This window comes from Streptomyces sp. NPDC004629, from assembly GCF_042873595.1.
Classification (GTDB): Bacteria; Actinomycetota; Actinomycetes; order Streptomycetales; family Streptomycetaceae; genus Streptomyces.
This window is the reverse complement of record NZ_JBIALO010000013.1, coordinates 1-114410: the sequence shown is the minus strand read 5'-3', so window position 1 is coordinate 114410 and position 114410 is coordinate 1. Positions and strand designations below refer to the sequence as shown.

Genomic DNA, 114410 nt, shown 5'->3' with positions numbered 1-114410 from the left:
CCAGCTCACCGTCAACGGCGAACAGCGCCAGCTGGGCCGCACGAGCGAGATGATCCACCCCATCGAGGACCTGATCGTCAACATCACCGAGGCCATGACGCTGCTCCCCGGCGATGTGATCCTCACCGGCACCCCCGCTGGGGTCGGCCCCCTCCACGTCGGCGACGAGGTCGCCGTCACCATCGAAGGCATCGGCACTCTCACCAACAAGGTTGTCAAGCGTGGCTAGCGCACCCGTACGCGTCCGTTTCTGCCCCTCGCCCACCGGTAACCCCCATGTGGGCCTGGTCCGCACCGCCCTGTTCAACTGGGCGTTCGCCCGGCACCACCAGGGCACGCTCGTCTTCCGCATCGAGGACACCGACGCGGCCCGGGACTCCGAGGAGTCCTACGCCCAGCTGCTCGACGCGATGCGCTGGCTGGGCTTCGACTGGGACGAGGGCCCGGAGGTCGGCGGCCCGCACGCGCCGTACCGCCAGTCGCAGCGCATGGGCCTCTACCAGGACGTCGCGGCCAAGCTCCTCGACGCCGGCCACGCCTACCGCTGCTACTGCTCCCAGGAGGAGCTGGACACCCGCCGTGAGGCGGCCCGCGCGGCCGGCCGGCCCTCCGGTTACGACGGCCACTGCCGCGACCTGACCGCCGCGCAGATCGAGGCGTACCAGGCCCAGGGCCGCACCCCGATCGTCCGCTTCCGCATGCCGGACGAGACGATCACCTTCACCGACCTGGTCCGCGGCGAGCTGACCTTCACCCCGGAGAACGTGCCCGACTACGGCATCGTCCGCGCCAACGGCGCCCCGCTGTACACGCTGGTCAACCCGGTCGACGACGCCCTCATGGAGATCACCCACGTCCTGCGCGGCGAGGATCTGCTCTCCTCCACCCCCCGCCAGATCGCCCTCTACAAGGCCCTGATCGAGCTGGGCATCGCCAAGGGCATCCCGGAGTTCGGCCATCTGCCGTATGTGATGGGGGAGGGCAACAAGAAGCTCTCCAAGCGGGACCCGCAGTCGTCCCTGAACCTCTACCGGGAGCGCGGCTTCCTCCCCGAGGGGCTGCTCAACTACCTCTCCCTGCTCGGCTGGTCGCTCTCCGCCGACCAGGACATCTTCACCGTCGACGAGATGGTCGCGGCCTTCGACATCGCCGACGTGAACCCCAACCCGGCCCGCTTCGACCTGAAGAAGTGCGAGGCCATCAACGCCGACCACATCCGGCTGCTGGACGTGAAGGACTTCACGGAGCGCTGCCGCCCCTGGCTCCAGGCCCCGTTCGCGCCCTGGGCGCCCGAGGACTTCGACGAGACGAAGTGGCAGGCCGTCGCCCCGCACGCGCAGACCCGTCTGAAGGTCCTGTCGGAGATCACGGACAACGTCGACTTCCTGTTCCTGCCGGAGCCGGTCCTCGACGAGGCGAGCTGGGCGAAGGCGATGAAGGAGGGCTCCGACGCCTTGCTCCGCACGGCTCGCGAGAAGCTGGAGTCCGCCGACTGGACCTCCCCGGACTCGCTGAAGGAGGCCGTCCTCGCGGCCGGCGAGGCCCACGGTCTCAAGCTGGGCAAGGCCCAGGCCCCGGTGCGGGTCGCGGTCACCGGCCGCACGGTCGGCCTGCCCTTGTTCGAGTCCCTGCAAGTGCTGGGCAAGGAGCGGACGCTGGCCCGCATCGACGCGGCCCTGGCACGGCTCACGGCATAACGGCACGGCGCATGACGGCGGCGCGCGGCCCGGCCGCGCGCTACCGTCGGCCCATGAGCATCCGAGCCGTGGTCTGGGACGTCGACGACACCCTTTTCGACTACACCTCCGCCGACCGGGCCGGCATGCGGGCCCACCTGGCGGCGGAGGGCCTGCTGTACGCGTACGACGGCGTGGAACAGGCCCTCGCGCGCTGGCGGGAGATCACCGACCGGCAGTGGGCGCGGTTCGGGGCCGGCGAGGTCGGCTTCGAGGAGCAGCGCCGGGACCGGGTGCGGGACTTCCTGGGGGCGGAGCTGACCGACGACGAGGCCGAGGCATGGTTTCGGCGTTACATCGCGCACTACGAAGACGCCTGGAGTCTGTTCCCCGACGTACTGCCCGTCCTCGACGCCCTCGCCGGGAGCCACCGGCACGCCGTGCTGTCCAATTCGAGCGTCCACGTCCAGGAGCACAAGCTGCGCGCCCTCGGGGTGCGCGACCGGTTCGAGACGGTGCTGTGCGCGGCGGAACTCGGCGTCTCCAAGCCCGCCCCGGAGGCGTTCCTGGCGGCCTGCGCGGCCCTGGAACTGCCACCGCACCAGGTGGCGTACGTCGGCGACCATCCGGAGATCGACGGACTGGGTGCGGCCGAGGCCGGGTTGCTGTCCGTGTGGATCGACCGGGGCGGGGTGCCGGCCGTCGCCGCGGCCGTCGCTTCGGCCCACCGGATCTCCTCGCTGGCCGAACTTCCCGCGATCGTCCGCGCGGATACCCGTTTTGGAGCCCCGTCCACCTTCGGGTAATGTTCTTCCTGCGCCGCGGTGAGCGGGCCGGAAGGCCAGGGAACTGGGCGCACAGCTAGAACAAAATCCCCTCAGGGGCTTGCGTTCCGGTGGCCTATGGTGTAATTGGCAGCACGACTGATTCTGGTTCAGTTAGTCTTGGTTCGAGTCCAGGTAGGCCAGCTCGCAGAGCTCATCTGCATCCGCGGATCTCATCCGCAAGCCCCCGTTGTGTAGCGGCCTAGCACGCTGCCCTCTCAAGGCAGTAGCGCCGGTTCGAATCCGGTCGGGGGTACGGTCCCGATCCTCTCGGGATGCTAGGGCCCCCGTTGTGTAGCGGCCTAGCACGCCGCCCTCTCAAGGCGGTAGCGCCGGTTCGAATCCGGTCGGGGGTACTGAACTGGTCTAAACCATCATTGGTCTATGGTGTAATTGGCAGCACGACTGATTCTGGTTCAGTTAGTCTTGGTTCGAGTCCAGGTAGACCAGCTCGGATCTGCGGAAACGCATGATCCTCGCCCCCGTTGTGTAGCGGCCTAGCACGCCGCCCTCTCAAGGCGGTAGCGCCGGTTCGAATCCGGTCGGGGGTACGGGACGATGGCTCTTCGCCTTAGCCGATGCGCTGAGGTGGGGGGCCATTTTTGTTGCTCGGCTTGCGGGTCGTGGGTGGTTGATTGCGCAGTTCCCCGCGCCCCTGGGGTGGGGTGTTGTGCGGTCTGGGGTGGCTTGCGGGTCGTGGGTGGTTGGTTGCGCAGTTCCCCGCGCCCCTGGGGTGGGGCGGGGGCCCGTCGGGGCGGGCTGCCGCGGCGTTGAGGCTGATCTTTCCCGACGGGGTACGTTCCGGCTCGTGCTCAGCCCGAGCGGCGCAGGGCCTCGGAGAGCCGGGCGGCGGCGTCGATGATGGCCTGGGCGTGCATCCGGCCCGGGTGCCGGGTGAGTCGTTCGATGGGGCCGGAGACGGACACGGCCGCCACGACGCGGTTCGAGGGGCCGCGCACCGGCGCGGAGACGGACGCCACACCCGGCTCGCGCTCGCCGATCGACTGGGCCCAGCCGCGGCGCCGCACGCCGGACAGAGCCGTCGCGGTGAAGCGCGCGCCCTGCAGACCGCGGTGCAGCCGCTCGGGCTCCTCCCAGGCGAGCAGGATCTGCGCGGACGAGCCCGCCTTCATGGTGAGCGTGGAGCCGACCGGGACCGTGTCCCGCAGCCCGGACAGCCGTTCCGCGGCGGCCACACAGATGCGCATGTCGCCCTGGCGCCGGTAGAGCTGCGCGCTCTCGCCGGTGATGTCCCGCAGGTGCGTGAGCACCGGGCCCGCCGTCGCCAGCAGGCGGTCCTCGCCCGCCGCCGCGGCCAGCTCGGCCAGGCGCGGCCCGAGAATGAAACGGCCCTGCATGTCGCGTGCCACCATGCGGTGGTGTTCCAGCGCCACGGCCAGCCGGTGGGCCGTGGGTCGTGCCAGTCCGGTGGCCCCGACCAGACCCGCGAGGGTGGCCGGACCGGACTCCAGAGCGCTCAGGACGAGGGCCGCCTTGTCCAGAACGCCGACGCCGCTACTGTTGTCCATGAAACGATACTCGCGTCTCACTCTGTGAAACGCAAGTTCAATTTTCGGTGGAACGCGCCACCCTGGAAGACACAGTGGCCCGCGGACCGACGGGCTTGGCGGCGGACGCCCGGGGAACAGGGGCGCGGGCGCCGTTTCCTGAGAAATCTCTAGTTGGGCCGGTGCAGCACTGCCGGCCGGAGGGAAAGCGATGGGTAGGACACTCGCGGAGAAGGTCTGGGACGACCACGTCGTCCGGCGCGCCGAGGGCGAGCCCGACCTCCTCTTCATCGATCTGCACCTGCTGCACGAGGTGACCAGCCCGCAGGCCTTCGACGGTCTGAGGCAGAACGGCCGCCGGGTGCGCCGCCTCGACCTCACCATCGCGACCGAGGACCACAACACCCCGACCCTCGACATCGACAAGCCCATCGCCGACCCGGTCTCCCGTGTCCAGCTGGAGACCCTGCGCAAGAACTGCGCCGAGTTCGGGGTGCGGCTGCACCCGCTGGGTGATGTCGAGCAGGGCGTGGTGCACGTGGTCGGCCCCCAGCTGGGTCTGACCCAGCCCGGTACGACGGTCGTCTGCGGCGACTCCCACACCTCCACGCACGGCGCCTTCGGCGCGCTGGCGTTCGGCATCGGCACCTCCCAGGTGGAGCACGTGCTGGCCACCCAGACGCTGCCCCTGGCCCGCCCGAAGACCATGGCGATCACGGTCGAGGGCGAACTGCCCGGGGGCGTCACCGCCAAGGACCTGATCCTGGCGATCATCGCGAAGATCGGCACCGGCGGCGGCCAGGGTTACATCCTGGAGTACCGCGGCTCCGCCATCGAGAAGCTCTCGATGGAAGCCCGGATGACCATCTGCAACATGTCGATCGAGGCCGGCGCCCGCGCCGGCATGATCGCCCCCGACGAGACCACCTTCGCCTACCTCAAGGGCCGCCCGCACGCCCCCGAGGGCGCCGACTGGGACGCCGCGGTGGAGTACTGGAAGACGCTGCGCACGGACGAGGACGCGGTCTTCGACGCCGAGGTGGTCATCAAGGCCGACGAGCTCTCGCCGTTCGTCACCTGGGGCACCAACCCCGGCCAGGGCGCGCCGCTTTCGTCGGCGGTCCCCGACCCGGCTTCGTACGAAGACGCCTCGGAGCGGTTGGCCGCCGAAAAGGCCCTGGAATACATGGGGTTGGAGGCCGGACAGGCGCTGCGTTCCATCCGGGTGGACACCGTCTTCGTAGGATCGTGCACCAACGGCCGCATCGAGGACCTGCGCGCCGCCGCCGGCATCATCAAGGACCGCAAAGTCGCCGACGGCGTACGGATGCTGGTCGTCCCGGGCTCCGCGCGGGTCGGTCTGCAGGCCGTTTCCGAGGGCCTGGACGTGGTCTTCAAGGAGGCCGGCGCCGAATGGCGGCACGCAGGCTGCTCGATGTGTCTGGGCATGAACCCCGACCAGCTCGCCCCGGGTGAGCGCTCCGCGTCCACCTCCAACCGCAACTTCGAGGGCCGGCAGGGCAAGGGCGGCCGTACCCATCTGGTGTCGCCGCAGGTCGCGGCCGCTACGGCGGTCCTGGGCCACCTCGCGTCCCCCACCGACCTGTCCGACGCCGACACCCGTACGCCCGCTGGAGTCTGAGAGCCATGGAAGCATTCACCACGCACACCGGCCGGGCCGTCCCGCTGCGCCGCAGCAACGTCGACACCGACCAGATCATCCCCGCCCACTGGCTGAAGAAGGTGACGCGGGACGGATTCGAGGACGGGCTGTTCGAGGCCTGGCGCAAGGACCCGCAGTTCGTCCTCAACCGGCCCGAGCGGCAGGGTGCGACCGTGCTGGTCGCCGGCCCCGACTTCGGCACCGGCTCGTCCCGTGAGCATGCCGTCTGGGCGCTGCAGAACTACGGCTTCAAGGCGGTGGTCTCCGCCCGGTTCGCCGACATCTTCCGCGGCAACTCGCTGAAGAACGGCCTGCTCACAGTGGTCCTGGAGCAGAAGATCGTGGACGCGCTGTGGGAGCTGACCGAGAAGGACGCCACTGCTGAGGTCACTGTGGACCTTGAGGCACGTGAGGTGCGCGCCGAGGGCATCACCGCCTCCTTCGAGCTGGACGAGAACTCCCGCTGGCGGCTGCTGAACGGACTGGACGACATCTCCATCACCCTCCAGAACGAGGCCGACATCGCCGCGTACGAGGCGAAGCGGCCCGCCCACAAGCCTCGGACGCTGAAGGTCTGAGCCAACCGGCCCGACAGGTCGAGATTCGGCCACACCAACACCCCCTCTGTACCCCTGATCGCCACGATTGGGGGTACAGCCATGTCTGCGCCCGAACGGCTCGGGCCCGCCCCCGTCCGTCTCCCAACTCCCCACGTTACGTGGGTGATCAGCGGGGTAGACGTCCGACGAGGCGACGGAGGGCGCCGGCGTCCGGAGAGGCTTCAGCGGCGGCAGTTGCCCCCTGGGCAGGCGACAACTCGCCCCAGATGGCACAATCTGTGCATGGAACACGACGGCCAACTCCAGCTCTATGCGGCGGTCGCGGACCAACTGAAGGAAGCGCACACAAGGGTGCGCGCACTGCAAGTCCCGGAGGGCGTACGGATGGCGCTGACCCGGAAGCTGCTGGTCATTACGGCCGCGGCCAAGCACGATCTCGCCGATGCGGCAAGGCGGCTCGACCGGTTCACCGCGGACCTCGACGCGGGGCGATTCCCCGAAGAGGAGCGCTGAACAAGTCCGAGAGGACCGAGTCCGTTGCGGCACAAGGGTGATTAGCCCGTTTCGTGTTTGATTTGCGGTATATATCTGCCTAACGTGCGAAAAAGCTAGATCACTTTCGTTCTGGCGATGTCTCCGAAGGGGAAGACGTGAACAAGGCGCAGCTCGTAGAAGCGATTGCCGACAAGATGGGTGGCCGCCAGCAGGCCGCCGATGCTGTCGATCATGTCCTGGACGCCATCGTCCGCGCGGTCGTCGCGGGCGAGCGGGTCTCGGTCACCGGCTTCGGGTCCTTCGAGAAGGTGGACCGCCCCGCCCGCTACGCCCGTAACCCCCAGACGGGCGAGCGGGTTCGGGTCAAGAAGACCTCGGTGCCGCGCTTCCGTGCCGGTCAGGGCTTCAAGGACCTGGTGAGCGGCTCGAAGAAGCTCCCGCGCGGTGGCGAGGTCTCGGTCAAGAAGGCGCCCAAGGGCAGCCTGACCGGCGGTCCTTCCGCGACGGTCAAGAAGGCCGCCGCCAAGAAGACCGCCGCCAAGAAGGGCGCGGCAGCGGCGAAGAAGGCCGCGGTGAAGAAGACGACGGCGAAGAAGGTCACGCCGGCCGCCAAGAAGGCCACGGCGAAGAAGACGACCGCCAAGAAGACCACGGCGGCCGCCAAGAAGACCACGGCGAAGAAGGCCACCGCCAAGAAGGCGACGGCCAAGAAGGCCCCCGCGAAGAAGGCTCCGGCCAAGAAGTCGGCGGGTCGCAAGACGACCGCCAAGAAGGCCACCGCCCGCAAGGCGTAAGGGCACCCGGGGCACTCACACGCCGGGCCGGACTCCCTCGGGAGTCCGGCCCGCGGCGCGTTTCGGGCGCTTCTCGGCGTTCGCGGCGCCCCATTCGGCGTTCACGGCGGTCGCGGCGTTCACAGCGTTTGCAGGGTCACCAGGGTGATCCGCAGGCCGGGGCCGGTGCCGGCCGTCGGTTCCGTCTCGATCCGCACCCGCTGTCCCGGCCGCAGCAGCCGCAGCCCGCCCGCGTCGAACGCCGGCGCGTCGAAGGGCACCGGGGTGCCGTCGTCCAGCAGCACCTGCCCGCTGCGGGTCTCGGGGTCGTACGTGTACGCGGTCGCCTGCATGGCGGCAGCCTACTGTCCGGGGATCAGCAGACGCGCGGTCGCCGCCGCGGTGCGCGGGCCCACGCCGAGCGCCAGCGCCGCGCGCAGATCGTCGCCGGTGTCCACGTCCTGCCGTACCGAGTCCACCGCGTCCAGCCGGAGTTCCACCGCGCCCGACGCACCGTGCCGGGCGCGGGAATCGCCGCCGAAAGCCGGGCGCAATTCCCGGCCCGGGGCCGCCGCCAGCAGCGTCGTGCCGATTCCGGCGGCATCGGGGAGAAAGGCACGCGGGAATTCCGCAGCGGCCGCAAGCACCCGGGCCAATTCCGGCGGGCGCAGGGCCGGCAGATCGGCGTTCAGCGCCGCCACCGGGGCTTTCGGGCGGGCCGACCGGACGACTCCCGCGGCATGCGCCAGGGCGGCGTTCAGACCGTCGCCCGGCTCGTCCGGGACGATGCGGGCGCCCAGCGCCGCGAGCTCCGGGCCGGCCAGCGCGTCGTCCGTGACGACTGCCACATCCCGCACCGCCGCACAGGCCAGCGCCGCCGCCACCGTGTCCTGCGCGAACGCCAGGGCCAGCCCCGGACGCAGCCCGTCGGCGGCGGTGTCCGAGAGCCTGCTCTTGGCCAGCGCCAAGGGCTTCAGGGGGATGACCAAGGTCCACTGCACCGACGTACCGTCCCTCTCTCGTCGCGCTCATTGTCACCCGGGTCATCCGGTGGCCCGGGTGGCGGGGCGTACGGTGTTCTCGACAGACCGGCGGCCTGGAGCGACACTTGTCCGGCTCCCCAGGCTCTAGAGGAAGGTGGACGAGTGTCCCGCCGCAGAATCGGCTTCTGGTACCGCTTCGCCGCGGTGATCTGCAAACCGCCGCTGGTGGTTCTGATCAAGCGGGACTGGCGTGGAATGGAGCACATTCCGGCCGAGGGCGGATTTATCACCGCGGTGAACCATAATTCCCACATCGACCCCCTCGGGTACGCGCACTATCAGTACAACACCGGACGGGTGCCGCGATTCCTGGCGAAGAGCGGTCTTTTCAAGAAGGGATTCGTCGGCGCCGCGATGCGTGGCACCGGGCAGATCCCCGTGTACCGGGAGAGCACCGACGCGCTCAGCGCCTTCCGGGCCGCGATCGACGCGGTGGAGCGCGGCGAGTGCGTCGCCTTCTACCCGGAGGGCACCCTCACCCGCGACCCGGACGGCTGGCCCATGACGGGCAAGACCGGTGCCGCGCGCGTGGCCCTGCAGACCAAGTGCCCGGTCGTGCCCGTCGCCCAGTGGGGCTGCAACGAACTGCTTCCGCCGTATGCCAAGAAGCCGAACCTCCTGCCGCGCAAGACGCACCACGTGCTCGCGGGCCCGCCGGTGGACCTGTCGCGCTTCTACGGCCTGGAGATGACCGCGGACGTCCTCAAGGAGGCCACCGAGGTCATCATGGCCGCCATCACCCGCCAGCTGGAGGAGATCCGCGGCGAGCAGGCGCCCGATACGCCGTACGATCCGCGCCGGGAGCGGATCGAGCAGCGGCGCAGGACGCGGACGCAGACCGGTCAGGAAGGGGACGGCGGCAAGTGAGCGAGCCTGTCAAGGCGGCGGTCTTCAGCGCCGGTTCATGGGGCACGGCGTTCGGGATGGTGCTGGCCGACTCGGGGTGCGAGGTCACCCTGTGGGCCCGGCGCCCGGAGGTCGCGGAGGCGATCAACTCCACACGGACCAACCCCGACTACTTCCCCGGTGTCGAGCTGCCCGCGAACCTGCGGGCCACCGTCGATCCCGCCGAGGCCGCCGCGGGCGCCGACTTCACGGTCCTGTCGGTGCCCTCGCAGACGCTGCGCGAGAACCTCGCCGCCTGGGTCCCGCTGCTCGCGCCCGACACGGTCCTCGTGTCCCTCATGAAGGGCGTGGAACTCGGCTCCACGATGCGGATGAGCGAGGTGATCGAGGACGTCGCCAAGGTCGGCCACGACCGGATCGCCGTGGTCACCGGCCCCAACCTGGCCCGTGAGATCGCCGCCCGGATGCCCGCGGCGGCCGTCGTCGCCTGCACCGACGAGGCGGTGGCCCGGCGGCTCCAGGCCCACTGCCACACGCCGTACTTCCGTCCGTACACCAACACGGACGTGGTGGGCTGCGAGCTGGGCGGCGCCGTGAAGAACGTCATCGGCTTGGCCGTGGGCATCGCCGACGGCATGGGACTCGGCGACAACGCCAAGGGTTCGCTGATCACGCGCGGGCTCGCGGAGACCACCCGGCTCGGCACGGCGCTGGGCGCCGACCCGCTGACCTTCTCCGGACTCGCGGGCCTCGGCGACCTGGTGGCCACCTGCTCCTCGCCGCTGTCCCGCAACCACACCTTCGGCACCAACCTCGGCAGGGGCATGACCCTGGAGGAGACCATCGCGGTCACGAGCCAGACCGCCGAAGGCGTCAAGTCCTGCGAGTCCGTGCTCGATCTGGCCCGCCGGCACGGCGTCGACATGCCCATCACGGAGACGGTCGTCGGCATCGTGCACGAGGGCAAGCCGCCGGTGGTGGCCCTCAAGGAACTGATGTCGCGCAGCGCCAAACCCGAACGAAGCTGAGCGAACCGGGCCGTATTTGGTCCGTTTGCCTTCGGGGTCGACGCTGTATGCGACCTCTACCAACGGGTACTCTCAACGCGATATGAGCACCGAGAACTTCCCCCAGAGCCCCGGGCAGCAGCCTCGCAAGCCGCGTGTGGCCGTCGTGTTCGGCGGACGCAGCTCCGAACACGGGATCTCCATGGTCACCGCGGGCGCCGTACTGCGCGCCATCGACCGCACCAAGTACGACGTGCTGCCGATCGGCATCACGCGGGACGGGCGTTGGGTGCTCACCGCGGACGCCCCGGAACGCATGGCCATCGCCGAACGGCGCACGCCCGACGTCGAAGAACTCGCCGAGTCGAGCGAGGGCGCCGTGGTCCTCCCCGTCGACCCCGGCAACCGCGAGGTCGTCTACAGCGAGCCGGGCTCCGTGCCGAAGGCACTGGGCGAGGTCGACGTGGTCTTCCCGGTGCTGCACGGCCCGTACGGCGAGGACGGCACCCTCCAGGGGCTCCTGGAACTGTCCGGTGTGCCGTATGTGGGTTCGGGTGTGCTCGCCTCGGCCGTCGGTCAGGACAAGGAGTACATGAAGCGGGTCTTCACCTCCTTCGGGCTCAAGGTCGGCCCGTACCTGGTGATCCGGCCGCGGGAGTGGGCGCGGGACGAGTCCGCCGCCCGCGGCCGGATCGTCGACTTCGCCGGGGAGCACGGCTGGCCGCTGTTCGTGAAGCCCGCGCGCGCGGGGTCGTCGATCGGCATCACCAAGGTCGACGACCTGTCCGGGCTGGACGAGGCGATCGCCGAGGCCCAGGAGCACGACCCGAAGATCCTGGTCGAGGCCGCGCTGCGGGGCCGCGAGATCGAGTGCGGGGTGCTGGAGTTCGAGGACGGGCCGCGGGCCTCCGTACCGGCCGAGATCCCGCCGCCGGACGCGCACGCGTACTACGACTTCGAGGCCAAGTACATCGACTCCACACCCGGCATCGTGCCCGCGCCGCTGACCGAGGAGGAGACCGCCGAGGTGCGGCGGCTCGCCGTGGCGGCCTTCGAGGCGGCCTCCTGCGAGGGGCTGGTCCGCGCGGACTTCTTCCTCACCGAGGACGGCGAGTTCGTGATCAACGAGATCAACACGATGCCCGGCTTCACGCCGATCTCGATGTACCCGCAGATGTGGCAGGCATCCGGGATCAGCTATCCCGAACTGGTGGACCTGCTGGTGCGGGCCGCTCTGCGGCGCTCTACGGGTCTGCGCTGAGCGCTCCGCGGGCTCGGCCGGTTCGCGTTGTCTATCGTGTGCGGCTCCGTGGTGGCTGGGCGCGCCCGCGCGGCGGAGCCGCATGTCGACAGGGCCCCGCGCCCCTTTGGGGCGCGGTTGGTCAGGTCATCGAGGCGATTCCCTTGGGGATCGTCTTCTTGACGGGTGGGGCCAGGGCTACCAGTACCGCTGAACTCGACCGGTCGGCGTCCTGTTTCGGCAGGGTCAGCTGCACATAGGCCTCACGGTTGGCCGTGGTGAACCGCATCGTGCCGTCGGACTGCTTCTCCATCAGCCAGTCGACGCCGTTCACGCCGCCGCTGATCGCGTCGGGATCGTCGCCCTTCGCGACCGCGGGGTCGGTCATCTTCGGCGGCCGGGTGACACCGCAGCGCAGTATGATCGCCGGGCTTCCCCAGCCCGCCGTGAAGGAGGACCGGGGCTCGGGGTCGTTGCGGCTCCGTCCGTCCAGCGTCCGTGGCAGCGCCTTGTCCAGGTTCTGACACAACCCGGCCGTCTTCGGGTCCGGGCTGGGAACCGCGACGGTGGCGTCGTCGTCTGCTGAGGAGCAGCCCGCGAGGGAGATCAGCAGGGCCAGCGCGGGCAGACCGAGGAGCCGGTGACGGAAGATGTTCACCGGCCAAGGGTAGACGGGGGCTACAGATGGACGACCGGGCAGGTCAGGGTGCGGGTGATGCCGTCCACTTGCTGGACTTTGGCGACCACCATGCGGCCCAGATCGTCCACGGTGTCCGCTTGTGCGCGCACGATGACGTCATAAGGTCCCGTCACGTCCTCGGCCTGGATCACTCCAGGGAGCTTGCTGATCGTTTCGGCGACGGTCGACGCCTTGCCGACCTCCGTCTGGATCAGGATGTACGCCTGTACCACGGAACCTCCAGGGCGGCCACGAGGATCATGTGGGGAAAAGGAACGCCACGGTATCGCGTCGCCGCTCGCCGCGGGGAGACCTGTGGAGAGCGGGGACCGCGCGCCGGGGTGCAGGCACGACGGAAGTTGACGGCCGTCTCGACCGTATCGAGGACGACGATGGAGCGCGAGCGGGCGCGGACAGGCACAGAAGGGGCGAAAGGGAAATGAAGGGCACTGTTGGTGAGCTGGGGGAATTCGGGCTCATCAGGGAGCTCACCTCCCGTCTGACGACGACCCCGGCGGTCCGGGTGGGGCCCGGCGACGACGCCGCGGTGGTCGCCGCGCCCGACCGCAGGGTGGTGGCGAGCACCGACATCCTGCTGGAGGGACGGCACTTCCGCCGCGACTGGTCGACGGCGTACGACGTGGGGCGCAAGGCGGCCGCGCAGAACCTCGCCGACATCGCGGCCATGGGCGCCGTACCCACCGCCCTGCTGCTCGGCCTGGTCGTGCCCGCCGAACTCCCGGTCACCTGGCCCAGCGAGCTGATGGACGGACTGCGCGACGAGTGCCAGGTCGCCGGCGCCTCGGTGGTCGGCGGCGATGTGGTGCGCGGTGACACGATCATGGTGTCGATCACCGCGCTCGGCGATCTGCGCAACCAGGAGCCCGTGACCCGGGCGGGTGCGCAGCCCGGCGACCTCGTCGCGGTCACCGGCTGGCTGGGCTGGTCCGCCGCCGGGTACGCGGTGCTCTCCCGGGGTTTCCGCTCGCCGCGCGCCTTCGTCGAGGCCCATCGGCGCCCCGAGCCGCCCTACCATGCGGGCCCGGCCGCCGCGGGGCTGGGCGCGACCGCGATGTGCGACGTCAGCGACGGGCTGATCGCCGACCTCGGGCACATCGCGGAGGCCAGCAAGGTCCGCATCGACATCCGGTCCGGCGCCATCGACATCCCCTCCCAGATGAACGACATCGGGCAGGCCGTCGGCGTCGACCCGCTCCAGTGGGTGCTGACGGGCGGCGAGGACCATGCGATCGTGGCGACCTTCCCGCCGGACGTGAAGCTGCCGGCCCGCTGGAAGGTGATCGGCGAGGTCCTCAACCCCTCGGCGCTGCCGCAGGTCACGGTCGACGGGGCGCCCTGGACCAGCAAGGGCGGCTGGGACCACTTCGGGGGCATCGAGTCATGAGCCCGCTACCGAGGGTGCTGACGGTCGCCGGCTCCGACTCCGGCGGGGGCGCGGGCATCCAGGCCGACCTGAAGACCATGCTGGCGCTGGGGGCACACGGCATGAGCGTGATCACCGCGGTCACCGCGCAGAACTCGCTCGGGGTGCAGGGCGCCTGGGAACTGCCGGCGGCGGCGGTGCGGGCCCAGTACCGCAGCGTCGTGGACGACATCGGCGTCCAGGCCGTGAAGACCGGGATGCTGGCCTCCGCCGAACTCGTCGAGACAGTCGCCAAGTTGATCGGCGGGACGGACGCGCCGGCGGTCGTGGACCCGGTGGGTGTCTCCAAGCACGGCGACCCGCTGCTGGCCGCCACGGCCCTGGACTCGGTGCGCACGGCGCTGCTGCCGGTGGCGACGGTGGTCACCCCGAACCTCGACGAGGTCGCCCAACTCACCGGCGTGCGCGTCGCGTCGGAGTCCGGGATGCGTGAGGCCGCCGCCGCCCTGCTGGCGTACGGGCCGGCCTGGGTGCTGATCAAGGGCGGGCATCTGCCCGGGGACGCCGTGGACCTGCTCACGGACGGTTCACGGGAGCACTGGCTGCGGGCGCCCCGGCTCGACAACCGGCACACGCACGGCACCGGCTGCACGCTGGCGTCCGCGATCGCCGTGGGGCTGGCGCAGGGCCGGTCCGTGCCGGAGGCGGTCGCCGCGGCCAAGGAGTACGTCACCGGGGCCATCGCGGGCGGGTTCGCACTGGGCGACGGGATCGGTCCCGTGGACCACGGGTGGCGCCTGCGGCAGGGCTGAGGGCCCGCGCGGGCGCCCGCGGGCAGGCGTCACCGGTGTTCCGGGTCACCGGTGCGACAACCTCGACGTACGGACAACGCACGGACAACGCACGGACCACGTACGGACACGGCAAAAAGCCGGCCCACCCGGAAGTGGACCGGCTCGATGCGGCGAACCGACGATGGCCGCGCGCTCAGCAGTGCGTCAGCGCGAGACCTTGCCGGCCTTGATGCACGAGGTGCAGGCGTTCACGCGCTTCGGCGTCCCGCCGACCACGGTACGCACACGCTGGATGTTCGGGTTCCAGCGACGGGACGTACGGCGGTGCGAGTGCGAGATGTTGTTGCCGAAGCCCGGCCCCTTGCCGCAGACGTCGCAGTTGGCAGCCACGGGTCACTCCAAAGACTTCAGATGCACTTACGGTTGATCCCGGCATGCCGGGATCGAGATCTAGGATCCGAGATCTTGAGTGGCGTTGCCAGGGGAATGGCCCGATCAGGATCGGGCAACCGGAGCAGCATACAACGGCTGCACCCGTGCCACGAAACTACCATGGCAGCTCAGGGCCCGTGCGCGGCCCTGCCCGGGTCCGCGGGGGCCCGGGGTCTACGCTGCGGCCACGTCCGGCCGGCTCAGGGAGGCGCAGGTGGCGCAGGTGCCGCAGACATTCTTCGATGCTCTCGCGGTGCGCAGCTGGTGCGGTCACGCGCTCCGGGCGCTGGGACGGGCCCGGGAGGAGATCGACGCGATCAACGTCTACCCGGTGGCGGACGGGGACACGGGGACGAACCTGTACCTGACGCTGGAGTCGGCCGCCGCCGCGGTCGAGGCGGTCTTCGACGGGTACGAGGCGGGCGCCGGGGAGGGCGCCGCGCCGTCGCCGGCCGAGGCCCTGCACGCCATGGCGCACGGCGCCCTGATCGGGGCCCGCGGGAACTCCGGGACGATCCTCGCGCAGCTGCTGCGCGGCATGGCGCAGGTGCTCACCGCAGGCACCGGCCCGGACGGGACGGGTGGTCCGGGCGGCTCGGGTGGGACGGGTGGTGCAGGCGGTCCAGGTGGGACGGCTCACATCGACGGGCCCGAGCTGCGGCTCGCCCTGCGGCATGCCGCCGACTCCGCCCGCCGGGCCGTGGCCCATCCGGTCGAGGGGACCGTGCTCTCGGTCGCCTCGGCCGCGGCGGAAGCGGCCGGGGACGTCGAGGGCGGCTGCGGGGCGGTGGCGCGGGCCGCCTACGCGGGCGCGTGCACGGCCCTGGCGGCGACCCCGGGGCAGCTGGCCGTCCTGGAGCGGGCCGGGGTGGTCGACGCGGGCGGCCGGGGCCTGGTGGCGGTGCTCGCCGCCCTGGTGGAGACGTTCACGGGGGAGGCACCGGGCGCCGTGGTCCCGGTACGCGGGGCGTACGCGCGCGTGGCGCCCGGCACGGACCCGGAGAGGCCCGCCGCACCGGCGCACGGGCCGGGGGCCGCCGGTGCCGAGGACGCCGGGTGCCACGGCGGGGCGGAGCCGGGCGGCCCCGGCTACGAGGTGATCTTCCTGCTGGAGGCCGACGACGCCGCCGTGGACCGGCTGCGGGACCGGCTCGACGGTCTCGGTGACTCCCTCGTCGTGGTCGGGGGCGACGGGCTGTGGAACGTCCATGTGCACGTCGACGACGCGGGTGCCGCGGTGGAGGCGGGCGTCGAGGCCGGGCGGCCGTACCGGATCCGGATCACCCACTTCGGCCGTGGCGACGTCCACACCCGCGGCGGCGCGCTGCCGCCCCGGGAGCGGGCGCAGCGGGCCGTCGTCGCGGTCGTGCCCGGCGAGGGCCTGGCCGGGCTGTACACCGAGGCCGGCGCCACCACCGTGCTCGCCCGCCCCGGTGAGCCGCCCGCGAGCGGCGAGCTGGTCGAGGCGGTACGGCGGGCCCACGCGCGCGAGGTCGTGCTCCTGCCCAACGACGCCGAACTGCGGCACACCGCGGCCGCGGCGGCCGAACAGGCACGCGCCGAGGGCGTCCGGGTCGCCCTCATCCCGACGCGCTCGGCGGTCCAGGGGATCGCCGCGCTCGCCGTGCACGAGCCGGAGCGCCGCTTCGACGAGGACGTCGTCCAGATGACCTCCGCCGCGGGCGCCACCCGCTACGCCGAGGTCACGGTCGCCGAACGGCAGTCCTGGACCATGGCCGGCATCTGCCAGGCCGGTGACGTCCTCGGCCTCATCGAGGGCGACGTCGCGGTGATCGGCTCGGACGTCACCGCCACCGCCGAGGCCGTCCTGGACCGCATGCTCCAGGCCGGCGGGGAACTCGTCACCATCGTCCTCGGCGACGACGCGCCCCCCGAGGTCGCCGACCGGCTGGAGGCACGCGTGCGCGAGTCGTACCTGGCCGTCGACACGGTCGTCTACCGGGGAGGGCGGCAGGGAGCACTGCTCCTGGTCGGCGTGGAGTGACGCGGGGCCACGCCAGGTGATGCGCGGCCGCCGGACGTCAGTCCTCCTCCCGCCGGGTCGCGAGGTCCGGCATCTGGACCGCCTCCGCCCGCCGCTCCCGTACCGTCCGGTCCGCCTCGTCGGCCCCCGCGTACGCCTCCAGCACCGTACGCGTGGCAGTCGGCCATGTCGTCCCGGTCGGCGGCCGGCCACGCCGCGTACGCCCCTTCGGCGCGGTCCAGGTCGCCGATGTGCGCGGCGACACTGAACTCGGCCGCACGCACGGCCTGTTCGCGACGGAGGCGAGCGGGATGTGCGGCTGGTTCAGCATGCCGGCCGACGTCCACTTGAAGACCCAGTGCAGGGAGTGGGTCTCGTACGCGTCGAAGTGCTCCGGGCGCTCGTCCCACATGCGCAGCAGCCGCGCGAACGGGACGAACATCTTGTCCTTCTCGGAGCTGTAGTTGTAGATCTTCAGCTGGTGTCCGAGCGCTTCGACGACGGCGAGCGGGATGCCCCCCGGCCTCGGCGCGGGCCTGTTCGTGCCGGGCCGCCCGGTCGTCCAGGTGCAGCGCGGGCACGGACAGCGGGTGGAAGGCGCGCAGGACCACGTCGCAGCCCGGCGGGTCCAGCCGTGCGCGGGCGGCGGCCAGGAACCCGGACAGGGCCAGTTCCTCGGCCGGGTCGACCGGGTCCAGGTGGGCGGTCACGGTGTCCGCGTCCAGTTCGGCGACCACCGTGTCCGGGCGCACCGACGGGAGGGCCTGCACCAGTTCGCTGTCGTACGTGTAGCCGCCGTTGACCACGCCGATGCCCTGCGCGGCGCCAGGGACTTCACACCGAGGTGGTGCACGGACAGGAAGACGGCGAGCCGCTCCGGGTCGTTCGCAGCCAGTCCGGTCAGCCAGGAGCGGATCCGCTCGCCGAGCGCCTCCCGCACGGCGGCGAGGGTCTCGTCCTCTTAGCGCGATTCCCGCGAGGCGGTGGGCCGCAGGCTGTCCGTGTCCAGCACGCAGCGCACGAGGAACTCCCAGTCGGGCAGCAGCTGTTCGGCGCGCTCGGTGAGCAGCATCCCCTTCAGATGCACCCGGTGCGTCGCCCGCTGGGCGGGGCTGAGCGCCGCCGGCAGCACGTACGCCACCCCGCGGACGCCGGCCAGCGGCACGTCCAGGTCGATGGAGTCGATCGGGGCGAAATCCCGTGCCGGCGCGCGGACCCGCTCGGGCGCGAGCCAGGCACCGGCCCGGCCGCGCCACCGGTGGACGGTGGTGCCCGGTTCGGGCCGCTCGGCGTCCGGCAGGGTTCCGCACCGTGTACGAACCGTCGTCGCGCGCGGTCCACTCCACGGGCGGGGCGCCGGGGGTGCGGGCGCTGCGGCTGACCACACGGATGCGTTCGGCGACCAGGAAGCAGGCGAGCAGCCCGATGCCGAACTGGCCGAGGAAGTCCGAGCGGGCCTCCTGAAGGCCGTCCGCCCGCTTGGAGCTGCGGCCGATCGTCGCCAGCAGGGCGTGCAAGTCCGACTCGGTGAGCCCGACGCCGGTGTCCTCCACCCGCAGGGTGTGGCCGTCGGCGTGCAGCCGCACCCGGGCCGGGGCGCCGGGCTGTTCGGCCCGCCGGACCGTGATGGCGTCCACGGCAGGTCGACCTGGAACGTATGAGGTGATGGGGATGCCTGGGACTGCTGTGAGGTCTGGGAGCCCATCGTCGCAGCGCCGGCGGGGGGACTTGGCGACGGCGCGGGGTCGGGCGGTCCCGGTGAGGCGGTGACCGCGGGCATGGGCCGGAGCGCGTCACCCTAGAGCCCGGACAGCCCGTCTGACCAGGGCTTTCCTCGGACGTATACGGCATTGTCGGTGGTGTGGTGTGCAATGGATCTCGTGCCCGCACTGGAAGAACCACTGAACCAACCGCTGAGGTCAGTGCTCGGCCCCGCCACCGCGAAGGTGATGGCCGAGCACCTCGGCCTGCACACCGTCGGCGACCTGCTGCACCACTACCCCCGCAGATACGAGGAGCGCGGGCAGCTCACCCACCTCGCCGACCTCCCGATGGACGAGCACGTCACGGTGGTCGCTCAGGTCGCCGACGCCCGGCTGCACACATTCGCCTCCGCCAGGGCCCCGCGCGGCAAGGGCCAGCGGCTGGAGGTGACGATCACGGACGGCAGCGGGCGGCTCCAACTGGTCTTCTTCGGCAACGGCGTGCACAAGCCCCACAAGGAACTCCTGCCGGGCACCCGCGCGATGTTCTCGGGCAAGGTCTCCGTCTTCAACCGGCGGCTCCAACTCGCCCATCCGGCGTACGAACTGCTGCGCGGCGCCGACGACGAGGCCGCGGATACCGCGGAGAGCTGGGCCGGCGCCCTGATCCCGATCTACCCGGCCACCGCCAAGCTGGAGTCCTGGAAGATCGGCAAGGCGCTGCAGACGGTGCTGCCCGGCGCGCGCGACGCCGTGGACCCGCTGCCCGAGTCCCTGCGCGAGGGCCGCGGCCTGGTCCCCCTGCCCGAGGCCCTGCTCAAGATCCACCGCCCGCACACCAAGGCGGACATCGCCGACGCCCGTGCCCGCCTCAAGTGGGACGAGGCATTCGTCCTCCAGGTGGCCCTCGCCCGCCGCCGGCATGCCGACGCCCAGCTTCCCGCCGTCCCGCGCAGACCCGCCCCCGACGGCCTCCTGGCCGCCTTCGACGACCGGCTGCCGTTCACACTCACCGACGGCCAGCGCAAGGTCTCCAAGGAGATCTTCGACGACCTGGCCACCGAACACCCGATGCACCGGCTGCTCCAGGGCGAGGTGGGTTCGGGCAAGGCACAGCCCCTCGACTCCCTCGTGCTCACGCCTGACGGTTTCCGCCGCATGGGGGTCGTGCGGACCGGGGACGAAGTCGTCGTGCCGGACGGGGAGATCGCACTGATCGACGGGGTCTTCCCGCAGGGAGAGCGCGATGTCTGGCGGCTGCTCCTCTCCGACGGAAGCTCCGTCGAGTGCGACGACGAGCACCTGTGGATCGTTGCCACGAGCCGTGCGTGGCAGCGCGGTCAGGCTCCCCAGGTCATGACGACCCGGGAGATCCGACAGGACACCTTCGAGGCCGACGGATCTTCGAAGTGGTACCTCCCGGCAGCCACCCCGGTCGATCTCGGGGACGACTGCGGGCTGCCTCTCGACCCGTACCTGTTCGGCCTCCTTCTGGGAGACGGCTCATTCCGGCACGACCTGCGACTGTCCACGACCGACGCCGAGGTCCGCGATGCGGTGGCGAGCGCCGTGGCGCCCGAATGCCACCTGGTTTCGGTGCAGGGATCCGATGGCGACTACACGATCCAGTCGACCCGCCGTGCGGGTGGCGTACGCAATCCGGTGATCCAGGTCTTGCGGGACCTGAAGCTCTGGGGTGTGACCTCGCAGGGCACATTCGTTCCTGAGGTGTTCAAGAACACCTCGATCAAGAACCGTCTCGCCGTGCTCCAGGGGCTCATGGACACCGACGGCACCGTGCACAGGGACGGTTTCAGCGCCTCGTTCCGCTCGGCCTCGCCGCGTCTTACGGAGGACGTCGCCTGGCTGGTGCGCTCCCTGGGAGGGCGGGCCCGGATCCTGCCGAAGCGGGCGGCGTTCGGCGTCTCTGTGTCCCTGCCCGGCCGTTACGCGCCGTTCAGGCTGACACGCAAGGCCGAACGGGTAGGTCCCGAACCGAAGGACCACACCTTCCGACGCGGCATTCGCGCGGTGGAGTACGTGGGGCGAAAGCCCGTCCAGTGCATCAGCGTCGCCCACCCGAGCCATGCCTACGTCACTGACAACTTCACGGTGACCCACAACACCATGGTCGCCCTGCGCGCCATGCTCGCCGTCGTCGACGCGGGCGGTCAGGCCGCCATGCTCGCGCCGACCGAGGTACTGGCCCAGCAGCACCACCGCTCGATCGTGGAGATGATGGGCGAGCTGGCCGAGGGAGGGATGCTGGGCGGCGCCGAACAGGCCACCAAGGTGGTGCTGCTCACCGGTTCCATGGGCGCCGCGGCCCGCCGGCAGGCACTGCTCGACCTGGTCACCGGGGAGGCCGGGATCGTGATCGGCACGCATGCGCTGATCGAGGACAAGGTGCACTTCCACGACCTCGGCCTGGTCGTCGTGGACGAGCAGCACCGCTTCGGCGTGGAGCAGCGCGACGCACTGCGCGGCAAGGGCAGGCAGCCCCCGCATCTGCTGGTCATGACGGCGACACCGATCCCGCGGACCGTCGCCATGACCGTCTTCGGCGACCTGGAGACCTCCGTCCTCGACCAACTGCCCGCCGGGCGTTCGCCGATCGCGAGCCATGTCGTGCCGGCCGCCGACAAGCCCCACTTCCTGGCGCGCGCCTGGGAGCGGGTGCGCGAGGAGGTCGCGGGCGGGCACCAGGCGTACGTCGTCTGCCCGCGCATCGGCGACGACGGCGACGAGGGCGACGATCCGAAGAAGAGCGGCGCCGCCAAGTCGCCGGAGGACGAGGCCGAGAAGCGGCCCCCGCTGGCCGTCGTCGACGTGGCCGCCCAGCTCTCCGCGGGCCCCCTGCGCGGCCTGAAGGTCGAGGTCCTGCACGGCCGGATGCAGCCCGACGACAAGGACGCGGTCATGCGGCGCTTCGCGGCCGGCGAGACCGACGTCCTGGTGGCCACCACGGTCATCGAGGTCGGTGTCAACGTGCCGAACGCCACCGCGATGGTGATCATGGACGCCGACCGTTTCGGCGTCTCCCAACTGCACCAGCTGCGCGGCCGTGTCGGCCGTGGCTCGGCCCCCGGGCTGTGTCTGCTGGTCACCGAGATGCCCGAGGCGAGCGCGGCCCGCCAGCGGCTGAACGCGGTCGCCGCCACCCTCGACGGCTTCGAACTGTCCCGCATCGACCTGGAACAGCGCCGGGAGGGCGACGTCCTCGGCCAGGCACAGTCCGGTGCCCGCTCCAGCCTGCGGGTCCTCGCCGTCATCGAGGACGAGGAGATCATCGCCGAGGCCCGCGAGGAGGCGGCCGCGGTGGTCGCCGCCGACCCCGAACTGGAGCGGCTGCCCGGGCTGCGCACGGCACTGGACGCCCTGCTCGACGAGGAGCGGGAGCAGTATCTGGAGAAGGGCTGAGACACTGGGATCGCCACCACCCGAGCGCACCCCGTGCCCCAGCACCCCGACAAGGACCCGAGATGACCCGCGTGATCGCCGGCCGGGCCGGCGGACGCCGTCTGGCCGTTCCGCCGGGCAACGGAACCCGCCCCACCTCCGACCGGGCGCGTGAAGGGCTCTTCTCCACCTGGCAGTCCCTGCTGGGCGGCCCCCTGGACGGCGAGCGCGTCCTCGACCTCTACGCGGGCTCGGGCGCCGTCGGCCTGGAGGCGCTGTCCCGCGGGGCCGGTCACACACTGCTCGTCGAGGCCGACGCCCGGGCCGCCCGCACGGTCCGCGAGAATGTGCGCGCCCTGGGCCTGCCGGGCGCCGAGGTCAGGGCGGGCCGCGCGGAGCAGGTCGTGCGCGCGCCGGCGCCGGCCGAGCCGTACGACATCGTCTTCCTCGATCCCCCGTACGCCGTCTCCGACGACGATCTTCGGGAGATTCTGCTCACACTCCGCACGGAGGGCTGGCTCGCCACGCAAGCCCTCGTCACCGTGGAGCGCAGCACCAGAGGCGGGGACTTCCACTGGCCGGACGGTTTCGAAGCGCTCCGGGCCCGTCGCTACGGCGAGGGAACGTTTTGGTACGGTCGCGCCGCCTCTACGTGCGAAGACGCACGATGACCGGATCGGAGAGCGAGGGATCACAAGTGCGCCGCGCCGTCTGTCCCGGGTCGTTCGACCCCATCACCAACGGACATCTCGACATCATCTCCCGCGCCTCTCGTCTGTATGACGAGGTCTATGTCGCGGTCATGATCAACAAGTCCAAGAAGGGCCTGTTCGAGATCGACGAGCGGATCGACCTGATCCGCCAGGTCACCGCCGAGTACGGCAACGTCCGGGTCGAGGCCTTCCACGGCCTGCTGGTCGACTTCTGCAAGGAGCGGGACATCCCCGCCATCGTCAAGGGCCTGCGCGCCGTCAGCGACTTCGACTACGAGCTGCAGATGGCGCAGATGAACAACGGTCTCTCCGGCGTCGAAACCCTCTTCGTCCCCACCAACCCCACCTACAGCTTCCTCTCCTCCTCCCTCGTCAAGGAGGTCGCGACGTGGGGCGGCGACGTCTCGCACCTGGTGCCCCCGGTGGTCCTCGACGCCCTCAACAAGCGCCTCCGCAAGGACTGATGGGGCTACAGTCGTCCCGTCCGTCTCCAACACAGCTGTAGAGAGTGGCGAGCACAGGTGGACGTGCAGAAGAAGCTCGACGAGATCGTGGCCGCGGTCTCCAGCGCCCGGGCCATGCCCATGTCGGCGTCGTGCGTGGTCAACCGCGCCGACCTGCTCGCGATGCTCGAAGAGGTGCGCCAGGCGCTGCCCGGCTCCCTCGCCCAGGCCCAGGAGCTGATCGGCGGCCGTGACCAGATGGTCGAGCAGGCCCGCCAGGAGGCCGAGCAGATCATCCAGAGCGCGCACGCCGAGCGCGGCTCGCTGGTCTCCGGCACCGAGGTCGCCCGCCGCTCCCAGTCCGAGGCGGACCGGATCCTGACCGAAGCCCGCAAGGAGGCGGAGGAGATCCGGGCCGAGGCCGACGACTACGTGGACTCCAAGCTGGCCAACTTCGAGGTCGTCCTCACCAAGACCCTCGGCTCCGTCGGCCGCGGCCGCGAGAAGCTGCTGGGCACCGGCCCCGGCCTGGACGAAGGCGGCTACGAGGACGAGGACGCCCCCGAGCGCAGCCACGACCCGGAGACCCTGCGGCGCACCGCCGACGAGTACGTGGACGTCAAGCTCGGCGCCTTCGAGGCGGTCCTGGCCAAGACCCTGGAGGCCGTCGGCCGCGGCCGTCAGAAACTGCACGGCCGTATCGCCACCGACGACCTCGGCGCCCTCGCCGACGACACGACGACCTACCAGCACTCCAGCGACGCCGACTACCTCGCCGACCTCGCGGCCCTGGCCGAAGCCCCGGCCGAGCGGCCGGCACAGCAGCAGCCCGCGCCGCCCCAGCCCGCGCAGCAGCCCGCAGCGGGATACGAGCCACAGCCCGCCTACGGCTACCAGCAGCAGCCCGACCCGTACGCCGGCTTCCCGCACCAGCAGGGCCGGCAGGGCTACGCCCAGCAGGACCCGTACGGCTACCAGCAGCCCGACCCGTACGCCGCCCCCGGCTACGCCCCGGCCGCGGACGCCGCGTTCCAGGGCTACGACGCCCAGCAGGACGGATACGACCAGGCGCAGGGCGCCCAGGGCCGGCCGCCGGCCCAGCAGGACTACGCCCTCGACGAGACCAGCCTCTTCGACACCAGCATGATCAGCGCCGAGCAACTGCGCGCCTACGAGCAGGGCCGGGGCCTGTAGCCGGCAGCGGATTGGGCCGTGAGCGAAAGGTCCAGTATCCTGGCTCTTCGGTCGCACCCACATCTGCGATCAACGCTGCCCCGGAACACCGCCGGGCGGCGTCCCTCTGAGTTCGGAAGACCGAAAGCAGGAATGGCCGCCAAGACCCGCCTCGACCACCGCAACCCGTTCGTGTTCGACACACACGAGCTGGGGCGGCGTCCGGGCGCGCTCCAGCGGCTGACCCGCACGGTCGACGCTCCCCGGGACTTCGGTCTGCAGGGGGTCGTCGGGGTACCGGAAGGCGCCCCGGTGGAGCTCGAACTCCGACTGGAGTCGGTCATGGAAGGGGTGCTCGTCACGGGTACCGCCCGTGCCGCCGCCCAGGGGGAGTGCGTAAGGTGTCTGGAGCCGGTCGGGCTGCGGCTCGAAGCGGACTTCCAGGAGATGTTCTCGTACCCTGACGCCGACGACCGGGGCCGCGTGATCGCGGAACCGGGCGACGACGCCGAGGAAGACGAGAGCAGGCTCTTCATCGAGGACGGACTCATCGACCTCGAACCCGTGCTGCGCGACGCGGTGGTGCTCGCACTGCCGATGCAGCCGGTGTGCCGGGACGACTGTCCGGGTCTGTGCTCCGAGTGCGGAGCGCGGCTCGCGGACGACCCGGACCACCACCATGCCGCCGTCGACATCCGGTGGGCGGCTTTGCAGGGACTCGCCGACACCATGACGGACGGCGAGAAGGACGAGATGGGCGGCGACGTGCCTCGATCAGCACGCGCCGACGAGAAGCAGGAGAAGTAGCCGTGGCTGTTCCGAAGCGGAAGATGTCGCGCAGCAACACGCGCCACCGCCGGTCGCAGTGGAAGGCTGCGGTCCCCACCCTGGTTGCGTGCGAGCGCTGCCACGAGCCCAAGCAGCAGCACATCGCGTGCCCGTCGTGCGGCACCTACAACAAGCGCCAGGTTCTAGAGGTCTGAGCGGCTGGTGAGAGGCACTGTGTCCACGCCGAAGAAGAACTCTTCCCGCGCGAGCGGAAGCGGACCAGCGGACAACACGGCCTCGTCCCACACGCTTCTGGAAGGGCGGCTCGGCTACAAGATCGAGTCCGCCCTTCTGGTGCGAGCACTGACCCACCGTTCCTACGCGTACGAGAACGGCGGTCTGCCGACGAACGAGCGGCTGGAGTTCCTCGGGGACTCCGTCCTCGGTCTCGTCGTCACGGACACGCTGTACCGCATCCACCCCGACCTGCCCGAGGGCCAGCTGGCCAAGCTGCGGGCCGCGGTGGTGAACTCGCGTGCGCTCGCGGAGGTGGGCCGCGGTCTCGAACTGGGCTCCTTCATCCGGCTCGGCCGCGGTGAAGAGGGCACGGGCGGCCGGGACAAGGCGTCCATCCTCGCCGACACCCTCGAAGCGGTGATCGGCGCGGTCTATCTCGACCAGGGCCTCGACGCGGCGTCCGAGCTGGTGCACCGGCTCTTCGACCCGCTGATCGAGAAGTCCTCGAACCTCGGAGCCGGCCTGGACTGGAAGACCAGCCTCCAGGAACTGACCGCGACGGAAGGGCTCGGCGTGCCCGAGTACCTGGTCACGGAGACCGGACCCGATCACGAGAAGACCTTCACTGCTGCCGCCCGCGTCGGAGGCGTCTCGTACGGCACCGGCACCGGCCGCAGCAAGAAGGAGGCGGAGCAGCAGGCAGCCGAGTCCGCCTGGCGGTCCATCCGGGCCGCGGCGGACGAGCGCGCCAAGACGGGGCAGGGCACCGCGGAGGCCGTCGACGCGGCCGTCGAGACCATCGGCGACGACCCCGACGCGACGGCCGCGCCTGCCTGACCATCAGCACATCCGAACCGCCCGCCCCCCGACGGGGGGCGGGCGCTCGGCTTCCCACACGGTCCGTCACGGGGGTCCCATGCCCGAGTTGCCCGAGGTCGAGGTCGTACGCAGCGGTCTGGAGCGGTGGGTCGCGCACCGCACCGTCGCCGAGACCGAGGTGCTGCACCCTCGTGCCGTACGCCGTCACGTGGCCGGTGCCGACGACTTCGCGCACCGCCTCAAGGGCCACCGTATGGGCGTCCCCCGCCGCCGGGGCAAGTACCTGTGGCTGCCGCTGGAGGACACGGACCAGTCGGTCCTGGCCCATCTGGGGATGAGCGGTCAGCTGCTGATCCGGCCGCACGAGGCGCCGGACGAGAAGCACCTGAGGATCCGCGTGCGGTTCGCCGACGACCTCGGCACGGAGCTGCGCTTCGTCGACCAACGCACCTTCGGCGGGCTGTCGTTGCACCCCACCACCCCCGAGGGGCTGCCCGACGTCATCGCGCACATCGCCCGCGACCCGCTCGATCCGCTCTTCGACGACGAGGCCTTCCATCAGGCGCTGCGCCGGAAGCGGACCACCATCAAACGGGCCCTGCTGGACCAGTCGTTGATCAGCGGCGTCGGCAACATCTACGCGGACGAAGCCCTTTGGCGGGCCCGGATCCACTACGAGCGTCCGACGGCGCACTTCACCCGGCCGCGCACGGCCGAGTTGCTGGGCCATGTGCGGGACGTGCTGAACGCGGCCCTCGCCGTCGGCGGCACCAGCTTCGACAGCCTCTACGTCAACGTGAACGGCGAATCGGGTTACTTCGACCGGTCCCTGGACGCCTATGGGCGCGAGGGGCTGCCGTGCCGGCGCTGCGGCACGCCGATGCGCCGCCGACCCTGGATGAACAGGTCCAGCTACTTCTGCCCGACGTGCCAGCGCCCGCCGCGCGTCAGGGGGTAGCGGCGCTGGCGTCGTACGCCGCGCGGGCCGTCAGGATGTCGTCCATGGAGCCCTCCACACAGTGGATGAGGGCCAGCAGGCGCTCGGCGACCTCGCGGCCCAGGGGCGTCAGCTCGTAGTCCACCCGGGGCGGGTTCGTCGGCTGGGCCTCGCGGTGCACCAGGCCGTCGCGCTCCAGCGCGTGCAGCGTCTGGGACAGCATCTTCTCGCTCACGCCGTCGACACGGCGGCGCAACTCGTTGAAGCGGTACGAGCCCTTGTACAGGGCGCCCAGGGTGAGCGCGCCCCAGCGGCCCGTGACGTGCTCCAGCGTGCCGCGCGACGGGCAGGTCCGGGCGAACACGTCGTACGGGAGGCGCCGCTCCATGGGGCGCTCCTGGGTCGCGGTCATGACGCAAGCGTACGTGAGCACAGCGCTAACCGGTAGATTGCACTAACCATGAGACAGCGCTGCGGGCCTGGTCAGTAACCGAAGTCCTGGGTCCACCAGGGGCCGCCGGAGGCGAAGTGCACGCCGACGCCCAGGGTCTTGAAGTCGCAGTTCAGTATGTTGGCCCGGTGCCCAGGGCTGTCCATCCAGGCCGCCATCACGGCGGCCGCGTCGGCCTGGCCCCGGGCTATGTTCTCGCCGCCGAGGCCGGTGACGCCGGCCGCGGTCGCCCGGTCCCAGGGGGTCGCCCCGTCGGGGTCGGTGTGGTCGAAGAAGTCACGCGCGGCCATGTCCTCGCTGAACGCCTCGGCCAGCCGGGCCAGCGCGCCGTTCGCCGTCAGGGCGTCGCACCCCGCCTTCGCCCGCTCCCCGTTGACCAGCATCAGCACCTCCGCCTCGGCGGCGGCCCGCGCGGAGACCGGCGCCGGCGCGGACGCCTGCTTCGGCGGTTTCTTCGGCTCCGCGGCGGCCGGCGCCGACGGCCGCTCGGTCCGCGGCTTCGTGGGAGTGGCCGTGGCCGCCGGCTTCGTCGTCGCCGTCCGGGACGGGGCGGGCGCCGACGAGGCCGGGGCGGACGGCGCGGGAGAGGTCGGGCGGGGGGTGCCGGGGCTGGTGCCCCGGCCGGCGTCGCGGCCGGGTTCGGCGCTGCCGGAGGTGCCGCCCTGCTCGGTGGCCGTGTTGCCGGGCACCCCGTCGGCCTGCACGTTGTCGCTGCCGCCGGCGCCGCCGATCTTGTAGTCGCCCAGTCCGGGCACCACGCCCGTGGCCACCGCGACCGTGCCGAGGGCGACGGCGGCGGAGACGCCGAGCAGACCCGTGCGCACCGGCGTCCCGGCCTTCTTCTTGCGCCGGTGCCCGCGCTCACGGTCCATGTCGTCGTCCGCGGGGGCGGACTCCGCCGCGAAGAAGCCGCCGCCGTCCGCCCCGGGTCCGTCACCGCCGTCCGGACCGGGGACGTAACCGTCGTCCGTCGCGTACAGGTACGCCGTGCTCCTGGCGTCGGCCTCGGTGTACGCACCCGGGTTCAGATAGGGGGCGGAGCCCAGCGTGGCGCGGCCGTCCGCGTGCGCGTACCGCGAGTCGGGGTTCCGCGGAGCGGGGCCGCGCGGCGGGGTGATACCCGTGGCGTGACCCGTGGCGCGGCCGGCGGCGGAGCGTCGGTGGCGTCCCATGTCCTGGCCTTCCTCGGTCTCGCGGTCGACCCCCCATGCGATCCCGTGGGTCAACCCAACTCACTCGATCGAGTGAGTTTCATATGAGATTCATTGGGTCGGGACGGTACCGCATGGCGCCTGGGGCGGACGTGCCCCTGGAGACATTGGCCGGTTAGGTTGCAGCCATGAGCGAGGAAGTACGGCTGGTCGCCTGGGTGCGCGGACACGTCCAGGGCGTGGGCTTCCGCTGGTTCACGCGCGCCAAGGCCCTGGAGATCGGCGGCCTGAGTGGTTTTGCTCTCAATCTGGGGGACGGGCGGGTCCAGGTGGTCGCCGAGGGTCGCCGAGAGGGCTGCGAAGGGCTCCTCGACTGGTTGCAGCGCGGCGACACGCCCGGGCGGGTGGACGGCGTCACCGAGATATGGGACACACCCCGCGGGGGCTACGAGGGATTCGCCGTACGCTGACCCTCCACGGCGAGCCGCCGCGGGCCGAAGCGGAGGGACCGCCACCGGCACCTGCCCGAAGCAGAAATGACCTGGTGGTTGCCAAGAACCGCCTGTCGTGGCAGGCTCCCCAGCAAAACTGATCGCCACGCCCTGAGGACCCCGCAGGAGCCGCAGCGCAGCCCCTCGGCAGGCCGCGCGCCCCCGGGACAACCGCCAATACGGGGCGTGATCGTGTTGACCGTCAAACTTTTTGGTGAGACGCTGAAAGCCCCGCGCACCTTAGCTGTTTGGCATGGAGCATCGGCAGAGCAACACTCGACAGTGTCAAGCACCGCGGGTGCGAATCCCTCACGACCCACACCGCTTCGGTCGGTCACTCAGTGTGGAGGACCATCCATCATGGCAAAGGCGCTTCTCGGTTACGTCGGCGGCTCCGACCCTCGACTCCTCGCCGAGATGCGACGGCTCCAGCAGCGCGTCCAGGACCTGGAATCCGAGCTTGTACGGATCCAGGCCGAGAACGAGGCGCTGACGGCTGCCGCTTCTCACGACAGGATCATGGAGAGCATCGACGCACACCAGGCGGAGCCTGCGCTCACCTGATCACTGCATCGCTCCACGACGGCACACGCAGTGGTTGGGCTGCCCGTATCAACCGCTAAGTTGTCAGAGTTGCAAGGGACGCCTCGGCGTCCCTTCTTTCTTGCCCGGCTCCGCCGCTGGGCCCTTTCTCTCCCCCGCGCATCCTTTCACCGTCTTTAACGTCTGGTGTGCCCTGCATGTTCATGCGTGAAACCGCGAGGTTGCGAGGGTTCATGGAGTGAGATAGCGGCGGCGGGTAAAGTCCACCGGCGTGCACCTCAAGGCCCTGACCCTGCGCGGGTTCAAGTCGTTCGCCTCGGCGACCACGCTCCGGTTCGAGCCGGGCATCACGTGCGTCGTGGGACCGAACGGCTCGGGCAAGTCCAACGTCGTCGACGCGCTCAGCTGGGTCATGGGCGAGCAGGGCGCAAAGTCGCTGCGCGGCGGCAAGATGGAGGACGTCATCTTCGCCGGCACCACCGGCCGCCCGCCGCTCGGCCGGGCCGAGGTGTCCCTCACCATCGACAACTCCGACGGCGCGCTGCCCATCGAGTACTCCGAGGTCACCATCACGCGGATCATGTTCCGCAACGGCGGCAGCGAGTACCAGATCAACGGCGACACCTGCCGCCTCCTCGACATCCAGGAGCTGCTGTCGGACTCCGGCATCGGCCGCGAGATGCACGTCATCGTCGGCCAGGGCCAGCTCGACTCCGTCCTGCACGCCGATCCCACGGGCCGCCGCGCCTTCATCGAAGAGGCCGCCGGCGTCCTCAAACACCGCAAGCGCAAGGAGAAGGCGCTCAGGAAACTGGACGCGATGCAGGCCAACCTCGCGCGCGTGCAGGACCTCACCGACGAGCTGCGCCGCCAGCTGAAGCCGCTCGGCCGGCAGGCGGCGGTCGCGCGCCGGGCGGCCGTGATCCAGGCCGACCTGCGGGACGCGCGGCTGCGGCTGCTCGCCGACGACCTGGTACGGCTGCGCGAGGCGCTGAAAGCCGAGATCGCCGACGAGGCCGCGCTGAAGGAGCGCAAGGAGGCCGCCGAACAGGAACTGAGAAAGGCGTTCCAGCGCGAGGCGCTGCTTGAGGACGAGGTGCGCCGGCTCACGCCCCGGCTGCGGCGCGCCCAGCAGACCTGGTACGAGCTGTCCCAGCTGGCCGAGCGGGTACGCGGCACGATCTCGCTGGCCGACGCGCGGGTCAAGAGCGCCACGGCCGCGCCGCCCGAGGAACGGCGCGGCCGTGACCCGGAGGACATGGAACGGGAGGCCGCCCGCATCCGTGAGCAGGAGGCCGAGCTGGAGGCGGCCCTGGAGGCGGCCCAGCGTGCCCTTGACGACACCGTCACCCACCGCGCCGAACTGGAACGCGAACTCGCCGTCGAGGAACGCCGCCTGAAGGACGTGGCACGGGCCATCGCCGATCGCCGCGAGGGCCTGGCCCGGCTGAACGGGCAGGTCAACGCGGCCCGCTCGCGCGCCGCCGCGGCCCAGTCCGAGATCGACCGGCTGGCCGCGGCACGGGACGAGGCCCAGGAGCGGGCCGCCGGCGCACAGGAGGAGTACGAGGCGCTGAAGGCCGAGGTCGACGGCCTCGACGCCGGCGACGCCGAACTCGCCGAGCGGCACGACGCGGCGAAGGCGGCGCTGGCCGACGCGGAGTCCGCACTGACGGCCGCGCGGGAGGCGGCCACCGCGGCGGAGCGCCGGCGCGCCGCGACCCAGGCCCGGCACGAGGCGCTGGCGCTGGGACTGCGCCGCAAGGACGGCAGCGGCGCGCTGCTCGGGGCGAGGGACCGGCTCACCGGCGTGCTCGGCCCGGCCGCGGAACTGCTCACCGTGGCGCCGGGCCACGAGACCGCGCTGGCGGCGGCCTTCGGCGCGGCGGCGGACGCCATCGCGGTGACCACGCCCGCCTCGGCCGCGGACGCCATCCGGCTGCTGCGCAAGCAGGACGCGGGCCGCGCGGCGCTGCTGCTCGGCGGGGCCCCCGACGACGTACCGCCGCAACCGCACCCGGCCGGACCGCCCTACGCCGCCGATCTCGTCCAGGGCCCCGCCGAGCTGATGCCCGCCGTGCGGCGGCTGCTGCGCGGCGTCGTCGTGGTCGGCACCCTCGAAGACGCCGAGGACCTGGTCCAGGCGCACCCCGAGCTGACCGCCGTCACCGCCGAGGGCGATCTGCTCGGCGCCCATGTGGCGCACGGCGGGTCGGCCGGGGCGCCGAGCCTGCTGGAAGTGCAGGCGTCCGTCGACGAGGCGGCCGCCGAACTCGACGAGCTGGCCGTGCGGTGCGCGCGGCTGGCCGAGGCGCAGGGCGCGGCGCAGGAGCGGCGCCGGGAGTGCGCCGCGCTCGTGGAGGAGCTGGGGGAGCGGCGCCGGGCCGCCGACCGGGAGAAGTCGGCCGTCGCCCAGCAGCTCGGGCGGCTCGCTGGGCAGGCGCGGGGCGCGGCCGGCGAGTCCGAGCGGTCCACCGCGGCGGCGGCCCGGGCGCAGGAGGCACTGGACCGGGCCGTGCAGGAGGTCGAGGAACTGGCCGAACGGCTCGCCGTCGCCGAGGAGATGCCGATCGAGGAGGAACCCGACACCTCCGTACGGGACCGGCTGGCCGCCGACGGCGCCAACGCCCGGCAGACCGAGATGGAGGCACGGCTCCAGGTCCGCACCCACGAGGAACGGGTCAAGGGGCTCGCCGGGCGGGCCGACGCGCTCGACCGGGGCGCCCGCGCCGAACGCGAGGCACGCGCGCGTGCCGAACAGCGGCGCGCCCGCCTGCGACACGAGGCGTCGGTGGCGCAGGCCGTCGCGTCAGGCGCGCGGCAGCTGCTCGCACACGTCGAGGTGTCGCTGGGCCGGGCCGACGCGGAGCGCACCGCCGCCGAGGCGGCCAAGGCGCGCCGGGAGCAGGAGCTGACCGCCGCCCGGAACGCCGGGCGCGACCTCAAGGCCGAACTCGACAAGCTGACCGACTCGGTGCACCGGGGAGAAGTGCTCGGCGCGGAGAAGCGGCTGCGGGTGGAGCAGCTGGAGACCAAGGCGCTGGAGGAGCTGGGCGTGGAGCCGGCCGGGCTCGTCGGCGAGTACGGCCCGCACCAGCCCGTGCCGCCCTCGCCGCCCGCCGAGGGGGAGGAACTGCCCGACGACCCGGAGCACCCGCGCAATCGCCCGCGGCCGTTCGTGCGCGCCGAGCAGGAGAAGCGGCTGAAGGCCGCCGAGCGCGCCTACCAGCAGCTCGGCAAGGTCAACCCGCTCGCCCTGGAGGAGTTCGCCGCGCTGGAGGAACGGCACAAGTTCCTCAGCGAGCAGCTGGAGGACCTGAAGAAGACGCGCGCCGACCTGCTTCAAGTGGTGAAGGAGGTCGACGAGCGCGTCGAGCAGGTCTTCACGGAGGCGTACCGGGACACGGCCCGGGAGTTCGAGGGCGTCTTCAGCCGGCTCTTCCCGGGCGGCGACGGGCGGCTGGTGCTGACCGACCCCGACAACATGCTCACCACGGGCGTGGACGTGGAGGCCCGGCCGCCGGGCAAGAAGGTCAAGCGGCTGTCCCTGCTGTCCGGCGGGGAGCGCTCGCTCACCGCCGTCGCGCTGCTCGTGTCCATCTTCAAGGCCCGGCCCAGCCCCTTCTACGTCATGGACGAGGTCGAGGCCGCCCTCGACGACACCAACCTCCAGCGGCTGATCCGCATCATGCAGGAGTTGCAGGAGGCCTCCCAGCTGATCGTGATCACTCATCAGAAGCGCACGATGGAGGTCGCCGACGCGCTCTACGGCGTCTCCATGCAGGGCGACGGTGTGTCGAAGGTCATCTCGCAGCGGCTCCGCTGAGTGCCTCATTTCAAGAAGTGAACTCGGATCAATGGTCCGGCGTGCTCAAGGTCACCAATGATCAGATTTGACTTCGAAACTTGAAGACATAGTCTCTGCAACGTTGTTCTTGTCTTCAGGTGTGAGTGGTTTGATCTTGTGCGCCACTGGTACCTGAAGGGCTCGCCCCCACCCCGGCGGCGTTGCCGGCGGCCCGAGGAGTATCAACGTGACCAGCACAGCGCAGGCACCCCAGTCAGGAGCCGGAACGGCCCATCCCGACCACCTCGGGCACGTCGTCTTCATCGCGGCGGCGGCCGCGATGGGCGGCTTCCTCTTCGGGTACGACAGCTCCGTGATCAACGGCGCCGTGGAGGCCATCCGCAGCCGCTACGACATCGGCTCCGCGGCACTCGCCCAGGTCATCGCCGTCGCCCTGATCGGCTGTGCCGTCGGTGCCGCGACCGCCGGCCGGATAGCGGACCGCATCGGCCGCATCCGCTGCATGCAGATCGCCGCGATCCTCTTCACGGTCAGCGCCGTCGGCTCCGCGCTGCCCTTCGCGCTCTGGGACCTCGCCTTCTGGCGGATCGTCGGCGGCTTCGCCATCGGCATGGCCTCGGTCATCGGCCCCGCCTACATCGCCGAGGTCGCCCCGCCGGCCTATCGAGGCCGCCTCGGCTCCTTCCAGCAGGCCGCGATCGTGGTCGGCATCGCCGTCTCGCAGCTGGTCAACTGGGGCCTGCTGAACGCCGCCGGCGGCGACCAGCGCGGCCGGCTGATGGGCCTTGAGGCCTGGCAGGTCATGCTCGGTGTCATGGTCATCCCGGCCGCCCTGTACGGGCTGCTGTCCTTCGCCATCCCCGAGTCGCCCCGCTTCCTGCTGTCCGTCGGCAGGCGCGAGCGGGCCCGTGAGATCCTCGCCGAGGTCGAGGGCAAGGGAACCGATCTCGACGCCCGGGTCGCCGAGATCGAGCACGCCATGAGCAGCGAGCACAGGTCCACCTTCAAGGACCTGCTCGGCGGCTCCTTCTTCTTCAAGCCGATCGTCTGGATCGGCATCGGCCTGTCGGTGTTCCAGCAGTTCGTGGGCATCAACGTCGCGTTCTACTACTCCTCGACGCTGTGGCAGTCGGTCGGCGTCGACCCGACGGACTCGTTCCTCTACTCCTTCACCACGTCGATCATCAACATCGTCGGCACCGTGATCGCGATGATCTTCGTGGACCGCATCGGCCGCAGGCCGCTCGCGCTCATCGGCTCGGTCGGCATGGTCGTCGGCCTCGCGCTGGAGGCGTGGGCGTTCTCCCACCACCTGGTCGACGGGAAGCTGCCGGCCACGCAGGGCTGGGTCGCCCTGATCGCCGCCCACGTCTTCGTCCTCTTCTTCGCGCTCTCCTGGGGCGTGGTCGTCTGGGTCTTCCTCGGCGAGATGTTCCCCAACCGGATCCGTGCCGCCGCGCTGGGCGTGGCCGCCTCCGCGCAGTGGATCGCCAACTGGGCCATCACCGCGAGCTTCCCGTCGCTCGCCGACTGGAACCTGTCGGCGACCTACGTGATCTACACGGTGTTCGCCGCGCTCTCCATCCCGTTCGTCCTCAGGTTCGTCAAGGAGACGAAGGGCAAGGCGCTGGAGGAGATGGGCTAAAGGCTCCGCCGGTTCAGCCGAGATGGGCCGGCGTCAGTGTGCGGCTTCGTTGTGGCTGGGCGCGCCGCGCCCCTTCGGGGCTCGTGTGGGGTCAGTTCTTCAGGGATGGGAGTACCTGGCGGGCGAACAGGCGGAGGCTGCGCCAGGCCTCGTCCAGGGGCATTCCGCCCGCCAGCGGGTGCAGGACCAGGTTGTCGAGGCCCTGCGCCACGCACTGCTCGGGAGTGAGGATCCGGTACACGCCCTCCGCGCGCAGCTCGTCCACCGTCGTGGCCGCCGAGCGCACCGCCGAGCGGATGTCCCCGGACTGCCAGGACGCGTACGTGCGGGCCTCGTGCAGGAAGTACCGGCCGTACTCGGCCCACGCCCGGTCCGGGTCCTCGGCGATGTGCAGCAGCGGGGTCTCGGCGGCGGGCATCATCGTCCAGCCCTGCGTGCCGTACTCCACGAGCCGTTCCTTGTAGTACGCCTCCAGCTCCGGCAGGTGCGCGCTGGGGAAGAACGGCAGGCCGAGCCGGGCCGCCCGGCGGGCCGCGGCCCGGGAGGAGCCGCCGACCAGGAGCAGCGGGTGCGGCTCGGTGCACGGACGCGGGGTGACCCGGACCGTCCGGCCCCGGTACTCGAACTCCTCGCCGGTCCACCCCTTCAGCAGGGTCTCCAGCAGCTCGTCCTGGAGCCGGCCGCGCCGCTTCCAGTCCACGCCGCTGCGGGCGTACTCCTCGGGCCGGTACCCGATCCCGGCGACGGTGACCAGCCGGCCGCCGCTCAGCAGGTCGAGCACGGCGATGTCCTCCGCCAGCCGCAGCGGGTCGTGCAGCGGGCCGATGACCGCGGACACCGTGACCGCGATCTGCCGTGTCGCCCCGAACACCGCGCCCGCGAACACGAACGGCGACGGCATCCAGTTGTCGGCGACGCCGTGGTGTTCCTCGGTCTGGATGGTGGTGATGCCCTGCTCGTCGGCGTAGCCGGCCATCTCCAGGGCGGCCCGGTAGCGGGCGGCGAGCGCGGCGGGGGTGGCGCCGGGTTCGACGAGGTTGAAACGGACGACCGTTGCGGGCATGGGTGGTCCCCCTGTCGCCGGGTGGTTGGTGCGGTCGCGGGGACGTTAGCTGACGAAGCGTCAGACAGCCAGAGTCATGGACTTCTCGGCCGGGCCCGTGGTGTCGAGCAGGGGCCGAGGCTCCGTGACCTCCGCTGCTTGGAGGAACACACAAACTGGGTCCGGTCGGGACCCATGGCTGATACTGGTCGGGTTATGGAAACCGTCATCCTTGCTGTAGTCATCGCCGTGGTCGTGCTCGGCGCGATCGGCGGGCTCGTCATCGGCAGCCGGCGCCGCAGGTCGCTGCCTCCGCCGCCACCCGCCACGCCCGACATCACCGCACCTCCGGCCGAGCCGCACGTCGGCGACGAGGCCGAGACGCCGCACGACGAGTCGCGCCGCACGATCGAGGAGGTGGACCTCCCGGGCGGCTCGGCCCCGACCGCCGTCGAGGAACCGCCCGTCGTCGAAGAACTGCCGGCGCCCGAGATCGAGGTCCCGGAGCCCACCGCCGGCCGGCTGGTGCGGCTGCGTGCCCGCCTGTCCCGCTCCCAGAACGCCCTCGGCAAGGGGCTGCTCACGCTGCTGTCGCGCGAGCACCTCGACGAGGAGACCTGGGAGGAGATCGAGGACACCCTGCTGACCGCCGACGTCGGTGTGCAGCCCACCCAGGAACTGGTCGAGGGCCTGCGCGAGCGCGTGAAGGTGCTCGGCACCCGCACTCCGGAGGAACTGCGCGGGCTGCTGCGCGAGCAGCTGCTCAAGCTGATCGGCACCGATATGGACCGCACGGTGAAGACCGAGCCGGAGGGCCGCAAGCCGGGGATCGTCATGGTCGTCGGCGTCAACGGCACCGGCAAGACCACCACCACCGGCAAGCTGGGCCGCGTCCTGGTCGCCGACGGGCGCACGGTCGTCCTCGGCGCCGCCGACACCTTCCGGGCCGCCGCCGCCGACCAGCTGCAGACCTGGGGCGAGCGGGTCGGCGCCTACACCGTGCGCGGGCCGGAGGGCGGGGACCCCGCCTCCGTCGCGTTCGACGCGGTCAAGGAGGGCAAGGAGATGGGCGTCGACGTGGTGCTCATCGACACCGCCGGGCGGCTGCACACCAAGACCGGGCTCATGGACGAGCTGGGGAAGGTCAAGCGCGTCGTCGAGAAGCACGCCCCGCTCGACGAGGTGCTGCTCGTCCTCGACGCCACCACCGGGCAGAACGGGCTGGTCCAGGCCCGGGTCTTCGCCGAGGTCGTCGACATCACCGGCATCGTGCTGACCAAGCTCGACGGTACGGCCAAGGGCGGCATCGTGGTCGCCGTCCAGCGTGAGCTGGGCGTCCCGGTCAAGCTCGTCGGCCTCGGCGAGGGCGCGGACGACTTGGCGCCGTTCGAGCCGGAGGCGTTCGTCGACGCCCTGATCGGAGAGTGACCCCCACCCGCGAGACCCCCCACAAGGCAACCGGCGCCCGCCCCGGCCACCACCCGGGAGCGGGCGCCGCCATGTGAGCGCCCGGCGCGCACGGTGCGGCCTGGGGCGTGTGTTTTCGGGGGCGGGGGCGGGGGCGGGGGTGGGGACTGCGGTTGCGTTGCCGGGTGCGGGTGGTTATTCGGCCGGTCGCGCAGTTCCTCGCGCCCCTGGAGGTGCTGGTTGGTTGCGTAGTTCGGGGGCGAACCGTACTGACGCGCCGGGGCGGCTCGTGCCCGGCCGCCCGTGGTGCTCCTTCCGTCGGCGTTTCGCCCGCCCCTCACGCCGGTTCGGGAACCCCCGGAAGTCTCCGCGCGCTGTATGCCTCGGCCGTGCCCCGGGGGGTCAGGGTCGGGAGCGGTGGGCTGCGTAGGCCAGGGTGCCCAGGAGCAGGCGGGCCGCCGGGGGGCTGGTCGCCGAGTCGAGGTCCGGCGGGCGGAGCCAGTGGGCCGGGCCCAGGCCGCCCCGGTCGGAGGGCGGTGCGGTGATGTACTCGCCGGGGCCGAGGCCGCGCAGGCCGAGCGAGGTCGGGTCGTCCCAGCCCAGACGGTAGAGGAGCGCGGGGAGTTCGGCGGCGGCACCGGGGGCGACCAGGAACTGGGCGCGGCGGTCGGGGGTCGCGACGACCGGGCCCAGGGGCAGACCCATCCGCTCCAGGCGGGCCAGGGCCCGACGCCCGGCGGGCTCGGCCACCTCCAGCACGTCGAACGCGCGGCCGACCGGCAGCATCACCGTGGCGCCGGGGAACTCGCCCCAGGACTTGGTGACTTCGTCGAGCGTGGCCCCGGCGGGGATCTGGGGTGCGAACTCCAGGGGGTGCGCTCCCGGCGCCCGGCAGTCCGGACGGCCGCAGGAACAGGTGCCCCCCACGGTCCGCGCGCCCGGCACCACGTCCCAGCCCCACAGCCCGGTGAACTCGGCGACCGTGGTGCACTCCGACGGGCGGCCGCGCCGACGCGTGCCGGAGCGGATCTCGCGAATGCCGCCGATCGTGAAGCCCATGCCCCCTCCAACGGGTCCAGCACGCCGATGGTTACGACGTGGAACGAGACGGAAGCGGAACGTGACCATATGGCTCCGTCTACCCCCGCTTCCCACGGGAGCCGAGCGGCGCCATGAAGCGTCCCCGGTGGTACAACGGGATCTACGCGCCCCCGAGTGCACCGCTGCATCTACTTTCGTTCGTCCTATGTCAAGTGAATCGCGCCTGGGTGACAGTGAGTTCATTCGAAGGGGTGGCGAATGGTGGCGTTTCCGGGATCGCCATGGCTGGACGGGTGATCGTAGGATTACTTTGAGTGCACGAGGCCCGGGGCACATGCAACTTCGGGTATGCCGGAGGCAACTCGGCATCCTGTTCGAAGGGTGAGAACCGCCGGACGGGCGGCCTTGCCCACCGGCATTCTGATAGGGCTTGGCGCACGCGGTGACAAGTGGTCTCAGGAATGGGGGCGTTCCAGTGGGCGGCAACGGCGGTGGCGGGACGAACGCTGACAAGCGCCCCAATGAGCTGCTGGGCTCGTGGTTCGTGCGCAGCGGCTGGTCCAAGGGCGAGCTGGCCCGCCAAGTGAACCGCCGGGCCCGCCAGTTGGGGGCCAACCACATCTCGACGGACACCTCCCGGGTACGCCGCTGGCTGGACGGCGAGAACCCCCGCGAGCCGATCCCCAGGATTCTGTCCGAACTGTTCTCCGAGCGGTTCGGCTGCGTCGTCTCCGTCGAGGACCTCGGCCTGCGCACCGCCCGCCCTTTACCCTCCGCGACCGGCGTCGACCTGCCCTGGACGGGCCCGCAGACGGTGGCCCTGCTCAGCGAGTTCTCGCGCAGCGACCTCATGCTGGCGCGGCGCGGCTTCCTCGGGAACTCGCTGACCCTGTCCGCGGGCCCCTCCCTCATCGAGCCGATGCAGCGCTGGCTCGTCCCCTCGCCGCCCTCCCCGCGGTCCGAACCCGAGACCCCCGCCGAGTCCCGGCGCCCCGGCCGGCTGTCCAAGCCCGAGCTGGACCTGCTGGACTCCACCGCGATGATGTTCCGCCAGTGGGACGCCCAGTGCGGCGGCGGCCTGCGCCGCAAGGCGGTCGTCGGCCAGCTGCACGAGGTGACCGACCTGCTCCAGGAACCCCAGCCGGAGGCCACCACCAGGAAGCTCTTCAAGGTCGCCGCCGAACTCGCCGAACTGGCCGGCTGGATGAGCTACGACGTCGGGCTCCAGCCCACCGCGCAGAAGTACTTCGTCCTCGCCCTGCACGCCGCCAAGGAGGCGGGCGACAAGCCCCTCGGCTCGTACATCCTCTCCAGCATGAGCCGGCAGATGATCCATCTCGGCCGGCCCGACGACGCCCTGGAACTGATCCATCTCGCCCAGTACGGCAGCCGGGACTGCGCGAGCCCGCGCACCCAGTCCATGCTGTATGCGATGGAGGCCCGCGCCTACGCCAACATGGGACAGCCCGGCAAGTGCAAGCGGGCGGTCCGGATGGCCGAGGACGCCTTCGCCGAGGCCGACGAGTGGGACGAGCCGGACCCCGACTGGATCCGCTTCTTCTCCGAGGCCGAGCTGTACGGCGAGAACTCCCACTCCTTCCGCGACCTCGCCTACGTGGCCGGCCGCAGCCCCGCCTACGCCTCCCTGGCCGAGCCCCTGATGCAGCGGGCCGTCGAGCTGTTCGCCACGGACCACGAGCACCAGCGGTCGTACGCACTGAACCTGATCGGCATGGCCACCGTGCACCTGCTGCGCCGCGAGCCCGAGCAGGGCACGGCGTACGCCGCACAGGCGATGAGCGTCGCCAAGAAGGTGCGCTCCGAGCGGGTGAACACGCGTATCCGAAAGACCGTCGACACGGCCGTGCGCGACTTCGGCGACCTCGCCGAGGTCATCGACCTCACCGACCAGCTCGCCAGCACCCTCCCGGAGACCGCGGAAGCGGTCTGAACCCCAGAACCCCGGCCGCGGCCGGCCCTCCCGCACAGCCCGACTCGGCTCCCCCACGCCAGGTCATCGGAGGGTCGCCCGCGGCCGGTCCGTTTCCCGCGGAGAAGGTTGCGCCACGATAACGATGGACGTCGTCCGAATCCGGCAGTTCATCGACGCGTAACACGCACGGCGCCTTCGTCACTCCGGTGAAACAACGAGGGGCCTCGACCGAAACCGCGCTGCGCCAGTCTCAGGGCGCATAACCGGCCCACCCCTCATGACCGGACCACACTCAGGCTTCGCCCGCACGGGCCGTACCAACCGACGAGGAGACGCCGATGGCACCAGCCATCACGCTTGCCGCGGAGGCACCCAAGCTGTCCGCCGCGGACACAGGCTTCATGCTCATCTGTTCCGCCCTGGTGATGCTCATGACCCCGGGCCTGGCCTTCTTCTACGGGGGCATGGTCCGGGTCAAGAGCACCCTGAACATGCTGATGATGAGTTTCATCAGCCTGGGCATCGTCACCATCCTGTGGGTGCTCTACGGCTTCTCCATGGCCTTCGGCGCCGACAAGGGCTCCATCGTGGGCTGGACCTCCGACTTCGTCGGCTTCAGCGGGATCGACAAGCTGGCCCTCTGGGACGGCTACACGATCCCGGTCTTCGTCTTCGCGGTCTTCCAGCTGATGTTCGCGATCATCACGCCCGCCCTGATAAGCGGCGCCCTCGCGGACCGCGTGAAGTTCTCGGCGTGGGCCGTCTTCCTGGTGCTGTGGGTCACGGTCGTCTACTTCCCGGTGGCGCACTGGGTGTGGGGCTCCGGCGGCTGGGCCTTCGATCTCGGAGTGATCGACTTCGCCGGCGGTACGGCGGTCCATATCAACGCGGGTGCCGCGGCGCTCGGCGTGATCCTCGTCATCGGCAAGCGCGTCGGCTTCAAGAAGGACCCGATGCGCCCGCACAGCCTCCCGCTGGTCATGCTCGGCGCCGGTCTGCTGTGGTTCGGCTGGTTCGGCTTCAACGCCGGCTCCTGGCTCGGCAACGGGGACGGCGTCGGCGCGCTGATGTTCGTCAACACGCAGGTCGCCACCGCCGCCGCCATGCTGGCCTGGCTCGCCTACGAGAAGATCAGGCACGGCGCGTTCACCACGCTGGGCGCCGCCTCCGGCGCGGTCGCCGGCCTGGTCGCGATCACCCCGTCCGGTGGCGCCGTCTCCCCGCTCGGCGCGATCGCCGTCGGTGCCATCGCCGGTGTTCTGTGCGCGATGGCCGTGGGCCTGAAGTACAAGTTCGGCTACGACGACTCCCTCGACGTGGTCGGCGTCCACATGGTCGGCGGCATCGTCGGCTCCCTGCTCATCGGCTTCTTCGCCAGCGGCAAGGGTCAGTCCGACGTCAAGGGCCTGTTCTACGGCGGCGGCCTGGACCAGTTCTGGAAGCAGTGCGCCGGTGTCTTCGGCGTCCTCGCCTACTCCCTGATCGCCTCCGCTATTCTCGCCTTCCTGCTCGACAAGACCATCGGCATGCGGGTCACCGAGGACGAAGAGGTCTCCGGTATCGACCAGGCCGAGCACGCCGAGACCGCATACGACTTCAGCGGCGCCGGCGGCGGAGTCGTCGGCACCTCCGCGCCCGCCCTGACCGCCACGCAGAGCAAGAAGGTGGACGCATGAAGCTCATCACCGCCGTCGTCAAGCCCCACCGGCTCGACGAGATCAAGGAAGCCCTGCAGGCCTTCGGGGTGCACGGTCTGACCGTCACCGAGGCGAGCGGCTACGGACGACAGCGGGGACACACCGAGGTCTACCGCGGCGCCGAGTACACGGTCGACCTGGTACCCAAGATCCGTATCGAGGTGCTGGCCGAGGACGACGACGCCGAGCAGTTGATCGATGTCATCGTCAAGGCGGCCCGCACCGGCAAGATCGGTGACGGCAAGGTCTGGTCCCTGCCGGTCGAGACGGCCGTCCGGGTCCGCACCGGCGAGCGCGGCCCGGACGCCCTCTGACCGGACGCGCCGTCCGACGCAAGGCCGTCCGACGAAGAAGGACAGGAGTCCCTGGGTGACGGGTACGGATGTTCGGAAAGACGCGGAGCACTCGGGACCCGGCGGCTACGCGGCGGCCCGGCTGCGCCTCCTCACCGAGGGGGCGCGGTCCGGGCCGCCGCGCCGTGCGGCCCTCGCCGAGCTGACCGACGACTGGCTGACCGGCCTGTTCACCGCGGCGGCCGACGGCCTCAGGGGCGTCTCCCTGATCGCCGTCGGCGGCTACGGCCGCGGCGAGCTGTCCCCGCGCAGCGACCTCGACCTGCTGCTGCTGCACGACGGCGGCGACACCAAGGCGGTCGCCGCCCTGGCCGACCGTATCTGGTACCCGGTCTGGGACCTCGGCATCGCCCTCGACCACTCCGTGCGCACGCCGTCGGAGGCCCGGAAGACGGCGGGCGACGACCTCAAGGTCCAGCTCGGGCTGCTCGACGCCCGGCACATCGCGGGCGATCTGGGACTCACCACCGGACTGCGCACGGCCGTGCTCGCCGACTGGCGCAACCAGGCGCCGAAACGCCTGCCCGAACTCCAGGAGCTGTGCGCCGAGCGCGCCGTCCGCCAGGGCGAGCTGCAGTACCTCCTCGAACCGGACCTCAAGGAGGCCCGCGGTGGCCTCAGGGACGCCACCGCGCTGCGCGCCGTCGCCGCCTCCTGGCTCGCGGACGCACCCCGCGAGGGACTGGCGGACGCCCGGCGGCGCCTGCTCGACGTCCGGGACGCCCTGCACCTGGCCACCGGCCGCGCCACCGACCGCCTCGCCCTCCAGGAGCAGGACCAGGTGGCGGCGGACCTGGGCCTGCTGGACGCCGACGCACTGCTGCGGCAGGTGTACGAGGCGGCGCGCGTCATCGCGTACGCCAGTGACGTCACCTGGCGCGAGGTGGGGCGCGTCCTGCGATCGCGCGCCGTGCGCCCGCGGCTGCGCGCCATGCTGGGCGGCAAGCCGGTCACCGAACGCTCGCCGCTCGCCGAGGGCGTGGTGGAGCAGGACGGCGAGGTGGTGCTCGCCCGCGCCGCGCGCCCCGAACGCGACCCGGTGCTTCCGCTGCGCGCCGCGGCCGCCGCCGCGCAGGCCGGCCTCCCGCTCTCCCTGCACGCCGTACGGCGCATGGCGGCCACCGCCCGCCCGCTGCCCACACCCTGGCCCGCCGAGGCCCGCGAACAGCTCGTCACCCTGCTCGGCTCGGGCCGTCCGACGGTGGACGTCTGGGAGGCGCTGGAGGCCGAGGGCCTGGTCACGCGGCTGCTGCCGGACTGGGAGCGGGTGCGCTGCCGCCCGCAGCGCAACGCCGTCCATGTGTGGACCGTGGACCGGCACCTGATCGAGACGGCGGTCCGCGCCTCCGAGCTGACCCGCCGGGTCGGCCGGCCCGACCTGCTGCTGGTCGCCGCCCTGCTGCACGACATCGGCAAGGGCTGGCCCGGCGACCACTCGGTGGCCGGCGAGATCATCGCCAAGGACGTGGCCACGCGCATCGGCTTCGACCGCGCCGAGGTCGCCGTGCTCTCCACCCTCGTACGGCATCACCTGCTGCTGATCGAGACCGCCACCCGGCGCGACCTGGACGACCCGGCCACCGTGCGCGCGGTCGCCGACACGGTCGGCACCCAGGGCACGCTGGAGCTGCTGCACGCGCTGACCGAGGCGGACGCGCTGGCCACCGGCCCGGCCGCCTGGTCGTCCTGGCGCGGCGCCCTGGTCGCCGACCTGGTGAAACGGGTCGCCGCGGTGCTCGCCGGGGACGCACCCGACGAGCCCGAGCCCGCCGCCCCCACCGCCGAACAGGAACGGCTCGCCATCGAGGCGTTCCGCACCGACGGACCGGTGCTCGCGCTGCGCGCGCAGACGGAACCGGTCACCGAGGAGCCCGCCGGCGACCCCGAGCCGCTGGGCGTCGAACTCCTCATCGCGGTGCCCGACCAACCGGGTGTACTGCCCGCGGTGGCCGGCGTCCTCGCCGTCCACCGCCTCACGGTCCGTACGGCGGAGCTGCGGGCCCTGCGCCTGCCGGACGACGTCGACGACGGATCGGTCCTGCTGCTGAACTGGCGGGTCGCGGCCGAGTACGGATCGCTGCCGCAGGCGGCGCGGCTGCGCGCCGACCTGGTGCGGGCGCTGGACGGCACCCTGGACATCGCGGGCCGCCTCGCCGAACGCGATGCGGCCTACCCGCGCCGCCGCGGCTGGGTGGCCCCGCCGCCGCGGGTGACGGTCGCCCCGGCGGCCTCCCATCACGCGACGGTGATCGAGGTGCGGGCCCAGGATGCGCCGGGGCTGCTGCACCGGATCGGGACGGCCCTGGAGAAGGCGGGGGTGCGGGTGCGCAGCATGCACGTGTCGACGCTGGGTTCCAACGCGGTCGACGCGTTCTACGTCACGACGGAGGCGGCCACGCCGTTGCCGGCCGGGGACGCGGCGTCGACGGCCCGGGCACTGGAGGAGACGCTCCGCGCGTGACCTTGCGGGTGTGTCGTGCGGTTGCCTGACGTGGTCCCCGCCGACGCGGGGCTCCGGCCCCGGCCGCTGAACGCGGCGGACGGGGACGATTTGCTTGCGCGGCCGGATACCCTGGAAGACGCTCTGCACTGCCCCCGACTCCGAGGACCGACGCCGCCGTGTTCGATACTCTCTCCGACCGCCTCAGCGCCACCTTCAAAAGCCTCCGTGGAAAAGGCCGGCTGAGCGAAGCGGACATCGACGCCACGGCGCGTGAGATCCGCATCGCGCTGCTCGAAGCGGACGTGGCACTGCCCGTCGTCCGGACCTTCATCAAGAACGTCAAGGAGCGGGCCCTCGGCGCCGACGTCTCCCGGGCGCTGAACCCCGCCCAACAGGTCCTGAAAATCGTCAACGACGAGCTGGTCACCGTCCTCGGCGGCGAGACCCGCCGGCTGCGCTTCGCCAAGCAGCCGCCCACAGTGATCATGCTGGCCGGTCTGCAGGGCGCCGGTAAGACCACCCTCGCGGGCAAGCTCGGCCGGTGGCTCCAGGAGCAGGGCCATTCGCCGCTGCTCGTCGCCGCCGACCTCCAGCGCCCGAACGCCGTCAACCAGCTCAGTGTCGTCGCCGAGCGGGCCGGCGTCGCGGTCTACGCGCCCGAGCCGGGCAACGGCGTCGGCGACCCCGTCAAGGTCGCCAAGGACTCCATCGACCACGCGAAGTCCAAGGTCCACGACATCGTGATCGTGGACACCGCCGGCCGCCTCGGCATCGATCAGGAGATGATGCAGCAGGCCGCGGACATCCGCGATGCCGTCAACCCGGACGAGATCCTCTTCGTCGTCGACGCGATGATCGGCCAGGACGCCGTCAACACGGCCGAGGCCTTCCGTGACGGCGTCGGCTTCGACGGCGTGGTGCTCTCCAAGCTCGACGGTGACGCCCGCGGCGGTGCGGCCCTGTCGATCCGGCAGATCACCGGCAAGCCGATCATGTTCGCGTCGAACGGGGAGAAGCTGGAGGACTTCGACGCCTTCCACCCGGACCGGATGGCCTCCCGCATCCTCGACATGGGTGACCTGCTCACCCTGATCGAGCAGGCGGAGAAGACGTTCAGCCAGGAAGAGGCCGAGAAGATGGCCTCCAAGCTGGCGTCCAAGAAGGGCCAGGACTTCACCCTGGACGACTTCCTGGCCCAGATGGAGCAGGTCAGGAAGATGGGCAGCATCAGCAAGCTGCTCGGGATGCTGCCCGGCATGGGGCAGATCAAGGACCAGATCAACAACCTGGACGAGCGGGACGTCGACCGCACCGCCGCGATCATCAAGTCGATGACCCCGGGGGAGCGCCAGGACCCCACGATCATCAACGGCTCGCGCCGCGCCCGTATCGCCAAGGGCTCGGGCGTCGAGGTCAGCGCGGTCAAGAACCTGGTCGAGCGGTTCTTCGAGGCGCGCAAGATGATGTCCCGGATGGCCCAGGGCGGCGGCATGCCCGGCATGCCGGGGATCCCGGGCATGGGTGGCGGCCCCGGCCGGACGAAGAAGCAGCCGAAGAAGGCCAAGGGCAAGCAGCGCTCGGGCAATCCGATGAAGCGCAAGCAGCAGGAGCTGGAGGCGGCCCAGCGGCGTGAGGCCGCGGCCCAGCAGGGAGGCGCCTTCGGCCTGCCGCAGCAGGGCGGGCAGGAGTTCGAACTGCCGGACGAGTTCAAGAAGTTCATGGGCTGAGGCCGCGCGCGACCGCGAGGGCGTCCCTCCCGCTCCGGCGGGAAGGACGCCCTCGGCGTTGACCGGCTGCGAGGGGACCGCCCCGGCACCATGGCACCGTGACGGCGGGGCCCGTCGTCCAGCACCGCGGGCTTCCGGCCGAACTGCCGCTCGCAGTATGCGTCTTCGCATGCGCCCCGGGCCGAGCGCCTATGGAACGCGGGCGATCAGATAGCGCAGGACGTTCGGCATCCATACCGTCCCGTCCTGCCGCCGATGGGGATGCAGCGCCTCCCGCAGTTCCTTGTCCACCTGTACCTGGTCGGTGGCCGCGATCGCCGCGTCGAACAGCCCCGTCGACAGGAGTCCGCGTACCGCGCTGTCCAGGTCCGCGTACCCGAACGGGCAGGCCACCCGCCCCGAACCGTCCGGCCGCAGCCCGGCCCGCTGGGCGACCTCCTCCAGGTTGTCGCGCCGGGCCGGGCGCCAACTGCCCGCGCCCCGCAGGGGATCGGCCAGCTTGGCGGCCACCCGCAGCACGGACGAGGTGGCGCAGCGTTCCGGCGGGCCCCAGCCGGTGAGCACCACGGCCGCCCCGCGCGTGGCGAGCGGCACCGCGGCGGCGAGCAGGTCGCCGAGTTCCGCCGCGTCGTCCGCCGCGCATCCGATCGGCTGGAAGGCGGTCACCAGGGTGAACGCGGGCGCCGTTGTGTCGGCCGTGTCCTTGGGCTCGCCGTCGATGATCCGGGCGCGCGCACGTGCGCGTGTACGCCGTGTATCCGGCGTATCCGGCGTATCCGGCGTATCCGGCGTATCCGGTGTCTGCGGCAGCAGGCGCTGGCGCGCGAGGGCGAGCAGTTCGGGTCGGTCGCGGTCCACGCCGGTCACCGTGGCCCCTCGGGACGCCGCCGTCAGCAGGGCGAGTCCGGAACCGCAGCGAAGGCCCAGCAGCCTGGTGGCGGGGCCCACTTCAAGACGTTCGTAGACCGATTCGTGGAGCGGGACCAGCATCCGCTCCTGGATCTCGGACCAGTCACGCGCGCGTGCACCCCGGTCCGTACGGGGCGCGGGCCCCGCGGGGGACGGGTGCTGTCGCACGAGCGTAGGTGTCATGGATAAGCGCCCCAATCCGCCGAAGGTTGCCGGTGTGCGCGTTGCGTGGCCCCCGTGCCGTGCGCTCGCACTCTCCACGTATGCCAGGTAACTCCCGGCTCGCGACGGCGTCCAGGGGTCGTGGGGCCCGGTTTGCGGCGTCCGGGCGGCTGTGGCGAGAATTCACATCCCGGCAACGTGGACCCGTACCATCGCGCCATGGCAAAGGCACCCGTTCTCACACCCCGGGCGGTCGACTTCCCCCGCTGGTACCAGGATCTGATCAACAAGGCCGAGCTGGCCGACAACGGCCCGGTGCGCGGCACCATGGTGATCCGACCGTACGGGTACGGGCTGTGGGAGCGGATGCAGGCCGAGATGGACACCCGGATCAAGGAGGCCGGTGCCTCCAACGCCTACTTCCCGCTGTTCATCCCGCAGTCGTACCTGACCCGGGAGGCCGAGCACGTCGAGGGCTTCGCGCCGGAGCTGGCCGTCGTCACCCACGGCGGTGGCAAGGAGCTGGAGGAGCCCGTCGTCGTCCGGCCCACCTCGGAGACGATCGTCAACGACTACTTCGCCAAGTGGGTGCAGAGCTACCGCGACCTGCCGCTGCTGATCAACCAGTGGGCGAACGTGGTGCGTTGGGAGCTGCGCCCGCGGGTGTTCCTGCGGACGACGGAGTTCCTCTGGCAGGAGGGCCACACCGCGCACGCCACCTACGAGGACGCCCGGGACTACGCGGCGCACATCCACCGGAACGTGTACGCCGACTTCATGGAGAACGTCCTCGCCATGGACGTCCTGGCGGGCCGCAAGACCGCAAGTGAGCGGTTCGCCGGCGCCATCAACACCCTCACCCTGGAGGGCATGATGGGCGACGGCAAGGCCCTGCAACTGGGCACCAGCCATGAACTCGGCCAGAACTTCGCCAAGGTCTTCCACACCCAGTACCTGTCGAAGGACGGCCGGCAGGAGTACGTGTGGCAGACCTCCTGGGGCTCCACCACCCGCATGATCGGCGCCCTGGTGATGATGCACGGCGACGACGACGGGCTGCGCGTCCCGCCCCGCCTGGCGCAGACCCAGGCCGTCGTCCTCGCGGTCAAGGACGACGAGGCGGTCCTGGCCAAGGTCCGCGAGATCGGCGACCGGCTGAAGGCGGCCGGGATCCGGGTCCGGGTGGACGACCGCACGGACACCCCGTTCGGCCGGCGCGCCGTCGACTGGGAGCTGAAGGGCGTGCCGGTACGCATCGAGGTCGGCCCGCGCGACCTGGAGAACGGCACGGCGATGCTGGCCCGCCGGATCCCGGGAGGCAAGGCGCCCGTCGCCCTGGACGCGCTGACCGGGCTGCTTCCGCGGATCCTCGAAGAGGACCAGGCGCTGCTCCTGAGCCAGGCCAGGCAGCGCCGCGCGTCGCGCACCAGCGACGTGAGCACCGTCGAGGAGGCCGTCGAGGCCGTCACCGCGGGTGGCTGGGCGCGCATCCCGTGGGCCGATCTCGGCGAGGAGGGCGAGGCCAGGCTGGCCGAGCACGCCGTCACCGTGCGGTGTCTGGTCGCCGCGGACGGGTCGGTGCCGGACGCCGACGACGCCCCCGGTAACGTCGCTGTCGTCGCGCGCGCATACTGAGCCGACACGTCCGCCGCGAGAGCGACCGAAACGCGTCTTGCGCATCAGCCGGCGACAGCCGCCCCGGCGCGCGGACACGATCCACGCGCCGGGTTCTACGTCGGACTACGTACCGGCTTGGTACGAGCTGTTCCGCTTCTGTGCAGATCAGCGCACCCGCCCTCGTCAGGACGCATCAGCGGCAACTGACGGGTACGTGCAAATTATTTGGGATGCCCCGGAATCGGAACACAGCGGCACTCTGGCTCGTTGTCATTACGTGAGCACGACACAGACACCACCTGTTCTCGCCGCAGAGCTGGCGCAGGCGTGGGCCGACATTCAGCGGTACCACCCCGAGCTGCCGGACCTTGCCGCGCCAGAGTCACTGATCGGGGAGTCGTCGTCCGCGTGCGGACACGAACTCTCCTTCGAGCGACTGCTCCATGAGGCAGTCCATGGCATCGCCGCCGCCCGCGGCGTACGCGACACCTCCCGAGCCGGCCGTTACCACAACCGGAGATTCCTCGCCATCGCCGAGGAGCTGGGTCTGGACCATCCCGACGAACCGCACCCCAGCAGCGGTTTCTCGCTGGTCACGCTCAACCCCGAGGCGAAGCGGCGCTACCGCCCGACCATGGAGCGGCTCCAGCGCGCCCTCAAGGCCCACATGGCGGCCACCTCCGCGGACACCTCCCGCACCTTCCGCGGGCCGGCCGCCCGCCACGGGTCCTCCGGGGGCGGCGTCCGCGTCAAGGCCGTCTGCGACTGCGGGCGCAACGTCCGGGTGGTCCCGTCGGTGCTGGCCCAGGCGCCGATCGTGTGCGGCGGCTGCGGCAAGCCGTTCCGGATCCCGGAGGTCGTGGGAGCGGCGTAATCCGCGGGCCGCGATGTACCGGCATCTCGTGGGTGCCGGAAGTGGCCTCGCCGGCCGCGGACGCTCGTGCCGGGGGCGGCACGGGCTGACGTGGCCGGCAACCGCACGGCACCGGGCAGCGCACCCGACGTGACTCACCTCCACGCCGGGTGCCTGTCCGGCGTGCCCTCGCGCCCTCCCACCTGGCCGAGAGCGGCCCGCGGGGTGTGGCACAATGGCTAGCTGTACTCGACAGCCGCACAGGACCCCTCTCTCCTACGGCTGACGCGTCCATCGGGCCACCCGGGCACCGCAACCCCACGCGGCATCTCGTTGTGCCCCACCACGTCAAATCCAGGAGAACCCACTCCCGTGGCAGTCAAGATCAAGCTGAAGCGTCTGGGCAAGATCCGTTCGCCTCACTACCGCATCGTCGTCGCCGACTCCCGTACCCGCCGTGACGGCCGGGCCATCGAGGAGATCGGCAAGTACCACCCGACCTACAACCCGTCGGTCATCGAGGTGGACGCCGAGCGTGTGGCGTACTGGCTCGGTGTCGGCGCGCAGCCGACCGAGCCCGTGCTCGCCATCCTGAAGAAGACCGGCGACTGGCAGAAGTTCAAGGGCGAGCCCGCTCCGGCGCCGCTGCTCGTCGCCGAGCCGAAGGCCACGCGCCCGTCGTTCGAGGCGCTGGGCGGCGAGGACGAGGGCAAGGGTGAGGCGATCACCCAGAAGAAGAAGGCCGAGAAGAAGGACGAGGCCGCCGCCGAGTCCTCCGAGTCGACCGGGGCCTGAGCAGCATGCTCGAAGAGGCGCTTGAGCACCTCGTGAAGGGCATCGTCGACAACCCTGACGATGTGCAGGTCGCCTCGCGCAACCTGCGTCGCGGGCGCGTCCTGGAGGTCCGGGTGCACCCCGACGACCTCGGCAAGGTGATCGGCCGCAACGGCCGCACCGCACGCGCCCTGCGCACCGTCGTGGGTGCCATCGGCGGCCGCGGAGTCCGCGTCGACCTCGTCGACGTCGACCACGTCCGCTGACGCTTTTCGCAACCGGCTCGGGCCGGGGAAGGCCACTGGGCCGTCCCCGGCCCGCAGTCGTTTGACAGGAGACCGACAGGAGAATTGGACACGTGCAGCTGGTAGTCGCACGGATCGGCCGTGCCCATGGCATCAAGGGTGAGGTCACCGTCGAGGTACGCACCGACGAGCCGGAACTCAGGCTGGCGCCCGGTGCCGTGCTCGCCACCGATCCCGCCTCCGCGGGACCGCTCACCATCGAGACGGGCCGCGTCCACAGCGGACGTCTGCTCCTGCGCTTCGCGGGCGTCCACGACCGCAGCGGCGCCGAAGCCCTCCGCAACACCCTCCTGATCGCCGAGATCGACCCGGACGAACTGCCCGAGGGCGAGGACGAGTACTACGATCACCAGCTGATCGACCTCGACGTGGTCACCGAGGACGGCACGCAGATCGGCCGGATCGCCGAGGTCTCGCACCTGCCCTCGCAGGACCTGCTCATCGTCGAGCGGCCCGACGGCGGCGAGGTGCTGATCCCCTTCGTCGAGGAGATCGTCACCGAGATCGACCTGGCGGAGCAGAAGGCCGTCATCGCACCCCCGCCCGGCCTCATCGACGACCGCGCGGACGAAGTCGCCGAGGGACGCGGTGCCGAGTCGGGGGACGACGGCGCATGAGGCTCGACGTCATCACGATCTTCCCCGAGTACCTGGAACCGCTGAACGTCTCCCTCGTCGGCAAGGCACGCGCGCGCGGGCAACTGGACGTGCACGTGCACGACCTGCGGACCTGGACGTACGACCGCCACAGCACGGTCGACGACACCCCGTACGGCGGCGGCCCCGGCATGGTCATGAAGACCGAGCCATGGGGGCACGCGCTGGACTCCGTGCTGGCCGACGGCTACGAGACCGGCTCCCACGCGCCCGCGCTGATCGTGCCCACGCCGAGCGGCCGCCCCTTCACCCAGGATCTGGCCGTCGAACTCTCCGAACGCCCCTGGCTGATCTTCGCGCCCGCCCGCTACGAGGGCATCGACCGGCGCGTCACGGACGAGTACGCGACGCGGATGCCGGTGTACGAGGTGTCCATCGGCGACTATGTGCTGGCCGGCGGCGAGGCGGCCGTCCTCGTCGTCACCGAGGCCGTGGCGCGGCTGCTGCCCGGCGTCCTCGGCAACGCCGAGTCCCACCGGGACGACTCGTTCGCGCCCGGCGCGATGGCCGGCCTCCTGGAGGGCCCCGTCTACACCAAGCCGCCCGTCTGGCGCGGCCGTGACATCCCGGACGTGCTGCTCAGCGGCCACCACGGGAAGATCGCCCGCTGGCGCCGGGACGAGGCCCTGAAACGCACGACGGCCAACCGGCCCGACCTCATCGAGCGCTGCGACCCCAAGGTCTTCGACAAGAAGGACCGCGAGATGCTCTCCGTCCTCGGCTGGGCACCGGACCCGGAGGGGGAGCCGTACGGCCGATTTTGGCGCAGGCCAGAAGGCATGGAACAATAGGCGGCTGTTGTGCGTCCGTCCGGTGTGCGCCCCTGCCACAGGGGGACACGACGTCCGCCCCGACCCGCACGGCACACCTTCCGAACATCTAGTTCCCGTTGATGACCTGTGGCATCAACGAAGAAAGCAGACGACATGTCTCACCTGCTCGACTCCGTCGATTCCGCTTCGCTGCGCAGCGACGTCCCGGCCTTCCGCCCGGGTGACACCGTCAACGTGCACGTCCGCGTCATCGAGGGCAACCGCTCCCGTGTGCAGCAGTTCAAGGGCGTGGTGATCCGCCGCCAGGGTTCCGGTGTCCGCGAGACCTTCACGGTCCGCAAGGTCTCCTTCTCCGTCGGCGTCGAGCGCACCTTCCCGGTGCACACCCCGATCGTGGAGAAGATCGAGCTGGTCACCAGGGGTGACGTGCGCCGCGCCAAGCTGTACTACCTGCGCGACCTGCGCGGCAAGGCCGCGAAGATCAAGGAGAAGCGCGAGAACTGAGCGCTCAGCGGAGTTCGCGGCGGGGCCGGATAGCATCAGCCCCCGATGGACACCGAAGCACAGCCGACGCAACGCGACCGCACCTCCGGCCCCGGCACCACGGGCATGGAGGGGCGGTCGCGTTTCGCGTTGGTATCGCGGTTCACCGACTGGCTGCCCGGCGGACGGATCACCCTCACCCTCTTCGTCTGCCTGCTGTTCCTGCTGCTCCTCAACACGTTCGTGGCGCAGCCGTTCCAGATCCCGAGCGGATCCATGGAAGGCGGATTGAGGATCGGGGACCGCGTTGTCGTAAATAAGTTGGCGTACCGTTTCGGTGCCGAACCGCGGCGCGGTGACGTCGTCGTGTTCGACGGAACCGGGTATTTCGGGGACGCGGACTACATCAAACGCGTTGTAGGTGTGGGCGGAGACCATGTGGTGTGCTGCGACAAGGAGGGGAGGATCGAAGTGAACGGCCGAGCGGTCGACGAGACGGCGTTCCTCTACCCCGGGGACAGCCCGTCCACGGTGCCCTTCGACGTCGCCGTGCCCCGGGGCAGACTGTTCGTCCTCGGCGACCACCGCAGCGACTCCAGCGACTCCCGTGACCACCTGGGCTCCCCGGGCGGGGGCATGGTCCCCGTCGGCGAGGTGATCGGGCGCGCCGACTGGATCGCCTGGCCCTTCGGCCACTGGACCCGTCTGCACCGCCCGGCCGCCTACGCGCGTGTGCCCGCCGCCGCGGAGGACACACATGGGTAACCGGGGCAAGCCGCGCGGTGTGCCCAGCGGCGCCGCCGACAACCTGCTGCCCACCGGTGCCCGGCGCGCGGCAGGCTCCGGCGGCGGCCGCAGCCGCGCGGAGCGGCGCAAGCTCCAGCGCAAGGTCAAGCGCAGGCGCAGACGCAGCGCGGTGCGCGAGATACCGCTGCTGGTCGGCGTGGCCGTGCTGATAGCGCTGGTCCTGAAGACCTTCCTCGTCCAGGCCTTCGTGATCCCGTCGGGCTCCATGGAGCAGACGATCCGGATCGGCGACCGCGTCCTGGTCGACAAGCTCACCCCGTGGTTCGGTTCCAGGCCGCAGCGCGGGGACGTCGTCGTCTTCCACGACCCGGGCGGCTGGCTGGCCGACGAGCAGACCACCAAGAAGAACGACCCCGTCGGCGTCAAACAGATCAAGGAAGGGCTCACCTTCATCGGTCTGCTGCCCTCGGACAACGAGAAGGACCTGATCAAGCGGGTCATCGGCGTCGGCGGTGACCACGTCAAGTGCTGCGACGCGCAGGGCCGGGTGACGGTCAACGGCGTTCCCCTGTCCGAGACGGACTACCTGTACCCCGGCAACGCACCCTCCGCGACGCCGTTCGACGTCACCGTCCCCAAGGGGCGGCTGTGGGTGATGGGCGACCACCGCGACAACTCCGCGGACTCGCGTGCCCACCAGGACACCGACTACGGCGGGACGGTCTCGGTGGACTCCGTGGTCGGCCGGGCCATGGTCATCGGCTGGCCCATCGGCCACTGGTCCAGCCTGACCGAACCTAAAACCTTCGCAAGCGTGTCGAACTCCGTGTCGGGGTCGACCGCTGCTCCGCCGCTGTCGCATAGGGTTGCCTCCGACGATCCGAACCGAATGATCCAGCTCCCGACTCCTGCGGAACTCCCGCTCGTTATGGGAGTGGTGGGCCTGCACCGCACCCGGAGCAGGCGGCGGCACAGAGTAAGGAGTTGGCGTGGGGGATGTGGCGGTCGGCGCACGGTCGGGACACGACGGCGAGGAACACCGCGGGCGCCCCGTGGACGCAAGCGGTCCCACGTCGGGCGGTGCCGTGACCTCAGGAAATGACGCAGGGGCGGCGCAGGACGCCGCTGCCGAAGGTGAGCCCCCGGTGGGCGGCGCCGCGGGGCGGGGCGACTCGGCCGGGCGGGGCGACTCGGCCCCCGGGCCGAAGAAGCCGCGCTCCTTCTGGAAGGAACTGCCGATCCTGATCGGCATCGCGCTGGTGCTGGCGCTGCTGATCAAGACGTTCCTGGTGCAGGCGTTCTCGATCCCGTCGGACTCGATGCAGAACACCCTGCAACAGGGGGACCGCGTCCTGGTCGACAAGCTCACCCCGTGGTTCGGATCCGAGCCGGAGCGCGGCGAGGTCGTCGTCTTCCACGACCCGGACAACTGGCTGGCGGGCGAGCCCACGCCCACTCCGAACGCCCTGCAGAAGGTCCTCAGCTGGATCGGCCTGATGCCGTCCGCGGAGGAGAAGGACCTGATCAAGCGGGTCGTGGGAGTCGGCGGCGACACGGTCGAGTGCAAGAACACCGGCCCGCTGCTGGTCAACGGCAAGGCGCTGAACGAGTCGTACGTCTACCCCGGCAACACGCCGTGCAGCATGGATGACCAGGGCGGCCAGTTCAAGGTGAAGATCCCCAAGGGCTACCTGTGGGTCATGGGCGACCACCGCCAGAACTCCCGCGACTCCCGCTACAACCAGTCCGACAAGAACCACGGCATGGTCCCGGTCGACAAGGTCGTCGGCCGCGCCATCGTCAAGGCCTGGCCGATCAACCGCTGGGGCACCCTGCCGGTCCCGGACACCTTCGACCAGCCCGGCCTCGACCAGCGGTCCTCCGGCGCCGCCCCGCTGTCGGTGGCACCCGAGGGTGTCGCGCTCGTGGGCGTGCTGCCGGTGGCGGTGTGGCGCCGCCGACGGGCCGCGGCGAGCCGGACCCGCTGAGCGACCGCTCGTCCCGTACGCCCCCGGGACGGCCGGGCCCGTACGCCTGAGGAGGCCTGGGCCCTCACGCCCGAGGACGGCCGGGCCGGTACGCCCCGGGGATGGCCGGGCCTGTACGCCTGAGGAGGGCCGGGCCCTCACGCCCGAGGACGGCCGGTGCTCGGGCCCGGGGCCGGCCGGGCCCTCACGCCTGAGGAAGCCGGGGTCCGGTCCCGCTCCCGACCGAGCCGGGAGGGAGGCTGGGCCCGCTTCGGTACCGCCGGGTAGGGTGCGGGTCCATGGGTGGCGAGAGCACGACACATACGGTCCCGCGCGGCACCGGCGCCGAGCGGATCGGCAGCCCGCTCGGCCAGCGGCTGTCCGGGGCGGCCGTGGCACTGGGCCTGGTGCTGTTCCTCGGGGGATTCGCGTGGGGAGCGGTGGTCTACCGGCCCTACACCGTGCCCACGACCTCGATGGCCCCGACCATCGACGCCGGTGACCGGGTCCTCGCGCAGCGCGTCGACAGCGGCGGGATACGCCGGGGCGACGTCGTCGTCTTCCGCGACACGAGCTGGGTGACCAACTCCGACGTGGTCAAGCGGGTGGTCGCGGTCGGCGGCGACACCGTCGGCTGCTGCACGGACGGCAAGCTGACCGTCAACGGCAAACAGATCGAGGAGCCCTACCTCCCCAAGGGCAGCCTCGCCGAGATCACGGACTTCCCGACCGTCAAGGTCCCCGAGGGCCGCCTCTTCCTCCTCGGTGACGAGCGGCAGGGCTCGCTGGACTCCACCGCCCACCTCACCGACGCCGCCCGCGGCACCGTCGCCCGCGGTGCCGTGTCCGCCCGCGTCGACGCCGTGGCCTGGCCCATGAAGGGCATGCTCAAGCCGCCGACCGGCTTCGAGGCCCTCGGGGCCCTCTCCGCGCCGGGTCCGCTGCGTACCATCGTCGTCCTGATCGTCGTCGGCGCGGCCCTCGTCCTCGGCGGCGCCGCCTACGGACCGGTCGCCAAGCGGCTGGGCCGCTCCCGTACCCGTCCGGAGCCCGCCGGTGTCCACTGAGGCCCGGGACGCGGGCGAGGACGCGTACCCGGGCGGTCTGCGCAAGGTCGCGCGGGTGGTGCTGCTGGACCCCGACGACCGCATCCTGCTGCTGCACGGCCACGAACCGGACGACCCGGCCGACGACTGGTGGTTCACGCCCGGCGGGGGCCTGGAGGGCGACGAGACCCGAGAGCAGGCCGCGCTGCGGGAGCTGGCCGAGGAGACCGGCATCACCGATGTCGCACTCGGTCCGGTGCTGTGGCGGCGGCGGTGCTCCTTCCCGTTCGCCGGCCGCCGCTGGGACCAGGACGAGTGGTACTACCTGGCCCGTACGACGCAGACGGCGACCGAGGCGGTGGCCCTGACGGAGCTGGAGCGGCGCAGCGTCGTCGGAGCGCGTTGGTGGACGTGTCGGGAACTGGCCCGGTCGCATGAGACGGTGTACCCGACCAGACTTGCCGAGCTGCTCCGGACGCTGCTCGACGAAGGTCCCCCGGCCGGTCCCATAACCCTTGACGCGGAAATCGTCTAGAGGCGCGCGGGACTGGCGCACAATGGTGGGATCGCACGGCTGAAGGGGAACATGCCATGAGCGCCGAGGACCTCGAAAAGTACGAGACCGAGATGGAGCTGAAGCTCTACCGGGAGTACCGCGATGTCGTCGGTCTGTTCAAATACGTGATCGAGACCGAGCGGCGCTTCTACCTCACCAACGACTACGAGATGCAGGTGCACTCGGTGCAGGGCGAGGTGTTCTTCGAGGTGTCCATGGCGGACGCCTGGGTCTGGGACATGTACCGCCCGGCCCGTTTCGTGAAGCAGGTGCGCGTCCTCACGTTCAAGGACGTGAACATCGAGGAGCTGAACAAGAGCGATCTGGAGCTGCCGGGCGGGTGAAGGTCTCCCCGCGGCTGAGGTTCGGGTCCCCGCACGGGTGACGGGGTTGTCCACAACCGGCGGGTAACCCACCAAGATCCACTGCTTGCGGCCGGGTGCGCGACGGTGGGTGCCGGAGGTGGTGCCCACATGAACACGCAGCAGACGCACCGGTCACAGCAGCCGCATCGGCCGCATCAGGCACGCAACGCACTCGGCAGGTACGGCGAGGATCTGGCCGCCCGGCGGCTGACCGAGGTCGGCATGACGGTCCTGGAGCGCAACTGGCGCTGCGGCAGGTCCGGCGAGATCGACATCGTGGCCCGGGACGGGGACGCGCTCGTCGTCTGCGAGGTCAAGACGCGCCGTGGCGGGTGCTACGAGCATCCGATGGCCGCGGTGACACCGGAGAAGGCGGAACGCCTGCGGGGCCTCGCGGAACGCTGGATCCAGAGCCACGGCGGCGCCCCGCCCGGCGGCGTCCGCATCGACCTGGTCGGAGTCCTCCTCCCGGACCGCGGCGCCCCCGTGGTCGAGCACGCGCGGGGGGTGGCCTGAGATGGGATTCGCCCGTACGTGCTCCGTGGCCCTGGTGGGTGTCGAGGGCGTGGTGGTCGAGGTCCAGGCCGACCTGGAGCCGGGAGTTGCGGCGTTCACGCTGGTGGGGCTGCCGGACAAGAGCCTGACGGAGAGCCGGGACCGAGTTCGGGCGGCCGTCGTCAACTCGGGCGCCGAGTGGCCGCAGAAGAAGCTCACGGTGGGCCTCAGCCCGGCCTCGGTACCGAAGGCCGGCAGCGGCTTCGACCTCGCCGTGGCCTGCGCGGTGCTCGGCGCCGCCGAACGGATCGATCCCAGGGTGCTCGCCGACATCGTGATGATCGGCGAGCTGGGGCTCGACGGGAGGGTGCGTCCGGTCCGGGGCATCCTGCCGGCGGTGCTGGCCGCGGCCGACGCCGGATACGAGCAGGTGGTGGTGCCCGAGTGCGCCGCGGCCGAGGCAGCGCTGGTGCCCGGGGTCTCGGTGCTCGGCATCCGCAGCCTGCGCCAGTTGATCGCCCTGCTGACGGACGAACCCGTACCCGACGAGAAACCCGATGATCTGGGCCGCCCGGATCCGCTCCTCGCGGGCCTGCGGGTGCCCGGCACCGGCGCGGCCACCGGCATGCACAGCATCGGCGCCGCCCAGCACGACCACGACCTCGCCGACGTGGTCGGGCAGCATTCGGCGCGCACGGCGGTGGAGGTGGCCGCCGCCGGAGGCCACCACCTGTTCCTGGAAGGGCCGCCCGGCGCGGGCAAGACGATGCTGGCGGAGCGGCTGCCCGCCGTGCTGCCCCGGCTCGACCGGGAGGCATCTTTGGAGGTCACGGCCGTCCACTCGGTGGCCGGGCTGCTGCCGCCGGGCAAACCACTGATCGATGTCGCGCCCTACTGCGCCCCGCACCACTCGGCCACCATGCAGTCGCTCGTCGGCGGCGGTCCCGGCATCGCGCGCCCCGGGGCGGTGTCCCTGGCCCACCGGGGCGTGCTCTTCCTCGATGAGGCACCGGAGTTCCACAGCCAGACCCTGGACGCCCTGCGGCAGCCCCTGGAGGCGGGGCACGTGGTCATCGCGCGCAGCGCCGGAGTGGTCCGGTTCCCGGCCCGGTTCCTGATGGTGCTGGCGGCCAACCCGTGCCCGTGCGGGCGTTTCTCGCAGCGGGACACGCTGTGCGAGTGCCCGCCGTCCGCGATCCGCCGCTATCAGGCGCGGCTGTCCGGCCCACTGCTCGACCGGGTCGACCTCCGTGTCGAGGTGGATCCCGTGACGCGCGCCCAACTCACCCAGCCCGGTGCGCGAGGCGAGTCCACCGCGACGGTCGCCGACCGGGTCCGGGAGGCGAGGGAGCGTGCCGCCGCGCGGTTCACGGGAAGTCCGTGGCGGACCAACAGCGAAGTGCCCGGACGGGAGTTGCGCAGCCGCTGGCAGGCCGCGAGCGGTGCCATGGACGAGGCGGAACGGAACCTGGAGCGGGGCGTGCTGACCGCCCGAGGGCTCGACCGGGTCCTGCGTGTCGCCTGGACGGTGGCCGACCTCGCCGGCCACGACCGGCCCGACGCCAGCGACGTCGCGCTCGCCCTGCAACTGCGCACCGGCGTCCCACGCGGCGTGCCCATGGCCATCGGGACACCGGCGTGAGCGCGGACGCCGATCCGGACGACGACCTGCTCTCGCGTGTTCTGCTCACCCGGGCCGTCGAGCCCGGTGACGAGGTCGGGGGGCGGTGGTTGCGGGAGTACGGGGTGCGGGAGGTCGCCCGGCGGCTGCGGGCCGGCGGGGAGCCGCTGCCCGGGGTCAGCGGAACCCGCTGGGCCGGGCTGCGGGCGCGCGCCGCGCGGGCCGAGCCGCGCCGGGACCTGGAGGTCGCGCGCGCCGCAGGGGTGCGGTTCGTCGCCCCCGGGGACGCCGAATGGCCGGCCCAACTCGACGACCTCGGGGACGCCCGGCCCCTGGGGCTGTGGCTGCGCGGCCGGCCCAGCCTGCGGATGTGGGCGCTCAGATCGGTCGCCGTCGTCGGCGCCCGGGCCTGCACCGAGTACGGCGCCCACATGGCGGCCACCCTCGCCGCGGGGCTCGCCGAACGCGGCTGGGTCGTGGTGTCCGGCGGCGCCTACGGCATCGACGGCGCCGCCCACCGGGGCGCCCTCGGCGCGGGCGGCGCCACCGTCGCCGTCCTGGCCTGCGGCGTCGACCGGCCCTACCCCCGCGGACACGCCGAGCTGATCGACAGAATCGCGGAACAGGGGCTGGTGGTGGGGGAGTTGCCGCCCGGCGACCATCCGACGCCGAGCCGGTTCATCCTGCGCAACCGGGTGATCGCGGCGCTCACCCGGGGCACGGTCGTCGTGGAGGCCGCCCATCGCAGCGGCTCGCTGGTCACCGCGCGCGCGGCGCTGCGCCTCGGGCGGTTCACGATGGGCGTGCCCGGACCCGCCACCAGCGCGCTCTCCGCGGGTGTGCACGAGCTGCTGCGCGGGGAAGGCGTGCTGGTCACCGATGCGGCGGATGTCGTCGAGCTGGTGGGGGACATGGGGGAGCTGGCCCCGGCCCGGCGCGGCCCGGTGCTCCCGCGCGACCTGCTGGAACCCGGCGCCCGGCGGGTCCTGGCCGCCCTGCCGGCCCGCCGGGCGGCACAGCCGCGGGAGATCGCGTCGGGCGCGCAGACCACACCGGACGAGGCGATCGCGAGGCTGTACGAACTCAGAGCACTTGGATACGTCGAACGACACGGCGATGGCTGGAAGTTGACACGCCAGGCGGTGATATCGGTCCGGGCCGGTCGGGCCGGATGCTGACCGAGGGTGTTCGGCCGTCCGGGGTAACCTCGACGTCCTTGGGATTTCCCGGAGTTGACCCGCCGCGCCGGTCACGCACCGCGACGTGCCGGGGCCGTCCGGGCGCGTCCCGAAGCGGGTCCGTCCACGGGTGGAGCCCCGAGGTTCGCACACCGCGACTCCTCAGTCACGCTACGCTCACGAGGACCCCCGGCGCAGACCGGCCCAACTCGATACCAGACCGACAGCCCACCCAGGCACCCTTCCCCACAGCACTTCACGGCACTTCACGGCAGAACGGCACAAGGCGACGAATGCCCCAGCACACCTCCGGGTCCGACCGGGCGGCCATCCCCCCAGCCGCCCGCGACGGTGGCAGCGCGCGGCCGCCCGCTCCCTCGACGCTCGACGAGCTGTGGCGGTCGTACAAGGCGACGGGGGACGAGCGGCTGCGGGAGCAGCTGATCCTGCACTACTCACCGCTGGTGAAGTACGTGGCCGGACGGGTGAGCGTGGGACTCCCGCCGAACGTGGAGCAGGCCGACTTCGTGTCGTCCGGTGTGTTCGGACTGATCGACGCCATCGAGAAGTTCGACATCGGCCGGGAGATCAAGTTCGAGACGTACGCGATCACCCGGATCCGGGGCGCGATGATCGACGAGCTGCGGGCGCTGGACTGGATTCCGCGTTCGGTGCGGCAGAAGGCGCGGAACGTGGAGCGGGCCTACGCGACGCTTGAGGCGCGGTTGCGGCGCACGCCGTCGGAGGGCGAGGTGGCGGCGGAGCTGGGGATCGGGATCGACGAACTGCACGCGGTCTTCGGCCAGCTGTCCCTGGCGAACGTGGTGGCGCTGGAGGAACTGCTGCATGTGGGGGGTGAGGGCGGGGACCGGCTGAGCCTGATGGACACGCTGGAGGACACCGCGGCGGACAACCCGGTGGAGGTGGCGGAGGACCGGGAGCTGCGGCGGTTTCTGGCGCGGGCCATCAACACACTGCCCGACCGGGAGAAGACCGTGGTGACGCTGTACTACTACGAGGGTCTGACGCTGGCCGAGATCGGGAACGTGCTCGGGGTGACCGAGAGCCGGGTCAGCCAGATCCACACCAAGTCCGTGCTCCAGCTGCGGGCGAAGCTGGCAAGTTTCGGCCGCTGAACCGCCCCGGCCGGCGAACGGGCGGACCTGCGCGGACGCTCTCCGCGGCACCGTGCGACTCCCGCATGGGCGGGCGCGTCCGTACAGTGGTGGGCGTGCCTAGGATTCGAGCGGCCTCCGTGGCCGAGCACCGGTCGATGCAGCGAGCCGCCCTGCTGGACGCGGCTCGGAGCCTGCTGTCCGAGGGCGGTACGGAGGCGCTGACCTTCCCGGCCCTCGCCGAACGCACGGGTCTTGCCCGGTCGTCCGTGTACGAGTACTTCCGTTCGCGAGCCGCGGTCGTCGAGGAGCTGTGCGAGGTCGACTTCCCCGTGTGGGCCGCCGAGGTGTCGGCGGCGATGGCGCGGGCGGACTCGGCCGAGGACAAGGTCGAGGCGTATGTGCGCAAGCAGCTGGCGCTGGTCGGGGACCGGCGGCACCGGGCCGTCGTGGCGATCTCGGCGAGTGAGCTGGACGCCGGGGCGCGGGAGAAGATCCGGGCCGCGCACGGCGGGCTCGTCACGATGATCGGCGAGGCGCTGGAGGAGATGGGCCACGCCCAGCCGAGGCTCGCGGCGATGCTGCTCCAGGGCGTGGTGGACGCGGCGGTCCGACGCATCGAACTCGGCGCGGCCGAGGACCCCGGGGACATCACCGACGCGGCGGTGGCGATGGCCCTGCGGGGTGTGCGCGGCTGAGCCCGGCCGGAGTGGGGCGGGGCTGGGTGGGGGCGCGGCGGGTTGAGTTGGCCGTGGCCGAGGTCCCCGGGGACATCACCGACGCGGCGGTGGCGATGGCCCTGCGGGGTGTGCGGGGCTGAGCCCGGCCGGGGTGGGGCGGGGCTGGGTGGGTCGAACTGGGCGCGGCCGAGGATCGTGCGGAGATCACCGACGCGGCGGTGGCGATGGCCGCGCCGGGTGTGCGGAGCTGGGTCCCGGACGGGGCGCGGCGGGGTCCGGTTCTTGGGCGGGGGGTGCGTTCAGGACCGGTAGGAGTCTCGACGGGCCCCGGTGCAGCAGCCACGGGGGGAGCAGCAGGAGCGGGTTCAGATAGGTGTCGCCGCTGAGCAGTCCCCAGTGGACACAGGTGCCGGCGGTGCAGTGCGATCCGGTCGGTTCCACCCGCCCCACCACCTCGCCCGCCGCCACCGCGTCGCCCGTGCGCACCGACGGGTCCACCGGCTCGTAGGTCGTCCGCAGGTCCGTGCCCGCCAGTTCGATCGAGACCACGCCCCGCCCGGCCACCCGGCCGGCGAAGGACACCCGGCCCGCCGCGACCGCCCGTACCGGAGCACCGGGTGGCGCGCCCAGGTCGACGCCCCGGTGCCCGGGTCCGTACGCCGAGGCCGGTGGCTCCCAGCCGCGTACCACGACGGGCCGCGTCCCCACCGGCCAGAACCGGGCGAGCGCCGGGACCGCGGCCGGCGGGGGCGCGGCAGGAGGTGGAGCGGGAGGCGGGGAAGCGGCAGGCCGGGGTACCAGGACCGCAGGCCGCGGCGGCTGCGCCCGGGCCGGAAGCGCCGAACCGCCCAGGACCGTCACCGCCGCCGCACCCGCCACCGTCGCCCACACCCCCAGCACCCCCAGCACCCTTATCTGCGTGGGAACCCACACACGCTCCCACGCCCACCCGGCACGAACCGCTCGCCGAGTCCAGGCGGTCCGCACCGCACGCATCGCTGACATCGCACTCATGCGAGAACCGTCCCGCACCCGCGCCGATCATGGCCGGGACCCGTGGACTACTCACCGGTTGTGGACAGCGGCGTCACCCGGTGCCCCGCCGGTCCCGTACACTTCTGGTGGCGACCCGGGTCACCGGGTCGACTTCGCACGCCCCGACACACACCGGCCGGCAACGGTCCGATGGTGTCAGCGCCCCTCGGTCCTCCTGTGGCAACGGCGCACGTGGGCGTCAGGCGCGGAAGCCGTCCGGCATCCGCGGCACAACCGAGAAACCCAAGGAGATACGGCCATGGCCGTCGTCACGATGCGGGAGCTGCTGGAGAGCGGCGTCCACTTCGGTCACCAGACCCGTCGCTGGAACCCGAAGATGAAGCGCTTCATCTTCACCGAGCGCAACGGCATCTACATCATTGACCTGCTCCAGTCGCTGTCGTACATCGACCGCGCCTACGAGTTCGTCAAGGAGACCGTCGCCCACGGCGGCACGGTCATGTTCGTCGGTACCAAGAAGCAGGCGCAGGAGGCCATCGCTGAGCAGGCCACCCGCGTCGGCATGCCGTACGTCAACCAGCGCTGGCTGGGCGGCATGCTCACCAACTTCTCGACCGTCTACAAGCGTCTGCAGCGCCTGAAGGAGCTTGAGCAGATCGACTTCGAGGACGTCGCCGCCTCCGGTCTGACCAAGAAGGAGCTTCTCGTGCTCTCGCGCGAGAAGGCCAAGCTGGAGAAGACGCTCGGTGGTATCCGCGAGATGCAGAAGGTGCCCAGCGCCGTCTGGATCGTGGACACCAAGAAGGAGCACATCGCGGTCGGTGAGGCCCGGAAGCTCAACATCCCGGTCGTCGCCATCCTCGACACCAACTGCGACCCCGACGAGGTCGACTACAAGATCCCGGGCAACGACGACGCGATCCGCTCCGTCACTCTGCTCACCCGTGTGATCGCCGACGCCGTCGCCGAGGGTCTGATCTCCCGCTCCGGTGTCGCGACCGAGGGCAAGGGCGAGAAGGCCGCGGGCGAGCCGCTGGCCGAGTGGGAGCGCGACCTGCTTGAGGGCGAGAAGAAGGCCGCGGAGGCTCCCGCCGCGGAGGCTCCGGCTGTGGAGGCTCCCGCCGAGGAGACTCCGGCCGCGGAGGCTCCGGTTGTGGAGGCTCCGGCCGCGGAGGCTCCCGCCGCCGCCGAGGCGCCGGCCGCCGAGGGCGAGCAGGCCTGACCCCGTCAGCGCCAGCGTTGACGGCGGGAGCGGCGACATGAAGTCCGCTCCCGCCGTTCACCCGTAGGTCAGCACCGAGTCGAGGATCTGCCCCTACATGTAGATCGCAGACCGTGCAGATCTTCGATTCTCCAGACTTCGAGAAAGATTCACAGACTCATGGCGAACTACACCGCCGCCGACGTCAAGCAGCTCCGCGAGCTGACGGGCGCCGGCATGATGGACTGCAAGAAGGCGCTGGACGAGGCCGAGGGCAACGTCGAGAAGGCCGTCGAGGCGCTCCGCATCAAGGGCCAGAAGGGCGTCGCCAAGCGCGAGGGCCGCTCCGCCGAGAACGGCGCGGTGGTCTCGGTCATCGCCGACGACAACTCCTCCGGCGTCCTCGTCGAGCTGAAGTGCGAGACGGACTTCGTCGCCAAGGGCGAGAAGTTCCAGTCCGTCGCCAGCGCGATCGCCGAGCATGTCGCCAAGACCTCCCCGGCCGACATCGAGGCGCTGCTCGCCTCCGAGATCGAGGCCGGCAAGACCGTCCAGGCGTTCGTGGACGAGGCCAACGCCAACCTCGGCGAGAAGATCGTCCTGGACCGCTTCGCGCAGTTCGCCGACGGCTTCGTGACCGCGTACATGCACCGCACCATGCCCGACCTGCCCCCGCAGATCGGTGTCCTGGTCGAGCTCGACAAGCCGAACGCCGAGATCGCCAAGGGCGTCGCCCAGCACATCGCCGCCTTCGCGCCCAAGTACCTCTCCAAGGAGGACGTCCCGGCCGAGGTCGTCGAGTCCGAGCGCCGCATCGCCGAGGAGACCACCCGCGCCGAGGGCAAGCCCGAGGCCGCGATCGCCAAGATCGTCGAGGGCCGTCTGAACGGCTTCTTCAAGGACGCGACGCTGCTCGGCCAGCCGTACGCCATCGACAACAAGAAGTCGGTCCAGAAGGTTCTGGAGGAGGCCGGTGTCACCCTGAAGCGCTTCACGCGCATCAAGGTCGGCATCTGAGTCCGTACCGCGATCGACACGCGACCCCGATAGGGTCGACAGCAGTCGTCCGCGCAGACCGCCGCACTCGGGCACGCGGCGGACGGCAGCAGATCTGACGAGGAGGCCATTGCCGCGCATGGGAGCGAAGAGCGACCCCATCGGCAATGGCCTTCTTCGCATGCGCACCACGTGAAAGAGGCGGATCTCATGACCACCAAGCCCCAGAAGAGCGATGACGGCAAAGTTCGCGGCCGGTTTCTGCTGAAGCTGTCCGGAGAGGCATTCTCCGGTGGCGGGGGCCTGGGCGTGGATCCCGATGTGGTGCACAAGATCGCCCGTGAGATCGCCGCCGTCGTCCGGGACGGCGCGCAGATCGCGGTCGTCATCGGCGGCGGCAACTTCTTCCGCGGTGCCGAGCTCCAGCAGCGCGGCATGGACCGGGCCCGCTCCGACTACATGGGCATGCTCGGCACGGTGATGAACTGCCTCGCCCTCCAGGACTTCCTGGAGAAGGAGGGCATCCAGTCCCGGGTGCAGACCGCCATCACCATGGGCCAGGTCGCCGAGCCGTACATTCCGCTGCGTGCGGTGCGGCACCTGGAGAAGGGCCGCGTGGTGATCTTCGGCGCCGGTATGGGCATGCCGTACTTCTCCACCGACACCACCGCGGCCCAGCGCGCCCTGGAGATCGACGCCGAGGCGCTGCTGATGGGCAAGAACGGGGTGGACGGGGTTTACGACTCCGACCCGAAGGCCAACCCGGACGCCGTCAAGTTCGACTCCCTCGGCTACGGCGAGGTCATCACCCGCGACCTCAAGGTCGCCGACGCCACCGCCATCACGCTGTGCCGCGACAACAAGCTGCCCATCCTTGTCTTCGAGCTTCTCGCGGAGGGCAATATCGCCCGTGCCGTCAAGGGTGAGAAGATCGGCACACTCGTGGGTGACCAGGACGGTCGGCACTGACCGGAGAATCACCCGGACCCTGACCGGGGGATGGACAATGACCTGCCCGGTCGGGAACCGTGCAGGAAGAAGACGCGACGCAGCCGGCCGTGGGCCCCGACAAGGAACCGCAGCCGGGCCTACTCAAGACACGCAGGAGCAAGTGGTGATCGAAGAGACCCTCCTCGAAGCCGAGGAGAAGATGGAGAAGGCCGTCGTGGTCGCCAAGGAGGACTTCGCCGCGATCCGCACCGGCCGTGCGCACCCGGCCATGTTCAACAAGATCGTGGCCGACTACTACGGCGCCCCGACGCCGATCAACCAGCTGGCCTCGTTCTCCGTGCCGGAGCCGCGCATGGCGGTCGTCACGCCGTTCGACAAGAGCGCGCTGCGCAACATCGAGCAGGCGATCCGGGACTCCGACCTGGGGGTCAACCCCAGCAACGACGGCAACATCATCCGTGTGGTGTTCCCCGAGCTCACCGAGGAGCGCCGTCGCGACTACATCAAGGTCGCCAAGGGCAAGGCCGAGGACGCCAAGATCTCCATCCGCTCCGTGCGGCGCAAGGCCAAGGAAGCCATCGACAAGCTGATCAAGGACGGCGAGGTCGGCGAGGACGAGGGCCGCCGTGCGGAGAAGGAGCTGGACGACACCACGGCGAAGTACGTCGCCCAGGTGGACGAGCTCCTCAAGCACAAGGAAGCGGAGCTGCTTGAGGTCTGATGAACGACTCTTCCTGGGGGGCGCCGCCACAAGCCGGGTACTGGGGGCCCGCCGAGCACGGCCCCGGTCAGGGGTACGGCCGGGGGGCCGCCCCGGCGGGTCCCGCGTACGATGCGCATGACGCGCAGCAGACTCGCCCCATGCCCATCGTCCCCGACGACGTACCCGCGCAGGGCGGAGACCAGGACCGGGACCGGGGGGCCGCTCGGCTGAGCGGCCCCCCGGCCCGCGACGAGACGTTCCGCAGCGGTGCGTACCACGACGGTGCGTACTACACCGAGACCCCGTCGGCGCACCCCCACGGGGCGGCGCCGCAGAATCCGGAGCCCATGCCCGACGCCCGACAGCCCGCTCCCGCACCGCAGAAGAAGAGTGCGGGCCGGGACCTGGGTGCCGCCATAGGCGTCGGCGTCGGGCTCGGTGTGGTCATCCTCGCGTCCCTGTTCATCGTCAAGGCCGTCTTCGTCGGCGTCATAGCAGTGGCCGTGGTGGTCGGGCTGTGGGAGCTGACCAACCGGCTACAGGAGCGCAAGGGCATCAGGGCACCCCTGGTTCCGCTGGCGCTCGGCGGCGCCGCGATGGTCGTCGCCGGTTATGTCCGGGGCGCCCAGGGCGCCTGGGTGGCCATGGCGCTGACCGCGCTCGCGGTCCTCGTGTGGCGCATGACGCAGCCACCGGAGGGCTATCTCAGAGACGTCACGGCGGGCGTCTTCGCGGCGTTCTACGTGCCGTTCCTCGCCACGTTCGTGGCGATGATGCTGGACGCCGACGACGGCTCGCGCCGCGTTCTGACCTTTCTGATCCTCACGGTCGTCAGCGACACCGGCGCGTACGCGGTCGGCTGGCGCTTCGGCAGGCACAAGCTCGCCCCGCGGATCAGCCCCGGCAAGACCCGCGAAGGGCTGCTCGGCGCGGTGCTGTTCGCGATGGTCGCCGGCGCCCTGTGCATGCAGTTCCTGATCGACGACGGCGCCTGGTGGCAGGGTCTGCTCCTCGGCCTCGCGGTCGCGGCCAGCGCCACCCTCGGCGACCTCGGCGAGTCCATGATCAAGCGGGATCTGGGCATCAAGGACATGGGGACACTGCTCCCCGGTCACGGCGGCATCATGGACCGCCTCGACTCGCTGCTGCCGACGGCGCCCGTGGTGTGGCTGCTGATGGTGCTGTTCGTCGGATCCGCGTGAACGCTCCGCTGACCGGGCGGTGACGGGTCGTCTGTCCGCGGCCGGGTCCTGGCCGGTCGCGCAGTTCCCCGCGCCCCCGTCGGGGCGGGGCGCCGTGCCTCCCTCCACACCGCCGAAGTGGCCACGAGGCCACTCGTGCGACACTGGTCGAGCCATGCCTAAGCCCGGAGAACTTACTTTCGTCGCCCCGCGCGGTGCTCAGCGGCCGCCGCGGCATCTCGCCGATCTGTCGCCCGCCGAACGCAAGGAGGCCGTCGCCGCGATCGGCGAGAAGCCGTTCCGGGCGAAGCAGCTCGCGCAGCACTACTTCGCGCGGTACACGCACGACCCCGAGCAGTGGACCGACATCCCGGCCGCCTCGCGGGACCGGCTGCGCGAGGCGCTGTTCCCCGAGCTGATGACGGTCGTACGGCATCTGTCGACCGACCAGGGCACCACCCGCAAGACCCTGTGGCGGCTGTTCGACGGGACGCTCGTCGAGTCGGTGCTCATGCGCTACCCGGACCGGGTGACCATGTGCATCAGCTCGCAGGCGGGGTGCGGGATGAACTGCCCGTTCTGCGCCACCGGGCAGGCCGGGCTCGACCGGAATCTGTCGACCGCCGAGATCGTGCACCAGATCGTGGACGGCATGCGTTCGCTCAGGGACGGCGAGGTGCCGGGCGGCCCCGCCCGGCTGTCCAACATCGTCTTCATGGGCATGGGCGAGCCGCTCGCCAACTACAAGCGGGTCGTGGGCGCCATCCGGGCCCTCACCGATCCCGAGCCGGACGGGCTCGGGCTGTCCCAGCGCGGCATCACCGTCTCCACCGTCGGACTCGTCCCGGCCATCCACCGGTTCGCCGACGAGGGCTTCAAGTGCCGCCTCGCCATCTCGCTGCACGCGCCCGACGACGAGCTGCGCGACACCCTCGTCCCCGTCAACACGCGGTGGAAGGTGCGCGAGGTGCTCGACGCTGGCTTCGGGTACGCCGCGAGGTCCGGGCGCCGGCTGTCCATCGAGTACGCGCTGATCCGGGACATCAACGACCAGGCGTGGCGCGGCGACCGGCTCGGCCGGCTGCTCAAGGGCAGGCCCGTGCACGTCAACCTGATCCCGCTCAACCCGACGCCCGGCTCCAAGTGGACCGCGTCCAGGCCCGAGGACGAGAAGGCCTTCGTGGCGGCCATCGAGGCGCACGGGGTGCCGGTGACCATCCGGGACACCCGCGGTCAGGAGATCGACGGCGCCTGCGGTCAGCTGGCTGCCACCGAGCGGTAGCCGGACGGTAGTCTGAGGGCGTCCATCACGTCATACCTTCCTATCGTCAAGCTCACCGTCGGAAGCCTCGGCTTTCAAAACCTCGGCTTTCGAACCCTCACATTCCGAAACTTCATATTCCGACAGGGGAGCGCCACAGCGCTGAGAGTGCGGCACACGGGCCGCAGACCCTCCGAACCTCGCCCAGGTCATTCTGGGTAGGGAGATCGGTCCTCACTCAAGCTGTTGCGCCCTGCCCGGACATCCCTCGCGGAGTCCGGGCAGGGCCGCGTCTCTTCCTGGTCAACCCCAGGAGGAATTCAGTTGCACACCAAGACCCTGGTGGCCGCCGCGGCCGGGCTCGCACTGGTCACGCTGTCCGCGTGCGGGTCCACCGGCGACAAGGGCGCCGCGGACTCCAAGACCGTCACCCTCGTCAGCCACGACTCGTGGGCCGTCTCGAAGAACGTCCTCAAGGATTTCGAGGAGCGGTCGGGTTACAGCGTCAAGGTCCTCAAGGACGGCGACGCCGGACAGGCCGTCAACAAGGCGATCCTGACCAAGGACAACCCGCAGGGCGACGTCTTCTTCGGCGTCGACAACACCCTGCTGTCGCGGGCCCTGGACAACGGGCTGTTCCAGCCGTACGAGGCCCGGGGCTCCGACCGGCTGCGGCCCGAGTTCCGGTCCGATACGTCCGGGCACCGGGTCACGCCCATCGACACCGGCGACATCTGCGTCAACTACGACAAGGCGTACTTCGACCGGCACGGGCTGACCCCGCCGCAGACCTTCGACGACCTGGTCGAACCGGCGTACAAGAACCTCCTCGTCACCGAGAACGCCGGCACCTCTTCGCCCGGCCTCGGCTTTCTGCTCGGCACCGCCGCCAGATACGGCGACGGGGGCTGGCCGGAGTACTGGAAGAAGCTCAAGGCCAACGGCGTCAAGGTCGTGGACGGCTGGGAGCAGGCCTACGACGAGGAGTTCTCCGGTTCGGCCGGTGGCCGGAAGGCGGGCGGCGACCGGCCGCTCGTCGTGTCCTACGCCTCCTCGCCGCCCGCCGAGGTCGTCTACGCCGACCCGAAGCCGGCCACCGCGCCCACCGGAGTGGCCGCCGGCACCTGCTTCCGGCAGACCGAGTACGCCGGGCTGCTCACCGGCGCCCGCAACAGCGCGGGCGGCAAGGCGCTGCTGAACTTCCTGATCGGCAAGGAGTTCCAGGAGGACATGCCGCTCAATATGTACGTCTATCCGGTGCGCGCGGACGCGAAGGTGCCGCAGGAGTTCGTGAAGTACGGCCCGCAGGCCAAGGATCCCGAGAACCTGGCGCCCGACCGGATCGCCGCCAACCGTGACCAGTGGGTCAAGTCGTGGACCTCGCTCGTACTGAAGTAGCCGACGCGGCCCCGGGCGGGCGGCGTACGGGGAGCGTGGTGCGGCTCGCGCTGATGGCCGGGCCGGTCGCGTTCTTCGCCGTCTTCTTCGCCTGGCCCGTGGCCGCCATCGTCGCCCGCGGGCTGAAGCCGGACGGAGCCTGGCAGTTGGGGCGGATCACGGACGTCGTGACCCGCTCCGACATCCGGCACGTGCTGTGGTTCACCACCTGGCAGGCGCTCGCCTCCACGGCGCTCACCCTGCTGGTGGCGCTGCCCGGCGCGTATGTCTTCGCGCGCCTCGACTTCCCCGGCAAGCGGGTCCTGCGGGCCGTGGTCACCGTGCCGTTCGTGCTGCCGACCGTCGTGGTCGGCACGGCGTTCCTCGCCCTCGTCGGGCGCGGCGGGCTCCTCGACGACCTGTGGGGCGTTCGGCTGGACACCACGGTGTGGGCGATCCTGCTCGCGCACGTCTTCTTCAACTACGCCGTAGTCGTCCGCACCGTCGGCGGCCTGTGGTCCGGGCTCGACCCGCGCCAGGAGGAGGCGGCGCGGATGCTGGGTGCCGGGCCGCTGACCGCCTGGCGCAAGGTGACCCTGCCGGCGCTGGCCCCGGCGGTGGCCGCCGCCGCGCTGATGGTGTTCCTGTTCACCTTCACCTCCTTCGGCGTGGTGCAGATCCTCGGCGGCCCCACCTTCGCCACGCTCGAAGTGGAGATCTACCGGCAGACGTCCCAGATCTTCGACCTGTCCACGGCCGCGGTCCTCACCCTCGTCCAGTTCGCGGCGGTGGTCGCGGTGCTCGCCGTGCACGCCTGGACGGTACGGCGGCGGGAGAGCGCGCTGCGCCTGGTCGACGCCTCGCTGACGGCGCGCCGGCCGCGCGGAGCGGGCCAGTGGGCACTGCTCGCCGGCGTCCTCGTCACCGTCACGGCGCTCGTCCTGCTGCCGCTCGCGGTGCTGGTGCAGCGCTCCCTCGACGCCCCCGGGCTGCGCTACTACCGGGCCCTGACCCACGAGGACGGCGGCACGTTCCTGGTGGCGCCGATCGCGGCGGTCGGCAACTCCCTGCGGTACGCGGTCGCCGCCACCGCCATCGCGGTGCTGATCGGCTCCCTGGCCGCCGCCGCGCTGTCCCGGCTCCCCCCGTCCCGGCTTCGCCCGACCGGGGGCCTCCCCGTCGCGGACCGGATCGTCCGGGGCTTCGACGCGCTGCTGATGCTGCCGCTCGGCGTCTCGGCCGTGACCGTCGGCTTCGGATTCCTGATCGCCCTCGACGAACCGCCGCTGGATCTGCGGCAGTCCTGGATCCTCGTCCCGCTCGCGCAGGCACTGGTCGGCGTGCCCTTCGTGGTCCGGACGATGCTGCCGGTGCTGCGGGCCGTCGACGGGCGGCTGCGGGAGGCGGCGACCGTGCTCGGGGCGTCACCCTGGCGGGTGTGGCGGGAGGTCGACCTGCCGCTGGTGCGGCGGGCGCTGCTGGTCGCGGCCGGGTTCGCGTTCGCCGTGTCGCTCGGGGAGTTCGGCGCGACCGTGTTCATCGCGCGGCCCGACAACCCCACGCTGCCGGTCGCCGTGGCCCGGCTGCTCGGTCGGCCCGGAGACCTCAACTACGGGCAGACGATGGCCCTTTCCACGATTTTGATGGTGGTGTGCGCGGCGGCGCTGCTGGTGCTCGAACGGCTCCGCCCGTACCGGAGCGGGGAGTTCTGATGCTGCTGAGCCTCATGTCCGCGACCGTTCGCCTCGGCGGGCGGACCGTGCTCGACGCCGTGGACCTGGAGGTGGCCGAGCACGAGATCGTGTGTGTGCTCGGGCCCAGCGGCAGCGGCAAGTCGACGCTGCTCCGGGCGGTGGCCGGGCTGCAGCCCCTGGACTCCGGGCGGGTCGTGCTCGACGGGCGGGACCAGACGGGTGTGCCCGCGCACCGGCGCGAGGTCGGGCTGATGTTCCAGGACCACCAGCTGTTCCCGCAGCGGGACGTGGGCGGCAACGTGGCGTTCGGACTGCGGATGCGCGGCGCGTCGAAGGAGCGGCAGCGGTCCGGCGTACGGGAGTTGCTGGAGCTGGTCGGGCTGCCGGGTGCCGCCGGGCGGGCCGTGGACCGGCTCTCCGGGGGCGAGCAGCAGCGGGTGGCGCTCGCCCGGGCCCTCGCGCCCGGGCCGCGGCTGCTGATGCTGGACGAACCGCTCGGCCAGCTGGACCGCTCGCTGCGGGAGCGGCTGGTGGTGGAACTGCGGGAGCTGTTCGACCGGTTGGGTACCACCGTGCTCGCCGTCACGCACGACCAGGGGGAGGCCTTCGCGCTCGCCGACCGGGTGGTGGTGATGCGCGACGGCCGGATCGCCCAGTCCGGTACGCCGCTTGAGGTGTGGCAGCGGCCGGCGGACGAGTTCGTGGCCCGCTTCCTCGGCTTCGAGAACGTCGTCGGCGCACAGGTCACCGGGGCGGTGGCCCTCACCCCGTGGGGGAAGCTGCCGGTGCCCGAGCCCGCGCCCCAGGGCCGGCGCACCCTGCTGGTGCGGCCCGCCGGTGTGCGGCTCGGGCCGGCGGACGAGGGGCTGCGCTGCACGGTGACCGCCCGCACCTTCAGGGGCACCCATGTGGCCGTCCACCTCCAACCGGCAAACGGGCCCCGTCTGGAGGCGGCGTGCGCGCTGCGGTCGGCCCCGGACGCCGGGGCCGAGGTCGGGGTGGGCTTCGACGCGGCGGAAATAGTCGTGTTGGACTGAGGGCCGTGGATCTAGGGTGAGGGCCATGACCCGTCTTGCCCATGACCGTTACGTCGACGAGATCGCCCGCCAGGTCGCCCAGGTGCGGGACGTGGTGACCTCCGGCGCCGATCTGTCCGCACCCGTGCCCACCTGTCCTGACTGGCGCCTTGAGGAACTGGTGTGCCACCTCGGCGGCGCCCTGCGCTGGGTCGCCGCGACCGTCGCCGGCCGGGCCCAGGAGGCCGTTCCGCACGACGAGGTACCGGAGATCGCGGGACCGGCGCCGGGCAGCGCCCCCGCCGTCCTGGACACGTGGTTCGCGCACAGCGGCCGGCTGGTGGTGGACGCGCTGCGCGAGGCCGGACCCGACACCGAGGTGTGGGCCTGGGCCGATGACCGCTCCTCGGGCTTCTGGGCCCGCCGGATGGCACACGAGATCACCGTGCACCGCGCGGACGCCACCCTGGCGGCCGAACTGCCCTACGAGGTCGCGCCGGACATCGCCGCCGACGCGATCGACGAGGGGCTGGAACTGGTGGAGTGGGCGCAGCGCAACACGGCGCACGATCCGGCGCGCGACCTGCGCGGCCCGGACCGGAGCATCCATCTGCACGCCACCGACGCCCCGCCCGGACTCGATGCCGAATGGCTGATCCGGCTCGATGAGGACGGCGTGCGGCACAGCCGCGGCCACGCGCGGGCGACGGTCGCCCTGCGCGGCCCCCTGACCTCCGTGCTGCTCGCCTTCTACCGCCGACTGCCGCTGGACAGGCCGGAGTTGGTCATCGTGGGCGAGCGGGGGGTGCTGGAGTTCTGGCTGGCGCGGACGGCGTTCGGCTGAACGGCCGTGGCCCGCCCCCGCACTGCGGGGACGGGCCACGGCGGAATGCCGAACCGGGGTGTCAGCGACCGCTGTTCGCCCCGCGGCGGCGCATGCCGAAGAACACAGCGCCACCGCCGATGACGACGAAGGCGGCGGCCGCACCGGCGATCAGACCGGTGTTGGAGTTCGCACCCGTCTCGGCGAGGTTCGAGTCACCGGCCGCCGGGGACGGCGCGTTGCTCGACGTGTCCGCCGGGGCGGTGCTGGTGCTCTCCGAGGCCGACGGGGTCGGGGTCTGCGACTCGGCGGGGGTGGACTCGGACTCGGACGGCGACGGAGTGGCCTCCGGCGGCGTCGGAGTCGGGGTGTCCTCGGTCTTGCAGGCCGTGGACGGGGTGGTGAGGTTGGGCTTGATGTCCTCGTCCACCTGGTTGCCGGCCTTGACGTGGATCCGGTACGTCGCGTTGGGCTTCCAGTCCTCGGTGAACGAGACGGTGGTGCCCTGACGCGAGCCCTTGATCTCCTGGGGCTCACCGACCTGCTTCTCGTCGGCACCGTTGTTCTCCAGGAACACGGTGATGACAGCGGGCGTACCGGAGGCGTCCTTGTCGGTGACGACGATGACGCCGTTGGTGCCGTCGCACTTGGCTTCGGCGGAGAACTCACGGATGTTGCAGGCGAGCGCGGAGTTGGTGACGCCCAGTGCGAGCGCCACGGTCGCGGAGGCAACACCCAGAATGCGCACGGAACGACGTGCGCTACGGCGAGTTATGGACACGTTTGTCCTTTACAGAGTGCATCTGCGGGGGGCTTGCGGGGGTGATGAGGCAACGACGGAGTCCCGCTTCAACACCCCCTTGAGACTCACAGGTCTATAAGCGGTTCATAAGCACTGTCAATGCAGATGCCGCCCACGCGCGTTGGCTTTGCACTCTTGTTAACTCCCGGGAGGTTTCAACGACTCGGGAACCGATTCGATCAAGCCGACCGGCGCGAAGTCAGCCCTGCACCGCCGCCGGATCCATCCACACGACCTCCCAGGTGTGGCCGTCGAGGTCGTCGAAGGCACGGCCGTACATGAAGCCGTGGTCCTGGGGGGTGCCGCTCGCCGTGCCGCCCGCCGCGATCGCCCGGTTCACCAACTCGTCGACCTTCTCGCGGCTTTCGGCGCTCAGACACACCAGCACCTCGCTGGCCTTGGCCGAGTCGACGATCTCCTTCGAGGTGAAGGTGGCGTAGCGCTCCTTGCTGAGCAGCATCGCGACGATGGTGTCGCTGATGACGACGCAGGCGCAGTCGTCCCCGCTGAACTGCGGGTTGATCGTGTACCCCAGCTCGGTGAAGAACCTCTTCGACGCCTCGACGTCAGCGGTGGCCAGGTTCACGAAGATCATCTGCTGGTACATGGGGCCTCTCCCCTCGGTTGCGTGCCGTTCGAGGGGGTAGACCGGGGGCCGCCGGGAAACTCATCGGCGGCCGCGGACCTCTGCCGTACCGCTGTCAGGATCCCTCAGCGGCCCAGCGGGAACGCCACCAGGTCGGCGACCGCCACGGTGAGCGGACCGAACAGGGCGAGCAGGGCGCCCGCGCGCAGGGCCGCGGCGCCGCGCAGCAGGGTCGCGGGCGCGCCGAGCCGCACCAGGGCGGCGATGGTGTCGGCGCGGCACTGCCGGGCCTCCACGGCCGCCGTCAGCAGGGTCGCCACGGTGCAGCCGGTGACCAGGAGGACGCCGAAGGTGGTGAGCGGGCCGGAGGCGGGGACGACGGAGGAGACCGAGGAGATAGGGGAGACCGAGGAGAAAAGGGAGAACGGGGAGAACACGGTCAGGGCGAACGCGCCCGAGACGACCGCGCAGACGACGCCGAGCGGGCGGCCGATACGGACGGCCTCCGCCATCAGCGCCCGGCCGGCGAGCAGCCGCAGCGCGCCCGGCCGGGCCGTCTGCAGCAGCCGGCCGCACAGATGGGTGAGGCCGGGGCCCGCCAGGACCAGCCCCACGGCGGTCAGGGCCCAGCCGATCAGCACGCCGGGCAGGGCCGGGCCGGGGCCGGCGGACCGGTCGCCGTACGCCTCCACGGTCAGGCCGACCGTGAGGACCGCGATGCCCCAGGGCAGGCCGGAGGGTGCGCGCCGCGGATCGGCGAGGGCGTGCGTCCAGCCGGCATCCGGTGACGCGGGGTCGGCCGGAGTGCCGTCGGCCGGATCGGGGTGTGCGGGGTCCCACTCGCCGTCCACCGGGGCGGGCCGGTCGTCCCCGCGGCCGGGCGGCCGTTCGATGTCGCCCCTGTGCGGGACGGGCACCGTGCCGACGACCCGTGTCGCGGCGGCCGGTCGGACGGTGCCGTTCTCCGACCGGGTGGCGAACCCGGTGTGCGCTCCCAGGGCCTCGCGCGACCGTGCCCGCCCGTAGGAGCCGAAGCGGCCGTATGTCCATGCCGCGCGCTGCGCGGGGCGGGCGCCCCGGGGCCGCAGCACCAGGGCCACCGTGCCCGAGGCGATCAGCGGCGCCGGCAGGAGGAGGGTGAGGGCGGCCGGCAGGGGTAGCGGCTCGCCCGCGGCCAGGAGGTGCCGCGCGGCCCCGTCGAAGGGCATGCCCGTCAGGTCGCCGCGCAGATGGAGGAAGACCAGCAGGGCCACCGCCGAGCCCAGCGTGCAGGACAGGGCCGTGGTCAGGACCGAGATCGCCATCAGCCGGCCGGGTCCGAGGCCGAGGGCCGAGAGCCCGGGGCGGGGCCTGGTGCCCGGGTCGGTGCGGGCGACCGCCACCGCGAAGTGGACGGTGGCGGCCAGCGGCACCGCGCACCAGGCCAGGCTCTGCACCGACTCCGTCGGGTTCTCGGGGTGCGCCAGGGCTTGGGCGAGGGTGCTCAGCAGCAGGAAGCCCGTGCCCGCCGCGGCCGTCGCCACCAGGAGGCGGCGCAGATGGACCGCGGGATGGGCGCCGCGGCTCAGACGGAGAGCGAGCACGCCGCCCGGCCTTCCGACTCGGTGACCGGTGGAAGGTGCACGGTGGTCACGCGCCGCCCGTCGAGCAGCGCCACCGTGCGGTCGGCGAGGGCCGCGGTCTCCGCGTCGTGGGTGGCGAGGACGACGGTGATGCCGTGCGAGCGGGCCGCCGTCGTCAGCGTGCGCAGCACCTGGGCGCGGTCGGCGCGGTGCAGGGGGGCCGTGGGCTCGTCCGCGAACAGCACCGTGGGGGCCGGGGCGAGCGCCCGGGCGATCGAGACCCGTTGACGTTCGGACTGCCGCAACTGGTGCGGATGCCGATGGGACCTGTGGCCGACGTCGAGCCGTTCCAGCCACTCCAGGGCGGCGGTCTTGGCGCGGCGGCGGCTGGTGCCGCGCAGCATCAGGGGCAGCGCGGTGTTCTCCCACACGTTCAGCTCCGGGAGCAGGGCGGGCGCCGGGTCGATCCAGCCGAACCGGTCGCGGCGCAGCCGTTCCCGGGCCAGCGGGCCCATGGTGTGCACGGGCGCGCTGTTGAACCAGACCTCGCCGCGCCGGACCGGCAGGAGCCCGGACAGGCAGCGCAGCAGGGTCGTCTTGCCGCTGCCGCGCGGCCCGCTGACGGCGATGATCTCGCCCTCCCGCACACCGAGCGAGACACCACCGAGGGCGGGCGAGCCGTCGTTGTGGGTGAAGTGCAGGGACCGTGCCCAGAGCACGTCGTTGTCCGGCGGGGCCTCCATGGGCGTACACCTCGGTTCTGATCCGTTTTTCCCGGTGCCTGGTCCCCCTTCCGGGGGAACGAAGGCCGGGCCGATCGGTCACTGGCACGCTAGGCAGCCGCCACGGGGTGGCCGGACAGCACACGGCCCCGGGCCGCCGTTCTTCATTCGAACGGGCGACGCCGGGGCCGTCGATCAGCTGATCAGCGGCGCGGGGCGGGCGGGGCCGCACCACCGCGCCGGGGCCCGGGGGCCGGGGGCCGGGGGCCGGGGCTCAGAGCTTGGTCCATGCCTCCGTCAGCGTGGCGCGCAGGATCTGCTCGATCTCGTCGAAGGTCCCCTGGTCGGAGATCAGCGGCGGGGCGAGCTGGACGACCGGGTCGCCGCGGTCGTCGGCCCGGCAGTACAGGCCATTGTCGAAGAGAGCCTTGGAGAGGAAGCCGTACAGGACGCGCTCGGTCTCCTCGTCGTTGAAGGTCTCCTTGGTGTTCTTGTCCTTGACCAGTTCGATGCCGTAGAAGAAGCCGTTGCCGCGGACGTCGCCGACGATGGGCAGGTCGTGCAGCTTCTGCAGGGTGGCCAGGAACGCGGGCTCGTTGTCCAGCACATGCTGGTTGAGGCCCTCGCGCTCGAACAGGTCGAGGTTGGCGAGGCCCACCGCGGCGGAGACCGGGTGGCCGCCGAAGGTGTAGCCGTGCAGGAAGGTGTTGTCGCCCTTGTAGAACGGCTCGGCCAGGCGGTCGGAGATGATGCAGGCGCCGATCGGGGAGTAGCCGGAGGTCATGCCCTTGGCGCAGGTGATCATGTCCGGTACGTAGTCGAACTTGTCGCACGCGAACATCGTGCCGAGCCGGCCGAAGGCGCAGATGACCTCGTCGGAGACGAGCAGCACGTCGTACTGGTCGCAGATCTCGCGCACCCGCTGGAAGTAGCCGGGCGGCGGCGGGAAGCAGCCGCCGGCGTTCTGCACCGGCTCCAGGAAGACCGCGGCGACGGTGTCCGGGCCCTCGAAGAGGATCTGCTGCTCGATCTGGTCGGCGGCCCAGCGGCCGAATGCCTCCGGGTCGTCGCCGAAGATCGGGGCGCGGTAGATGTTGGTGTTGGGCACCTTGTGCGCGCCCGGCACCAGCGGCTCGAAGGGGGCCTTCAGGCCCGGCAGGCCGGTGATGGACAGGGCGCCCTGCGGGGTGCCGTGGTAGGCGACCGCGCGGGAGATGACCTTGTACTTGGTGGGCTTGCCGGTCAGCTTGAAGTACTGCTTGGCGAGCTTCCAGGCGGTCTCGACGGCCTCGCCGCCGCCGGTGGTGAAGAAGACCTTGTTCAGGTCGCCCGGCGCGTAGCCGGCCAGTCGCTCGGCCAGTTCCACGGCCTTCGGGTGGGCGTAGGACCACACCGGGAAGAACGCCAGCTCCTGGGCCTGCTTGAAGGCCGTCTCGGCGAGTTCCGTGCGGCCGTGACCGGCCTGGACCACGAACAGGCCCGCGAGACCGTCGAGATAGCGCTTGCCCTTGTCGTCGTAGATGTAGGTGCCCTCGCCCCGGACGATGGTCGGGACGGGGGAGTTCTCGTACGAGGACATGCGGGTGAAGTGCATCCACAGGTGGTCGTACGCGCTGCGGCTCAGGTCCTTTGTGCTCACGGTTATCGGGATCCCCACATATAGGTCTGCTTCTTGAGCTTGAGGTAGACGAAGCTCTCGGTGGAGCGCACTCCGGGCAGGGCCCGGATGCGTTTGTTGATGACGTCCAGCAGGTGGTCGTCGTCCTCGCAGACGATCTCGGCGAGGATGTCGAACGAGCCCGCGGTCATCACCACGTACTCGACTTCCGACATGGCGGTCAGCGCATCGGCCGCGGACTCCACATCGCCCTCGACGTTGATCCCGACCATCGCCTGCCGGCGGAAGCCCACGGTGAGCGGGTCCGTGACGGCGACGATCTGCATCACGCCCTGGTCGAGCAGCTTCTGGACGCGCTGGCGCACGGCCGCCTCGGACAGGCCCACGGCCTTGCCGATGGCGGCGTAGGGCCGGCGTCCGTCCTGCTGGAGCTGCTCGATGATGGCGAGGGAGACGGCGTCCAGGTGGGGAGTGCCGTTCCTGGGATCGCGGGACGAGTCCCTCTGGTCTGCGCTTCGACTGGCCACGCCCTCACTGTGCACGACGTCTCGACAGTTCCGCAAGGCTCCTTCAATGAAATTCGTTGTTTACGCCATCGAGACGTGCGGATTTCGCAGCCATGGCCCGAACGGGGGTGTTGAAAACGTCGGCTCCCGGACTAGGGTGGGTGTCTCAGTGACTGGACAGATCTGACCTGACAGGAGGCCGGCAGTGAGCACCGAGCTGGGGCGGCTGCGCAAGCTCCGCAATTACGTCGACGGTGAGTTCCGGGATGCCGCCGACGGACGGACCACCGAGGTGGTCAACCCCGCGACGGGCGAGGCGTACGCGACCGCGCCGCTGTCCGGCCAGGCGGACGTGGACGCCGCGATGGCGTCAGCCGCCGCGGCCTTCCCCGGCTGGCGCGACACCACGCCCGCCGAGCGGCAGAAGGCACTGCTGAAGATCGCCGACGCGTTCGAGGAGCGCGCCGAGGAACTGATCGCGGCGGAGGTGGAGAACACGGGCAAGCCGGTCGGCCTGACCCGCTCCGAGGAGATCCCGCCGATGGTCGACCAGATCCGGTTCTTCGCGGGCGCCGCGCGGATGCTGGAGGGCCGCTCGGCCGGCGAGTACATGGAGGGCATGACCTCGATCGTGCGCCGCGAGCCGGTCGGCGTCTGCGCGCAGGTCGCGCCGTGGAACTACCCGATGATGATGGCCGTGTGGAAGTTCGCCCCGGCGATCGCCGCGGGCAACACGGTCGTCCTCAAGCCCTCGGACACCACCCCGGCCTCCGCCGTGCTGATCGCCGAGATCATCGGTTCGATCCTGCCCAAGGGCGTCTTCAACGTCATCTGCGGCGACCGCGACACCGGCCGCCTCATGGTGGAGCACCCCACCCCGGCGATGGCCTCCATCACCGGCTCCGTCCGCGCCGGCATCTCCGTCGCCGGGTCCGCGGCCAAGGACGTCAAGCGGGTGCACCTGGAACTGGGCGGCAAGGCGCCGGTCGTCGTCTTCGAGGACACCGACATCCCGAAGGCCGTCGAGGACATCTCGGTCGCGGGCTTCTTCAACGCCGGCCAGGACTGTACGGCCGCCACCCGCGTCCTCGTCCAGGAGTCCATCCACGACGAGTTCGTCGCCGCGCTGGCCAAGGCCGCCGCCGACACCAAGACCGGGCAGCCGGACGACGAGGACGTCCTCTACGGCCCGCTGAACAACCCGAACCAGCTCAAGCAGGTCTCCGGCTTCATCGAGCGGCTGCCCGCGCACGCCAAGGTCGAGGCCGGCGGGCGGCAGGTCGGCGAGCAGGGCTACTTCTACGCCCCGACCGTCGTCTCGGGCCTCAAACAGGACGACGAGATCATCCAGAACGAGGTCTTCGGGCCGGTCATCACCGTCCAGTCCTTCACCGACGAGGACCAGGCCGTGCGGTGGGCCAACGGCGTCGAGTACGCCCTCGCCTCCTCCGTCTGGACCAAGGACCACGCCCGTGCCATGCGGATGTCCAAGAAGCTGGACTTCGGCTGCGTGTGGATCAACACGCACATTCCGCTGGTCGCCGAGATGCCGCACGGCGGCTTCAAGAAGTCCGGCTACGGCAAGGACCTGTCGGGGTACGGCTTCGACGACTACACGCGGATCAAGCACGTGATGACGTCACTGGACGGCTGACGGGCGCTCCGCTGGGTTGGCGGAGGTCTTCAGTGTGCGGCGCCGTAGTGACCGGGCGTGCGGATTCCTCGCGTCCGGTCGGTGGTTGGCTGCGGCGCCGTTGTGGCTGGTCGCGCAGTTCCTCGCGCCCCTTCGGGGCAAGGGAGCGACAACGTGTCTGGTAGGGCGGGGGTGGTCGACGGTGGTCCATTGTTCTGCTCGGTGTCGCGCCCGCCGACCGCGCCGTGCCGGACACCTCCGCCACCGACAAGAGGCTGATCTGGGCGAACTGGCCGCTGTACGTCGACACCGACGACGACAACCGGAACCGCAGGCCCACGCTGGCGGCCTTCGAGAAGCGCACCGGCATCTCCGTCGACTACATCGAGGAGATCAACGACAACGACGAGTTCTTCGGCAAGATCAGCCAGGGCAACGGCGTGGACATCACCCGGTGGACCGCGGACGACTTCCACCGGGTCTGCGACCAGGTGGAGCGGCAGACCCGCCGCGGCCAGATCCGCCGTTTCACCGGCAACGACTATACGAAGGACCTGGTCAGCGGGGACGTGCTGGCCAGGCTCCTTGACTACTACTTCGGGCCCGAGGCCGCGGCGGAGCCGGCCGCCTGGGTGAACTACGTCTGCCCGGTCCCGGCGGCCAAGGACGTGCTCGCCGCCGCCAAGGACAAGGACACCGCGGCCCTCGCCGACAACCCGCTGATCTTCCCCGACGACACGATGCGCCGGCGCCTCGCCGTCGCCCGCGACATCATCTCCGAGGAGCGGGCCGACTTCGCCAAGCGGTGGAACAGGATCGCGGGGCTCTAGGCCCTGTCGTCAAACCCCCGCCTGCCCCGCGAAGCCATGCACGCACTCTCGCCGCACCGGCCACAGGCCCAAGTACGTCCAGTACGAGGACCTGCGCCCGGCACACCGAGAGCACGCTCCCCCAAGCTCTCGGCTCCGCTCGACCAGGGGGACCCCCACGACGCCGCAGGGCCCGCCCTCCGGGCGAACGACGGGAGTTTGACGACAGGACCTAGGCGGGTGCGGTCACTTGAGGCCGCTGAGCATGACGCCGCGGATGTAGTACTTCTGGAGCAGCAGGAACAGGATCAGGACCGGCAGGATGCTGAGGACGAGGCCGGCCATGACGACGGGCATCGTGCGGGTCGGATCGATGTGGTCCTGAAGGAGCTGGATGCCGACGGGCAGGGTCATCACGTCCGGGTCGGCGGTCGAGACGAGCAACGCCCAGATGTACTCGTTCCAGGCGTCGACGAAGGTCAGCAGCCCGAGCGTCACCACGACCGGCTTGGTCTGCGGCACCACGATCCGCCACCACACGGCGAACTCACCGGCCCCGTCGATGCGCGCGGCCTCCAGCACCTCGTCCGGGATCGAGAGCATGAACTGGCGCATCAGGAAGATCCCGAAGCCGTTGACGAGGAACGGCACGGTGAGCGCCACGATGCTGACGGTCAGGCCCGCGCCGCCGCGTCCGAACAGATCGTTGCCGCCCGCCAGCGGCCAGTGCACCAGGATCAGGAAGCGCGGGACGAAGAACAGGAACGGCGGGAACATCATCGTCGACAGCACGAGGCGGAAGACGAAGTCCCGCCCGGGGAAGCGGAGTTTGGCGAGCGCGTAGCCGGCGAGCGACGACGTGAGCAGCACCGACCCGGTGATCACGGCGGTGGCGACGACGCTGTTGCGGAAGAGCACCGGCAGGTCGAGCTGGTCGATGGCGGCCCGGTAGTTGGACGGGTCGAACGCCTTGGGCAGGAACCGGTACGGCAACGTGCCGGACTCGCCGGGCCCCTTGAACGACGTCATCACCATGTCGAGGAACGGCACCACCGTGAGCGCGGCGCCGGTCCCGACCACCAGATACGACAGCCACGGGAACCGGCGGCGGATCACGCGTCCTCCCCGCCGCGCCGGAAGATCCACAACTGCGCCAGGGTGACCACGAGGACCACGACGAACAGCACGAAGGCGGCGGCGCTCGCCGCGCCCCAGTCGCCGTACGAGAAGGCCTGCCGGTACATCTCCAGTGCGGCCACATCGGTCGCGTCGCCCGGCCCGCCCCTGGTCATCACGGTGATCAGCGCGAACGACTGGAGGCCGGAGATGAACTGGGTGACGCACACGAGCAGCAGGGACGGCCGCAGCAGTGGCAGGGTGATCTTCCAGAAGACGGTGACGGGCCCGGCGCCGTCGAGCGCGGCGGCCTCGTAGTACGACTCGGGAACGGACTTCAGCCCGGCGGTCAGGATGAGGATCGCCGTGCCGAGCGAGGCCCAGGCCTGTACGACCACGACGGAGGGCAGCGCGGTGTCCGGGTCCTGGAGGAACGCCACCGAGCCGATCCCCAGGGCGTTGAGGACGCCGTTGACCAGGCCGCCCGGCTCGTACATGTACTTCCACACGTTGCCGACGGCGACGACGGTCGTGACGATCGGCAGGAAGTACAGGGTGCGCCACAGCCCTTGGAAGCGCAGCTTGTCGATGCAGGTGGCGACGAGCACGGAGCCCGCGAGCGCGAGGGCCACGGTGCCCAGGGCGAACAGCAGTGTGTTGGTGAGGATCGGCGTCAGGAACGTCGATCCGTCCGCGAACAGGCCGGTGAAGTTGTCCGGACCGACCGGATCGATGGCGCCGAGGTCGAACCCGGCCCAGCGGGACATCGACAGCAGCAGCGCGAAGCCGAGCGGCAGGATCAGGAACACGGCGAAGAACAGCAGCGTCGGCGCGAGGAAGAGATAGGCGACGAGGGCCTGGCGGCGCCGGGCGCGGGTGCGGCCGTCGACGGCGGACGGTACGTACCGCCTGCCGTGCGCCCGCTCGGCCGTCTCCGGTACCAGGGCGTTCACCATGAGCGCGACACCTCCTGGTCGACCTGGCGGCGGGTCGTGCGCAGCGCCTCGTCGACGGACTGCTGACCGGTCCAGAGCGCCTCGATGTTCTTGCGCAGCAGCGACTTGGCCTGCTGCGCGCCCGGCACGTTCGGCTCGGGCACCGCGTACGCCAGCGCGTCCAGGAACGGGCGCAGATTCGGATCGCGGCCCGGGTCGCCGCCGCTGCCTTCACCGACTGCGCCTGCCCCTGCGCCTGCGCCTGCCCCTGCCTCTGCGCCGCCGTCGCCGAGGAGGGTCCGCATGTCGTCGGCGCGGCCGGTCAGCGAGCCGACCGACACCTGGAGCAGGCTCATCCGGGTCGCCGTCGCGCCCTTCGCGGCGTTCTTCACGTTCACCTTCTCGGTGTTGAGCCAGCGCAGGAACTCCCAGGCCTCGCCCGGGTGTTCACAGGCCGTGTTGACGCCCAGCAGGAACCCGGTGCAGAGCGTGGCGCGTCGGCCGCCCGCCGCGGGCACGGGCACGGGCGCGACGCCCACATCGCGGTAGTCCTCGCCCATCAGGGCCTTCAGGGTCCCGGTCCACCAGCCGGCGCCGACCACCATGGCCGCCTGCCCGGACGGGAACGCCCGGTAGACGTTGACGCCGGGGGCGCTCGCGCCCTTGCCGACGAGGCGGTGCTCCAGGTCGAACACGGCCCGGCCGGCCGGCGAGTCGATGGCGGTGCGCCTGCCGTCCGCGGAGACGAACGTTCCGCCGGCCGTGCTCAGCAGGGCGAGCGTCTGGCCGACGGTGGTGGAGTCGTCGTAGGCCGAAAGACCGAACCCCTGGACCAGCGTGTTGCCGTACCGGTCCCGCCTGGTGGTGCGGTAGGCCGTCTCCTCCAACTCCCGCCAGGTGCGCGGAGGTCCGTCCACGCCGGCCTCGCGCAGCAGCCGCTTGTTGTAGTAGAGGGCGTACGTCTGCACCTCGGTGGGGTAGCCGTAGACCGTGCCTCCCACCGATGACGCGCCGACCGCGGCCTCGCTGTAGCCGCGCCTGATCTCCGCGGCGTGCCCGGACGGAGCCGGCCGCAGGACACCGGCCCGGACCAGTTGGCCGTTCCACAGGCAGTACGGGTGGACGATGTCGGCGCCCTGGCCGGCGGCCTGCCGGACCATGAAGGTGGTCAGCAGGTCGGTGAACTCGACCGCCGTCGTCCGCACCTTGACCCGTTCGTGCGTGGCGTTCCACTCGTCGACCGGGCCCTGGAGGGCCTTCTTGAGCGCGCCGCTCGCGTAGTGGGAGAGCAGGGTGAGGACGATCGGATCCCCGGGGCGCCCGGTGCCCCGGTGCGGCGCGGCGCACCCGGAGGCGAGCAGCGCCGAGGGGAGAGCGAGCGCGAAGTGACGGCGGCTCAGGCCGCCGGTGCGGCGTCCCGGCGTCATCGGGTGGCCTCCTTGCGCAGCACGCGGAACAGCCGGGTCGTGCGGAAACCGGCGTCGCGGTACAGATGGCCCGCCGGGGAGCGCTCACCGGTCCACAGGAACCACGCCGAGTGCGCCCCGCGCGCCCGCATCCGCTCCAGGACCAGATGCAGCAGAACCTTGCCGAGCCCGGTGCCGCGCCTTTCTTCCAGCACACCGAACGGGCCGAACCTCTCGTCCACCGACTCGTACGCGCCGTGCATCGCCCAGCCCACCAGGCGGCCCGCGGGGTCCCGGACGACGACGATCCGGTCGAGCGGTGTGCCAGCGGCCAGACACTCCCGGATCGCGCGCGCCCAGTCCGGGCTGAAGTGCTGCCCGGCGAGCGCCACCAGGTCCACCAGGTCGTCGTCGGACGGTGTGCCGAACCGGTGGCCGTGTGCCGTCAGTTCGGCCAGGCGGCGCGCCGCGTCCGCGGGGAAGCGGTAGCCGACCAGGCCACGGTCCATCGCCGCAGCTTCGTACAGCGTGCGAAAGCCCAGGGACTCAAGGAGCCCGGCCGCTTCCGGGTACGCCTCGGCGTCCAGGCCGGGCAGGACGTAGTGCGGAGTGTACGAGGAGAAGTCCACCTGGGTGCGGCCGTGGCCGTGCAGCCAGTCGAGGGCGTCGGTCAGCAGCCGGCGGCCGAGGCCGCGCCCGCGGGCGGCCGGGTCGACGAAGAAGAACGGGATCCAGCCCTGCTCCGGCTCCAGGTCGATGCCGGTCAGCGGCGTCAGCCGGCGCACCGCGTAGGCCGCGCCGACGACACGTCCGCCGTCGACACGTCCGCCGTCGACACGCGCGCCGTCGACCGCGACCCGAAGCCCCGCCGGATCGAAGTTGGCGTCGAGCAGCACCAGGGAGCGGAAGCGGTCCGCCGTGATCGGGTCGGCCGGCGCACTGCGGCGCCACGCCTGCACCACCTGCGGACCGTCGCCCACGCGAAAGCCACGGATCACGGCCCCAGAACGCGTCGTGCGGTCGGTCATGGACGGGGGCGCCCTTTCCTGCGCGGGCTCACTTCGCGTACGGCCGTGCTCATCCTTCGCCCCCGTCCGCCGGTGACCTCTTGAAACGGCGGCTGGAAATTTACTTGTATGTCAGGGAATTCCGCAATTAATGACCAAGGGTTCTCTCCCCGTGAGCACGGCCGGGCGGCCGGGAGCGCTCAGCCCTGGCGGAGAGTGCAGAGGGCGTCGATGCGGTTCGTGGTGATCGAGTCGACGCCCAGGTCCAGGAGGCGTCGCATGGCACGGCGCGTGTCGGGGGTCCATACCGACAGCAGCTGACCGCCGTGGTGGACGCGGGCGGCGAGGTCCCGGCTGACCAGGCTGAAGCGGTAGTTGAGCCAGCGCGGGCCCACCGCTGCCAGCAGGGCGGGCCGCGGCGGCGCGAGCGTCGTCCAGGTCAGCGCGATCTCGGCGGCCGGGTCGGCGGCGCGGACGGCCAGCATCGCCTCCGCGCCCGCGCAGTAGTAGACGCGGTCCCGCGCCCCGGCCGCGTGCACGGCCTCCACGATCCGCCGTGCGGTCCGGCGCTCGACCCGGCCCGGCAGGTCGACCATCACCCGGCTGTCGTCCGTCGCGGCCAGCGCCTCCTCCAGCGTCGGCACGCCGCCCGCGGTGAGTCCGCGCACCTCGGCGGCGGACAGCGAGCCGAGCGGCCGGTCGTGCTCCCACAGCCGCTCCAGCGTCGCGTCGTGCAGCAGCACGGGTACGCCGTCACGGGTGAGCCGTACGTCGATCTCGACCGCGTCCGCGCCCCGCCGGAGCGCGGAACGCAGTGAGTCGATGGTGTTCTCACGGAAGCGATAGGGGTCGCCGCGGTGCGCGACGGCGGTCACGGTCTGCATGGACCCCATTGTGCGGATGAACACCGCGCGGGGGGTTCAGCGGGCGAGCCAGTCCGCCGTGTAGGTGTCGATCTCGGCGGCGATCCGGGCCTTGCCCGCCGGGTCCAGGAAGGACGCCTCCACCGCGTTCTTGGCGAGGTCGGCGAGGCCGCGCTCGGCGAGGCCGAGCAGCCGGGCGGCCACCGCGTACTCGTTGTTGAGGTCGGTACCGAACATCGGCGGGTCGTCCGAGTTGACGGTGACCACGACGCCGGCCTCGACGAACTCCTTGATCGGGTGCTCGTCGAGGGTGCGCACCGCGCGGGTGGCGATGTTGGAGGTCGGGCAGACCTCCAGCGGGATGCGGTGGTCGGCGAGGTGCGCGAGCAGCTTGGGGTCGCGGGCCGAGCTGGTGCCGTGCCCGATCCGCTCGGCGCCCAGCTCGGTCAGCGCATCCCAGACCGTCTCGGGGCCGGTCGTCTCACCGGCGTGCGGCACGGAGCGCAGCCCGGCGGCGACGGCCCGGTCGAAGTACGGCTTGAACTGCGGCCGGGGCACGCCGATCTCGGGTCCGCCGAGCCCGAAGGAGACCAGGCCCTCCGGGCGCACCCGGTCGTCGGTGGCGAGCCGGACCGTCTCCTCCGCGGCATCGAGGCCCGCCTCGCCGGGGATGTCGAAGCACCAGCGCAGCACGGTCCCGAACTCGGACTCGGCCGCCTTGCGGGCGTCCTCTATCGCGTCCATGAAGGCGCGTGCGTCGATGCCGCGGCGGGTCGAGGAGAACGGCGTGATGGTCAGCTCGGCGTACCGCACCTGCTGCCGGGCCAGGTCGCGGGCCACCTCGTAGGTGAGGAGGCGGACGTCCTCCGGGGTGCGGACGAGGTCGACGACGGACAGGTACACGTCGATGAAGTGGGCGAAGTCCGTGAAGGTGAAGTACTCGGCCAGCGCCTCCCGGTCGGCGGGGACCTTGGAGTCGGCGTGACGGGCGGCGAGTTCCGAGACGATGCGCGGGGAAGCGGAGCCGACGTGGTGGACGTGCAGTTCGGCCTTGGGCAGTCCGGCGATGAAGGCTTGCAGGTCGCGGTCGGCGGGTGCGGCGCGGTCGGCGGGTGCGGCGCTGTCGGTCAAGAGGTCCCTCCCCGGGAAGGCGCCGGCGGACCGGGGTCCGGGCGCGGGTGATCGGCTGATCGGTGACTCGGGGGTCATCGTAAGCCGTGCCCGGGGCGGCACTGGCCTGCCCGTAGCATGACAGCACGCCGATGAGAGGGGACCGTGCGACATGTCCGACGAGGCACCGCAGAACGCCGCGGAGAGCGGAGCGACGCCCGGCCACGCTGCCTCGCCCGACACCCGGTCCACGACGCCTGCCGCGCCTGCCGCCGGCGGTTCGGCCGCTGAGGGTGCCGTTGCGGGCGGTGTCGTTGCGGGTGGTGGGGCCACGGGTCGGGGCGCGGCCGCCGACGGTGGCGCGGACGTGGTGTCCTGGCCGGCCCCGGCCGGTTCGGATCCCCGGTCCGGGCCCGTGGCCGGATCCACGGCTTTGGCCACGGGGGTCTGGCCCGAGCCGGCCGGTGCCACCGCGGGGTCGTGGGATGCGGGCGGCGGATCCGCCCCTGGTGCTTCGTCGTCCGCGACCCGGGAGGCGGCTTCCGCGCCGTGGGCCCCGCCCACCGACCGGGCGCCCGCGGCCACCCCGGCGGACGCTGCCACCGCACCGCGGCCCGACACCGCCGCGCCCCGGCCGGGCGTCGACCCGTGGGCGGCTCCGGCGGACGCCGCCCCCGCCCCCGCCCCCGCGCCCGGCGCCTTGGCGAGCGGACCGGGTGACACGGTCGTCGCGGGCGGCTCCGGCACCCCGCTCCCGCCCTTTGCCCATGACCCGCAGGTGGCGCCCTCCGTTCACGATCAGTCGACGGTCGCCTCGTACCCGGAGGCGAGTACGGCGCCGCCCTGGGCCGGGCCGGCCGGCACACCGCCGGCGGCCCCACCGCCGAACCCGTTCGCCCCGCCGCGTCAGGAGTCCCCGGCGGGCGCCCCCTTCGCACCGCCTGCCGCGCAGCCGCAGGGGGCGCCGGTTCCGCCGCCGCCCCTCGCACCCGGCGGCCCCGGCCAGGTTCCGTACGGCTACCCGGGCGGCCCCGCGGGCTACGGCTACCCCGCGCCGCCCGCCGCCGGCCCCGGCTACTACGGCTGGTCCGGCATGCAGCCGATGCCGAGCAACGGGCTGGGCACGGCCGGGTTGGTGCTGGGCATCCTGGCGGCGATCGGCTTCTGCATGTGGCCGGTGGCGATCCTGGTGGGCGCGCTGGCCGTGATCTTCGGCGCGATCGGCCGCGGCAGGGCCCGCCGCGGCGAGGCGACCAACCCCGGCCAGGCCCTGGCGGGCATCATCTGCGGCGCGACCGGCATCGTCCTGGCCCTCGTCCTGCTCGCCTTCTTCATCGCCACGACCGCCTGACCTGCACCCCTATGACAAGCCGCCCGCGGCCCCACCCGCGTGGCGCGCTACGCGCGGCCCCGGGCCCCTGCCCCGCAGGCCGTCGGACGGCAGGTTCCGGGAGGCTGACCCGGCCGTCGGTTCAGCCATCGTGCCAGTCGTCCGCGCGTCGGTTCAGTCGCTGTGTGCCAGCTGTTCGCGGGCCGTCATCAAGGCGAAGCCCAGGAGGTTCGGGCCGCGCCAGCGTTCGGGGTCGGTGGCCGCCTCGTCGCCCGCCGCGAGGCCGATGCCCCACACGCGGTCCACCGGACTCGCCTCCACCAGAACACGCTCGCCGGTGCTCAGCAGGAACTCCCGCAGGCCGGCATGCGCGCCGAACTTGTGCACGCTGCCCTCGACCACGATCCGGAAGCGCTCCCGCTCCCACACCTTCTCGTCGAAGTCCCGCACCAGCCGCCCCGCCTTCTTGGCCTGTGAGGGGTGCCCCGCGGCCAGCACCCGGCGCTCCGCCTCCGCGTCCCCGAAGAGTCTCGCCTTCTGGGCCATCATCCAGTGCTCGGCCGTCGCGTACTCCACCGCGTCCACCATGAACGGTGAAGGCCACCACTGGCTGAAACAGCTCGCTCCGACCCGCCCGTCCGCTCTCGGCCGGTGCCCCCAGAAGTGCAGGTACTTGACGCGCGCCCCCGCGCGGACCTCCCTGATCAGCGTCTCCACCGAATCGATCGTCCCCATGCACGCCAGTTTGGCAGGCACCACTGACAGTCTGTCCGCGGTTTCCGAGGCCTACTCGGCATCTGGTCGACAGATTCCGTCGCGTAACCAAAAGGCAACAACGGAATCACTTGTTGGAGTCCCCTTGCTCTGTCAGGATCGGCACTCACATCGAGCCGGAGCTACGCCACCCGCCCTCCGGACGGGGCGACGGCGGAGGAGAGCGACATGCACAAACCGGGCACCGCCACTGCGGAACGATTCCCGGCACAGGAGCGCCTCGCGGACGGGGCGCAGTACGTCGCCGGACACCTGACGAAGGGGACGTCGGGCCGCACCCACCGCGTGGTCGATCCGGCCACCGGCACGGACGTGTACCGCTATGAACTGGCCGGGCCCGACGACGTGGACGCCGCGGTCGCCGCCGCCCGCGCGGCCTTCCCGGCCTGGGCCGCCGCGACCCCCGGCGAACGCTCCGACGCCCTGCACCGGTTCGCCGCCGTCCTCGCGGACCGCGCCGAGGAGTTCGCCCGCGCCGAGTCCCTTCAGTGCGGCAAGCCACTCAAGCTGACCCGTGAGTTCGACGTCCCCGGGACCATCGACAACACGGCGTTCTTCGCGGGCGCCGCCCGCCATCTGCAGGGACAGTCCGCCGGCGAGTACTCCGGCGACCACACGTCGTACGTCCGCCGGGAGCCCATCGGCGTCGTCGGGTCCATCGCCCCCTGGAACTACCCGCTCCAGATGGCGGCCTGGAAGATCCTGCCGGCGATCGCCGCGGGCAACACCATCGTGCTCAAGCCCGCCGAGCTGACCCCGCTGACCTCGCTGCTGTTCGCCGAGGCCGCGACCGCCGCGGGCATCCCGGACGGCGTCGTCAACATCGTCACCGGCACCGGCAAGGAGGCGGGGGAGCGCCTGGTCGGTCACCCCGACGTGGCCATGACCTCCTTCACCGGCTCCACGGCGGTCGGCAGGCGCGTCGCCGAGATCGCCACCGCCACCGTCAAACGCATTCACCTGGAACTCGGCGGCAAGGCCCCCTTCGTCGTCTTCGACGACGCCGACCTGGACGCCGCCGCCAACGGCGCGGTCGCCGGTGCCCTCATCAACACCGGTCAGGACTGCACGGCCGCCACGCGCGCGTACGTGCAGCGCCCGCTGTACGAGGCGTTCGTGGAGAAGACCGCCGCCCTGATGGAGAGCGTCCGGCTCGGCGACCCGTTCGCCCCCGGCACCGACCTCGGCCCGCTGATCTCACACGTCCAGCGCGACCGGGTGGCCGGCTTCGTCGACCGGGCCCGCGGCTACGCGCGCGTGGTGACCGGTGGCGCGGTCCCCCTGGGCGATCTGGCCGACGGCGCGTACTATCGGCCCACCCTGATCGCCGACGCGCCCCAGGACAGCGAGGTCGTCCAGTCCGAGATCTTCGGTCCGGTGCTGGTCGTCCTGCCGTTCGACGGTGACGACGAGGGGATCCGGCTGGCCAACGACACCCCGTACGGCCTCGCTGCCTCCGCGTGGAGCCGGGACGTCTACCGGGCGAACCGCGCGACCCGTGAGATCAAGGCGGGCTGTGTCTGGGTCAACGACCACATCCCGATCATCAGCGAGATGCCGCACGGGGGATTCAAGCAGTCCGGCTTCGGCAAGGACATGTCCGCGTACTCGTTCGAGGAGTACACGCAGGTGAAGCATGTCATGTTCGACAACACGGCGGTCGCGAGGAAGGACTGGCACCGCACGATCTTCGGGGACCGATAGAGACGACAGGGGCGGTCGCCGACCACGGCCGGCCCCGCCATCCCTCCCGAAAGGGCACTATACGCATGGAGCAGTACGAGCCCGATCGCCTCACCCCGGCCCAAGTGGCCGCCATGCGGCGCAGCTTCCGCAACGGCAGGGCCGCCCTGTCCCGCCGTTCGCTGCTGCGCGCCTCCGCGGGCGGCGCGCTCGCGGTGGGCGGACTCGGGGCGCTGAGCGGCTGCGGGATCCCCGCGGCGGGCAAGACGCAGGGCGGTACGTCCGCCGAGGACCACTCGGCGCAGGAGAAGGTCGTCAACTTCTCCAACTGGCCCGAGTACATCGACGTCGACGACAGCGGCAAGAAGCACCCGACGCTCGACGCGTTCACCCGGCAGACCGGCATCAAGGTGAAGTACACCGAGGACATCAACGACAACAGCGAGTTCTTCGGCAAGATCAAGCCGCAGCTCGCCGCGGGCCAGGACACCGGCCGCGATCTGATCGTCCTCACCGACTGGCTGGCCGCCCGGTTGATCCGCCTCGGCTGGGTCCAGAAGCTGGACGCGGCCAACCTGCCGCACGCCTTCACCAACCTGTCGCCCCAGTTCCGCAACCCCGACTGGGACCCCGGACGCGCCTACTCCTACCCCTGGCAGGGCATCTCCACCGTCATCGCGTTCAACAAGAAGGCGCTCGACGGCATCGAGGTGAAGTCGATCTCCGACCTGCTCGACAACCCGAAGCTGAAGGGCCGGGTCGGCTTCCTGTCGGAGATGCGCGACAGCATCGGCATGACCATGCTCGACATGGGCAAGGACCCGGAGAAGTTCACCGACGACGACTTCGACGCGGTGATCGCCCGGCTGCAGAAGGCCGTCGACAAGGGCCAGATACGCCGCTTCACCGGCAACGACTACACGTCGGACCTCGCCAAGGGCGACCTGGCCGCCTGCGTGGCCTGGGGCGGCGACATCGTCCAACTCCAGGCGGACAGCCCGGACGTCGACTACATCATCCCGGCCAACGGTTACATGACGGCGACCGACAACATGCTGATCCCGAACAGGGCGCGGCACAAGGCGAACGCCGAGCGGCTGATCGACTTCTACTTCCAGCCGGAACAGGCCGCGGCGCTCGCCGCCTACATCAACTACGTGTCTCCGGTCGACGACGTGAAGCCCTATCTGCAGAAGCTCGACAAGTCCGCGGCGGACAACCCGCTGATCCTGCCGGACAAGGCCATGCAGGCCGGCTCCCATGCCTTCCGCTCGCTGACGCAGAAGGAAGAGACGGTCTACGAAGAGAAGTTCGCGAAGCTCACAGGGGCGTGACGAGGATGAACACCAAAGACAGCAGCGGCGACGTCCGCCTCGTGGGGATCGGCAAGACCTACGACTCGTTCACCGCTGTGCACCCGCTCGACCTGACCGTGCCGCAGGGCTCCTTCTTCGCCCTGCTCGGCGCCTCGGGCTGCGGCAAGACCACCACCCTGCGGATGATCGCGGGCCTGGAGGAGCCGACCTCCGGCAGCGTGCACCTCGGCGAGCAGGAGGTGACCCGACTGCCGCCGTACAAGCGGCCGGTGAACACGGTCTTCCAGTCCTACGCGCTCTTCCCGCACCTGGACATCTTCGAGAACGTCGCCTTCGGTCTGCGCCGGCGCGGCATCAAGTCGGTGAAGAAGCAGGTCGAGGAGATGCTCGACCTGGTGCAACTGGGCGAGCAGGCACGCAAGAAGCCGCACCAGCTCTCCGGCGGCCAGCAGCAGCGCGTGGCCGTGGCCCGCGCCCTGATCAACCACCCCAAGGTGCTGCTCCTGGACGAGCCGCTGGGCGCCCTCGACCTCAAGCTGCGCCGCCAGATGCAGCTGGAGCTGAAGCGGATCCAGACCGAGGTCGGCATCACCTTCGTCCATGTCACCCACGACCAGGAGGAGGCCATGACCATGGCCGACACGGTCGCGGTGATGAACGCGGGCCGCGTCGAACAGCTCGGCTCGCCCACCGACCTGTACGAGAACCCGCGGACCACGTTCGTGGCCAACTTCCTCGGCACCTCCAACTTCATCGAGGCCGACGTGGACACCTGCAGCGGCGGCGACATCGTCCTCAAGGCGGGCGACGGAAAGCTGCTGCTGCCAAAGGCCCGCTGTTCCGCCTCGGCCCGCACCGGCGACAAGGTGTTGGTCGGTATCCGCCCGGAGAAGATCTCCCTCACGCACGCCGACGACGCGGGCGAGATCCCCGAGGGCCGCAACCGCGTCACCGGCAGGATCGCGGACGCCAGCTTCATCGGCGTCTCCACGCAGTACGTCGTGGACAGCGCCGTGTGCCCCGAGTTCGCGGTGTACGTCCAGAACGTCGAGCGGGACGGCCGGCTGGTGCCCGGCGCCGAGGTGGTCCTGCACTGGAGCCCCGCCCATACCTTCGGTCTGGATGCGGCCCAGGATATCGACGCCGGCGTGGAGACCGTCGAGGAAGAGGCCGCGTAGCGATGTCGACGCTCACCGAGGCGCCCTCGCCTCCCAGCCCCACCGTGACCGAGCGGAAGGCCCCGCGCAGGCGCGGTCGCTGGACGCCGTACTGGCTGCTGCTGCCCGGCATCCTCTGGCTCGTGATCTTCTTCGCGCTGCCCATGATCTACCAGGCGTCCACGTCCGTGCAGACGGGTTCCCTGGAGGACGGCTACAAGGTCACCTGGCACTTCGCCACCTACTGGGACGCGCTCGGCGAGTACTGGCCGCAGTTCCTGCGCTCGGTGTTCTACGCCGCGGCGGCCACCCTCCTGTGCCTGCTGCTCGGCTACCCGCTGGCGTATCTGATCGCCTTCCGCGCGGGCCGCTGGCGGAACCTGATCATGGTCCTGGTGATCGCGCCGTTCTTCACCAGCTTCCTGATCCGCACGCTCGCCTGGAAGACGATCCTCGCGGACAGCGGGCCGGTCGTCGGCGCGCTCAACTCGCTGCATGTGCTGGACGTCACGAACTGGCTCGGCTGGACCGCGGGCGACCGGGTGCTGGCCACTCCGCTGGCGGTGGTGTGCGGTCTGACGTACAACTTCCTGCCGTTCATGATCCTGCCGCTGTACTCGTCGCTGGAACGCATCGACGGGCGGCTGCACGAGGCGGCCGGCGACCTGTACGCCAAGCCCTTCACCACCTTCCGCAAGGTGACCTTCCCGCTGTCCATGCCGGGCGTGGTCTCCGGAACCCTGCTGACCTTCATCCCGGCGACCGGCGACTACGTCAACGCCGAACTCCTCGGCTCCACCGACACCCGCATGATCGGAAACGTCATCCAGACACAGTTCCTGCGGATCCTCGACTATCCGACGGCCGCGGCGCTCTCCTTCATCCTGATGGCCGCGATCCTCTTCATGGTCACCTTCTACATCCGCAGGTCCGGGACGGAGGATCTGGTCTAAATGCCCTTCGTCAACTGGCTCAAGCGCCATCTCGTCGTCATCGCCGGGCTGCTGACCCTCGGCTATCTGCTGCTGCCCAACGTCATCGTGACGGTGTTCTCGTTCAACAAGCCGAACGGGCGCTTCAACTACGCCTGGCAGCAGTTCTCCACGGACGCCTGGAAAGACCCGTGCGGCGTCGCCGACATGTGCGGCTCGCTCTCCCTCAGCCTCCAGATCGCCGTGTGGGCGACGGTCGGCGCCACCGTGCTCGGCACGATGATCGCCTTCGCACTGGTCCGCTACCGCTTCCGTGCCCGCGGCGCCGTCAGCTCGCTGATCTTCCTGCCGATGGCCATGCCCGAGGTCGTCATGGCGGCGTCGCTGCTCACCCTCTTCCTCAACATGGGTGCGCAGCTCGGGTTCTGGACGATCCTGATCGCCCACATCATGTTCTGCCTCAGCTTCGTCGTCACCGCGGTCAAGGCCCGGGTGATGTCGATGGACCCGCGTCTGGAGGAGGCCGCCCGCGACCTGTACGCGGGGCCCGTGCAGACCTTCGTCCGGGTCACGCTGCCCATCGCGGCCCCCGGGATCGCCGCGGGCGCGCTGCTGTCCTTCGCGCTCTCCTTCGACGATTTCATCATCACCAACTTCAACGCGGGCTCGACGGTCACCTTCCCCATGTTCGTGTGGGGTTCGGCGCAGCGCGGAACGCCCGTTCAGATCAATGTCATCGGTACGGCCATGTTCCTGATCGCCGTACTGTTCGTCCTGGCCTCCATGGTCATCGGCAACCGCCGCAACCGGCAGAAGGCATAAGCCCTCGCGGAACACCCGGAAACCCTCGTAGGGAGTTGACATCATGGCCCCGAGCGCCATGAGCCGTACCCAAAAGTGGACTGCGTCCCTTTCCGAAGCCCAGCCGGTCCCGTACTGGCTGGACGACCCCGGCAAACCCCGTCCCGAACCCGCCCTCACCGGCACCGAGACCTGCGACCTGCTGGTCGTCGGCGGCGGCTACAGCGGCCTGTGGACCGCGCTCATCGCCAAGGAACGCGATCCTGGCCGGGACGTGGTGCTGGTGGAGGGCCATGAGGTGGGCTGGGCCGCCTCGGGCCGCAACGGCGGCTTCTGCGCCGCCTCCCTCACCCACGGGCTGAGCAACGGACTGACCCGCTGGCCGGACGAGATCCACCGGCTGGAGGAGCTGGGCGCCCGCAACCTCGACGAGATCGAGAAGGCGGTCGCCCGCTACTCCCTCGACTGCGAGTTCGAGCGCACCGGCGAGATCGACGTCGCCACCGAGCCCTACCAGGCCGAGGAACTGCGCGCCTGGCACCGGGAACTGGGCGACAAGGGCCTCGCCGACGGCATCGAGTTCCTGGACGCCGACGCGGTACGGGAACAGGTCGACTCGCCGACCTTCCGGGCCGGCCTGTGGGACCGCCGGGGCGTGGCCATGCTGCACCCCGCCAAGCTGGCCTGGGGCCTCAAGCGCGCCTGCCTGGGCCTCGGGGTGCGGGTGTACGAGCACACGCCCGCGCTGACCCTGCGGCCGTACGGCGCCCAGATGGCGGTGCGCACCCCGTACGGCGCGATCCGCGCCCGGCACGTCGCGCTCGGCACCAACGTCTTCCCGAACCTGGTCCGGCGGGTGCGCGCCTACACCGTCCCGGTCTACGACTACGCCCTGATGACGGAGCCGCTGACGCCCGGACAGCTGGCGTCGATCGGCTGGCGGGGCCGGCAGGGGCTCGGCGACAGCGCCAACCAGTTCCACTACTTCCGGCTGACCGCGGACAACCGGATCCTGTGGGGCGGCTACGACGCGGTCTACCCGTACGGCGGCCGGGTGCGGGCCGAGTACGACCACCGCCCGCAGACGTACGCCAAGCTCGCCGGGCACTTCTTCACCTGCTTCCCGCAGTTGGCGGGCGTCCGCTTCACGCACGCGTGGGGCGGCGCGATCGACACCTGCTCCCGCTTCTCCGCGTTCTTCGGCACCGCCTACCAGGGGAAGGTGGCGTACGCGGCGGGTTTCACCGGCCTCGGTGTCGGCGCCACCCGGTTCGGCGCCGACGTGATGCTGGACCTGCTGGCCGGGGAGCGCACGGAGCGCACCGCGCTGGAGATGGTCCGCAAGAAGCCGGTGCCGTTCCCGCCCGAGCCGTTCGCCTGGACCGGCATCGCGCTCACCAAGTGGTCGCTGGCCCGCGCGGACAGCCATGCCGGGCGCCGCAACGTGTGGCTCCGCGCGATGGACCGGTTGGGGCTGGGCTTCGACAGCTAGGCGCTCCGCTGGGCTGGGCCGTTGTGCGTGGTCGGTTGTCTGCGGGTGGGTGGGGGTTGGTCGCGCAGTTCCCCGCGCCCCTTTGGGGCGTTGTTGTGGGGGTGTGATCCAGTTCACTTGGGGTGGGGTGGGGAATCTGCGTAATGCTCGGCGGAGTCCGCTGTCTCCCTCGTGACGCCATCGGTGTTCACGACAGAGGGAGGTCTTGCGATGACTGGGGCGAAGACGGCCGTGGAGTGGCTGGCATCCGTCGCACCGGACCCCGAGTCCTGCCGCTGGGAATGGGAGCGCAGCCCCCACGGGATCGCGCTGCTGCCCGCCGGCAAGGCCTGGGACGTGCTCATCCTGCCGGGCCAGCTCGGCTTTCCGACGCTCGACGTGCTCACCCGCGTCCTCGATCAACCCGGCCCGGTGCTGGTCGACTTCGGGGACAACCGGGTGGGCTTCTTCGTGCCGCCGGGCACCGCCGCGCGCTGGCTCGGCACCGGCATCCGCACGGCCGGGCAGGGCACCTGGATAGTCGTGCCGTATCCCGGCCGGGCGACCCGCGGGGTGCGCTGGCTGGTGGCTCCGGACGGCTCCGGGACGCTCACCGACCCGGCGCTGCTGGAACTGGCGATGCACGAGGCGGCGGCCGGGGCGGTGGTGCGCCGGGACGGGTAGCGGGCGGTCCGCCGATTGCCGGAGGTCTTGACAACTCCGATTGGTCTGGACCAAGTTGGGCGCCGCTCCGCCCTCCCATCCCCCCAGCCCGGAGGCACCTGTGGACCGCCCCCCTCGCACCAGACCCCTCCTCGCCGCGCTCACGGCCGCCCTGCTGGCCGTACCCGCGATCACCGCGCTCTCGTCGGCCGCCCGTGCGGCCGACGCCGACCTCGCCCGCAACGGCGGCTTCGAGTCCGGCCTGGACGGCTGGACCTGCGCCGCGGGCACGGCCGTCGGCTCACCCGTGCACAGCGGCGCCGCGGCGCTGCGGGCGACCCCGGCCGGCAGTGACAACGCCCGGTGCGCGCAGACCGTGACCGTGCGGCCGGACACGCAGTACACCCTGTCCGGCTACGTCCGCGGTGCCTACGTCTACCTCGGCGCCGCCGGCACCGGCACCACCGACGTCTCCAGCTGGACCCAGTCCGCCCCCGACTGGCAGCACCTGACCACCACCTTCCGCACCGGCCCCGGCACCACCGAGGTCACCCTCTACACGCACGGTTGGTACGGCACCGGCGCCTACTACGCCGACGACATCTCGCTCACCGGGCCCGACGCCGGCACCGCACAGCCGCCCGCCGCGCCCACCGGCCTGCGCACCGGCGCCGTCACCTCCTCCAGCATCGCCCTGTCCTGGACCGCCGTCACGGGTGCCACCGGCTACGCGGTCTACCGGGACGGCGTCAAGGTCCAGACGGTGAGCGGCACTTCGGCGACGGTCACCGCACTGGCCGGCGCCACGGCGTACAGCTTCCAGGTGACGGCCGTCAACGACGCGGGCGAGTCCGCGCGATCGGCACCGGCGACCGCGACCACCTCCGCGGGATCCGGCGGCGAAGGCACCTCCGACCTGCCGGCCCATGCCCTGGTCGGCTACCTCCACGCCACCTTCGCCAACGGCTCCGGATACACCCGCCTGGCCGACGTACCCGACAGCTGGGACGTCATCGACCTCGCCTTCGGCGAGCCGACCTCCGCCACCTCGGGCGACATCCGCTTCAACCGCTGCCCGGTCACCGAGTGCCCGAACGTGGAGAGCGACGCCGACTTCAAGGCGGCCATCAAGGCCAAGCAGGCCGCGGGCAAGAAGGTGCTGATCTCGATCGGCGGCGCGAACGGCCAGGTCCAGCTGACCACCACCGCGGCCCGCGACACCTTCGTCTCCTCCGTCTCGAAGATCATCGACGAGTACGGACTTGACGGCCTCGACATCGACTTCGAGGGCCACTCGCTGTCCCTGAACGCCGACGACACGGACTTCAGGAACCCGAAGACCCCCGTGGTCGTCAACCTCATCGCCGCCGTGAAGACCCTCAAGGCCAAGTACGGCTCCGACTTCGTACTGACCATGGCCCCGGAGACCTTCTTCGTGCAGATGGGCTACCAGTACTACGGCACCGGCAAGTGGGGCGGCCAGGACCCGCGAAGCGGCGCCTACCTGCCGGTCATCCACGCCCTGCGCGACGACCTGACCCTGCTGCACGTCCAGGACTACAACTCGGGTCCCATCATGGGTCTGGACAACCAGTACCACTCCATGGGCGGCGCCGACTTCCACATCGCGATGACCGACATGCTGCTGACCGGCTTCCCGGTCGCGGGCGACGCCGGCAACCTCTTCCCGCCCCTGCGCCCCGACCAGGTCGCGATCGGCATGCCGGCGTCCGTGAACGCGGGCAACGGCCATGTCGCACCGTCCGAGGTCACCAAGGCCCTGGACTGCCTGACCAAGAAGACGAACTGCGGCTCCTACGCCCCCCACGGCACCTGGCCCGCACTGCGCGGCCTGATGACGTGGTCCATCAACTGGGACCGGTTCGGGAGCTGGGAGTTCCAGAAGAACTTCGACTCCTACTTCGGCTGACCGGACCGCCGCCCCGGCCGGCGAGCCGCCACAGCACCCACAGCAGCAGGGCGCCCAGGCACCAGCCGGCCAGCACGTCCAGCGGCCAGTGGTAGCCGCGCCGCACCAGACCGAAGCCGACGGCGAGGTTCACGGCGGCGCAGCCGAGGACCAGGCCGCGGCGGGCGCGGGCAGCCCTCAGCAGGGGCAGCAGGAGCAGCGTCGCGGCACCGTAGGCGACGACGGCGGTGACGGTGTGGCCCGAGGGGTAGTAGCCGAGCCCCGGCGGCACGGCCGGGGTGCCGGGGCGGGCGGTCCAGTCCTTCAGGGGCACGACAAGCACCGGCACGAGGAGCATCAGCACGGCCGCCGCGGCGGGCGCCGCCCACCAGCGTTCCACGCCCGCCCGGCGGGCCCGCCAGGACACCGGCACGAGGACGGCCGCCAGCACCGGGACCGCCACCTGGACGTTGCCGAGATCGGAGAGGAGTCCGGAGAGCCGGTCCGGGTGCCGCAGGGCCCGGCTCAGCCGCTCGTCCGCGCGCACCAGCGGGCCGTCGGCCACGACCTGCCAGGTGATCAGAGCGAGGAGCAGGGCCGGGAGGCCCGCAAGAAGGAGGAAGGAGGTCGGCCGCCCCGGAACAGGGGGGGTAGTTCCGAGGCGGCCGTCCGGATCGGAACGCCGCGCGCCCCGGGGGGTTTGGGGCGAGCGACCGTCCGATCGGTGAGGAGAACCGGGGCCCAGGGCCCCGGGTGTGTGCGCGAGGGCACGGCCAGGTCGAAGCTGGGGAGGCCCCGGCCTGGGACCGCCCACAGTCCCCTGTGGGCGGGGTGTATCTCTCATCTGGTGAGAATCTACGGCAGTGGATGGCCCTGAGACAGACGGAACGGCCTCCCGCCATCCACCTCGCACACCTTCTTCACACGGCCCGACGGCCGCCGCCCCGGCCCCGGCGCCGCTACGGACGACAGGGCCGGGGCCGATGCGGCTCATGTGCCGCGGATCCCGTGCGTGAGCTGGGCGTGCGCTGGGCGCATCGGCAGCACCGCCGGTCGGATCAGATGCGCGCGAACGCCTGCTCGATGATGTCGAGCCCCTCGGTCAGCAGGTCCTCGCCGATCACCAGCGGGGGCAGGAAGCGCAGCACGTTGCCATAGGTGCCACAGGTCAGGACCAGCAGACCCTCCTGGTGGCAGGCTCGGGCGAGCGCGGCGGTCGCCTCCGGGGCGGGCTCCTTGGTGGCGCGGTCCTTGACCAGCTCGATGGCGATCATGGCGCCGCGACCGCGGACGTCACCGATGACGTCGAACTTCTCGGCCATGGCCGCCAGCCGGCCCTTCATGACCGACTCGATGTTCTTCGCCCTGGCGTTGAGGTCCAGCTCCCTCATCGTCTCGATGGCGCCGAGCGCGGCGGCGCAGGCGACCGGGTTGCCGCCGTAGGTGCCGCCCAGCCCGCCCGGGTGCGCCGCGTCCATGATCTCGGCACGGCCGGTGACGGCGGCCAGCGGGAGACCGCCCGCGATGCCCTTGGCGGTGGTGATCAGGTCGGGCACGATGCCCTCGTCCTCGCAGGCGAACCACTGGCCGGTGCGGCAGAAGCCGGACTGGATCTCGTCGGCGACGAAGACGATGCCGTTCTCGGCGGCGAACCGGCGGATCGCGGGCAGGAAGCCCTTCGCCGGCTCGATGAAGCCGCCCTCGCCGAGCACCGGCTCGATGATGATCGCGGCGATGTTGTCCGCGCCGACCTGCTTGGACATCTGGTCGATGGCCTGCGCGGCGGCCTCCGGACCCGCGTTCTGCGGGCCGGTCGGCCAGCGGTAGCCGTAGGCGACGGGGACGCGGTAGACCTCGGGGGCGAACGGGCCGAAGCCGTGCTTGTACGGCATGTTCTTCGCGGTCAGCGCCATGGTCAGGTTGGTCCGGCCGTGGTAGCCGTGGTCGAACACGACGACCGCCTGCCGTTTGGTGTACGCGCGAGCGATCTTGACCGCGTTCTCGACGGCCTCGGCGCCGCTGTTGAACAGCGCGGACTTCTTGGCGTGGTCACCCGGGGTCAGCTCGGCCAGCGCCTCGGCCACGGCCACGTACCCCTCGTACGGGGTGACCATGAAACAGGTGTGGGTGAAGTCGGCGAGCTGGGCGGAGGCGCGGCGCACCACGGCCTCCGCGGAGGCGCCGACGGAGGTCACGGCGATGCCGGAACCGAAGTCGATGAGGCTGTTGCCGTCGACGTCCTCGATGACGCCGCCGCCCGCGCGGGTGACGAACACCGGCAGCGTGGAGCCCACGCCCTGGGCGACCGCGGCGGTACGGCGGGCCTGCAGCTCCTGCGACTTCGGGCCGGGGATGGCGGTGACGACGCGACGCTCCTGCGGAAGTGCGGACATGGGGGCTCCCTGATGATCTTGCGTACCGGGCGGTCTGCCGGGCGGTGCCGGGCGCGGTGCGTTTACGGACGCTTGCCTTCTTTCTTCGCAGGCTAGGGCCGAGGCCGGACGGTGGGCATGCTCCATGTGGGCGTTGTCGCGGGAAGCGGTTGTCCGCGGTGGACATAGCGAGCCGGACCCGAGGTCCGCGGGCTCGGCCGCGTAAGCGGTGAACTCCCCTTGCGAGAGCGTTAGATTGACTCGCGGACGGTGGTCGGAACGGCTGGTCAGGGGGCAAGGGCGATGGACAGCGACGGGACGCAGGACACGCGGGGCACGCACGCGAATCCCGTGCCGCGTCCGGCGGTGCCACAGGACGGCTCCCCGGTGCCGCGGGAGGGCCCCGCGCTGCCCCCGCGCCCCGCCCTGCCACCGGGCGTGCCGCCACTGCCGGACGGATCGGCGTTCCTGTCCTGGCTGCGCGCGCCCCGCCCCGACGCGGCACCCGGCGTCTGGCGCTTCGGGCACCGGCCGCGCCCCGCGGAAGAGCCCGAACAGACCCCTTCACGCCAGCTGCTGAGCGGGGCCGTGATCGCGTTCCTGGTGGGCTGGCTCGTCTGGTCGCTGCTGTGGAACGGCTACCTCGGCGGCTGGTGGGTGCTGCCGCTCGAACTGTTCACCCCGGGCTCCTGGCGGCACAGCGACAACCGCGTCGGGAACGCGGTCCTCTGGTACGGCTACTACACCCTGATCGCCGTCGCCATCATGCTCGTCGTCGGTAGACTCGGCCGCTGGGGCGAGGTCTGGCGCCGCTTCGGCCCGCCCGCCTGGAGCCGGGCCGTCCCGGTCGCCGAGCGCCCGCCCGCCCCCGAGGAGGACCCCGCGCAGTGGCCCCAGCTGCGGGCCGCCGGAGCGGTGGACGCCGCCGAGCGGCTCGGCGCGGAGGCCAGGGCCGGGCTGATGCGGGACGTCGATCTGGCCCGGATCGGCCGCGCCTGGCAGGGCGTGCACGGCGGCCGGCACAGCCTGGCCGCCTTCTCGGCCGCCGTGGTCAAGCACGGCGCCGCCGCCTGCCCGCACCCGTCCGGCGCGCGCGACCTGCCGGGACGGCAGGCGCGGCACGACCTGGTCACCGGGCAGGTGCGGCTCGGTACGACCGCCGACGATCCGCGCAACCCGTACCAGTACCGCGGCAGCGGCCTCGCCCTCGGCCCCGAGCTGCTGGGCACCTCGCTGCTGGCCGTGGGCCCGGCCGGCGCCGGCAAGACCGGCGGCATCGTGCGCCCGCTCGCCGAGTCGCTGTGCCTGCACGCGCTCGCCGGACGTGCCTGCGTCGTGGTGGTCGGCGCGGCGGGCGCCGGACTCGGCCCGGCCGACGCCTACGACGTCGTCGTACGGATCGCCCACCCCGACTCGGTCTACGACCTGGACCTGTACGGCGGCACCACCGACCCGGACGAGGCCGCGGCCATCCTCGCCGAGGCCCTGGTCGGCGACCTCGCCGATCCGCACCCCGGCAGCGACAGCCGCCGCTCCACCACCGTCCTCGCCCAACTGCTCGGCCCGTTCCGGGCGGTGCACGGCCGCTTCCCCTCCGTGCCCGAGCTGCGCCGGCTGCTCGACGGCACGCCGGGCCCGCTGGCCGCGCTGCGCAAGGCGGTGCAGGAGACCGGGCAGGAGTCGCTGCTGCGCGAACTCGACGCGCGGGAGCGGCAGCTGGGTCACCCCGGCGACGTGGGCGCGGTGCTCGCCGACCGGATCGCGCTGCTCGACCGGCCCGCTTTCGCCGGGTTCTTCGACACCTCGGGGCAGTCCCGGCCGTTCTCGCTCAAGGCCCTCGACCACCCCGTAAGGGTCCGTGTCGACCTGCCCGAGCGCGGGCACGCGGACGCCTCGCGGATCCTCGCCCGGCTGGTGCTCGCCCAGTTCACGGCGAGCGTCGCGGTACGGGAGGACCGGTCGCTGTTCGCCTGCCTGGTCCTGGACGATGCCACGGGTGTGGTGACCCCGGAGGCGGTGCGCGGCATCCAGCGGCTGCGGTCGGGCAACGCCGGGGCCGTGCTCACCCTGCGCACCCTGGACGACGTGCCCCGGCCGCTGCGCGGTCCGCTGCTCGGGTCGGTGGGCTGCCGGATGGCGCTGTCCGGGCTGACGCCGTGGGACGGACAGGACTTCGCCGAGGTGTGGGGCAAGGAGTGGACCGAGGCCCGGGACGTGACCGACCGGCAGATCATCGCCGAGACCCCGGCGGGCAAGGCCCTGCACATGGTGCGCCGGGTGATCACCGGCAAGGCGCCGACCGCACGGGCCGTCACCGTCCGGCAGGTCGAGCGGGAGCGCTGGTCCGCCTCGGAGCTGGCGCACGCGCTGCCGCCGGGGCACGCGGTGCTGTCCCTGACGACGGTGCGGGGCGAGCACGCCCCGCCGTTGCTGGTGGACCTCCGCGGCTGAGGAGCGTCGGGGACGACCGGCCGGTTCGTCCATCGGATCCAGGGTCGACCGTACGGTCAGGCAGAATCGGCATAGGCTGTTCATACGCGGCGGCCAAAAGATCACAATGATCACCCGATCTCCGCATGATCGTCCGATGCTGCTCGACTGCCGCTTACTGCCACTCGACCTGAAGGCCATATGCCCCCGACGCTCGCCTCGCTCGTCCACCACTCCGCGCTCAAACTCACCGTGCGCGCGGGCGAGGACGGCCTCGACGTGCCCGTCCGCTGGGCGCATGTGAGCGAGCTGGCCGACCCCGTGCCCTACATGGAGGGCGGGGAACTGCTGCTGATCACCGCGCTGAAGCTGGACGCGGAGGATCCCGAGGCGATGCGCCGGTATGTGCGGCGGCTGGTGGGCGCCGGGGTCGTCGGGCTCGGCTTCGCCGTCGGCGTCAACTACGAGGAGATCCCCAAGGCCCTCGTCGACGCGGCCGAACAGGAGGGGCTGCCGCTGCTTGAGGTGCCGCGCCGCACCCCCTTCCTCGCGATCAGCAAGGCGGTGTCCGCCGCGATCGCCGCCGACCAGTACCGGTCGGTGACCGCAGGGTTCGCCGCCCAGCGGGAACTGACCCGGCAGGCCCTGAACGCCGGCCCCGAGGGGCTGCTCACCGCGCTCGCCGCGCAGGTCGACGGCTGGGCCGCACTGTACGACGCCTCGGGCGCCGTGGTCGCCACCGCGCCGGAGTGGGCGGGGCGGCGGGCCGCCCGGCTCACCGCGGACGTGGAGCGGCTGCGGGACCGGCCCGCGCCCGCCTCGTCGGTGGCCGGCGGTCCGGACCACGAGGACCGGGTCGAACTGCATACGCTCGGCACCGGGCGGCGTCCGCGGGGTGCCCTCGCCGTGGGCACAGCCGCTCCCCTCGGCACCGCCGAACGGTACGCGGTGCACTCCGCCATCGCCCTGCTCACCCTCACCACCGAGCGCTCCCGCTCGCTGCACGCGGCGGAGCAGCGGATCGGCGCGGCCGTGCTGCGCATGCTGCTCGCCGGGCAGCCGGACCACGCCCGGGCCGTCGCGGGGGACCTGTACGGGGGGCTCCTCGACGCGCCGTTCCGGCTGATCGTCGCCGAGTCGGCCTCCGGCTCGGCCGCGCGGGCGCACGCCGACGGGCACGCGCGCGTGCCCCTGACCAAGCCGGGCTCGGTCGCCGCGCTCGCCGCCGTGGACGCGGGCGGCGACCGGCTGGCCGGGCTCGCGGAGTCCGTGGAGTCCGCCGCGGCGCGCTCCGGGGAGGCCGTGCTGGTGGTGCCCGAGGGGGAGCGGCTGGTGGTGCTCGCCGCCGACGGGGGCGCCGCCGCGGCGGCCGGCATACGGTACGCGATGGCGCTGGAGGCGGCCCGTGCCACGCCCGAGCCGGCGGCCGTGGAGGAGGACGAGGTGATCGTGGGCCTGTCGGCGCCCGCCGGACCGATCGCGGCCGCGGCCGCCTACAAGCAGGCGGAGCAGGCGCTGTCGGTGGCGCGGCGGCGCGGCCGGGTGCTGGTGGAGCACGACCAGCTGGCCACGGGATCCGTGCTGCCGCTGCTCGCGGACGACGCGGTGCGGGCGTTCGCGGACGGGCTGCTGCGACCGCTGTACGAGCACGACGCGACCGGCCGCGGCGATCTGGTGGCCTCGCTGCGGGCGTGGCTGTCGCGGCACGGGCAGTGGGACGCGGCGGCGGCCGACCTGGGCGTGCACCGGCACACCCTGCGGTACCGGATGCGGCGGGTCGAGGAGATCCTGGGCCGTTCCCTGGACGACCCGGACACCCGAATGGAACTGTGGCTCTCCCTGAAGACAACGGCCCAGGAGTGACGTCGGCCCCCGGCGGATCGGGTGACCCGGTTTCAGGGGCCGCTACGACAAAGCGTAGAAACCCGTGTCCGTACTGCTACGAGTCGGACAAGCGACCGCGGAGCGGCCCCGGCCTACGGTGGAGCACGAAAGCAAGGAACACCCCCAACGCGGAAGGGCCGGGACTCTCACGATGACTTCCACCCACGCCTTCTGGCTCGCCGGCCGCCAGGCCACCGGCGAGGACACCTTCGACGTCACCTCCCCGTGGGACGGCCGGCTCGTCGGCAGGGTCGGCCTGCCGACGGACGCCCAGGTCGAGGAGGCCGTGGCCGCCGCGTACACCGTGCGGGACGAGTTCGCCGCCACCCCGGCCCACGTCCGGGCCGCCGCCCTCGACCACGTCAGCAGGCGCCTGGTCGAGCGGACCGAGGAGATAGCCCGGCTGATCTCCGCCGAGAACGGCAAGCCGGTCAAGTGGGCGCGCGGCGAGGTCGGCCGTGCCGTCTCCGTGTTCCGGTTCGCCGCCGAGGAGGCACGCCGGTTCAACGGCGGCGAAACCCAGCGGCTCGACACGGACGCCGGCGGCCAGGGCCGGCTGGCGCTCACCCGGCGCTTCCCGAAGGGCGTCGTGCTCGGCATCGCGCCGTTCAACTTCCCGCTGAACCTGTGCGCCCACAAGATCGCCCCGGCGATCGCCGCCGGCGTCCCGATCATCCTCAAGCCCGCCCCAGCGACCCCGCTGTCCGGCCTGGTCATCGGCGAGCTGCTGGCCGAGACCGAGCTGCCCGCGGGTGCCTGGAGCATCCTCCCGGTCCCCAACGACCGGATGCCCGCCCTGGTCCAGGACGAGCGGCTGCCGGTCATCTCCTTCACCGGTTCCGAGAAGGTCGGCTACGCGATCATGGACTCGGTGCCGCGCAAGCACTGCACGCTGGAGCTGGGCGGCAACGGCGCGGCGGTGGTCCTCGCCGACTACGCGAGCGACGCCGACCTCGACTGGGCCGCGCAGCGCATCGCGACCTTCTCCAACTACCAGGGCGGCCAGTCCTGCATCTCCGTGCAGCGGGTGATCGCGGACGCCGCGGTGTACGACCGGCTGCTGCCGCGCATCGTCGCCGCCGTCGAGGCCCAGGTCACCGGCGACCCGTCGGACGAGAAGACCGATGTCGGCCCGCTGGTCAGCGAGGACGCGGCCCGGCGCGTGGAGGCGTGGGTCGACGAGGCGGTCACGGCGGGCGCGCGGCTGCTGACCGGCGGCAAGCGGGACGGCGCCTCGTACGCGCCGACCGTCCTGACCGAGGTGCCGGCCGAGGTGACGATCGCCTGCGAGGAGGTCTTCGGCCCGGTCCTCACCGTGCAGAAGGCGGACGGGGAGGCCGCGGCCTTCGCGGCGGCCAACGACTCCAAGTACGGCCTCCAGGCGGGTGTGTTCACCCATGACGTGCAGGCCGCCTTCCGCGCCCACCGCGCACTGGAGGTCGGCGGTGTCGTGATCGGCGACGTCCCCTCCTACCGCGCGGACCAGATGCCCTACGGCGGCGCCAAGCAGTCGGGCGTCGGCCGCGAGGGCGTGAAGTTCGCGATGGACGACTACACCTACGAGCGGGTTCTCGTCCTCACCGGCCTCGCGCTCTGACCCTCGGCCACTGGCTAATGAGAACCGTTTCCATGTACAGTCGTGCGTGACGCGCGCTCGTCATCCCCGAAGGGGCCCGGCACCGATGCCTTCCGGTGCCGGGCCCCTTCTCTGTGCCGGCCGCTTCCGGACCCTCAGCCCAAGAAGCCGACGTGCGCGAGCCGCAGCGGGCCGCGCAGCCTGAGCCGGACGTCGCGCACGCCCGCGACGGCGATCCGCGCGCGCAGCGACGTGTAGGCGTAGGGGCCGGTGCCGGGCGCGCCGAGGGTCAGCGTGAGAGGCGCCGAGTCCCCGCCCGTGAGCAGTTCGACCTCGCCCCGGCCGGACACCCGCACGGTCACCTCCCTGGCACCCGCGCCGAAGTCGCAGTCGCGGTAGAGGAGTTCGGCGCTCCCGCCGTCGACCGGGGTCACCGCGTCGCCCGACACCTTGGTGCGGTCGACCAGCGCGGCACCGGCTGGTGGAGGCGGATGCCGGGCGTCGGGTGCTGGACGGCATCCTGGCCGCGGCACGGGAGAAGGGCCTGCTCAGGAGTGCGGGCCGGGCCCGGACCGACTCGACGCATGTGCTGTCCGCGGCACGGGAGCTGTCCTGGCTGGAGATGGTCGCCGGGACATTGCGTTCGGCGCTGAACACGCTCGCCCAGGCCGCTCCCGGGTGGCTGGTCGAGGTCGCGGAGCCGGACTGGTTCCAGCACTTCCATGTGGTGGAGGGCGAGGTGAGGCGGCGGGACCCAAAAGACCGGCCGCCGCGCGCGACACGCCTGGTCACCCCCTATGACACCGGGGCACGCGGCAGCGTCGAACGGGACACCATGTGGGACGGATACAAGGTTCACCTCACCGAGACCTGCGAGGCGGACGTTCCGAACCTGGTCACCACCCCGGCGACCGTCCCGGACAGCGTGATGAGCGAGGAGATCCACACATCTCTCGCCGCACGGGACTGCCTGCCCGGTGAGCACTGGGTGGACGCCGGATAATCCCACCGCCGCCGCGATCGTCACCGCCCGGCGTGAGCACGGCGTCACTCTGCAAGGACCTGTCGCGGCCGACACCAGCACACAGACCGGCACGGCGGGCGGCTATGACCAGGAAGGCTTCACCATCGACTGGGCAGGAAAGAAGGCCACCTGTCCCGGTGGTGCCGTCAGCACCACCTGGAGCGGCCGGCTCTCCCGGCAAGGACTGCCCGTGATCCGGGTGCGGTTCTCCGTGCTGGACTGCCGGCCCTGCCCGGTGCGGCGCGAGTGCATCAACTCGCCCACTGCCGAACGCCGCGAACTACGGCTGCGCCACCACGACGAACACCACGCGCTCCGCACGGCCAGAGCCGAGCAGCAGACCGACGCCTGGAAGGAGCGCTACAAGGTCCGGGCCGGGGTCGAGGGCACCATCTCCCAAGGCGTCGGGCGCTGCGGCCTGCGCAGATCCCGCTACCGCGGCCTGGCCAAGACCAGCCTCCAGCACCAGCTCACCGGCGCCGCGATCAACCTCGCCCGCATCGACGCCCACCTCACCGCCACACCCCGGGCCCGCACCCGCACCAGCCACTTTGCAGCACTTCGCCCCGCCGACCAACCAGTCGGCGGGGCGAAGCAACAGGGCCCGAATCAACCAACAGCGTCCGAAGCGTTCCGGGCCTGCGTTGAAGGTGCGATCGCGTACCACTTTGAGCAGGCGCATCCTGGTCGATGAAGATCGACCTTCAGTGCGAGGACACCGGCGAAGAAGCCGAGGTCGACCTTCCTTCGGCGTAGGCTCCGGCTACTGGTGAAGTGGCTCCCGCAGCATCGTGGCGAAAACGGGCGAGTCGTCGAACGGCTGTTGCTCGCCGATGTCCCGGTACCCCCAGGACTCGTATACCGCTTTCAACCGTCCGTCGGAGCGGGTGGCGTCGACCAGAAGTGTGGCGCGCTCCTCCTCGCGCTCAGCGAGAAGGTGCTCGTGCAGCGTACGGGAGGCCCCTGCGCCTGCGGTGCCGCGGTACGCCTCGCGGACGAGAACTTCCTGTACTGCGAATGTGCGGCTGCCTGTTTCCCGGGTGAAGGCTTCTGGCGGGGGCTGCCGCATACTGGACCACCACTGCGATCCGGGGGCGAGCGGCCCTCCGAAGATGTAGCCAGCTGGCTCATCGCCGATGAAGGCGATAACGGCTTCCCAGCCCTCCCGGGAGGCATAACGGGTCAGGCGCTCGTCGAACCGGTCCACAGCGTTGAATGGGCTTTCCATCAGCCCGAACTGGGTTCGGACTTCCACATGGACGTTGAGGAAGATCTGTCGGTACTTCTCCACGTCGCTGGTGCGGAGCAGGATCAGGGAGTCAGCGTCAGTCATGCAACCACCGTTCGGTAGCGGGCCCGCCAGTCGCGGGCCTCAGGGTTATGGGGGGCGAGGGTGGTGATCTGCTCGGTGAAGCCGTCCAGGAGACGGCGGACGCGGGCGTGCTTCATCATGCCCTCGGGGAGGCTCTGGGCGGTTCCGATCGCCTGTTCCAGATCCTTCTGACCAAGTTGCGCAACGGCGAGATGAGCGTGTACGAGCGCGCTGTTTCGTTTGAGGTCTGGCCTCAAGTACGCGAGGCTGCGGTGCGCATGTCTCTCGGCGTCTGGCCACTGCCTCAGGTGCATGCGCGCAACCATCGCGAGGTGGTCAAGTTCGGCTTGATCGTAAAAGCTGACCCAGGACGGGCGGTACTTGTTCGGGTCGGCACGGTCCAGCGCCTTCTGGGCCAGGTCCACATAGCGCACGGCGCTTCTGTCGTCGCCGAGCGCGGCATGGCTGATCGCTAGGCGGGACATCGCCAGCGAGGAGAACAGCGGGTCGCGGCGGGCGATGGGGGACGCCTGGGCTCTCTCGGCTGCTGCCAAGGCGTCAGTGGGGCGGTTGACATGTCGGAAGAGAATGCTGGCGTGGCCCCATACGCGGAACTCGGTGGCAGGGTCGCCGGACAGGCCGGCGAGGCGGATAGTTCTGTCGAGGTGGTACTCCGCGGACTCAAAGCGCTGGCCGTCGATGGCAGCCCACATGGCGCTGTTGGAGAATGCGGCGGCTACCGTGTACAGCTCCGAGCGGATCCGCGTGGACGCGCTGTTCTCTTGCTGGAGACGGACTACCTTGTCGGTGATGTCTTCGGCACGCTTCTCCAATTCCGGGGTGCCGCCGTACGTGCTCTCTGAAGTGGTCCAGGCTACGAGTTCAGCCTTCAACGCCTCGACGTCGTTGGAGTTGAGGCGGCGAGGCCGGTTCCCTCCGAGTGGCGGCGTGGCAAGGGAGACGCCAGCGGCGGAGGCTGCGGCAAGCAAGGCGCGGCGATACAACGGGTCATCCTCGGGTGTTGGAGCGGGGCTTGACTTCTTACTCCCCCGAGGGATGAAGCCTAACTCTGTGGCTGTTTGACCCGTGACCCTCTCCAGCGCTGTTCTCAGCAGGGCGTTGGGTGACTTGTGTTCGCCACTGAGCAGCTTGCGAATGTGCCTGTCGTGGACGGTGCCGCATCGGCCCGTCAGCTTGCCGATTTCTGTATTGACCAGGGAAGTCAGCTCTCCGACCTGCACCTTGTGGTCGTGCAGCCACGCTGCGAGCAAGTCGTTCCGTGTCTCGTTCCGTGTCCCCGGCATGACAGAACGTTAGGATCCGCAGCCGCAACCATGAGTAAAGCGATGGTCAAAACGGCAGGGGGCGTGCATGCAGCTGCCGGTCCATACGGCATTCCCACCCGCCTCAGAAGCCGTATCTCAACCGAACGTGATTCGCTGATTTCTGCTGGTCAGGCATGGTTTCGCTCGGGGTGAGGGAGGCATGCGGCGTCTTATGTCTGCTTCATGACCGAGGGGTGTCCGGTGGCGTCGGTGCTGGGAATGCTGGAGGAGCGGGAGACGGCTGCCCGGGTGCGGGTGGAGGGCCTGCGGGAGGAAGTGGCGCGGCTGGCTGGGGTGCTGGAGGCTGCGGAGATCGAGCTGGACCGGCGGGTGATCGCGCGGGAAGAGCTAGTCGAGGCGCTGGCCGCGTCCGCGGCTGAGGCGACTGTCGTGACCGAGGCTGAGGCGGAGCGGGAAACAGCGCCCACGCCGGTGCCGGGATC

At 71.3% G+C, this 114410-nt stretch carries 101 protein-coding genes, 5 tRNA genes, 6 pseudogenes and 1 riboswitch (1 of these 113 running past the window's edge); of the genes and pseudogenes, 80 read left to right on the top strand and 32 right to left on the bottom strand.

Translation table 11 applies throughout. The features are described 5' to 3' along the window. The 8 genes from ACFYTE_RS21440 to ACFYTE_RS21405 form a co-directional block, all read left to right on the top strand. A protein-coding gene (locus ACFYTE_RS21440) for a fumarylacetoacetate hydrolase family protein (protein ID WP_388712534.1) crosses the window boundary here: on the top strand, positions 1-229 show its final stretch. 557 nt of this gene lie to the left of the window's left edge; 229 of the gene's 786 nt are visible here — the last part of the coding sequence; its start codon lies beyond the left edge, outside the window; it ends in the stop codon at positions 227-229. Then, entirely contained in the window at positions 213-1697 is a 1485-nt protein-coding gene (gene gltX, locus ACFYTE_RS21435; protein WP_388712531.1) for a glutamate--tRNA ligase, read from the top strand. Before ACFYTE_RS21440 ends, gltX begins: the two co-directional genes overlap by 17 nt. A 53-nt stretch (positions 1698-1750) precedes the next feature. Continuing rightward, a complete protein-coding gene (locus ACFYTE_RS21430) occupies positions 1751-2482 on the top strand; it encodes an HAD family hydrolase (protein ID WP_388712528.1) in 732 nt (243 codons plus the stop codon). A 90-nt stretch (positions 2483-2572) separates the two neighbouring features. Next, positions 2573-2644 (top strand) — tRNA-Gln (locus tag ACFYTE_RS21425). A 39-nt stretch (positions 2645-2683) separates the two neighbouring features. Next, positions 2684-2756, top strand: a tRNA-Glu gene (locus ACFYTE_RS21420). A gap of 27 nt (positions 2757-2783) precedes the next feature. Continuing rightward, positions 2784-2856, top strand: a tRNA-Glu gene (locus tag ACFYTE_RS21415). 22 nt (positions 2857-2878) lie between these two features. Continuing rightward, positions 2879-2950: transfer RNA gene (locus ACFYTE_RS21410), tRNA-Gln, on the top strand. Between the two features lie 28 nt (positions 2951-2978). Next, positions 2979-3051, top strand: a tRNA-Glu gene (locus ACFYTE_RS21405). A gap of 261 nt (positions 3052-3312) precedes the next feature. On the opposite strand, the gene ndgR is transcribed toward ACFYTE_RS21405, so the two are convergent. Beyond that, complete coding sequence (ndgR, locus tag ACFYTE_RS21400; RefSeq protein WP_351735576.1) at positions 3313-4029, bottom strand: IclR family transcriptional regulator NdgR; 717 nt, start codon at positions 4027-4029, stop codon at positions 3313-3315. A 190-nt stretch (positions 4030-4219) separates the two neighbouring features. Here ndgR and leuC point away from each other — a divergent pair, with 190 nt between their 5' ends. From leuC to ACFYTE_RS21380, 4 genes are all read left to right on the top strand, one after another. After that, positions 4220-5650, top strand: a complete 1431-nt coding sequence (leuC, locus tag ACFYTE_RS21395) for a 3-isopropylmalate dehydratase large subunit (RefSeq protein WP_388712524.1) — start codon at positions 4220-4222, stop codon at positions 5648-5650. Positions 5651-5655: 5 nt separating this feature from the next. Continuing rightward, complete coding sequence (gene leuD / locus ACFYTE_RS21390) at positions 5656-6249, top strand: 3-isopropylmalate dehydratase small subunit (protein WP_388712521.1); 594 nt, start codon at positions 5656-5658, stop codon at positions 6247-6249. A gap of 264 nt (positions 6250-6513) precedes the next feature. Next, entirely contained in the window at positions 6514-6744 is a 231-nt protein-coding gene (locus ACFYTE_RS21385; RefSeq protein WP_351735582.1) for a hypothetical protein, read from the top strand. A gap of 137 nt (positions 6745-6881) precedes the next feature. Continuing rightward, positions 6882-7520: an HU family DNA-binding protein gene (locus ACFYTE_RS21380; RefSeq protein WP_388712518.1), complete on the top strand. Its 639-nt coding sequence runs from the start codon at positions 6882-6884 to the stop codon at positions 7518-7520. A 119-nt stretch (positions 7521-7639) separates the two neighbouring features. Here ACFYTE_RS21380 and ACFYTE_RS21375 read toward each other — a convergent pair whose 3' ends face one another. Together ACFYTE_RS21375 and cofC are read right to left on the bottom strand one after the other, a co-directional pair. Further along, positions 7640-7852: a hypothetical protein gene (locus tag ACFYTE_RS21375; protein ID WP_388712515.1), complete on the bottom strand. Its 213-nt coding sequence runs from the start codon at positions 7850-7852 to the stop codon at positions 7640-7642. 9 nt (positions 7853-7861) lie between these two features. Continuing rightward, entirely contained in the window at positions 7862-8500 is a 639-nt protein-coding gene (gene cofC / locus ACFYTE_RS21370) for a 2-phospho-L-lactate guanylyltransferase (protein ID WP_388712512.1), read from the bottom strand. A 144-nt stretch (positions 8501-8644) separates the two neighbouring features. Between cofC and ACFYTE_RS21365 the strand changes: the two genes are divergently transcribed. The 3 genes from ACFYTE_RS21365 to ACFYTE_RS21355 all read left to right on the top strand — a co-directional run bounded on the left by ACFYTE_RS21365 (position 8645) and on the right by ACFYTE_RS21355 (position 11656). Further along, a complete protein-coding gene (locus ACFYTE_RS21365) occupies positions 8645-9409 on the top strand; it encodes a lysophospholipid acyltransferase family protein (RefSeq protein WP_388712509.1) in 765 nt (254 codons plus the stop codon). Further along, on the top strand, positions 9406-10416 hold the full coding sequence (locus ACFYTE_RS21360; RefSeq protein ID WP_388712506.1) for an NAD(P)H-dependent glycerol-3-phosphate dehydrogenase: 1011 nt from the start codon (positions 9406-9408) through the stop codon (positions 10414-10416). The genes ACFYTE_RS21365 and ACFYTE_RS21360 overlap by 4 nt, the downstream gene beginning before the upstream one ends. 82 nt (positions 10417-10498) lie before the next feature. After that, complete coding sequence (locus ACFYTE_RS21355; protein WP_388712503.1) at positions 10499-11656, top strand: D-alanine--D-alanine ligase family protein; 1158 nt, start codon at positions 10499-10501, stop codon at positions 11654-11656. 121 nt (positions 11657-11777) lie between these two features. Here the strand turns inward: ACFYTE_RS21355 and ACFYTE_RS21350 are convergent, their stop codons facing one another. Both ACFYTE_RS21350 and ACFYTE_RS21345 read right to left on the bottom strand, forming a co-directional pair. Further along, on the bottom strand, positions 11778-12293 hold the full coding sequence (locus tag ACFYTE_RS21350; protein ID WP_388712500.1) for a DUF3515 domain-containing protein: 516 nt from the start codon (positions 12291-12293) through the stop codon (positions 11778-11780). 20 nt (positions 12294-12313) lie between these two features. Continuing rightward, positions 12314-12547 carry an Lrp/AsnC family transcriptional regulator gene (locus ACFYTE_RS21345; RefSeq protein ID WP_030952852.1) on the bottom strand — a complete coding sequence of 78 codons (234 nt, stop codon included), beginning with the start codon at positions 12545-12547 and terminating at the stop codon, positions 12314-12316. Positions 12548-12753: 206 nt separating this feature from the next. Between ACFYTE_RS21345 and ACFYTE_RS21340 the strand changes: the two genes are divergently transcribed. Both ACFYTE_RS21340 and thiD read left to right on the top strand, forming a co-directional pair. After that, on the top strand, positions 12754-13719 hold the full coding sequence (locus tag ACFYTE_RS21340) for a thiamine-phosphate kinase (protein ID WP_388712496.1): 966 nt from the start codon (positions 12754-12756) through the stop codon (positions 13717-13719). After that, entirely contained in the window at positions 13716-14510 is a 795-nt protein-coding gene (gene thiD, locus ACFYTE_RS21335; RefSeq protein WP_388712494.1) for a bifunctional hydroxymethylpyrimidine kinase/phosphomethylpyrimidine kinase, read from the top strand. Before ACFYTE_RS21340 ends, thiD begins: the two co-directional genes overlap by 4 nt. A 186-nt stretch (positions 14511-14696) precedes the next feature. On the opposite strand, the gene rpmB is transcribed toward thiD, so the two are convergent. Further along, positions 14697-14882, bottom strand: a complete 186-nt coding sequence (rpmB, locus tag ACFYTE_RS21330; protein WP_003993230.1) for a 50S ribosomal protein L28 — start codon at positions 14880-14882, stop codon at positions 14697-14699. A gap of 256 nt (positions 14883-15138) precedes the next feature. Between rpmB and ACFYTE_RS21325 the strand changes: the two genes are divergently transcribed. Next, positions 15139-16929, top strand: a complete 1791-nt coding sequence (locus ACFYTE_RS21325) for a DAK2 domain-containing protein (protein ID WP_388712490.1) — start codon at positions 15139-15141, stop codon at positions 16927-16929. 149 nt (positions 16930-17078) lie between these two features. Here ACFYTE_RS21325 and ACFYTE_RS21320 read toward each other — a convergent pair. Together ACFYTE_RS21320 and ACFYTE_RS21315 are read right to left on the bottom strand one after the other, a co-directional pair. Then, positions 17079-17422 (bottom strand): annotated as a pseudogene (locus ACFYTE_RS21320) (tetratricopeptide repeat protein); the annotation flags it as partial. A 7-nt stretch (positions 17423-17429) separates the two neighbouring features. Further along, positions 17430-18613 (bottom strand): annotated as a pseudogene (locus tag ACFYTE_RS21315) (ATP-binding protein); the annotation flags it as partial. A 166-nt stretch (positions 18614-18779) separates the two neighbouring features. Here ACFYTE_RS21315 and ACFYTE_RS21310 point away from each other — a divergent pair. The 8 genes from ACFYTE_RS21310 (at position 18780) to mutM (ending at position 27121) form a co-directional block, all read left to right on the top strand. Beyond that, entirely contained in the window at positions 18780-22031 is a 3252-nt protein-coding gene (locus ACFYTE_RS21310) for a helicase-related protein (protein ID WP_388712488.1), read from the top strand. A 62-nt stretch (positions 22032-22093) separates the two neighbouring features. Beyond that, positions 22094-22681 carry a 16S rRNA (guanine(966)-N(2))-methyltransferase RsmD gene (rsmD, locus tag ACFYTE_RS21305; protein ID WP_388712485.1) on the top strand — a complete coding sequence of 196 codons (588 nt, stop codon included), beginning with the start codon at positions 22094-22096 and terminating at the stop codon, positions 22679-22681. A 26-nt stretch (positions 22682-22707) separates the two neighbouring features. Beyond that, positions 22708-23187: a pantetheine-phosphate adenylyltransferase gene (gene coaD / locus ACFYTE_RS21300; RefSeq protein ID WP_388712863.1), complete on the top strand. Its 480-nt coding sequence runs from the start codon at positions 22708-22710 to the stop codon at positions 23185-23187. A 57-nt stretch (positions 23188-23244) separates the two neighbouring features. Beyond that, positions 23245-24360 (top strand): ATP synthase F0 subunit B, encoded by a 1116-nt coding sequence (locus tag ACFYTE_RS21295; protein ID WP_388712483.1) that lies wholly within the window; start codon positions 23245-23247, stop codon positions 24358-24360. Positions 24361-24492: 132 nt separating this feature from the next. Continuing rightward, entirely contained in the window at positions 24493-25146 is a 654-nt protein-coding gene (locus ACFYTE_RS21290; RefSeq protein ID WP_388712481.1) for a YceD family protein, read from the top strand. A 2-nt stretch (positions 25147-25148) separates the two neighbouring features. Next, positions 25149-25322: a 50S ribosomal protein L32 gene (gene rpmF, locus ACFYTE_RS21285; RefSeq protein WP_003951102.1), complete on the top strand. Its 174-nt coding sequence runs from the start codon at positions 25149-25151 to the stop codon at positions 25320-25322. Positions 25323-25329: 7 nt separating this feature from the next. Further along, the gene (gene rnc, locus ACFYTE_RS21280; protein WP_388712477.1) at positions 25330-26181 is read left to right on the top strand and encodes a ribonuclease III; all 852 of its coding nucleotides are present in this window, start codon (positions 25330-25332) and stop codon (positions 26179-26181) included. 79 nt (positions 26182-26260) lie between these two features. After that, a complete protein-coding gene (gene mutM, locus ACFYTE_RS21275; protein WP_388712475.1) occupies positions 26261-27121 on the top strand; it encodes a bifunctional DNA-formamidopyrimidine glycosylase/DNA-(apurinic or apyrimidinic site) lyase in 861 nt (286 codons plus the stop codon). Here mutM and ACFYTE_RS21270 read toward each other — a convergent pair. Next, positions 27111-27512, bottom strand: coding sequence for a winged helix-turn-helix transcriptional regulator (locus tag ACFYTE_RS21270; protein ID WP_388712472.1), 402 nt, complete (start codon positions 27510-27512; stop codon positions 27111-27113). The two genes, mutM and ACFYTE_RS21270, sit on opposite strands and share 11 nt — an antisense overlap. A gap of 71 nt (positions 27513-27583) precedes the next feature. Next, the gene (locus ACFYTE_RS21265) at positions 27584-28723 is read right to left on the bottom strand and encodes a CAP domain-containing protein (RefSeq protein ID WP_388712469.1); all 1140 of its coding nucleotides are present in this window, start codon (positions 28721-28723) and stop codon (positions 27584-27586) included. Between the two features lie 167 nt (positions 28724-28890). Here ACFYTE_RS21265 and ACFYTE_RS21260 point away from each other — a divergent pair, with 167 nt between their 5' ends. The 4 genes from ACFYTE_RS21260 to ACFYTE_RS21245 all read left to right on the top strand — a co-directional run bounded on the left by ACFYTE_RS21260 (position 28891) and on the right by ACFYTE_RS21245 (position 35189). After that, entirely contained in the window at positions 28891-29172 is a 282-nt protein-coding gene (locus ACFYTE_RS21260; protein ID WP_388712466.1) for an acylphosphatase, read from the top strand. 381 nt (positions 29173-29553) lie between these two features. Next, on the top strand, positions 29554-29757 hold the full coding sequence (locus ACFYTE_RS21255) for a hypothetical protein (RefSeq protein ID WP_055623302.1): 204 nt from the start codon (positions 29554-29556) through the stop codon (positions 29755-29757). Between the two features lie 250 nt (positions 29758-30007). Next, positions 30008-33562 (top strand): chromosome segregation protein SMC, encoded by a 3555-nt coding sequence (smc, locus tag ACFYTE_RS21250; protein ID WP_388712462.1) that lies wholly within the window; start codon positions 30008-30010, stop codon positions 33560-33562. A 208-nt stretch (positions 33563-33770) separates the two neighbouring features. Then, positions 33771-35189 carry a sugar porter family MFS transporter gene (locus ACFYTE_RS21245; protein WP_388712460.1) on the top strand — a complete coding sequence of 473 codons (1419 nt, stop codon included), beginning with the start codon at positions 33771-33773 and terminating at the stop codon, positions 35187-35189. A 91-nt stretch (positions 35190-35280) separates the two neighbouring features. On the opposite strand, the gene ACFYTE_RS21240 is transcribed toward ACFYTE_RS21245, so the two are convergent. Beyond that, positions 35281-36252 (bottom strand): LLM class flavin-dependent oxidoreductase, encoded by a 972-nt coding sequence (locus tag ACFYTE_RS21240; RefSeq protein WP_388712457.1) that lies wholly within the window; start codon positions 36250-36252, stop codon positions 35281-35283. A gap of 195 nt (positions 36253-36447) precedes the next feature. Between ACFYTE_RS21240 and ftsY the strand changes: the two genes are divergently transcribed. After that, the gene (gene ftsY / locus ACFYTE_RS21235) at positions 36448-37659 is read left to right on the top strand and encodes a signal recognition particle-docking protein FtsY (RefSeq protein WP_388712455.1); all 1212 of its coding nucleotides are present in this window, start codon (positions 36448-36450) and stop codon (positions 37657-37659) included. Between the two features lie 381 nt (positions 37660-38040). Here ftsY and ACFYTE_RS21230 read toward each other — a convergent pair whose 3' ends face one another. Further along, the gene (locus ACFYTE_RS21230; protein WP_388712452.1) at positions 38041-38697 is read right to left on the bottom strand and encodes a bifunctional DNA primase/polymerase; all 657 of its coding nucleotides are present in this window, start codon (positions 38695-38697) and stop codon (positions 38041-38043) included. A gap of 457 nt (positions 38698-39154) precedes the next feature. Between ACFYTE_RS21230 and ACFYTE_RS21225 the strand changes: the two genes are divergently transcribed. From ACFYTE_RS21225 to ffh, 5 genes are all read left to right on the top strand, one after another. Continuing rightward, positions 39155-40630 (top strand): hypothetical protein, encoded by a 1476-nt coding sequence (locus ACFYTE_RS21225; protein ID WP_388712449.1) that lies wholly within the window; start codon positions 39155-39157, stop codon positions 40628-40630. 320 nt (positions 40631-40950) lie between these two features. Next, positions 40951-42288 carry an ammonium transporter gene (locus ACFYTE_RS21220; protein WP_388712446.1) on the top strand — a complete coding sequence of 446 codons (1338 nt, stop codon included), beginning with the start codon at positions 40951-40953 and terminating at the stop codon, positions 42286-42288. Beyond that, positions 42285-42623 (top strand): P-II family nitrogen regulator, encoded by a 339-nt coding sequence (locus ACFYTE_RS21215; RefSeq protein WP_003997576.1) that lies wholly within the window; start codon positions 42285-42287, stop codon positions 42621-42623. The genes ACFYTE_RS21220 and ACFYTE_RS21215 overlap by 4 nt, the downstream gene beginning before the upstream one ends. A gap of 55 nt (positions 42624-42678) precedes the next feature. Further along, positions 42679-45123, top strand: a complete 2445-nt coding sequence (locus ACFYTE_RS21210) for a [protein-PII] uridylyltransferase (protein ID WP_388712442.1) — start codon at positions 42679-42681, stop codon at positions 45121-45123. A gap of 158 nt (positions 45124-45281) precedes the next feature. Next, positions 45282-46832: a signal recognition particle protein gene (gene ffh, locus ACFYTE_RS21205; RefSeq protein ID WP_388712439.1), complete on the top strand. Its 1551-nt coding sequence runs from the start codon at positions 45282-45284 to the stop codon at positions 46830-46832. 189 nt (positions 46833-47021) lie between these two features. Here ffh and ACFYTE_RS21200 read toward each other — a convergent pair whose 3' ends face one another. Then, the gene (locus tag ACFYTE_RS21200) at positions 47022-47924 is read right to left on the bottom strand and encodes an SAM-dependent methyltransferase (protein ID WP_388712437.1); all 903 of its coding nucleotides are present in this window, start codon (positions 47922-47924) and stop codon (positions 47022-47024) included. Between the two features lie 198 nt (positions 47925-48122). On the opposite strand from ACFYTE_RS21200, the gene proS reads away from it, so the two are divergent. The 18 genes from proS (at position 48123) to ACFYTE_RS21110 (ending at position 63152) form a co-directional block, all read left to right on the top strand. Then, a complete protein-coding gene (gene proS, locus ACFYTE_RS21195; protein WP_388712435.1) occupies positions 48123-49538 on the top strand; it encodes a proline--tRNA ligase in 1416 nt (471 codons plus the stop codon). Between the two features lie 259 nt (positions 49539-49797). Further along, entirely contained in the window at positions 49798-50394 is a 597-nt protein-coding gene (locus tag ACFYTE_RS21190; RefSeq protein ID WP_388712432.1) for a hypothetical protein, read from the top strand. A 351-nt stretch (positions 50395-50745) separates the two neighbouring features. Next, on the top strand, positions 50746-51168 hold the full coding sequence (rpsP, locus tag ACFYTE_RS21185; protein WP_388712428.1) for a 30S ribosomal protein S16: 423 nt from the start codon (positions 50746-50748) through the stop codon (positions 51166-51168). A gap of 5 nt (positions 51169-51173) precedes the next feature. Beyond that, positions 51174-51413, top strand: coding sequence for an RNA-binding protein (locus ACFYTE_RS21180; protein WP_003973401.1), 240 nt, complete (start codon positions 51174-51176; stop codon positions 51411-51413). 92 nt (positions 51414-51505) lie between these two features. Then, complete coding sequence (rimM, locus tag ACFYTE_RS21175; protein ID WP_388712425.1) at positions 51506-52069, top strand: ribosome maturation factor RimM; 564 nt, start codon at positions 51506-51508, stop codon at positions 52067-52069. Further along, positions 52066-52899 (top strand): tRNA (guanosine(37)-N1)-methyltransferase TrmD, encoded by an 834-nt coding sequence (trmD, locus tag ACFYTE_RS21170; protein WP_388712422.1) that lies wholly within the window; start codon positions 52066-52068, stop codon positions 52897-52899. The genes rimM and trmD overlap by 4 nt, the downstream gene beginning before the upstream one ends. Before the next feature lie 135 nt (positions 52900-53034). Continuing rightward, entirely contained in the window at positions 53035-53385 is a 351-nt protein-coding gene (gene rplS, locus ACFYTE_RS21165; protein ID WP_128380949.1) for a 50S ribosomal protein L19, read from the top strand. Positions 53386-53430: 45 nt separating this feature from the next. Continuing rightward, complete coding sequence (gene lepB, locus ACFYTE_RS21160; RefSeq protein ID WP_388712419.1) at positions 53431-54129, top strand: signal peptidase I; 699 nt, start codon at positions 53431-53433, stop codon at positions 54127-54129. Next, positions 54122-55213 (top strand): signal peptidase I, encoded by a 1092-nt coding sequence (gene lepB, locus ACFYTE_RS21155; protein WP_388712416.1) that lies wholly within the window; start codon positions 54122-54124, stop codon positions 55211-55213. The genes lepB (ACFYTE_RS21160) and lepB (ACFYTE_RS21155) overlap by 8 nt, the downstream gene beginning before the upstream one ends. Further along, a complete protein-coding gene (gene lepB / locus ACFYTE_RS21150) occupies positions 55101-56099 on the top strand; it encodes a signal peptidase I (RefSeq protein WP_388712414.1) in 999 nt (332 codons plus the stop codon). Before lepB (ACFYTE_RS21155) ends, lepB (ACFYTE_RS21150) begins: the two co-directional genes overlap by 113 nt. 278 nt (positions 56100-56377) lie before the next feature. Then, on the top strand, positions 56378-57145 hold the full coding sequence (lepB, locus tag ACFYTE_RS21145) for a signal peptidase I (protein ID WP_388712411.1): 768 nt from the start codon (positions 56378-56380) through the stop codon (positions 57143-57145). Further along, positions 57135-57659 carry an NUDIX hydrolase gene (locus ACFYTE_RS21140; protein ID WP_388712408.1) on the top strand — a complete coding sequence of 175 codons (525 nt, stop codon included), beginning with the start codon at positions 57135-57137 and terminating at the stop codon, positions 57657-57659. Before lepB (ACFYTE_RS21145) ends, ACFYTE_RS21140 begins: the two co-directional genes overlap by 11 nt. A gap of 56 nt (positions 57660-57715) precedes the next feature. Further along, entirely contained in the window at positions 57716-58024 is a 309-nt protein-coding gene (locus ACFYTE_RS21135) for a DUF2469 domain-containing protein (protein WP_003965949.1), read from the top strand. A 129-nt stretch (positions 58025-58153) separates the two neighbouring features. Further along, on the top strand, positions 58154-58561 hold the full coding sequence (locus ACFYTE_RS21130; protein WP_388712405.1) for a YraN family protein: 408 nt from the start codon (positions 58154-58156) through the stop codon (positions 58559-58561). Position 58562: 1 nt separating this feature from the next. Continuing rightward, positions 58563-60182, top strand: coding sequence for a YifB family Mg chelatase-like AAA ATPase (locus ACFYTE_RS21125; protein ID WP_388712403.1), 1620 nt, complete (start codon positions 58563-58565; stop codon positions 60180-60182). Continuing rightward, entirely contained in the window at positions 60179-61339 is a 1161-nt protein-coding gene (dprA, locus tag ACFYTE_RS21120; RefSeq protein WP_388712400.1) for a DNA-processing protein DprA, read from the top strand. The genes ACFYTE_RS21125 and dprA overlap by 4 nt, the downstream gene beginning before the upstream one ends. Before the next feature lie 293 nt (positions 61340-61632). Next, a complete protein-coding gene (gene whiG / locus ACFYTE_RS21115; protein WP_388712397.1) occupies positions 61633-62475 on the top strand; it encodes an RNA polymerase sigma factor WhiG in 843 nt (280 codons plus the stop codon). Positions 62476-62594: 119 nt separating this feature from the next. Further along, positions 62595-63152, top strand: a complete 558-nt coding sequence (locus tag ACFYTE_RS21110; protein WP_388712860.1) for a TetR/AcrR family transcriptional regulator — start codon at positions 62595-62597, stop codon at positions 63150-63152. A 186-nt stretch (positions 63153-63338) separates the two neighbouring features. On the opposite strand, the gene ACFYTE_RS21105 is transcribed toward ACFYTE_RS21110, so the two are convergent. Further along, positions 63339-63935, bottom strand: a complete 597-nt coding sequence (locus ACFYTE_RS21105; RefSeq protein WP_388712857.1) for a murein hydrolase activator EnvC family protein — start codon at positions 63933-63935, stop codon at positions 63339-63341. Positions 63936-64428: 493 nt separating this feature from the next. Between ACFYTE_RS21105 and rpsB the strand changes: the two genes are divergently transcribed. The 10 genes from rpsB to ACFYTE_RS21055 all read left to right on the top strand — a co-directional run bounded on the left by rpsB (position 64429) and on the right by ACFYTE_RS21055 (position 75354). Further along, entirely contained in the window at positions 64429-65352 is a 924-nt protein-coding gene (rpsB, locus tag ACFYTE_RS21100) for a 30S ribosomal protein S2 (RefSeq protein ID WP_388712394.1), read from the top strand. Positions 65353-65511: 159 nt separating this feature from the next. Next, on the top strand, positions 65512-66348 hold the full coding sequence (tsf, locus tag ACFYTE_RS21095; RefSeq protein ID WP_388712391.1) for a translation elongation factor Ts: 837 nt from the start codon (positions 65512-65514) through the stop codon (positions 66346-66348). A gap of 189 nt (positions 66349-66537) precedes the next feature. Beyond that, positions 66538-67296 (top strand): UMP kinase, encoded by a 759-nt coding sequence (gene pyrH, locus ACFYTE_RS21090; RefSeq protein WP_351735680.1) that lies wholly within the window; start codon positions 66538-66540, stop codon positions 67294-67296. Positions 67297-67441: 145 nt separating this feature from the next. Then, on the top strand, positions 67442-67999 hold the full coding sequence (frr, locus tag ACFYTE_RS21085) for a ribosome recycling factor (RefSeq protein ID WP_121890953.1): 558 nt from the start codon (positions 67442-67444) through the stop codon (positions 67997-67999). Further along, the gene (locus tag ACFYTE_RS21080) at positions 67999-69183 is read left to right on the top strand and encodes a phosphatidate cytidylyltransferase (RefSeq protein WP_388712387.1); all 1185 of its coding nucleotides are present in this window, start codon (positions 67999-68001) and stop codon (positions 69181-69183) included. Before frr ends, ACFYTE_RS21080 begins: the two co-directional genes overlap by 1 nt. A 154-nt stretch (positions 69184-69337) precedes the next feature. Then, the gene (rlmN, locus tag ACFYTE_RS21075; RefSeq protein WP_388712385.1) at positions 69338-70444 is read left to right on the top strand and encodes a 23S rRNA (adenine(2503)-C(2))-methyltransferase RlmN; all 1107 of its coding nucleotides are present in this window, start codon (positions 69338-69340) and stop codon (positions 70442-70444) included. Between the two features lie 114 nt (positions 70445-70558). Next, positions 70559-70666, top strand: a riboswitch (TPP riboswitch). An 81-nt stretch (positions 70667-70747) separates the two neighbouring features. Next, the gene (locus ACFYTE_RS21070) at positions 70748-71821 is read left to right on the top strand and encodes a thiamine ABC transporter substrate binding subunit (protein ID WP_388712382.1); all 1074 of its coding nucleotides are present in this window, start codon (positions 70748-70750) and stop codon (positions 71819-71821) included. A gap of 53 nt (positions 71822-71874) precedes the next feature. Next, entirely contained in the window at positions 71875-73512 is a 1638-nt protein-coding gene (locus tag ACFYTE_RS21065; RefSeq protein WP_388712854.1) for an ABC transporter permease, read from the top strand. After that, positions 73512-74531 carry an ABC transporter ATP-binding protein gene (locus ACFYTE_RS21060; protein ID WP_388712379.1) on the top strand — a complete coding sequence of 340 codons (1020 nt, stop codon included), beginning with the start codon at positions 73512-73514 and terminating at the stop codon, positions 74529-74531. Before ACFYTE_RS21065 ends, ACFYTE_RS21060 begins: the two co-directional genes overlap by 1 nt. A 25-nt stretch (positions 74532-74556) precedes the next feature. Then, on the top strand, positions 74557-75354 hold the full coding sequence (locus tag ACFYTE_RS21055) for a maleylpyruvate isomerase family mycothiol-dependent enzyme (protein WP_388712376.1): 798 nt from the start codon (positions 74557-74559) through the stop codon (positions 75352-75354). 61 nt (positions 75355-75415) lie between these two features. Here ACFYTE_RS21055 and ACFYTE_RS21050 read toward each other — a convergent pair whose 3' ends face one another. The 6 genes from ACFYTE_RS21050 to ACFYTE_RS21025 form a co-directional block, all read right to left on the bottom strand. Further along, complete coding sequence (locus ACFYTE_RS21050) at positions 75416-76114, bottom strand: LAETG motif-containing sortase-dependent surface protein (protein ID WP_388712373.1); 699 nt, start codon at positions 76112-76114, stop codon at positions 75416-75418. A 220-nt stretch (positions 76115-76334) separates the two neighbouring features. Continuing rightward, positions 76335-76742: a VOC family protein gene (locus ACFYTE_RS21045; RefSeq protein WP_388712370.1), complete on the bottom strand. Its 408-nt coding sequence runs from the start codon at positions 76740-76742 to the stop codon at positions 76335-76337. A gap of 104 nt (positions 76743-76846) precedes the next feature. After that, complete coding sequence (locus ACFYTE_RS21040) at positions 76847-78304, bottom strand: hypothetical protein (protein WP_388712367.1); 1458 nt, start codon at positions 78302-78304, stop codon at positions 76847-76849. Then, the gene (locus tag ACFYTE_RS21035) at positions 78286-79026 is read right to left on the bottom strand and encodes an ABC transporter ATP-binding protein (protein WP_388712365.1); all 741 of its coding nucleotides are present in this window, start codon (positions 79024-79026) and stop codon (positions 78286-78288) included. Before ACFYTE_RS21035 ends, ACFYTE_RS21040 begins: the two co-directional genes overlap by 19 nt. A 253-nt stretch (positions 79027-79279) precedes the next feature. Next, positions 79280-80662 carry an aspartate aminotransferase family protein gene (locus ACFYTE_RS21030; protein ID WP_388712362.1) on the bottom strand — a complete coding sequence of 461 codons (1383 nt, stop codon included), beginning with the start codon at positions 80660-80662 and terminating at the stop codon, positions 79280-79282. Continuing rightward, the gene (locus ACFYTE_RS21025; RefSeq protein WP_388712850.1) at positions 80647-81165 is read right to left on the bottom strand and encodes an Lrp/AsnC family transcriptional regulator; all 519 of its coding nucleotides are present in this window, start codon (positions 81163-81165) and stop codon (positions 80647-80649) included. The genes ACFYTE_RS21030 and ACFYTE_RS21025 overlap by 16 nt, the downstream gene beginning before the upstream one ends. 169 nt (positions 81166-81334) lie before the next feature. Here ACFYTE_RS21025 and ACFYTE_RS21020 point away from each other — a divergent pair, with 169 nt between their 5' ends. Further along, complete coding sequence (locus tag ACFYTE_RS21020) at positions 81335-82783, top strand: gamma-aminobutyraldehyde dehydrogenase (RefSeq protein WP_388712359.1); 1449 nt, start codon at positions 81335-81337, stop codon at positions 82781-82783. Positions 82784-82986: 203 nt separating this feature from the next. Next, positions 82987-83592: pseudogene (locus tag ACFYTE_RS21015) on the top strand (hypothetical protein); the annotation flags it as partial. 225 nt (positions 83593-83817) lie between these two features. Here the strand turns inward: ACFYTE_RS21015 and ACFYTE_RS21010 are convergent. The 6 genes and pseudogenes from ACFYTE_RS21010 to ACFYTE_RS20985 form a co-directional block, all read right to left on the bottom strand. Continuing rightward, positions 83818-84687: a carbohydrate ABC transporter permease gene (locus ACFYTE_RS21010; protein WP_388712356.1), complete on the bottom strand. Its 870-nt coding sequence runs from the start codon at positions 84685-84687 to the stop codon at positions 83818-83820. After that, entirely contained in the window at positions 84684-85643 is a 960-nt protein-coding gene (locus tag ACFYTE_RS21005) for a carbohydrate ABC transporter permease (RefSeq protein ID WP_388712353.1), read from the bottom strand. Before ACFYTE_RS21005 ends, ACFYTE_RS21010 begins: the two co-directional genes overlap by 4 nt. Further along, positions 85637-87049, bottom strand: a complete 1413-nt coding sequence (locus ACFYTE_RS21000; RefSeq protein ID WP_388712350.1) for an ABC transporter substrate-binding protein — start codon at positions 87047-87049, stop codon at positions 85637-85639. Before ACFYTE_RS21000 ends, ACFYTE_RS21005 begins: the two co-directional genes overlap by 7 nt. Further along, the gene (locus tag ACFYTE_RS20995; protein ID WP_388712347.1) at positions 87046-88056 is read right to left on the bottom strand and encodes a GNAT family N-acetyltransferase; all 1011 of its coding nucleotides are present in this window, start codon (positions 88054-88056) and stop codon (positions 87046-87048) included. Before ACFYTE_RS20995 ends, ACFYTE_RS21000 begins: the two co-directional genes overlap by 4 nt. A gap of 179 nt (positions 88057-88235) precedes the next feature. After that, positions 88236-88919, bottom strand: a complete 684-nt coding sequence (locus ACFYTE_RS20990) for a glycerophosphodiester phosphodiesterase (RefSeq protein WP_388712344.1) — start codon at positions 88917-88919, stop codon at positions 88236-88238. Positions 88920-88955: 36 nt separating this feature from the next. Next, positions 88956-90153 (bottom strand): annotated as a pseudogene (locus ACFYTE_RS20985) (adenosine deaminase). A 633-nt stretch (positions 90154-90786) separates the two neighbouring features. On the opposite strand from ACFYTE_RS20985, the gene ACFYTE_RS20980 reads away from it, so the two are divergent. Further along, positions 90787-91359: a DUF4190 domain-containing protein gene (locus tag ACFYTE_RS20980; protein ID WP_388712341.1), complete on the top strand. Its 573-nt coding sequence runs from the start codon at positions 90787-90789 to the stop codon at positions 91357-91359. A 153-nt stretch (positions 91360-91512) separates the two neighbouring features. On the opposite strand, the gene ACFYTE_RS20975 is transcribed toward ACFYTE_RS20980, so the two are convergent. Further along, complete coding sequence (locus ACFYTE_RS20975) at positions 91513-92073, bottom strand: NADAR family protein (protein ID WP_388712339.1); 561 nt, start codon at positions 92071-92073, stop codon at positions 91513-91515. 207 nt (positions 92074-92280) lie between these two features. Here ACFYTE_RS20975 and ACFYTE_RS20970 point away from each other — a divergent pair, with 207 nt between their 5' ends. The 8 genes from ACFYTE_RS20970 to ACFYTE_RS20935 all read left to right on the top strand — a co-directional run bounded on the left by ACFYTE_RS20970 (position 92281) and on the right by ACFYTE_RS20935 (position 102065). Further along, complete coding sequence (locus ACFYTE_RS20970) at positions 92281-93816, top strand: gamma-aminobutyraldehyde dehydrogenase (RefSeq protein ID WP_388712337.1); 1536 nt, start codon at positions 92281-92283, stop codon at positions 93814-93816. A 65-nt stretch (positions 93817-93881) separates the two neighbouring features. Beyond that, positions 93882-95129: a PotD/PotF family extracellular solute-binding protein gene (locus ACFYTE_RS20965; protein ID WP_388712335.1), complete on the top strand. Its 1248-nt coding sequence runs from the start codon at positions 93882-93884 to the stop codon at positions 95127-95129. A 5-nt stretch (positions 95130-95134) separates the two neighbouring features. Beyond that, positions 95135-96289 (top strand): ABC transporter ATP-binding protein, encoded by a 1155-nt coding sequence (locus tag ACFYTE_RS20960; protein WP_388712333.1) that lies wholly within the window; start codon positions 95135-95137, stop codon positions 96287-96289. Between the two features lie 2 nt (positions 96290-96291). Then, positions 96292-97221 (top strand): ABC transporter permease, encoded by a 930-nt coding sequence (locus tag ACFYTE_RS20955; RefSeq protein WP_388712330.1) that lies wholly within the window; start codon positions 96292-96294, stop codon positions 97219-97221. Continuing rightward, entirely contained in the window at positions 97222-98022 is an 801-nt protein-coding gene (locus ACFYTE_RS20950) for an ABC transporter permease (protein ID WP_388712328.1), read from the top strand. It abuts the gene before it with no gap. 43 nt (positions 98023-98065) lie between these two features. Continuing rightward, entirely contained in the window at positions 98066-99493 is a 1428-nt protein-coding gene (locus ACFYTE_RS20945; protein WP_388712325.1) for an NAD(P)/FAD-dependent oxidoreductase, read from the top strand. Between the two features lie 210 nt (positions 99494-99703). Further along, positions 99704-100156 (top strand): hypothetical protein, encoded by a 453-nt coding sequence (locus ACFYTE_RS20940; RefSeq protein ID WP_388712322.1) that lies wholly within the window; start codon positions 99704-99706, stop codon positions 100154-100156. 100 nt (positions 100157-100256) lie between these two features. After that, positions 100257-102065, top strand: a complete 1809-nt coding sequence (locus ACFYTE_RS20935) for a chitinase (RefSeq protein WP_388712319.1) — start codon at positions 100257-100259, stop codon at positions 102063-102065. On the opposite strand, the gene ACFYTE_RS20930 is transcribed toward ACFYTE_RS20935, so the two are convergent. Next, the gene (locus ACFYTE_RS20930) at positions 102004-102858 is read right to left on the bottom strand and encodes a phosphatase PAP2 family protein (protein WP_388712847.1); all 855 of its coding nucleotides are present in this window, start codon (positions 102856-102858) and stop codon (positions 102004-102006) included. The two genes, ACFYTE_RS20935 and ACFYTE_RS20930, sit on opposite strands and share 62 nt — an antisense overlap. Positions 102859-103102: 244 nt before the next feature. Beyond that, positions 103103-104437: a 4-aminobutyrate--2-oxoglutarate transaminase gene (gene gabT, locus ACFYTE_RS20925; RefSeq protein ID WP_388712316.1), complete on the bottom strand. Its 1335-nt coding sequence runs from the start codon at positions 104435-104437 to the stop codon at positions 103103-103105. Between the two features lie 282 nt (positions 104438-104719). On the opposite strand from gabT, the gene ACFYTE_RS20920 reads away from it, so the two are divergent. The 3 genes from ACFYTE_RS20920 to ACFYTE_RS20910 all read left to right on the top strand — a co-directional run bounded on the left by ACFYTE_RS20920 (position 104720) and on the right by ACFYTE_RS20910 (position 110327). Further along, positions 104720-106867: an ATP-binding protein gene (locus tag ACFYTE_RS20920; RefSeq protein WP_388712313.1), complete on the top strand. Its 2148-nt coding sequence runs from the start codon at positions 104720-104722 to the stop codon at positions 106865-106867. Between the two features lie 180 nt (positions 106868-107047). Further along, entirely contained in the window at positions 107048-108709 is a 1662-nt protein-coding gene (locus ACFYTE_RS20915; protein ID WP_388712310.1) for a PucR family transcriptional regulator, read from the top strand. A gap of 172 nt (positions 108710-108881) precedes the next feature. After that, positions 108882-110327, top strand: coding sequence for an aldehyde dehydrogenase family protein (locus ACFYTE_RS20910; protein ID WP_388712307.1), 1446 nt, complete (start codon positions 108882-108884; stop codon positions 110325-110327). 134 nt (positions 110328-110461) lie between these two features. Here ACFYTE_RS20910 and ACFYTE_RS20905 read toward each other — a convergent pair whose 3' ends face one another. Next, complete coding sequence (locus ACFYTE_RS20905; RefSeq protein WP_388712304.1) at positions 110462-110740, bottom strand: hypothetical protein; 279 nt, start codon at positions 110738-110740, stop codon at positions 110462-110464. Between the two features lie 35 nt (positions 110741-110775). Here ACFYTE_RS20905 and ACFYTE_RS20900 point away from each other — a divergent pair. Next, positions 110776-111925, top strand: a pseudogene (locus ACFYTE_RS20900) (transposase); the annotation flags it as partial. A 168-nt stretch (positions 111926-112093) separates the two neighbouring features. Here ACFYTE_RS20900 and ACFYTE_RS20895 read toward each other — a convergent pair. Both ACFYTE_RS20895 and ACFYTE_RS20890 read right to left on the bottom strand, forming a co-directional pair. Continuing rightward, on the bottom strand, positions 112094-112663 hold the full coding sequence (locus ACFYTE_RS20895) for an N-acetyltransferase (RefSeq protein ID WP_388712301.1): 570 nt from the start codon (positions 112661-112663) through the stop codon (positions 112094-112096). Beyond that, positions 112660-113946, bottom strand: a complete 1287-nt coding sequence (locus ACFYTE_RS20890; RefSeq protein WP_388712298.1) for a Tat pathway signal protein — start codon at positions 113944-113946, stop codon at positions 112660-112662. The genes ACFYTE_RS20895 and ACFYTE_RS20890 overlap by 4 nt, the downstream gene beginning before the upstream one ends. A 204-nt stretch (positions 113947-114150) precedes the next feature. On the opposite strand from ACFYTE_RS20890, the pseudogene ACFYTE_RS20885 reads away from it, so the two are divergent. Continuing rightward, positions 114151-114410, top strand: a pseudogene (locus ACFYTE_RS20885) (hypothetical protein); the annotation flags it as partial.

What these genes read in the sequence shown, in the direction of transcription:
- ACFYTE_RS20960 (WP_388712333.1), top strand. Translation starts at nt 95,135, where the DNA reads ATGAACACCAAAGACAGCAGCGGCGACGTCCGCCTCGTGGGGATCGGC.
- ACFYTE_RS20965 (WP_388712335.1), top strand. Translation starts at nt 93,882, where the DNA reads ATGGAGCAGTACGAGCCCGATCGCCTCACCCCGGCCCAAGTGGCCGCC.
- ACFYTE_RS20920 (WP_388712313.1), top strand. Translation starts at nt 104,720, where the DNA reads ATGGACAGCGACGGGACGCAGGACACGCGGGGCACGCACGCGAATCCC.
- ACFYTE_RS20910 (WP_388712307.1), top strand. Translation starts at nt 108,882, where the DNA reads ATGACTTCCACCCACGCCTTCTGGCTCGCCGGCCGCCAGGCCACCGGC.
- ACFYTE_RS21065 (WP_388712854.1), top strand. Translation starts at nt 71,875, where the DNA reads ATGGCCGGGCCGGTCGCGTTCTTCGCCGTCTTCTTCGCCTGGCCCGTG.
- mutM (WP_388712475.1), top strand. Translation starts at nt 26,261, where the DNA reads ATGCCCGAGTTGCCCGAGGTCGAGGTCGTACGCAGCGGTCTGGAGCGG.
- ACFYTE_RS20995 (WP_388712347.1), bottom strand. Translation starts at nt 88,056, where the DNA reads ATGACCGACCGCACGACGCGTTCTGGGGCCGTGATCCGTGGCTTTCGC.
- ACFYTE_RS20990 (WP_388712344.1), bottom strand. Translation starts at nt 88,919, where the DNA reads ATGCAGACCGTGACCGCCGTCGCGCACCGCGGCGACCCCTATCGCTTC.
- rplS (WP_128380949.1), top strand. Translation starts at nt 53,035, where the DNA reads ATGTCTCACCTGCTCGACTCCGTCGATTCCGCTTCGCTGCGCAGCGAC.
- ACFYTE_RS21000 (WP_388712350.1), bottom strand. Translation starts at nt 87,049, where the DNA reads ATGACGCCGGGACGCCGCACCGGCGGCCTGAGCCGCCGTCACTTCGCG.
- rpsB (WP_388712394.1), top strand. Translation starts at nt 64,429, where the DNA reads ATGGCCGTCGTCACGATGCGGGAGCTGCTGGAGAGCGGCGTCCACTTC.
- ACFYTE_RS21375 (WP_388712515.1), bottom strand. Translation starts at nt 7,852, where the DNA reads ATGCAGGCGACCGCGTACACGTACGACCCCGAGACCCGCAGCGGGCAG.
- lepB (WP_388712419.1), top strand. Translation starts at nt 53,431, where the DNA reads ATGGACACCGAAGCACAGCCGACGCAACGCGACCGCACCTCCGGCCCC.
- ACFYTE_RS21240 (WP_388712457.1), bottom strand. Translation starts at nt 36,252, where the DNA reads ATGCCCGCAACGGTCGTCCGTTTCAACCTCGTCGAACCCGGCGCCACC.
- ACFYTE_RS20945 (WP_388712325.1), top strand. Translation starts at nt 98,066, where the DNA reads ATGGCCCCGAGCGCCATGAGCCGTACCCAAAAGTGGACTGCGTCCCTT.
- ACFYTE_RS21130 (WP_388712405.1), top strand. Translation starts at nt 58,154, where the DNA reads ATGAACACGCAGCAGACGCACCGGTCACAGCAGCCGCATCGGCCGCAT.
- ACFYTE_RS21385 (WP_351735582.1), top strand. Translation starts at nt 6,514, where the DNA reads ATGGAACACGACGGCCAACTCCAGCTCTATGCGGCGGTCGCGGACCAA.
- ACFYTE_RS21215 (WP_003997576.1), top strand. Translation starts at nt 42,285, where the DNA reads ATGAAGCTCATCACCGCCGTCGTCAAGCCCCACCGGCTCGACGAGATC.
- ACFYTE_RS21055 (WP_388712376.1), top strand. Translation starts at nt 74,557, where the DNA reads ATGACCCGTCTTGCCCATGACCGTTACGTCGACGAGATCGCCCGCCAG.
- ACFYTE_RS21290 (WP_388712481.1), top strand. Translation starts at nt 24,493, where the DNA reads ATGGCCGCCAAGACCCGCCTCGACCACCGCAACCCGTTCGTGTTCGAC.
- ndgR (WP_351735576.1), bottom strand. Translation starts at nt 4,029, where the DNA reads ATGGACAACAGTAGCGGCGTCGGCGTTCTGGACAAGGCGGCCCTCGTC.
- ftsY (WP_388712455.1), top strand. Translation starts at nt 36,448, where the DNA reads ATGGAAACCGTCATCCTTGCTGTAGTCATCGCCGTGGTCGTGCTCGGC.
- ACFYTE_RS21080 (WP_388712387.1), top strand. Translation starts at nt 67,999, where the DNA reads ATGAACGACTCTTCCTGGGGGGCGCCGCCACAAGCCGGGTACTGGGGG.
- ACFYTE_RS21310 (WP_388712488.1), top strand. Translation starts at nt 18,780, where the DNA reads ATGGATCTCGTGCCCGCACTGGAAGAACCACTGAACCAACCGCTGAGG.
- ACFYTE_RS20970 (WP_388712337.1), top strand. Translation starts at nt 92,281, where the DNA reads ATGCACAAACCGGGCACCGCCACTGCGGAACGATTCCCGGCACAGGAG.
- rlmN (WP_388712385.1), top strand. Translation starts at nt 69,338, where the DNA reads ATGCCTAAGCCCGGAGAACTTACTTTCGTCGCCCCGCGCGGTGCTCAG.
- rsmD (WP_388712485.1), top strand. Translation starts at nt 22,094, where the DNA reads ATGACCCGCGTGATCGCCGGCCGGGCCGGCGGACGCCGTCTGGCCGTT.
- whiG (WP_388712397.1), top strand. Translation starts at nt 61,633, where the DNA reads ATGCCCCAGCACACCTCCGGGTCCGACCGGGCGGCCATCCCCCCAGCC.
- lepB (WP_388712411.1), top strand. Translation starts at nt 56,378, where the DNA reads ATGGGTGGCGAGAGCACGACACATACGGTCCCGCGCGGCACCGGCGCC.
- ACFYTE_RS20890 (WP_388712298.1), bottom strand. Translation starts at nt 113,946, where the DNA reads ATGCCGGGGACACGGAACGAGACACGGAACGACTTGCTCGCAGCGTGG.
- tsf (WP_388712391.1), top strand. Translation starts at nt 65,512, where the DNA reads ATGGCGAACTACACCGCCGCCGACGTCAAGCAGCTCCGCGAGCTGACG.
- ACFYTE_RS21355 (WP_388712503.1), top strand. Translation starts at nt 10,499, where the DNA reads ATGAGCACCGAGAACTTCCCCCAGAGCCCCGGGCAGCAGCCTCGCAAG.
- thiD (WP_388712494.1), top strand. Translation starts at nt 13,716, where the DNA reads ATGAGCCCGCTACCGAGGGTGCTGACGGTCGCCGGCTCCGACTCCGGC.
- ACFYTE_RS21230 (WP_388712452.1), bottom strand. Translation starts at nt 38,697, where the DNA reads ATGGGCTTCACGATCGGCGGCATTCGCGAGATCCGCTCCGGCACGCGT.
- ACFYTE_RS21200 (WP_388712437.1), bottom strand. Translation starts at nt 47,924, where the DNA reads ATGACACCTACGCTCGTGCGACAGCACCCGTCCCCCGCGGGGCCCGCG.
- lepB (WP_388712416.1), top strand. Translation starts at nt 54,122, where the DNA reads ATGGGTAACCGGGGCAAGCCGCGCGGTGTGCCCAGCGGCGCCGCCGAC.
- proS (WP_388712435.1), top strand. Translation starts at nt 48,123, where the DNA reads ATGGCAAAGGCACCCGTTCTCACACCCCGGGCGGTCGACTTCCCCCGC.
- ACFYTE_RS21430 (WP_388712528.1), top strand. Translation starts at nt 1,751, where the DNA reads ATGAGCATCCGAGCCGTGGTCTGGGACGTCGACGACACCCTTTTCGAC.
- ACFYTE_RS20915 (WP_388712310.1), top strand. Translation starts at nt 107,048, where the DNA reads ATGCCCCCGACGCTCGCCTCGCTCGTCCACCACTCCGCGCTCAAACTC.
- ACFYTE_RS21270 (WP_388712472.1), bottom strand. Translation starts at nt 27,512, where the DNA reads ATGACCGCGACCCAGGAGCGCCCCATGGAGCGGCGCCTCCCGTACGAC.
- leuC (WP_388712524.1), top strand. Translation starts at nt 4,220, where the DNA reads ATGGGTAGGACACTCGCGGAGAAGGTCTGGGACGACCACGTCGTCCGG.
- ACFYTE_RS20955 (WP_388712330.1), top strand. Translation starts at nt 96,292, where the DNA reads ATGTCGACGCTCACCGAGGCGCCCTCGCCTCCCAGCCCCACCGTGACC.
- trmD (WP_388712422.1), top strand. Translation starts at nt 52,066, where the DNA reads ATGAGGCTCGACGTCATCACGATCTTCCCCGAGTACCTGGAACCGCTG.
- ACFYTE_RS21255 (WP_055623302.1), top strand. Translation starts at nt 29,554, where the DNA reads ATGGCAAAGGCGCTTCTCGGTTACGTCGGCGGCTCCGACCCTCGACTC.
- ACFYTE_RS20940 (WP_388712322.1), top strand. Translation starts at nt 99,704, where the DNA reads ATGACTGGGGCGAAGACGGCCGTGGAGTGGCTGGCATCCGTCGCACCG.
- ACFYTE_RS21340 (WP_388712496.1), top strand. Translation starts at nt 12,754, where the DNA reads ATGAAGGGCACTGTTGGTGAGCTGGGGGAATTCGGGCTCATCAGGGAG.
- ACFYTE_RS21180 (WP_003973401.1), top strand. Translation starts at nt 51,174, where the DNA reads ATGCTCGAAGAGGCGCTTGAGCACCTCGTGAAGGGCATCGTCGACAAC.
- ACFYTE_RS21045 (WP_388712370.1), bottom strand. Translation starts at nt 76,742, where the DNA reads ATGTACCAGCAGATGATCTTCGTGAACCTGGCCACCGCTGACGTCGAG.
- ACFYTE_RS21005 (WP_388712353.1), bottom strand. Translation starts at nt 85,643, where the DNA reads ATGGTGAACGCCCTGGTACCGGAGACGGCCGAGCGGGCGCACGGCAGG.
- ACFYTE_RS20975 (WP_388712339.1), bottom strand. Translation starts at nt 92,073, where the DNA reads ATGGGGACGATCGATTCGGTGGAGACGCTGATCAGGGAGGTCCGCGCG.
- ACFYTE_RS21265 (WP_388712469.1), bottom strand. Translation starts at nt 28,723, where the DNA reads ATGGGACGCCACCGACGCTCCGCCGCCGGCCGCGCCACGGGTCACGCC.
- ACFYTE_RS21135 (WP_003965949.1), top strand. Translation starts at nt 57,716, where the DNA reads ATGAGCGCCGAGGACCTCGAAAAGTACGAGACCGAGATGGAGCTGAAG.
- ACFYTE_RS20895 (WP_388712301.1), bottom strand. Translation starts at nt 112,663, where the DNA reads ATGACTGACGCTGACTCCCTGATCCTGCTCCGCACCAGCGACGTGGAG.
- ACFYTE_RS21035 (WP_388712365.1), bottom strand. Translation starts at nt 79,026, where the DNA reads ATGGAGGCCCCGCCGGACAACGACGTGCTCTGGGCACGGTCCCTGCAC.
- leuD (WP_388712521.1), top strand. Translation starts at nt 5,656, where the DNA reads ATGGAAGCATTCACCACGCACACCGGCCGGGCCGTCCCGCTGCGCCGC.
- ACFYTE_RS21060 (WP_388712379.1), top strand. Translation starts at nt 73,512, where the DNA reads ATGCTGCTGAGCCTCATGTCCGCGACCGTTCGCCTCGGCGGGCGGACC.
- ACFYTE_RS21125 (WP_388712403.1), top strand. Translation starts at nt 58,563, where the DNA reads ATGGGATTCGCCCGTACGTGCTCCGTGGCCCTGGTGGGTGTCGAGGGC.
- pyrH (WP_351735680.1), top strand. Translation starts at nt 66,538, where the DNA reads ATGACCACCAAGCCCCAGAAGAGCGATGACGGCAAAGTTCGCGGCCGG.
- gabT (WP_388712316.1), bottom strand. Translation starts at nt 104,437, where the DNA reads ATGTCCGCACTTCCGCAGGAGCGTCGCGTCGTCACCGCCATCCCCGGC.
- ACFYTE_RS20950 (WP_388712328.1), top strand. Translation starts at nt 97,222, where the DNA reads ATGCCCTTCGTCAACTGGCTCAAGCGCCATCTCGTCGTCATCGCCGGG.
- ACFYTE_RS21220 (WP_388712446.1), top strand. Translation starts at nt 40,951, where the DNA reads ATGGCACCAGCCATCACGCTTGCCGCGGAGGCACCCAAGCTGTCCGCC.
- ACFYTE_RS21260 (WP_388712466.1), top strand. Translation starts at nt 28,891, where the DNA reads ATGAGCGAGGAAGTACGGCTGGTCGCCTGGGTGCGCGGACACGTCCAG.